Consider the following 115,343-nt stretch of genomic DNA (forward strand, 5'->3'; position numbering starts at 1 on the left):
TTGGCAAGTTCGGCGCTGATTTTGACATTGCTGCCAATGAGTTGCTTGATCTTGTGAATGAAGTGGGTGACCGGGTTGAAGGTGATGTGCGTGTTTATGCTGATGCGGCAGTAATGCCGCGCTTTCTCTATCATAGCGGTATCCTGTTCGCCGGTTTTGCCGAAGGCGTGTCTCAGGCACTGCTCTATGGCGGACGCTATGATGCGATGATGAAGGCACATGGTCGAGACATGCCCGCAACTGGCTTCTCGTGTGATTTATGGACACTGCTGGACGCAGTTTGAGATAACCCAATCCGTGGGTATGATCCATCGTAAGATGGTGTATGAGATAAGAGGGATAACATGACAAATACAGTTGCAATTGGAATCCAGTGGGGCGATGAAGGAAAGGGTAAGATCGTTGATCTTATGGCTCCTCATGTGGATGTAGTAGCCCGCTTTCAGGGCGGTCCCAATGCTGGCCACACACTGGTGCTTGGCGATAAAAAGACTGTACTGAACCATATTCCATCCGGTGTCCTGCATGATGATACGCTTTGCCTGATCGGTAACGGCACGGTCGTTGATCCGTTCCGGCTTGTTGAAGAGATGGACATGCTGCTGGCTGCCGGTATTCCGGTTGCAGAGCGCTTGAAGATCTCTGATCGCTGTCAGCTGATTCTGCCATATCACCGTACCCTTGATGCTGCACGCGAAGCGGCCAAGGGCGAAGGTAAGATTGGTACAACAGGCAAGGGCATTGGTCCATGTTATGAAGATAAAACAGCACGTCGTGGTATCAGGCTCGTTGACCTGACATCCCCTGATCTCGATGCACGTATTGATGCCAATCTTGAATATGTGAATTTCATGCTGACCCAATACCTGAAAGCTGCACCTGTGAACCGGGCTGATGTGGATGAAGCACTGGACCTGGCCAAGGCCCGGCTGCTGCCACTGGCTGCCGATGTACCACTGATTCTGCAGAAGCGCATCAAGGCTGGAGACCAGATTCTTTATGAGGGCGCGCAGGGATCGATGCTGGATGTAGATCACGGCACTTACCCGTTTGTAACCTCATCCAATACCGTTGCCGGTGCCGCCCTTGCAGGGCTCGGTGTCGGTCCTGGTCAGGTGGATGCCGTACTCGGTATCTGCAAAGCCTATACGACCCGTGTTGGTGCAGGCCCATTCCCTACAGAGCTGTACAATGCAGAAGGCATGTGTGATGCCGACAATGCCGGTAAACATATGGCAGAGAAGGGGCATGAGTTCGGCGCAACCACCGGCCGCCCGCGCCGCACCGGCTGGTTTGATGGTGCCGTGGTTCAGCATGCTGTACGCATCAATGGCGTAACCGGTCTGGCGATTACCAAAATGGATGTGCTTGATGGCCTTGCCGAGGTGAAGCTGTGTGTTGGTTATGAACTTGATGGCGAACGCCTGGAGTCCATGCCTTCCTGCTGCAGTCAGCTGGAGAAGGCTGTTCCGGTATATGAATCATTGCCGGGTTGGTCAGAAAACACCTTTGGTGCCACTTCACTTGATCAGCTGCCTGCCAATGCAGTCGCGCTGCTCAGGCGTATTGAGGAGGTGTGCGACTGCCCTGTGACCATGCTTTCCACAGGCCCTGATCGCAACCACATTATTCACCTGTGAACAACTTAGGGCCAATGATGACATTGGCCCTAAGTGAATTTCTTAAGCACTCTCCAGTGCTTCTGTTTTGGCTGGAAATTATTATTCCTGCCACATTCGAAGGGAGTACCACTCCGCATCAAACGCATCGAGTTGGCTGTAGGGAGCCTTTTGCTTTAGCAGCCACTCTGCAAGCGCTGGCAACTCAGATGTTGCGACGGGCAGGGGGCGGCGTTGCAACTCAGCCAGAAGCTGCGGTTTGGTGACTTCAGGAAGGGGCAGGGGTGTTGCATCAAGTTTTGATCCGCCCGCCTGCAACGGGGTGTCACGCTGCTCGGTAACGCAGAGCAGGGTAATCTCTCTTTCCCGCAACCTGTTCAGGTCATCGATAAAGCCGGCGTTATAGCCATCCTTGAGAGTTTTTTCGCTCCAGAGTTCATCAAAGTTATGCAGAATCAGCAGCACACTTCGGTTCTCTTTTTCCAGCTGGTCAAAGAGTACTCCAAGGCTGCTTATATGATCGCCAGGGTGATTGAAGTAAGTCCCTATGGCTTTTAAAAAACCTTTTAAATCATGGCAATAGAATCGCATGTTAATCTGAATAGTCATGGTTGAGCCGGGAAGGAAGCTGCAAAGATCCTCTAGTGTGCGTCTTCGCCCTTGCCCATGCGGGCTGATCAGATTGATGGATTCGCCACAGATAAGCCGGTCCGCCAGAGAGTAAGTGAACTCAGGCCTCAAGCAGTGTGAGCGGCTTGAATCCATCGTGACACCCGTTAAACCAGCGGAGCCTGGGTTATCCGCACGGGTTGCGGTCGTGACATCTCATCACGCAGTTCATCTTCACTGAAGATGCCCTTCTTGATCAGCAGGCGGGTGATGACCTCCAGTTGCTTCTGATCGACTGGGCCCAGAGCAGGGAGGGGCACCGATTCACTGACGGCTCTCTTCGTGTCGGCCTGAATACCACAATTCTGGCGAATCATATTTAGCAGTTCTTCATCCACGATGCCTGTGGTTTTTAATCCCTTCTTTGACTGGAAATCCTTGACTGCATCGCGGGTCGACACCCCGAATATTCCGGGCTGATCGTTCATAGGGTAACCCATGCGCTGCAACAGCTCCTGCAGCATCGAAACCCCTTTGCCGCGCATGAACATTTTCAGCTTCTTATTCATTTTTGTCCCTTCTTAATTATGCTATCTCTTCCAGTATAGCATTAAATGAGGCACTTGGGCGCATCGCTTGTGCCGCCTTCACAGGGTCTACGTGGTAGTAACCATCCAGATCAACAGCTTTTCCTTGTGCGGCATTGAGCTCATCTAAAATGCTGCTTTCGGCCTCTGCAAGCTGGTCTGCCAATGGTTTAAACCTCGATTGAAGTTCCACGTCACTGCTCTGGTCAGCCAGTGCCTGAGCCCAGTAGAGGGCGAGGTAGTAGTGGCTGCCACGGTTGTCCAGTTCATTCACCCGGCGTGATGGTGACTTGTTATTGGCTAGGAATTTTCCATTCGCCTTGTTCAGTGCATCAGCAAGAACCTGCGCTTTGGCATTGCCAGTTTTTGCTGCCATATCTTCAAGGGATACAGCCAGTGCCAGAAACTCGCCGAGGGAGTCCCAGCGCAGGTGACCCTCCCGGACAAACTGCTGGACATGTTTGGGTGCGGAGCCGCCGGCACCTGTCTCAAACAGGCCGCCACCAGCCAGCAGTGGCACGATAGAGAGCATTTTTGCGCTGGTGCCAAGCTCAAGGATAGGAAACAGGTCGGTGAGGTAGTCACGCAATACGTTGCCGGTGACAGAGATGGTATCCAAGCCAGCTTTCACACGCGCCAGTGCGTGGGATGCCGCTTCCTCCGGTGACATAATCTGGATATCCAGCCCTGTTGTATCATGATCCTTCAGATAGCGGGTCACCTTCTCAATCAGGTTGGCATCGTGAGCGCGGTGACTGTCCAGCCAGAAAACAGCTGGGTTACCGGTTGCCCGGGCACGATTCACGGCCAGCTTGACCCAGTCACGGATCGGAGCGTCCTTGGTCTGACACATGCGCCAGATATCACCGGCTTCAACAGCATGCTCAAGCAGAACTTTGCCAGCATCATCAACAACGCGAACCGTTCCGTCGGCAGGGATGTTGAATGTTTTGTCATGGGAGCCGTACTCCTCAGCCTTCTGCGCCATCAGGCCGACATTGGCAACATTGCCCATGGTGGTCGGGTCAAATGCGCCATGCTCTTTGCAGAACTGGATGGTCTGCTGATATACACCGGCATAACAGCGATCGGGAATCATGGCTTTGGTGTCGTGAAGTTTGCCATCAGGACCCCACATCTGTCCGGATGAGCGAATGGCTGCAGGCATGGATGCATCAATGATTACATTACTCGGGACATGCAGGTTGGTGATCCCTTTGTCGGAATCCACCATCGCAAGGGCAGGGCGGTTCTCATAAGCAGCCTGAATGTCCGCTTCAATTTCCAGTCTCTCTGCTTCAGGCAAACTGGCGATTTTTGCGTAAACATCACCGAGCCCGTTAGTGGCATCGACACCCAGCCTGTTAAACAGCGCTGCATGCTTTTCAAACACATCCTTGTAATAAACCGTAACAGCATGGCCAAACATGATCGGGTCGGAGACTTTCATCATCGTCGCCTTCAGGTGCAGTGAGAGGAGGATGCCGCTTCTTTTCGCATCATCGATTTCAGCAGCATAGAAGTCACGCAGGGCGCGGCGGCTCATCACTGCCGCATCAATCACCTCTCCGGCCTGAAGTGGTGCGCTCTCTTTCAATGTGGTGTTGTTTCCCTTCGCATCGGTCAGGTTGATGCTGTAGTTGCAGGCATGTTTAATGATGAGTGACTTTTCACTGCCATAGAAATCGCCCTCTGACATGTGTGCTACATGAGATTTTGAATTGCTGCTCCAGGCACCCATGGAGTGCGGGTTGTCTTTGGCAAACTGTTTTACGGCATCAGCCACACGGCGATCGGAGTTACCTTCACGCAGCACAGGGTTCACCGCACTGCCGAGCACCTTGGCGTAGCGGGACTTGATGGCCTGCTCCGCACTGCTCTGTGCATCTTCAGGGTAGTCGGGGATATCGAATCCGTGCGCCTGCAGTTCTTTGATAGCTGCAATCAACTGAGGGATCGAGGCGCTGATATTCGGCAGTTTGATGATGTTGGCATCGGGCGTTTTTGCCAGCTCCCCCAGTTCGGTCAAGGCATCCGGCAGCTTCTGGTTCTCATTCAGTTTCTCCGGGAAGTTGGCGATAATTCTGCCCGCAAGGGAGATGTCTTTGGTTTCAACACATACGTTCGCAGCCTTGGTGAAGGCCTGCACAACAGGAAGGAGGGAATAGGTGGCCAGAGCCGGTGCTTCATCCGTTTTGGTATAGATGATGGTGGGTGTCTTGGTTGTCATGCTTTATCCTATGTGTTGATGCGGTGATGCCGCATACGTGAATTTGATGGCTCCAAGTTTAACAGCATGAGCCATATTGAGTAGTTATGATTCTATTGGTCGCTGCAAAATCATCTGGCCATCAACATGGCAAAATAGTGCCCGTGCTTGTATATATCATGGTCAGCACTAGGCTGCGCGACCCTTCTGGCATCGGTTTGAAGGGTTAATCCCTTTTCAATGGAACAATGTTTTGATTTCTACATCCGGTATTACAATGCAGTTTGGGGACAAACCCCTTTTTGAAAACATCTCAACCAAATTTGGAGATGGCAATCGCTATGGCCTGATCGGCGCCAATGGTTGCGGTAAGTCCACACTAATGAAAATCCTTGGTGGAGACCTGGTTCCAACGGCTGGCAATGTTATTCTGGATAAGCATGAGCGGCTGGGCAAGCTGCGTCAGGATCACTTCGCCTTTGAAGAGTTTACAGTACTAGACACCGTGATGATGGGTCATGAAGAGCTGTGGAAGATCAAACAGGAGCGTGATTTCCTCTATTCTCAGGATGAACTGAGTGAAGAGGATGGTATGCGTGCCGGTGATCTGGAAAGCGAATTTGCCGATCTGGATGGTTACAGCGCAGAGCCCAATGCGGGCGAACTGCTGATCAGTATGGGCATTCCGGTAGAGGATCATTATGACCTGATGAAATCCATTGCCCCGGGTTTGAAGCTGCGTGTGCTGCTGGCACAGGCACTGTTTGGCGAGCCGGAGATCATTCTTCTGGATGAGCCGACCAACAACCTGGATCTCAATGCAATCCGCTGGCTTGAAAGCGTGATCAATGCACAGAAAGGAACCATGATCATCATCTCCCATGACCGCCACTTCCTCAACAGTGTCTGCACCCATATGGCCGACCTAGATTATGGCGAGTTGCGTGTTTATCCGGGTAACTATGATGATTACATGGAAGCAGCAGCTCTGGTTCAGGAGCAGTTGCTCACTAAGAACGCCAAGAAGGCAGAGGAGATTCAGGAGCTTCAGGCCTTCGTGCGTCGCTTCTCTGCCAATGCATCCAAAGCCACCCAGGCACAATCGCGCGCCAAAAAACTTGATAAAATCAAGCTTGATGAAGTAAAGCCATCAAGCCGTGTGAGCCCATTCATGCGCTTTACGCAGGATAAAAAGCTCTTCCGCATCGCGCTTAATCTTAAAAAGCTGAGTAAGGGTTTTGATGAAAGCCTGTTGTTTGAAAACTTCGATTTGACCGTGCCTGTGGGTGAACGTGTTGCCGTCATTGGCCCCAACGGAATTGGTAAAACCACACTGCTGCGGTGTCTGGCAGGTGATCTTGAGCCAACCTCCGGCGAGATCAAATGGTCGGAGAATGTGAAGATCGGTTATTATGCACAGGATCATTCAGCAGATTTCGCTGAGGATATAAGTGTTTTTGACTGGATGGCGCAGTGGAAAATCAAGGAGCACGGAGAGCAGGAGGTTCGCGGTAATTTAGGACGCATGCTCTTCTCCCAGAACGAGATCAAGAAGTCTGTCAAAGCGCTCTCCGGTGGTGAGAAGGGGCGCATGCTCTTTGGTAAGTTCATGTTCCTCAATCCCAATGTGATGCTGCTTGATGAGCCTACCAACCATATGGATATGGAGTTCATTGAGTCGCTGAATACGGCTCTGGAAAACTATCCGGGCACCCTGATCTTTGTCAGCCATGATCGCGAACTGATCTCCTCAGTAGCCACACGCATTATTGAGCTTACGCCGGAAGGTATCGTGGATTACCACGGCACGTATGAAGAGTACCTGAAGTCTCAGGGCGTCGCTTAACCTGGCAGTGATACCTCAGGCTCTTCAAACCTTGATTCCGATGCCAGATGGCTCAATAATTCAAGGATGGATAGTAATAAACCGCTTACGGATGAAGAGATGGCACATGAAAAAGCGTGGTTTAATGCCGCTGCTCGTGGTGATGAAAAAGCTTTAAGAGAGCTGTTGAAGCTTGGGTTTGATGTCAACGCAACCGATGCAACAAAATCCACTGCTTTGCATTATGCGGCAAAACATGCCCATCTCACTGTGATGCATTTTCTCATTGAGAATGGTGCGGATTTGAATGCAGCCAATGAAAAGCTCTCAACCCCGCTGCACCTGACTGAAAAAAATATTGATGCCATCCGTATTCTACTAGAAGCAGGAGCCGATCCCAATCTGAAGGATTCTGACTGGGATTATCCTTATTATTTTGCTTTTTACGGCTCGATGACACGCGAGCTTACCGAGCTGTACATTAAACATGGCGCCCATCTGATGTTATATAAGTAAGTAAGGGTAAGCCCGTATTTATTTAACGCCTGAAACAATAAAGGGCGAGGTATTTACCTCGCCCTTTATTGTTTTCTCTCTGAGTCTTTAGTTGATTACTGGCTGTTCTTCGGCCTGCTGTTGCTGGCTATTTTGAAACGCTGCCGCAAAATTTACAGGCTCAAGCAGGAGCGGCATGAAACCGCCATCTACCGTCAACTGGCTGATTAACTGGCGGGTATATGGGAAGATGATAGTAGGGCAATCAACACCAATAAGTGTAGCCATATGCTCTTCAGGAATATTCTTCAAATAAAATAGTCCAGCATGTTCCACTTCAACCTCAAAAAGCACCTTATCGCTTTCACTATCGCGTGCTACAGATGAGATTTTTATGGATACTTCCCAATGATCAGCATTGACCTGCCTGTTTAGAGTACTCAGGTTCATCTCGATCTTTGGCTGATCGGTAGGTGCGGCAAACACTCCCGGCGCATTTGGATTCTCAAATGAGATATCCTTCACGTATATTTTTTGTACGCTGAATGCTGGCATGTTTTTTTCAGTGGCTGAATTTTCAAGGTCTGACATAAAAGCTCCTCATCTTTCTATTTTAATGTTGTTCTGTTTATCTGTGACGCTGATTAGTACCCTAAATTTGGTGCCAGCCACTTTTCGGCTTCTTCCAAATTCAAACCTTTACGCCTGGCGTAATCCTCTACCTGGTCTTTATTGATTTTGCCTACGGTAAAGTAGTGCGCTTCGGGGTTGGCAAAGTAGAGGCCTGAGACTGCAGCTGTTGGCAGCATGGCATAGGACTCTGTCAGCCTCATGCCGATGTTGTTTTCAACATCGAGAAGCTGCCACAGTGTGCCTTTCTCGGTATGTTCCGGGCATGCAGGGTAACCGGCAGCAGGGCGGATGCCCTGATACTTCTCGCGAATAATCTCTTCGGTGCTGAGCGATTCATCGCTGGCATAGGCCCAGTATTTGGTCCGTACATCTTTATGCAGCATCTCAGCCAGTGCCTCAGCCAGTCGATCGGCCAGCACCTTGATCATAATGGCGGCGTAATCGTCATGTTTGGCTTCGTAAGCCTTGGCCTGCTCTTCAGCGCCGAAGATGCCTACGGCAAAGCCGCCGATATGGTCGTTCTCTGTGGCTACGAAGTCAGAGAGGCATAGGTTTGAGCGCGAATCCTTCTTGTCCAGTTGCTGGCGCACGAAGTGGAAGCGGGTGACCTCTTTGGACCGAGACTCATCGCTGTAGACTATAACGCTGTCGTCATCGGTGGATGTGGCAGGGAAGAGTCCAAAGACAGCCTTGGCTGTGAACCAGTTTTCAGCAATGATTTTATCAAGCCACACCTGTGCCTCATCAAAGAGCTTCTTGGCTTCTTTGCCTTTGTGCGGGTCATTGAGAATACGCGGGTAGGCACCGTTAAGCTCCCAGGCTGAGAAGAACGGTGTCCAGTCGATATAGTTGCGAATATCGGCAATGGAGATGTTCTCCAGAACCTGTACACCAATCCTGACCGGAGCTGCTGCGATGGTCTCTGCGTTCAGTACTGTTGGATTGGCGCGGGCATCGGCAAGCTTGAGCCAGTCGGTCTGGCTCTGGCGGCCCAGGTAGCGCTCACGAACCGCCTCGTACTCTTCGCGGGTTTTACGCACAAACTCAGCGCGATAGGCATCAGAAATCAGGTTCTGAGCCACACCTACGGCGCGTGAGGCGTCTTTCACCCAGATCACCGGCTCATCATACTCCGGCATGATCTTTACGGCTGTATGAGCCTTGGAAGTGGTTGCGCCTCCGAGCATTACAGGCTTGGTGAAACCAAGGCGCTTCATCTCCTTGGCAAGATGCACCATCTCATCAAGTGACGGGGTGATCAGGCCGGAAAGCCCGATGATATCCACATCATGTTTCTTAGCCTCTTCAAGGATTTTGGCGGCAGGCACCATCACTCCAAGGTCGATCACCTCGAAGTTATTGCACTGCAGTACCACACCAACAATATTTTTGCCGATATCATGAACATCGCCTTTTACGGTTGCCATCAGCACCTTGCCGTTAGAGGAGGAGACGCCATCCGCTTTTTCCGCTTCGATATAGGGCATCAGCCAGGCCACGGCCTTTTTCATCACACGGGCTGATTTGACCACCTGCGGCAGGAACATCTTGCCTTCGCCAAACAGGTCTCCAACGACGTTCATGCCATCCATCAGCGGTCCTTCAATCACCTCGATGGGGCGATCAAACAGCAGGCGAGCCTCTTCGGTATCTTCATCGACATGGGCATCAATACCCTTAACCAGCGCATGCTCAAGGCGCTTGGCGACAGGTAGCTTGCGCCACTCTTCATCGGCTTTTTTTGCAATCGTGCCATCACCACGATAGTTGTCGGCAATCGAGAGCAGGTGGTCGGTGGCATCCGGGTTGCGGTTGAGTACCACATCCTCCACAGCATCACGCAGCTCCTTCGGTAGCTCTTCATATACTTCAAGCATGCCGGCATTCACGATGCCCATATCCATGCCCTGTTTGATAGCGTGGTAGAGGAATACCGAATGGATCGCTTCACGAACCGGGTTATTTCCACGGAAGGAGAAGGAGACGTTGGATACACCGCCGGAGATCATCGCATGTGGCAGGTTCTTCTTGATCCAGCCTGTCGCTTCAATGAAATCAACCGCGTAGTTGTTGTGCTCTTCAATACCGGTGGCAATGGCAAAGATGTTCGGATCGAAGATAATATCTTCAGGCGGGAATCCACATTCGTCCACCAGGATACGGTAGGAGTTTTCGCAGATCTCAATCTTGCGCTCGAATGTGTCGGCCTGGCCATCTTCATCAAAGGCCATCACCACAACGGCTGCACCATATTTGGCTAGCAGTTTGGCATGGTGGACGAACGCTTCTTTACCCTCTTTCATCGAGATGGAATTGACGATGCCCTTGCCCTGAACGCACTTCAGGCCCGCTTCGATAATCTCCCATTTGGAGGAATCAATCATCACCGGAACGCGTGAGATATCCGGTTCGGAGGCGATCAGGTTAAGGAAGGTGACCATCGCCTGTTTGCCGTCCAGCATTGCCTCATCCATGTTGATATCGATGATCTGGGCGCCGTTTTCCACTTGGTCGCGGCAGACATCCAGTGCTTTGTTATAATCGCCTTCAAGAATCAGACGCTTGAACATGGCTGAGCCTGTGACATTGGCGCGTTCACCGACATTCACAAAGAGCGAATTCTTATCGATATGCAGTGGCTCAAGGCCGGAGAGTCGGCAGAAGATTTCACGCTGTGGGGCAGGGCGTGGTGCAATACCTGCCACAGCATTGGCCATAGCGCGGATATGCTCAGGGCCGGTGCCGCAACAGCCACCGATAACGTTGAGGAATCCCGATTCAGCCCACTCTTTGATTTCGGCCGCCATCTCTTCCGGCGTTTCATCATAACCGCCCATGGCATTGGGAAGTCCGGCATTGGGGTGGGCGTTGATGCCGCAAGAAACTGTGTTGGAAAGTTCTTCAACGTATTGACGTAACTCACCGGCACCTAAGGCACAATTAAGTCCGATGGAGATAGGTTTGGCGTGCGCCAGTGAGTTGTAGAATGCGGTGGCAGTTTGGCCGGAAAGGGTGCGACCGGAGGCGTCGGTAATGGTGCCGGAGATCATGATCGGCAACTCAATATTTGCGTCCTCGAAATACTTCTTCACGGCAAATACAGCAGCTTTGGCGTTGAGCGTGTCGAACACTGTTTCGATCAGCAGGATGTCAGCGCCGCCATCGATCAGGCCTCGCGTTGCATCGGTATAGGTCTCAACCAGTTCGTCAAAGGTGACGTTGCGGTAGCCCGGATCGTTTACATCAGGAGAGATTGAGCAGGTGCGGGAAGTGGGGCCTAAGACACCTGCGACAAAACGGGGTTTGTCTTCAGTGGCAATAGCATCACAAGCTTCGCGCGCAACCTTAGCGCCGGCAACATTCAGCTCATAAACCAGTGACTCCATGCCATAATCGGCCATCGATGCGGAGTTAGCATTGAATGTGTTGGTTTCCAGGATGTCAGAGCCTGCTTCCAGATACTTGGTGTGAATTTCCCTGATGATATGCGGCTGGGTGAGTGAGAGCAGGTCGTTATTGCCTTTAAGTTCGCTTGGCCAGTCGGCAAAACGCTCGCCGCGATAGTCGGCTTCCTGTAGTCCGTAGGACTGGATCATGGTGCCCATGGCACCGTCCAGAATCAGAATCTGTTTTTCCATCTGCTTTTTTAAAAGGAGGGCTCTATTCATGGGGGCGCACGCTATCAGTAAGAAGAGTTTGGATAAATGTTGAAAAACAGATGTTTTGTGTTTTCGTTGTTTCGATTTTCAAATCCGTTGGTAGGTTTGTGCCCATGAGCTCTCAACCAACATCCAAAAGCAGTAACGTCGTCTGGCATCAGGCGGAAATCACCCGGCAAAAACGTGAGCAGGCCAATGGTCATCGCAGCGCCGTGTTATGGTTTACCGGTCTTTCCGGAGCCGGGAAATCAACACTGGCCCATGCAGTAGAAGAGCGGTTGCATGAGATGGGTGCGAAAACCTTTGTCATTGATGGTGACAATGTCCGCCACGGCCTCTGTGGCGACCTCAGCTTCTCCGATGTTGATCGGGTAGAAAACATCCGTCGTGTTGGTGAGGTTGCCAAGCTGTTCGTTGAGTCGGGTACACTTACCCTGACTGCATTCATCTCTCCATTCCGCTCCGATCGTGAAAAAGTGCGAGCTCTGCTTGCTGAGGGTGACTTTATTGAGGTCTACTGCCGAACATCGCTGGAGGTTTGTGAGTCGCGCGATGTAAAGGGACTCTATGCCAAAGCTAGGGCAGGGGAGATTCCTGCATTTACCGGCATCTCATCGCCTTATGAGGAGCCGGAGCATCCTGAAATCATTGCTGATACCGGAAGCCTTGACTTGGAAGTCTGTGTCGATCAGGTGGTCGCCGAACTGGTGAGTAGAAAAATCATCTCAATGAGCACGAAGTAAACGTGGCCAAAATTCTTGTTACAGGTGCTGCCGGGTTCATCGGGTCGCATTTAGCTATTCGCCTGCTTGAGAGAGGCGACAAGGTGGTCGGACTGGATAACCTCAATGACTATTATGAGGTCAGTCTGAAAGATGCACGGCTGGCGCGTTTTTCTAATCACGTAAATTTCCGTTTAGTGAAGATGGATATCTCCGATCGTGAAGGCATGGAAGCTCTGTTTGCGGAAGAGAAGTTCGACAAGGTGGTGAACCTTGCTGCGCAGGCTGGTGTTCGTTATTCGCTTGAGAATCCACATGCCTATATCGACAGTAATATCGTCGGCTTCACCAATGTTCTCGAAGGCTGCCGCCACAACCAGATAAAACATCTGGTTTATGCGTCATCATCATCAGTCTATGGCGCCAACGAAACGATGCCGTTCTCGGTGCATGACAATGTCGATCATCCACTCTCCCTATATGCCGCCAGCAAAAAAGCGAACGAGCTGATGGCACACACCTATTCACACCTCTACAGGATTCCTACCACCGGGCTGCGTTTCTTTACTGTCTATGGCCCATGGGGCAGGCCTGATATGGCCCCGATCCTGTTCACCAGGGCGATACTGGAAGGCAAACCGATCAATGTGTTCAACCATGGGAAGATGAAGAGGGATTTCACATATATTGATGATATTGTTGAAGGTGTTGTACGTACTCTGGACCATGTTGCTGAAGCCAACCCCGATTGGGACGGAATGAAGCCAGATTCGGCAACGAGCAGGGCTCCATGGCGTGTTTATAATATAGGTAACTCTACACCTGTTGCATTGATGGATTTTATCGGGGCCATTGAAAATGCGCTTGGCATAGAAGCAAAGAAAAATTTCCTGCCCATGCAGCCAGGTGACGTTCCCGCGACAGCTGCAAATGTTGATGCATTGATGCACGATGTGGGTTTCAAGCCCGACACCTCTATTGAGCAAGGGGTAAAAAACTTTGTTGATTGGTATCTGGAGTATTATAACTAACAACGCGGGCGTTAAGGCGACCCCCTATCGAGACCTCAGAGCACCTTTATCACTCGAATGATTCACAGCGTCTTGCTATTTAAATTTTATTAGAATATCAATAGTTTGTTGCACTGATGTAATCTATTATATCAATGATGCCCGAGGAGGAGATCAGTGGCAAAACAGTGGTTTGCCGTGCGCACCAAGCCAAAGAAAGAGATCGTCGCCAAGGATCAGCTGGAAAATCAGGGGTTCAAGGTATACCTGCCTCTGGTGAATACGCGCATCACCCATGCCCGTAAGGTGAGTTGGCAGCCGCGCCCGTTTTTCGCCGGTTACCTCTTCGTGCATCTGAGCAGGGATGAGCAGCGCTGGACCGCGATTCGCAGCACTGTTGGTGTGCTGGCTCCGGTCTCATTCGGTAGTTTCTATCCGCCATTGCCTGACAAGGCGATTGAGATGCTTCAATCGAGCCATGATGAGGGTGGATATATCACAGTTGGAAAAAGTAATGAGTCCCCGTTTACATCTGGCGAAAAGGTGCGCCTGCAAGATAGTTCGTTAAAAGGGCTGGAAGGCGTGTTTATAGAGATGCGGGGCGAGGATAGGGCGCTGGTGCTGTTAGACTGGATGCAAAAGAAAATGCGTTTGGAAACCAGCCTCGATAATCTTTCCTCGGCTAGTTGAATTATTTTAGGGATTACCTTGCAAGTCCAATTATATGGTCTATAACCTGTACAACTAAATTTTGGGGAGCTTATCTTGTAGATTTCCACGGGGGGAAGGATAGGTTTCGTTGCCATCAGGCAAGAATCATTTGAACGGTTTCTCTCTGTTTGTTTTGATTGACTGCAATGCATTAAGTGCGTTGCAGTCTTTGTTTATGGGGCTGGCTGGTGCTTTCCCTGTCGGCACTGTTGATGACGGATGTTTTTTGAGTCGTGTCACCTTCATGACATGCGCGCTCGATACATTCGAACGCTTTTTTATTCAAACCCAATTCAGCTGCGAATGCACCTGAATTGCGGTAGCGTGCTTGCTTGTAAACCACTATCGCTGAAGTTGCTATGAACCGAGGATGTGTGAATTAAAACGATGAAGATTGCTATTGCGGGAACTGGATATGTAGGCCTCTCCAACGCCATGCTGCTCGCTCAGCATAATGAAGTGGTGGCGCTTGATATCGACAGCCAGAAGGTTGAGCTGCTTAATCGCAAACATTCGCCAATTGAGGATGCCGAGATTGAAGAGTACCTTCAGAGCAGGGATCTGAACTTCCGTGCTACGCTGAACAAACAGGAAGCCTACGCTGATGCCGATTACGTCATCATTGCAACTCCCACCGATTACGATCCCGAGACCAACTGCTTTAACACCAACTCCGTGGAGTCGGTAATCCGGGATGTCCTGAGTTTTAATCGCGATGCAGTGATGATTATCAAATCCACGGTTCCAGTAGGTTATACCGCCAAGAGCCGAGCCAAGTTCAATTGCGACAACCTTATTTTTTCGCCCGAATTCCTGCGTGAAGGCAGGGCGCTTCACGACAACCTCTATCCCTCACGCATTGTTGTAGGTGAGCGCTCCGAGCGTGCAGAAATATTTGCCAGACTCCTGGAGCAGGGGGCAATCAAGCAGGACGTTGATACGCTGTTCACAGACTCTACTGAGGCCGAGGCGATCAAGCTTTTCGCCAATACCTATCTGGCGATGCGGGTTGCCTATTTCAATGAATTGGACAGTTATGCAGCTACGCACGGCATGGACTCCAGGCAGATCATTCAGGGAGTCTGCCTCGATCCCCGCATTGGTGACTTTTACAACAACCCTTCATTTGGTTACGGCGGTTATTGCCTGCCCAAGGATACCAAGCAGCTGCTGGCCAACTACCAGGATGTGCCGCAGAACCTGATTAACGCCATCGTTGAGGCAAACACCACGCGAAAGGATTTTATCGCAGACAGCATCCTTAGGCGCAAACCCAAGGTTGTAGGAATACACCGCCTGATTATGAAGAGTGGGTCTGATAACTTCCGTGCTTCCAGCATTCAGGGCATCATGAAACGGATCAAGGCCAAGGGTGTCGAGGTCATCATTTATGAACCCAGTCTGGGTGAGAAAAGCTTTTTTAACTCTCGCGTGATTAGTGGGTTGGAGGAGTTCAAACAGCGCTCCGATCTGATAGTGGCCAACCGCATGTCCGATGATCTGATGGATGTGGAGAGCAAGGTCTACACACGCGACCTGTTTGGAAGTGATTAGGTTTGCTCTGAGTTATTAAGTTGAAGGCTTTAGAGTTCCTTCACTCGATTTTGCTGAATGTGCGTGGCAAAGTTGCAAAATTGGAAAGCAAAATGATGTGGGTGGCTTGATTCTTATTAAAAAAGGACTCAGGGCATAGATTTGATAATAAGCAATTATCGAAACTTAGAAAGACCTTTAATATCAGCCAGTTGGCTATGCCATATTGGAACGTTTTACATCTTAAGAGTGCCATTTGGATAAAAACAGCTTTCAGAAAATGAAAGGAAAACGGCTGATTGAGTTCCATTTTTATAGATCTTCTGGCTTGTGACCCACCAAGCAGTCGTGGTCGGGTTTGGGGTGTGAGAGAGTGTCCGATCTGGTGCCTGTACATTACAGCAGACAGGAATGTGGGCATTTTAACGCCACAGTTAATCACTATGTAAGTAACTGACAGCTGTTTTATTTGTTGCTACAACCTATTACCATTCCAAAAATTGTTTTGCGCCTCATGGTTGGCGCGAGTTTACGCTTAAGTATTACGGAGAAAATATGCGTTTTTGGTTACAAGTGTTGATGATTTCTTGGGTGCTGCTTCTACCACTTCATGCTGGTGCAATCACCCTTACGCCGGAGCAGATGAAGCAGCTTCAGCAGTTGTCACCCGAAGAGCGCTCAGCTTTAGCTAAACAGGCTGGTATTTCGGCTGGAGGCTCTTCGAAAGTTCAGGGTATTAATTCACCTCAGGTAATGGGCTCGCGAGCCACTGGTAGTGGCCCTATTGAAAATCAAGTTGGAAACAACACCGTCGACATGAAACAGCAGGACGCTGAAGTTTCCAGCTCTGCGAAAGTTGACCTGCCAGTGGAGAAGGTTTCCGGCACTGCAGGCGCGGACATTGCCGAAACCAAACGTGCGTTTGCCAATTTTGTCAGTGAATCAAAGCCCCTTACCGTTGATGCCAGCAATCTCAAACAGTTCGGCTACGACCTGTTTGCCGGTTCACCAACCACCTTTGCACCAGCCACTGATATCCCTGTTCCGCCTGAGTATGTACTAGGCCCAGGTGATGAACTTGAAGTACAGCTTTTTGGTGCAAAAAGCGAGCAGTTCACCCTTGTTGTGGACCGAGAAGGTGTTGTTGCATTTCCTGAAGTGGGCCCTGTCACCCTGGCAGGCATGAGTTATGCGGACGCCAAGGCGCAGCTGGCGCAACAGATTGGTGAAAAGATGATAGGGGTTACTGCCAGCATCAACATGGGTAAATTACGATCCATTCGCGTGTTTGCCCTTGGCGAAGTATCTCAGCCAGGCTCATATGTGGTGAGTGGACTTGCGACACTGTCGCATGCACTGCTTGTTTCCGGAGGAGTCAAGAAGATCGGTTCCCTTAGAAATATCCAATTAAAACGGAATGGCGAAGTCGTTGCCGCAATCGACCTGTACCGTTTCCTGCTCAGTGGCGACACCAGCGCTGATGTTCGCCTGCTGCCCGGTGATGTCGTTTTCGTGCCTCCAATTGGAACCACAGTAGGCATTGCTGGTGAAGTACTGCGTCCGGCAATTTATGAGGTGGGTAAGAGAAGCGATGTCGGAGATATTCTCAAGCTGGCTGGCGGCTTCCTTCCCAAGGCCTATCGCGAAAAAGCTCTGGTTGAGCGCATTAATGCATCTGGTGAACGATCAGTTATCAACATTAATCTTAAAGGCCAGGGTGGCAAAACACGCATCAAGAATGGCGATGTAATCAAAGTTTTCTCTGCACTGGATTATGAAGAGAACCCTGTGCTATTGATTGGCAATGTGAAGCGGCCTGGAAAATATGCATGGTCCAAGGGGTTAACGCTTGCCAAGTTATTGCCGAATCAAGAGACGCTACTTCCTGAAACCTATATGGAATATGGCGTCATAGAGCGTGAAGCTGCAGGGAACCGCGAGCCTGAGGTCGTTCGCTTCAAGTTAAGTTCTCTGTTTGCTTCTGCTAAGAAGGATCGGGTGGACGTTCAGTTAAAACCACGCGATAAGGTTTATGTTTTTCATCGAGAACATTTTCGCGAAGCTCCCAAGGTTAATATTGCAGGAAGTGTAAAATCACCCGGCTCATATGCACTGAAGAAGAGTATGCGCATACTGGATCTGATCCTGGCAGCGGGTGGAACCAACCGCAGCAGCTCTTTTGATGACGCAGAACTCTACCGTACAGACCCTGAGACCAAAGAGGTATCTATCTCCCGCTTTTCGCTTGCTGCCGCTCTTGATGGTCAAGCAGATACAAACATCCTGTTGCAAGATCTGGATAAGGTGGTTGTCCACTCTGTGTGGGAAGACAAACAGAGACATACTGTTCGAATTCATGGGGCGGTAAACAACCCAGGAGAATTCCAATTTGCAGGTTCGGAAATGCGCGTCTCTGATCTGATCTTTGCTGCAGGAAGCGTGACCGAACAGGCTTATATGCATAGAGCTGAAATCACCAGATATGAGGTTGTTGACGGAGAAAAACGACAAACATCCCACATTTCCGTTGCCCTTCGCGATGCCCTTCAGGGTAAGGAGCAGGCAAATCTGCTACTTCAGCCTTATGATGTACTGATGGTCCGCACCATCAGTAACTGGCGTTCAATTGAGCAGGTCACCTTGAAGGGGGAGTTTAGATTTCCTGGTACCTACACTGTTGAAGAGGGTGAAACGCTTGAGCAGGTCATAGAGCGTGCCGGAGGCCTTACAGAAGATGCCTTTGCCCCAGCAGCCGTGTTTTCAAGAGAGTCAATTCGGGCACAACAACAAAAGAACCTCAATGATTCAATCGATCGACTGGAAAAGGATATTGCTCAGGCCGAGATCACAAATACTTCAATCAACAACCCTGAGGTATTGGCTGATAAACAGAAGGGTCTAATCGCTGCTTCCAGAGCATTAACGACGTTGCGTGAAATGAAACCGTCTGGACGATTGCTTGTTGAGCTTGGAAGCGATGGTAAGCTGAAAGGCGATTCAACCTTGAAACTTACAGATGGAGACACCCTTTATGTGCCTAAGAGGCCTGATCAGGTGCTTGTAATGGGCGAGGTGTACAACCAGAACGCCATACTTTACCACAAGGGTCTGGATCGGGATGACTTTATCGATATGGCAGGTGGTACAACGAAAATGGCTGACAAAGATAGTATCTATATTGTCAGGGCGAACGGCTATGTGGAATCAGGAAGTGGATGGAGCAGCAATTACAAAATCTATCCAGGAGATACGATTATCGTTCCTCAAAGGCTAGATGTATTTAACCTGCTCGATACGACACTCGACTGGTCTAAGGTGCTGATGCAGATCGGTATCTTTACCGCATCCATGGTTACAGTGGGTATTCTCTGATGTCTGATAAGAAAAAAGAGACTCACCCAGAAAATCAGCCGCAATTACCCCCATATGATCCCCGCATGATGGCCGCCATGTATGGTATGCCGCAGGAAGATGAAATTGATTTGCTCGAGTACTGGCGTGTTATATGGGGAAAGAGAAAACAGATAATCTCAGTTGCATTTGCTGCGGCAGTAATTGCTGCAGGGATTTCACTACTGATGCCCAACTATTATCGAGCTGAAGTATTACTGGCGCCGGTGAAAGCAGAGGAGAGTAAGAGTGGAGGGCTATCATCGCTGGCAAATAGCTTTGGCGGACTGGCATCGCTTGCAGGCATTTCTCTGGGAGGCGGTGGCAGCGTAGAGGAAAACCTTGCTGTATTAAAGTCACGTGAATTTCTTTGGAAGTTTTTCAAAGATGAAAAGCTGATGCCAATTTTGTTCGAAAGTGATTGGGACGCTGATAGTAACAGGTGGGTAGAGAGTGACCCAGAAAAACAGCCGAGCCTTTGGGATGCCTATCGACTATTTACCGAAAAGGGATTATTACTTGTTTTGTCAGATAAAGACACAGGGTTGGTCAAAGTATCTGTTGAATGGAAAGATGAAAATCTAGCTGCTGCTTGGGCAAATTTGCTGATAGTCCGATTGAATAACCATCTCCGCCAGCAAGCAATAGAACGAAGCCAGGGAACCTTGAAATATCTGAAAGACGAGCTGGAAAGAACCCATATTGAGGATATGCGTCGTACTCTGTTTGAACTCATTGGCCAAGAGCAGAAGAAGGCAATGCTGGCTAATACGCAAAAACATTTTGCATTTCAGGTTCTGGACGCAGCAGCCCCACCGGATGAGAAAATCAAACCAAAGCGTTCATTAATCGTTGTGCTTGTGGCAATTGTAGTGGGGCTATTAATGGTGGTAGTTACTTTGGTGCGGGAAGGTCTACATCGCCAACGGAATGAGTAATCTCCTTTCTGAGGTCATTGTTTAAGCGACATTAATCAAAACAGCAATATAGTGTTGGGAGGGCTGTAACGACTAACTTTATTTAGTCGGCATCTGTTTTCTAGACATCCAATATGTTTGATAGAATTGGTTTACGGAGTTTTTTTGGGTTCAATGCATTATAGATCTGATATCGACGGGCTTAGGGCTATTGCAATAATCCCGGTCGTACTGTTTCACTTGGGGGCCTCAGCTTTTAGCGGTGGATTTGTAGGGGTGGACATCTTTTTTGTGATATCGGGTTTTCTTATCACATCAATTATTTTTCAAGAGATGGAACAAGGCCACTTTTCATTTGCACAGTTCTACGAGCGCCGAATCCGTAGGCTTTTCCCAGCTTTGTTTTTTGTAGTTATTGTTGTTGTCATTGCAGGTGCATTTCTCTTTGTGCCGGGAGATTTCCGCTCTTTATCGCAAAGTATAGTGGCTGCAACTGCTTTTTCAGCCAACCTGTTGTTCTGGGATCAATCCGGGTACTTTGATGCCTCAGCAGCAATGAAACCGCTATTGCATACATGGTCGCTATCTGTCGAAGAGCAGTTCTATATTGGATATCCCGTTATACTTTTATTACTGATTCGCTTCTTGCCCAAGCACCTCAGCGCAGTACTCATTCTTATTATGCTGGTTTCATTTGTTAGCAGTATCACGATCGTGTATTACAGTCAAGATAGCGCGTTTTATCTCCCTATATTTCGAGCGTGGGAGTTGTTACTTGGGGCACTGATAGCTCTGAACTTTATTCCTTCACCACAAACAAATTATCAACGACACTTACTCTCATTACTTGGTTTCTCTCTGATTCTGTATGCTGTTTTTGTCCTGTCAGAAGAGTCACTTTTTCCCGGAGTAAATGCAGTATACCCATGTCTTGGTGCAGCTCTTATCATATATGCAGGTAATGGAGGACATCCGTCTATAGTAGGAAAACTATTAGGTTGGCGACCTTTTGTGATGACTGGCCTGATTTCATATTCACTTTATCTATGGCACTGGCCTTTAATTGTTTTCACCAAGTACTACTTGATGAGGGAGTTAATTCCTGTTGAGCAGTTGACCGTTTTAATTATCTCTATTTTATTGGCTCTATTTTCATGGCGCTACATAGAACGTCCATTTCGTGGAAAGAGTGGCCTTCTGACCACGCCTAGGCTATTCAAAGTTTCAGCTGCATTGATGGTGGTTTTTATTGCTGCGGGATTGGCTGGTCATTTCACTTATGGTTTTTCTCAAAGGATGCCAGAAGAAGTAGAGAAGCTTGCTGAAACTGTACACAAGCCTTATCCGCTTCGCAGTTTGGAAGACAAAAAGATTCAAGCTAATGGTGGTAAAATATTTGCTCTTGGTGATTTTGACCATATTTCCCCCTCCTATCTTGTATGGGGAGACTCACATGCTTGGGCCCTTGGCCCCGCACTAGACGAAGTTGGCAAGAAAGAAAAGAAGGCTGGTTGGCTTATAAGCCATAATGGCTGCCCTTCATTATTAGGAGTTAACCTGTTTGAGTCTGGTGCGATTAAAAATGCGTGTGCTGATTCGAATGTTGCTGTAGTCAACTTTATCGAGAATAATCCAGAAATCCGCACGGTGTTTCTGGTTGCTCGCTGGGGAGTATATGCTAACGGCACTAGACTTTCAGGCGAGAAAAAGCCCCCTGTAGTTCTCACTGCTGATGGAGTAAAGTATAACGAAAAAATATTTCAAAAGGGCTTAGAGGACACACTTTCATTTTTGGAAAGTCGCAATATTAAAACATATTTTGTTTCAGATGTTCCGGCGATAGGTTGGGATGTTCCATCTATTCTGCTTAGGTCTAAACTGTTTGAGCGAAACCCACCATATACTCCTCCTCTTCTTGAAGAATATCAGGCTCGACAAAGCCCAGTGAATGATGCTCTAGGTATGTATAGGAATATGCAATTTCAGACGATCGACGTTTCACCTCTCTTTTGTCCTACAGGGCAATGCTTGGTTGAGTCAGAGGGTGGTTTGCTTTACCGAGATGATAATCATTTGAGTATCTTTGGAGCACATTTCGCCTCCAGATTGTTTGAAGGTTTAATGTGAGATGGGGTTGTTTTGTTTTTCAAAAAAACCACGATAAAGCCACTCGGTCTATTTCGAATATTGCTCTCAAAGGTGCTGCTGACATCTAGAGTATGCATAGGGAAAGTGCTGTGGGATTAAAGAAGCGATTTGTATCTGGTGCCATTTGGTCTGTTGCTCTCAAAGGTGCAGGCGCTGTGCTTGGTTTATCTGTATACGCCCTGCTTGCGAGGCTCCTTACAGTAGAAGATTTTGGAACATACTTGTTGATAATCAGCTTGATCACTTTTATGGCTATAGTTGTACAGGCAGGGATGGGCAAAGTTGCCCTTAAACTGGTTGCAGAATCACTTGCTCACGCCAACCCTGAACGTGCAGGTCATGTATTCAGAGCTACGTTTAGCAGCATTATTTTAGTTGCTATGTGCACAGCTGTTTTGTGGGGTTTGGTATTAAACGACTTTGTTTCCTTAAAAGCATTTCATTCCGATCAGATGGCCAGTTTGGGTTGGTGGAGCGCATCTTGGTTTGTATTGCTGGGCTTTATCCAGTACTTCTCTGATGTATTTAGGGGGGAGCAAAGTTTTTTTAGAGCCAGTCTTTTTCAAGGGACAGCGACCAGTATCATTACTGTCACGATATTTGGGTGTTATTATTTTTTGGGTAAGCAAATAGATTTATATATAGCCGTCCAGACAACACTATTTGCAACCTTGATAATTGCGATAATTGCATCAGGACTATTACACCGAAGGTTCTCTCTGATCGGCAGTATTGATTTGGTACCACAAAGTAAGTTATGGCCTGTTGCATGGCCAATTTTTATTGCGAGCGTGAGTGTTTTCGTTTCAAACCAGGCGGATTTGTGGATCTTGGGCATGCTTGCCTCGAAAGATGAAGTCGCGCTTTATGGTGCGGCATTACGAACAGTGCTGTTAATAACGATAGCTCCGCTTATTGTAAACTCGGTAATTCAACCGATGATTGTTGAGCTTTACACAAAGGGTGAAAAACAAAGTCTTCAACGTTTATTAGGTGCCACAGCCACAGCGACACTTGTACCATCAATTCTTCTGTTAATTGCTGTTATCTTGGCAGGAGATGAAATGCTAGCGTTTGTTTTTGGTGAACAATATGCTGGTGGAGCACTGATTTTTACTATCCTTTGTGCTGGCCGTACAATTGCTGTCTTTTCTGGTTCATGCGGTCAGTGCTTGATGTTAGGGGGGCATCAAAAGGCATTGATGCTGACTTCAATTTTGTTTGTAACGATGTCGATTGTTGTCGCTCTATTATTAGTGGAAAAATACGGGAGTCTTGGGGTGGCTATAGCATTTTCTGCAGGAACTGCCCTGCAGAACCTGACACAGGCAATACTGGTTAAACAGAGGATGGGAGTTTCCACTTTTGCGAGCACAGCGTACCTACGAGAAAAATTCCTGCATAACAAGAAGGCAAGTGACAAGTGATAATATCCCACAAGTATAAGTTCATTTTCATCAAAACTAAAAAAACAGCAGGTACCAGTATTGAGGTTTATCTGTCCAAGCTGTGTGGGCCTGATGCCATAGTGACTCCAATCTACCCTGCCATTGAAGGACATGTGCCAAGAAATTATAAGGGGTATTTCAATCCACTGCCGGATTTTCTCCATTATGGGTTTGGTAGATGGCTTCGGATAGCAGAAGAGTTGATCCATAGGCAGCGATTCTATCATCATATACCTGCATCACTGGTTCAAAACAGGATTCCAGATGGGATATGGAATAGTTATTATAAGTTCTGTGTAGAGCGCGATCCTTTTGATAAAACGCTTTCGCATTATTATATGTTGAAGACTCGGAGTGGCGGGAAGTTAACTCTTGAAGAGTATTTCAAGAGAGGAAGGTTCTGTCTAAATAAACCTCAGTACACCAATAGTAGAGGTGATGTCATAGTCGACCATATCCTTCGATACGAGGACTTGAATGCTGAACTTGGCTGTGTGTTTTCCAAGCTTGGCATTCCATATTCTGGGAGGCTTAGAGAGTCCGCTAAAGGTGAAGCTCGAAAGGATCGGCGTAGCTACGAAGAGATTCTTTCCTCAGAGCAAATAGCCCGCATCAACGAAGTTTTTGCCGATGAAATTCGTATAAAGGAGAATAGTTGGTGAAAAAAGTTATTGTCAATGCCTTACCGAAGTCCGGAACTAATCTATTGGCCAAGAGTCTGAGGTTGATGGGGTACCGAGAGCAGGGAGCAATTGGAAGTTTTCTTGTTTCGAACACAACTTTTAAAGGGAGGGTTAGACGCTTTCTTTGGAGGAATCCTAATGACTCCTATATCGTAGGTATCGACTCTCCGGTGCTTTTACCCAAAAGTGCTATCCACAGAATTCTCGGGAATGTAGACGAAAATGGCTTTCTCTCATCCCATTTAGGGTATAGCGATGAACTGCTGCTAAAGATATTAGAAATGGACTACGTGCCCGTACTCGTTATTCGCGACCCACGGGCCGTTCTGGCATCTTTTATTCCATTTGTTGTTAGCTACAAGCCTCATGCTTTGAATGAGGCATTTATTAACATGTCACAAGAGGAGCGATATCAGGCAGCTCTTCATGGAGGGCGCTTCGGATCGGTAGAGCTTGCATCCATGCTTGCTAGATGTAATGCCTTGGACCCATGGTATACGCACAATGCTGTCATGAAAGTTCGCTTTGAGGATATTGTAGGTTCAAGAGGAGGGGGCGATGATACGGTCCAGATGCAGACGCTGCAGAGGCTCTGTCAGGCCCTTGAACTTCCTCAAGAACGAGCGGAAATCGTTGCCAAACAGCTTTTTGGCCCCGGTAGAGGTACTTTCAGAAAAGGGCAGGTCGACTCCTGGAGAGAAGAACTACCAAATGAGATCATTAACCAGACGGAACAAGAACTAACTCCAATATTGCAGCGTTGGGGCTACATTTGATTCTGCAGCACCTAGATAAAGGGGGAAGAGCTTGAAAGTATTGGACAATACAGTCATGCCAGTTTTTATTTTTTCGTTACCGCGTTCAGGTTCAACGTTACTGCAACGATTGTTGGCATCGCATAATCAGGTTTCAACAGCATCGGAAACCTGGCTGCTACTGCCGCTGCTCTATTCCCTACGCACACAAGGTATCTATACCGAGTATTGGCAGAAAACATCGGTGCTGGCACTCAATGATTTTATGGAAAGGCTTCCGAACGGTAAAGCAGATTATCAGGAGGCTATGCGCCAGTTAGCATTGCAACTATACACCAAGGCATCGGACGATGGCGCAAGCTACTTCTTGGATAAGACTCCGCGGTACCACCTTATCTCTGACGAGGTTTGTGAACTCTTCCCAGACGCCAAACTCATATTTCTCTGGCGTAATCCGTTATCAGTCATTGCATCGATCATGCAAAGCTTTGCTGACGGTAAATGGAATCTTTACTACTACAATATTGATCTTTTTACTGGTCTGGAAAATATTATTCATACATATGAAAACTATCGATCCTCTTCGCTTTCGGTTCACTTCGAGGCATTAATTAAGTCGCCGGAAGAGGAGTTGAAACGAATTAATGAATATTTAGAACTGGAGGATCATAGTCATATGGACCTTTCTAGTTCGCAGTTATCAGGAAAAATGGGAGATCCCACCGGGACTAAGCTATACTCACAGGTGAGTGCGGAACCACTGGGAAAATGGAAAGAGGTGATTTGCAATCGGCTTCGAAGACGATGGTGTCGAAAGTATTTAGAGAGGATAGGACGAGACCGTTGGCTGGCTATTGGATATGATATGGATGATATGATCGCAGAACTAAATGCTGTACCGATGTCATCTCGCTTTTTGGTATCAGATGTTGTCCGTATTACCTATGGGACTCTATTACCTTTTCTTAGCCCAAGAAGCTTAAAAGAAAAAGCAGCGCTCCTTCCCGATTTCAACAAGATATACCCTTCCTATTGAGTTGATGACTACTATGGGTGAATACAAACCAGATAAAACCTCAGGAGCGATGTCATTTAAATCGTGTTTGAAGGTGTCTTCAGCAGGATTAAATGATTTTGCATTGGTCTTTATTTTGGTCTGTCTCTCCGGGAACATGTTCTTTCTGGCCGATGGGCGTGATGCTATTTTATATACTGTTTTTGCACTAATGCTTATGCTGGCTATAGCTCTTCGTTCATCAACGATTCATAAAAGATTTCTCTTGGTTGCTATTGTTTTTACAATAATCTTTGTCGGTCAGGCCATTTCATTATCATTGATACCTGTAATCACAATTGCCGGTTTTTTCATGAAGTTGGTTATCGCTTATGGAGTATTGCGCCTAGTTGCTGATTTTCCGAAAACATTTGTTTATGTAATGGCCTTTGTGTCAGTGGTCAGCTTTCTGTTCTATATACCAGAACGTATATTAAGCCTTTTCAATGTAGACCCCAGACATCTGTTCTTGCCGTTAAGTGAATTCATGAATGTTACAGTATCAGGAGCTAATGAACGAATTCATATTGGTATATACAATTTTCAGACCGGTGAAAATGCATCAAGAAATGCTGCGTTTTTCTGGGAGCCGGGAGCATTTGCGGGATACTTGATTCTGGCAGTTGTTTTTCTCTCCATTTGTAAAGAGAGGTTTACAAGTGTTGTTACCAAGAGCTTTTTGTCTTTATTTACAATCGCATTGCTAACTACGCAATCAACTATGGGAATAGTTGTGTTACCATTTGCGTTGCTTCTATTCATAGAATTAAGGTTTTCCACTCCCATTTCTAAAAGAAACTCCATGATTGTCATTTTGACTGCCGGATTTCTCTTAATAGCGTTCGCTATTTCAGCTTCAAAGCTTGATTTTGTAGGGGAGAAAATTGTCCGCCTTTACTCAATGGGAGTGAATCAAGATGCCGGATGGCAAGCTAGCCGATTTGGGGCGATGATTTTCGATGCTGCATATATTCAGGTTCACCCTTTAACTGGTTGGGGGCAAAACATGGAGACCCAGTTTCAGTTGAATGAAGATATGGATCGATTTGCTCTTGGCAATGGAATGACCGGTTTTGTACGACAAATGGGACTACTTGGAATGGGTGTGTTTTTGTATGCATCCTGGCTGGGGTTTCGATCATGCAGGCAGGCAAAAGGCAAAACATCGTTAATTGTATTTGTTGTCCTGTTAGCACTAAATGGGGAGTATTTCCTTCTGTATCCATTGTTTATGAGTTTGATGTTCTTGGGTTTAGGAAAAAGTGGCAGGGAGCCTGTATTGAGGAATGGATATGCTTAGTCCGAATGATATATTGTCGATTAACTTCAAGGTCCTATTTCAGAGACAATCAAAATATCCTGTGAGTACGGCATGAAAATATCCATTGTTACAGCCAGTTATAATGCTGAGGCCCACGTCGAAGCAGCTTTGGATTCTGTGCTGTCACAGCATTACTCCGATCTCGAATACATTGTGATTGATGGAGCTTCAAAGGATGCCACATTCCAAGTTGTTGAGAAGTGTTCGGATGGAATTGCCTACTGTGTCAGTGAACCAGATGAAGGACAATATCATGCTATTCAGAAGGGCTTAGACAGGGCAAGCGGTGAAATCATGGCATGGCTTAATGCGGACGACATTTATATGCCGTGGACTTTTTCTGTTGTGGCTGAAATTTTCGAGAAATATCCTGAAGTGCAATGGATTACGGGACTTCCTGGCTTCATGAATGAACAGGGGCAATACACTGGCGTTCATGCAAGTGCTGCAGCCTATCCACAGCATTATATTTGTAATGGCTGGTATCAGGAGCATCTGGCTGGATACCTTCAGCAGGAGAGCATGTTCTGGCGGCGGAGCTTGTGGGAAAAGACCTCAGGTCTTGACTTGTCACTAGATCTTGCTGCTGATTTCAAACTCTGGACCGAATTTGCGAAGCATGCAGAATTGGTGCAGATCACAACGCCGCTGGCTGCATTTCGTAAACGACCTGGAGTGCAAAAATCCTCGCTCGACTCGGATGGCTATCGCAACGAAGTTGCCACTGTATGTGAAACATTGCCTCGGCCGCCCACACTTTGGAGTAAGATTGCATCCATCGGTGTTGCTGCCCGTAGCTTATGTCGGTTAGTGCAGGTTCGACAGGCAAAGGTAATTGCTTACGTCGATAGCACGCAATCATGGGAGATGGTTTCACTGCTGCGGCCAATCTCCAGAGTTGGACTTGGGCAAATGTTTCTCGAATACAGAGTCCGCAACAAAAATTCAAGGATTTTGAACAAATGAATAGTATTAATCAGCATCGTTTCACACCATCTGAACTGCTTGCAATTCAGACACAGGAAGACTTCAGTGACTTCCTAATCCACAAGGCACTAGAACAGTATGAGGCTGAGTGTAAAGCTGCGGGTGCTTCATTAGGTAGAGTTCTTGCCATTTGTGCTACGGAACGAGAGGCCTCTAACTTCGGCCGTTACGCCTTTGATTCGATCACTCTGACAGGTCTTCACGATCAGGATGCTTCGTTATCAAAATTTATCGATGCCGATCCCCGGATGCGTTATGAACGTCAAAATGGAGAGGCGCTATCCTACGAAAATCAATCTTATGATCTCGTGTTTTGTAAATCAGGGCTACACCACTTTGCGCGTCCGGTGCTTGGGCTATACGAGATGCTCCGCGTGTGCAAAAGATGCGTAGCTTTTATCGAACCTTACGAAACACAGGTGAGCCGCCTGTTTGATGGTATGGGCTTACGCTCTATTTATGAGCGTGACGAATCCATGAATATCGATTCAAGGGATAACTATGTGTTCCGTTGGGACCGTAGAATGCTGGAGCAAGTTTTGAACAGCTACTATTTGGAATCAGGCTACTCCTTGAAGATGGGTATTGGCTGGATGAGCAACAGATTCAATGCTCATTCCAAGTCGATGATCCGCACTGCAGCAGCCTTATCTGGGTATTTATTCTCATGGATTCCTGGCTGTGGTGGCAATCAGGTGATTTGTATGATTACTCCGGGCAGCAGTTTGCCTCCTGATGCCATGGCGATTCCCGACTCACTCCATGTATTGGCGGAAGCTTCAACAAACTGTGATGGCTCGAAAGGATAATCCATGTCTATCGTATCCAACATGCTCATGCTGCGCCGTAGGCTTAGGAAGGAGTTGCAATATGCAGCTATGCGACATGTCTTTCCGATCACAGATACAGAGCGTGTGATTGCATCACACTCGAATAGAATCTTTGCTAACAGTATTCCGAAAGCAGGAACAAATTTGTTGAGCCGACTTTTGAAGCTGATGCCGAATGTCGTGCCGTGGTGGACCTATCATATAGATGAAACGATTCCGGGTTATAGCCACCAATTGTCTTCTGGCAGAAAGGGGCAGGTCATTACAGCACATCTTCCTTGGTCACCATCTCTTTTACAAGAATTGGAACATTTGGAGTTTCGCAAACTACTCATCGTTCGTGACATGCGGGACGTGGCGGTATCCGGCGCCTATTACGTTACACACATGGATCGCTCCCATCCACTGCACGATTACCTTAATTCCCTGCCAAATGATGACGAACGCTTGATGGCAATGATTAAAGGTGTTGCGGCAGAACATTATCCAGGCGGCCAAATTCCACCAATGTGGGAGAATGATTCATACAAATCCTTCCTTCCCTGGGTGGATGATCCGGACAACTTGTTAGTGAGGTTCGAAGATCTTATTGGCGCCATGGGTGGTGGAGATGACAACCTTCAGGAGAAAACGATTCGTAAAATCGCCTCGCATATCGGTACGGATCTCGATGCTGAACAGTTTGAACACATACGCTCATCCCTTTTTTCCACCTCATCAAGAACATTCCGTAAAGGCCAGGTGGGAGAGTGGAGAAATCATTTCAATGAAGCGCATAAACAGGCGTTCAAGGATATGTCCGGCTATATGTTAATTCGTATGGGCTATGAAAAAAATAATGACTGGTGAGGTAGGAGGTGAAATGAACACTGAATCGATTCTTGGATATCCGATCATCCAAGACAATTCAGCATCATGCATCGGCCTGTTGCGGCAATGGGTTTTGAAAGGGAAAAAAGGAAAGTATCTTGCCTGTGCCAATCCTCATTCACTTGCTGTCGCCGAAAGTGACCTAGACTTTCATGAGGCACTGATCCATGCAGATATTTTAGTTCCTGATGGGTCAGGAATCATTCTGGCATCACGCATGTTGGGTGGTGGTATAAGGGAACGTATAACCGGGTCGGATATTTTCTATGGGCTTAGTTCTGAAATGAATAAGCTAGAAGGGCGAAGCTGTTTCTTTCTCGGCTCTACAGAGGAGAGTCTAGGTAAAATCTCGGATAAATTTCAGAAGCAATATCCACACGTGCGCTTGGAGGGCACCTATTCACCTCCTTATAAATCTGCCTTTGATGATGTGGATAATGAGCAAATGATTGCCGCCGTAAACGCAACATCTCCTGATATATTGTGGGTTGGCATGAGTGCTCCTAAGCAGGAAAAATGGATTTTCGAGAACAGGGCGAGGCTGAATGCATCAGTTATTGTAGCTATTGGTGCGGTGTTTGACTTCTATATAGGTAATGTAAAGCGTTCACATCCGGTTTTTCAGAAAATTGGACTTGAATGGTTGCCTCGATTGTTACAGGAACCGAAAAGGCTATGGCGAAGGACGTTCATTTCCGCTCCAAGATTCCTTATTGCTGTGGTGAAGCAATGCATATCACGTAATTATTAGTCAGAAAATACGCAGGTGGTTTTACTGTCCGCTTCAAAGTATGCCCCTGACGCAGAGATGAGATCAACGTGAAGAATGACATTCAGGTCAATTTATGGGGGCACCTAATAATTTTTGGCTAGAATACGTAGGCTTTTTCATTCCCATGGTTTTCTATTTTGTCATGCATGGGGGGGGCTATGCTGAGCCAAATTGATGACCTCGATTTCCACATGAAAATCATGCTATCTTTACCTTTGAAAGAAAGGTGCATCTTTCATTCACCTGCCCAGTAAGTATTCCCGGAGGTATAGATTGCCGCATTTCTAGCTTCTGGGGACATTTTCCAAAACCCCCAAATTCCAGCGATCATACCTCTTCCATTTGCCCCGACATTATTAGACATATATTTTGTGAAATTACTAATAGTAGAAGCCTTATTCCATGTTGTTCCTACAACTTGAAATCCTTCGCTGGCAAAAGATTTTGAGGATGGGAATTCAACCTGCTTATCTTTATAGTGCCAATCTGCTATCACAATATCTTTTGGGATTTCCTGCCTCAAAGGCTTGCCATAATCAGGAATGTTGCCATTCAACCCTATTATGCGCATGTTTGGGTGCTCTGAGTGAGAAACTAACATATCTCCCCACATCCACGTCTCAATACCTTTGTTTTTCAAGTGACGGTAAATTGTTAAAACATCTTTTAGAAATAAATCTGCAGGTAGTATTGCTTGATTTGAGTGTTCCATTTTCTTGGCCTGTTTAGGATAACAGCCAGAGACTTCACTATGACCAATATGAAGTTTGTTTGGCTGGAATACGTCGATGATTTCCTCAAGAAACGAAAAGACAAACTGGTAGTTTTGTGGATCATTAGGATTGTATGTGTCTTTGTTGTACATCGTATGTGGTATTCCAAGGCGTTGAGCATGAAGCATGAGTCCACCATGCGACTGACGTGTGAGCAGGTTAACGACTGGAATAACTTCCAAACCACTCTCGTTCGAATAGGTAATAATCTCTTTAATTTCAGATATTGAAATTGCATCTGAAGGAGTTACTCCTTTTAATGTTTCAAATGCGATGCGTTTGTTGATATAAAGGAACACAGCATTCATTCGAGCTTTCCGTGCAGTAGATATTGCTGCCTTTATATCAGATGCTGTGACTCCTGGGCCGGGTGTAATCAAAAAACCACGAAATTTTAGTGCTGGCCAATCAATAATTTCACTATCAAGTATAACCCCTTCGCTCCTGTTTATAGTTTCTTCCAAAATAGACAGGGCATGCAATGCGCCATACTCATCTGTGACTAGGATTTGGACATTGTTATGGTCCGTTTTCATCCAGAATCCCTCCCTTTGTCCTTCGAGGGCTTTGCGAACCCTATCTGGAAGAGAGCTTTTGTTATTGATGAGCATGACATTGATTGTTGTTGGTTTTGTATTTATTGGCAGTTTGGAAATTGATTGACGAATTTCATTAATGAATGCCCCGTACTTGATCGAGATGCTCTCAGGCAGGTTGAGTTGCGAATTTCCACTTATTCTTGTGACACCTTCATTAAGATCATATATTTTTACAGGCAATGGGATATCTAGCGAATAAGCAGAGCTAGAGTGCATGAAACAATAAAATATCGCTGCTAAATATAGAAAAACGAATTTATTTGGTTTGAAGGGGGTGATGCTATAGATCATACTAGAACTTCCTTTTACCAATACGCGAAGTTAGCTTTGCATATATTAGTTACACTTGATCATAAACTTGTCCAAGCTTATACGGTCAAGGGTGTGTAGTAGTCAAATAATATATTATCTTTAAAACAGGAAATTAAACTATGAAAAGGGCATTGATCACCGGCGTGACTGGGCAGGATGGGTCTTATCTTGCGGAACTTCTACTGGAAAAAGGATATGAAGTGCATGGCATCAAACGTCGTGCTTCTTCATTTAATACACAGCGAGTGGATCAAATTTATCAAGATCCACATGTGGAGAATAAACGCTTTGTTCTGCATTACGGCGACCTGACTGACACATCAAACCTGACACGTATCCTGCAGGAGGTGCAGCCGGACGAGGTTTACAATCTGGGTGCGCAGTCACATGTGGCAGTGAGTTTTGAGTCCCCTGAATATACAGCCGATGTAGATGGAATCGGTACCCTTCGACTCCTGGAAGCAATCAGGCTATTGGGCATGGAAAAGAGGGTGAAATTCTACCAGGCATCGACATCCGAGTTATTTGGAGAAGTGCAGGAGATTCCGCAGAAAGAGACTACCCCCTTTTATCCACGTTCCCCTTATGCAGTAGCCAAGATGTATGCCTACTGGATCGTGGTGAACTACCGTGAATCCTACGGTATGTATGCCTGCAATGGCATTCTATTTAACCACGAGTCACCGCGCCGTGGCGAGACCTTTGTGACGCGCAAAATCACGCGCGGACTCTCCAATATCGCTCAGGGGCTCGAGCCCTGCCTCTACATGGGTAACATGGATGCATTGCGTGACTGGGGCCATGCCAGGGACTATGTGCGTATGCAGTGGATGATGCTGCAGCAGGATAAGCCAGAGGACTTCGTCATAGCCACAGGGGTGCAATACTCTGTTCGTCAGTTCATAGAGTGGTCAGCCCTGGAACTTGGGGTCACATTACGCTTTGAAGGTTCAGGCGTTGAAGAGAGAGGGGTGGTAACACATATCGAAGGGGATAAAGCACCAGCTCTTAAGGTCGGTGATGTCGTTGTTCAAGTTGACCCTCGTTATTTCCGTCCTGCTGAAGTAGAAACACTGCTGGGCGACCCGAGTAAAGCAAAAGAGAAGCTAGGCTGGACCCCTGAAATCACCGTGCAGGAGATGTGCGCTGAAATGGTAGCAGAAGACCTTAAATCAGCTCAACGCCATGCACTATTGAAAGCGCATGGCCATGATGTTCCTGTCGCTGTTGAAAACTGATAGGTAAGCAAATGAAAATCTATGTAGCAGGCCACCGTGGCATGGTGGGCGCAGCAATTATACGCCAAATTGAAGCACGCAAAGACGCAGGTGAAAAACTCGAAATTCTGACGCGCACGCATGCAGAATTGGATCTGACCGAGCAAGCCACCGTGCGTGAATTTCTAGCGGCAGAACGTCCGGATATGGTAATTGTTGCGGCCGCCAAAGTAGGGGGGATTCATGCCAACAACACCTATCCGGCTGAATTCATCTACGACAACCTGATGATCGAGTGCAATCTTATTCATCAGGCTTGGTCAGCAGGTGTACAAAAACTTCTGTTTCTTGGTAGCTCCTGTATCTATCCGCGTATGGCAGAGCAACCTATGCGCGAAGATGCTCTGCTTACGGGTACGCTGGAATCGACCAATGAACCATATGCTGTTGCCAAGATTGCCGGCATCAAGCTCTGCGAAAGCTATAACCGCCAGTATGGCGTTGATTATCGCTCCGTCATGCCAACGAACCTTTACGGACCTGGTGACAACTTTCACCCGGAGAACTCACATGTGGTGCCGGCATTGATCCGGCGCTTCCACGAGGCAGTGCAAACCGATACTTCTGAAGTTGTGATATGGGGTAGCGGCACACCATTCCGTGAATTTCTGCATGTAGATGACATGGCCGCTGCATCACTGTTTGTACTCGATCTGCCATCCGATATTTATCAGGCGAATACGCAGCCGATGCTCTCCCATATTAATGTGGGTAGTGGCCAGGAAGTAAGCATTGCAGAGTTAGCCCATTTGGTAGGAGAGGTTACTGGCTTTAAAGGTGAGATTCGTTTCGATTCGACCAAACCTGACGGCACACCGCGCAAATTGATGGATAGCTCCCGTCTGGCCAATATGGGTTGGTCTTCTGCCATCGGATTGAGAGAGGGGCTGGCGGATGCCTACCAGTGGTTCTTAGCGACTCAGGGTACTGCACGACAATAGCAGGTGAACTTTCGAAACCTTCGAGTGTAATGCCGACTCAACACAGAATGAGAATCTATCGCCAAGTCAGTATTGTTTAATGATTTAAATCTTGGTTGCCTCAATAAGACCGAAGCGGCGCTTAGTTTAACCTTATTAGTTTGGTACTAATTGGTGACGTAAAAGAATATTAATAAAGGGTGAAATTTCAGTTATGAGCATATCCATTAAGGGAATAATTTTGGCAGGTGGGTCAGGAAGCCGCTTGTGGCCTCTCTCCAGACAGCAGTTGCCCAAACAGTTTCTGAAGCTAAGTGGTGCAGCCAGTATGCTCAGCGCTACGATAGGACGCCTTTCTCCGTTAGTGGCGAAGGATGATGTCTGGGTGGTGACAGGTGAGTCCCATGCGACAGGTGAGGCGTTCTCGGAGCTTGAAGGCTTGAATCAGATTATGGAACCCTGTGGCCGTAATACGGCGCCTGCAATTGCTGTGGCTGCTGCCCTGATGCAGGACCTCAGTGGAGATGATCCGATTATGGTGGTTCTGCCCGCTGATCATATTGTGGCTGACAAGGATGCTTTTCAGGCGTGCCTGAACAAGGCCGTAGAGGTTGCCCAGGGCGACAGACTGGTGACGTTTGGAATTGTTCCAACCCAGCCTGAAACAGGTTTCGGGTATATTCAGGCCGAAGCATCCGGTCAAGGCGATATCCAGAATGTACTGCGTTTTGTTGAGAAACCTGACCTTGAAAATGCCCAACGCATGCTGGATGACGGCAACTACTACTGGAACTCGGGCATGTTTGTCTGGAAGGCCTCAGTAATTCTTGAAGAGGTGGAAAAGTATATCCCAGAAATGACTGCGCTTTTGAATGGTATGAGAGCGCGCTGGAACGGCGGAGAGTTGTGGCAGGAGGTAGTGCGCGACTCCTTTGATAAGATGCCGGATGTTTCTATCGATTACGGCATCATGGAGAAATCACAGCGTGTTTCACTGGTGCCCGCAGATATCGGCTGGTCCGATGTTGGTAGTTGGGATGCCGTCCACGAGATTGCCGAGCATGACGTGAATGGTAACGATATCAGCGGTAATGTGCTGGCCATTGACTGTCATAACACATTGCTGCGCAGTGAACGCAGCCTGATCGCTGCCATTGGCATTGACGACATCATTGCCGTTGAAACACCCGATGCCATCCTTCTCTGCAGAGCGGGTGAGAGCCAGCGGGTCAGGGAGATTGTTGATTCCCTGAAACTTGGAAAGGAACGATATCACCTTGAGCATGTCACCGTACGCCGGCCATGGGGCAGTTATACGGTGCTTGAAGGCCGTGCTGACGGATACCAGATCAAACGCCTTGAAGTACAGCCTGGAGCACGCCTGAGTATGCAGGCGCACCAGCACCGCTCGGAGCACTGGGTGGTCGTAGCGGGTACTGCCACCGTGACCTGTGGTGAGCTGGTCAAAACGGTTGCCAAGAACGAAAGTGCCTATATCAGCATTGGTGAGACCCATCGTCTTGAAAATCGAGGCAAGATACCGTTGCACCTGATCGAGGTGCAGGTGGGCGATTATCTTGGAGAAGATGATATCGAACGCTTTGAGGACATCTACGGGCGAACCTGAAATTGAATAGAGAATAGTTGCCCAAGGGTGCTATAGATAGGGTCTTCATCTCTGACCGCTTGTTTGAGCGCGTTAGATTTCTGACCATGTCCTCAAGTACCTCAGTGCAGTTGATTCGGTACGCCAACCGCCTCTCAACATAATCTTCTCTAGACCATATCCATCGTTAAGCAGGTCGAGCGCAGCTCCCACACGGAATGAGTGGCCGCTCAATTCCCTCTCAATATTTTGAAAGGCATGCTGCTGAATCTCCTTCAACAGTTTGCTGATTGATGAGGGGGATAAGTGATCTCCAGCCTGTCCATGCCGGTTGATGCGTCTCAGAATATAGCCACCCGTTGCAGCAATACTTTCTTTCCAGTTTAAGATCGTATCATAAAGCTCTCTGCTGATTGGGATTACTTTTCCTTCGCCGTACTGGTCTGTTTTGGAGAAGTTGAGCCGAATCGCGGTCTGCTTGTTTGGCAGGGTAATGGCGTCCTCAAATTTAAAGTCGCAAATCTCTGAGCGCCTTCTCATCGTTTCATAGCCAAGAAGAAGCATGACGCGGTTGCGCTGCCCGATAAGGCTGCCATCACATGTGGCCAACATCTGTTCAAGAATATCTCGGGTGAGGGGAGCAGCCTGCTCCTGAGCCCTTCCAATCCTTCTGTGCATCCTTTTCAGTGCGAGAATGACCTCGGGGTCATTAGTTGGATCAGGATTCCTTGAGAGCTTAAATATGGAGCACAAGCTAGCGATTCGCCGACGTATAGTGGCGCTCCTTAAGGTCAGTGACATTTCATCGACGTATTGGGCAAGTGTTTCAGCATCCGTTGGGATTGGCTCTTTTCCCTTACTCCTGCTCCACAATTCAAACTGAATGAAGTCTGATCTGTAAGCCCGCATTGTATTTTCCGCAAAGGCTCCATCAAACTTCTTCAAGATTTCATCGATCATTTTGTAACTCCATTAAGCATGCTTGCTCAATTTCAGGTTCACTATTTGATGTAGATATTCCTGATTGCCGCCAAAACCGTTGGTCGGTTATGGGGTGCTTCACATTGTTTCGCCAGGGTTCAACTGCCGAAAAAAGCTGTTTTTGCATATCTAGTTCAGTACTAATCCGGTTTGCCATTTGCACCACAGTTGCTATAGGCATCTTTTCCTTATATCCCCAATGCTTAATAGGCTTATTCAAACTCCAAATATCACGCAACGCCTTGCCGAAATTTGGACAGTCATGATCTAAGCCTAATAGTGGCCAGTGCAACACTTTAAGCGTATCAATCATCTTTATGTGGCAGGCATTTCGCCCCATCTTCCTTGGTAGTATTATTCCAGCGTCATGAAACAGGGCGGCGACCGTGCCAATATCTCGGTCAATAATGTCCAGATATGGGCAGTCAGCGACTATTTCTGCACATTCAAGACTATGTTTTAATAACCCGCCTTCTATTGAGTGATGGGGATTATGAGTGGCAGCTATCGTACAAAATGGCAGGGCGAACTCTCTGCTTGAAAATACTTCATATATGAAACCTCTTAATTCGTCTGAACAGATAGACTCTACAAGATCAATTAGTCTATGAAGGTCTTCGGAGTGGCCAACCAAGGATTCAGGAATCGTTGTAAGGGCATCTTTTCGTGTAGGAGTAACTACATCCGCTGAATAGACATCTACGGTCTCATTGGGGGAGTTCAATTTCTTTTCCTTTCCGGTAATCATTACAACTTCATTGGCGTTAAATCTCAAGGGTCCTGAATAATTGTTCATCCAACAATTACAGACCACACGTTTGTATGCATTCTCAAGGGATAACCTTATGTAATCCCCTTGATTCATGGATGTCCGAAATTCACTGTCACAGACTGTGAATAGTCCTTCTGTTATATTTGTCGCATTAGTGTTGCTCTCAGCCAACTGTTTTACATCACTGTCGATCATGATATGTTACCTCTTATGGGAGATCCAATAGATCTTATGATACATAAAAGCTCACAAGAGTCAATAGGTGTTTCTTCATCTCAAATTAGGGCTGCTAGAGCACTGCTAGGGTGGAGTGGAAAAGATCTCGCTGAATTTTGTTCAGTCGGTTTGGCTACAATTCGCAGATACGAACAGGAAAATGGTTTAAAGAAAGCTAATCCGAGTGTTCTTAAAGCAATAATCAATTTATTTGAAAGTCATGGCATAGAATTTCTCGGCGACCCACTAGTTAACCCTGGTGTGATTCTTCACCTCGACCGCCAAGCAAAATAATTAGGTTATATTTAAACTTATAGGTTTGTTGACAGCACAATCCCTTTAAAGGCTTTGCCAAGCCACTTGGTTTTACTGATTCTCTGATAAGTATCATGAAGGCAGGCGTTAATAGATTTGTCCTTCATGCTCGCACGTGTAGTTGCCGACTTCTTACCTGGAAGTAGGGCATTAATTGTGGCGCCAGTTAATTCTTCTTCTCCAAAAACACTTGAGACCCTTTTCATAGCATGGGATTGAATAACATGAAATGTATGAATGTAAGTCCTAAAGGTGGTTTGTTGACCTAGATGCCCCATCAGCTTGCTAAGCCTGATGAGCGAAGAACCACAGTAGTTTGGAATAAGTTCCTCTAGTTCACCCGAGAACAGGTATGCGGCATTCCTGATGCTCCGTGCGTTGAATAATTCATGATGTTCATCTGTTAACGACTCAATCAGATCTGGGTAGCCGGCGCTATACATTCGAAGAAGCAGCCACGAGCATCCACTATGACGAAGTGAGTGAAGGACCATGGATTTTCCGAAATATGACTGAAGTAGTTTAATCGCCTCTCCGGATAAAGCGGACCTTGTAAACCTGTTTCTAACTTTATGTGGACCAAAGAGGGCGATCTCTTTCAAGTTGGCATCATCGGAAAACTGCTTGCGCCTGTAGTCATAATATTCTGAAACAATTTTCAGTGCGTATTCTGGCGCAGTAAGATGGAAAGGGGCTCTTCTGCGAGCAGATGCCGATTTTCCTTTCAGAATATTGATCCAAAGAAACTGTCTGCTTATCTCTAAATCCTTGAGCGTAAGGCGACTTATCTCACCTGATCTCAGGCATCCATAAAATGCCATCAGGTTAACTACTACTAGCATGTGTAAGAAATGGGATGGATCGTCCATTTCCATCACGATCCTAATATATGAGTCGAACTCGCTTAATCCGATCAATTCGTTCCTCGGTGTACCTCCGCCCCATTCCTCCTCAATGTATTTCAAATTCACATCGCTGAAATATCCATGCTCAAGGCCGTATCCATAAGCCTGGGTATAGGGCGTAGCTATCGATCGTCGGGTTTTTTCTGATTTGATGCTGTCCCGTGAAAGGGTATCCTCAAATAGAAGTTCATGGTCTTCAGACTCCCATTCGTCAATATTGATGCTATCCGGGTCATTGAGAATGCCATTGTAAAAGACGCGATTGAGGTAGTCGCAAACGGTTGATCCAGCAATTCCTTTTTCATCCACTTTGGCTCTAATCCAGTTAAGGGCTAGGTGGAGTGCGCTTTTCTGGTTTTCTGTTATAGCGTCAGCCTTCTGTAGGGCATTTTCAATGATTGCATGGAACTTGGCTTTGACTCCATACGAATTTATTGCCTGATGCTCCTTTACAACGCTTTTCACCTCGTTGCATACGGTCTTAATGACCAGCTTGCTTCTTCCTGACCAGTCAATGTCATCAACCTTTTCCACGGGTAGCTCTTTTATTTCCACGGTGGAAAGCGTTTTGCCACTATGAGGAAGCTGCATTACTTGCCTTTGAAAAAGGCCATGAGAGATCCTTCCTTCATCTCTTGTAAGTGCGTAGGACGATTCCCTAGGGTGCGCTGTGGGTAAGGTGTGTCCTGACTGGACTTTCCAAATGTATGGCTCCAGGCCAATACGCCTATTCAACACCGCATTTAATGGTGCAACTTTTCCAAAACTCTCCCAGGTTTCCGGAATGATAATGCCGGGCTTGTTTCTTTTAAAATCATCCTTGAACTTCTTATACATCTCTTTGATCTGTTGAAATGCATGACTGCGCCTCTTTCTTTCCCTGTCTGGAAAAAAAAGAAAGGGCTGCTTCATCCAGCCGGCCATTTTTAGCAGAAACGAGGCAAACAGGAGCTGGGTTGAACGGGGTAAATACAGGATACTGTAATTATCGGACGTGTCTTTTGGATGAACCCTGGTTCGGAACGAGAAGTTGGTCATCAAGTCACTTGGTTTTAACTCCGCAAGCATGGAATAAATGATGGGCTTGCCAAATGATGCCTCACATGAAGATGAGAAGGCTACGGCAAATGCAAACAGTTGTTCCTGGTCATGGTCTGCAGTTATTGCTGACTTAAGCCAATAGTCCCAGAAATACCTTCGCAGTTCTGTGACGGATCCGGACATAATGAATTCATTCTCTTTCTTGGTTAGGACTAACTTTCGTGGCTTCTTATTGGGAATGATTGGCAGGGCAGCATCGGATATCCCCATTTCATTGAGTCGATTTAAGACATCATGGAGGTAGTTATCTACTTTACGTTTGCTATGCCTGATTTCTTTCATGCTGGAAATTTCATTTTGAATGAACGATAGGCGCTCAGCATCAATGTGGGGGTTTTCATTGATATGCCTAAGGCATATACCTAGGTATAAACTCCTGTTCGGTGACCAGAAGCGAGGGTTACAGTTGATGATTTCGCTAGCTAATAGGTTAAATATGGTAATGAACCTCCAGCGGTTTTTTTGCGATGCCCTCTGCCAGTTTCTCTACTGCTTTCTCGAGAAGCGGGTAACATGTGAAGGAAGAGGTTGACCACTCGTCAAATATCTCGAGCCCTTCACGGCCATGACCCATGTATTCGTCCAATAGGGGTTCTGGAACATCTTTAAAGAGCATGGTTGCGTTCAGGTGCCGAAACAGGTTATTTGCTTTGAATGGTAGCTGCAGTGACGCATTGAATTCTACGATCAGATCGGAAATCAGGGATCTTGCCTTGGATGCTGTCAGGCGGTGAGCGACAACCACGCCCGATTTCTTCCGGGTGGTTAAGGAAAGGGGGGTGTAATTCCCATCCTGTTCATAGTTTATGAAAGGAACCCCATGTTTCACCATCATTATTGTGAAAAGATCCAAGTCCGTTTCAGTTTGCTGGAGCTGAGCCAGCAAGATTGAGTGTGCTGGCGCAAGGTTTAACTCAGAATAATCCGCTGAATCCTTTGTTTTGCTGATTGCCAGTTTGTAGTGGTCACTGGCTGCAAAGGATGTTTTGTCTCCGGGAGGTCTGAGGGCGTCAAGTAACTGGATCAGCAGGTATAGATATAGATGCTGATGCTGAAGAAGAGACAGAGCACAATGTATTTGATCCTGACCGCTTAGCCACCTGAGGCTCTTGTTCTTTCTGTTAAATGCTATTCTCACATGCTTAAGGAATTCAAGATACTCATTCCTGTCTGCAGTCAGCCTGCTGCCGATATAGCCAGTGGGTAAATACGCGAGATCGAACTGGCAGCATGCGTGTAGAAATGTCTCCAATTCTTTTGACATCTTCCCAAATTTGATCAGGCGATCAACGAAACTTTCGACTCCCTGTTGATATTTTTCATTCAATTCAGCCATATCAAACCGGCAATAATGAGCTTTCGCACCATATTGAGCTGGCATGCTCCCGGTAACAAAGGAGGCCTCAAACTGATCCTTGAAGCAAGCCGGTGCGCAAAGTGTACGAAAGGAACTCTTTATGCGTCTAGCTGTAGGGGTAAGTCCCGCGTTGTGCACTCCAAATTGTTGTGCCTGATTATCAACACAACTGATGATGCCTCTAAATGGCCGTTCATCGTTTGATCTGTTAATAATTAAACCTATTTCCTTAGGTAGCAGAATCTCCATAAATTGTTGTTCATGATTCCCATCAAAGTCCGGCCACGTGGCATTTCCATTGTTTAAGGATACGAACAGAATTCCAGAATCGCGCCTGAAGTAAATGAGTCCTTTTTCAAACGGCAGTTCCTGGTCTGTAGAGATCATTTCTTCCAGGCTCTTTTCAGAAGCCCCACATGTGGCAAGAATGAATTCATAGGCGATTTCGAGCTTGTTCCCGTGCTTATGCAAGTGTTCGAAAAATCCTGCAACGCCAATGAGTGTTAACCGGTGAACGTCAGTGATTGCAATATTGTTACGGGCACCTACAGCCTGATATCGATAATACAAGGCCCGTTGATCATCCTTTCGAGTGATTCTGGAGCCGTTCTTTCCTGCGACTCTCTGATATGTTGATTTGGGATTTCCTTCATCGTATGGATCAGATGTCTCAGTTGTAATGTATGGGGTAGAGGAGGGGGCATCATTCGAATCTACATGGTTTTCAATATCTGTTGTGAAAGAACCATACCCCTTATCAACCTTTCGGATATAAGAGCCATAGGGACGACCGCCATCCAGGAGTGATATAGCTAGCTCCATATTATCCGATGTTTCTAATTTGGATATGAACTGAATGGTTCGCTGGCGATACGAATCAACAGTTTCGTTCTGTGAAGGATCAAGTGCCTCGCAACTCTTCTTAATAAGAACATCTCTAAATATATGTGTTTGTTCATATAGCTGACTCTCCTTGATCTCTTCGTCATGTGAGACAGAACAAGTGGCAATGAATAGCTTACAGGCTTCTGTATACGCCTGTTTTTTTACCTTCGAGCCGGACTTCCTCCATTTCCTGTGGAATTTATTGATTCCATACAGGAGAGGATAGCGCTGACCCATTTGATCGCTATTGCGAATACGTTTGGCAGAGTTTTGGGTGGACCAGTGCCGTTTAAGTTCTTTCAACTCTTCAACAGAAATCCCTGAAGGAGTGATATCCATTTCTATTAAACGCTTGCATAGGAACGGTATATACGATGCAGGAACTGGTATCTGAAACACCAAAGCCAGACTTAAGCCTTTTATCTCGTCCGAGGCGCTGTCATCCATGCATTCCATAAGATCAGCAACTGCCTGATCAGGTAGGGTGGCGGGTGCCTTTTCCTTTGGCTTATTGTTTGGCATTTTGATTTAGGCTCGTGTCGTCTAGAGTGAGATTTAGACGGTATAATGCCACGTCTAGCTTTCCACTATTTACCACGCAATTGAATTTTTGAATTCTTTCGGGGTCTTGCAGAACACCCATTACCTCATCATATGATGGGGCGTTATTATCACTGGCAAATGAATTCCATTTTTCCTCAATAGCTGCAGCCGCTAATTGTATAGCTTGCCCATTCAGAATTTTACTATTTCGGCTCTGTACTGCTCCATATTTTTTCTTTCGATCCTGGAGTGCTTCAAGGCTACGACCCCATGCAGGAAGAAGTTTATGAAGACAAGCTGTCGTGAATTGCTTTTTATCGGGATTTCGAAAGTTCTCTTCAATAATCAACTTGAATGATGGAATGGTGTAATATTTTTCAATCATCACCTCAGCAGCATTCGCATCATAGCGTGCGGGCAAGTAATACTCACAGATACTCTTGATTTCCTGAATTTCTTTTTCTGAGTGTTTCTCTGGATGAAAGACAAAACATCGTATGTGAGATGCCCTGTAGATGTGTATGAAATTCCGCCAATACTCAACACCTCCCATGCATTCGAATTGTCCATCACCACTTGACCATAAAATTGGGGTCAACATATCATCCACTTCCTTTTTTCCTTCAGAAAAAAGGAATAATCCTGGGTCATATAGCTTGCTAATGGTCCTTACATCAATCCATTTATATTCCCCGGAAATTTTGAGTTTGGGGCTGATGTCTTTGAATGCGTTATTCATGTCGACAATGATCTTTTCACATTGTTAAAAGTCAATAAAGACCTTTAAAAACAGATAGTTAAAGATAAACTTTCATGTTGTCTTCAAGTTTTATTGTTCAAAACGATCAACAAAGATCATAAGTGTTTGTAATTAATGGATAAATAGACATGTATATGATCAAGTATCGATGAAAGTTAGATGGCCTCTAACTTTCATGGTTCAAGTTTGTAGTGGTGAAACTTGAACATTCCTGTGTCAATTTAACACAGGATTTAATATTTCATGGATGGAAAATCCGAAGGCAACTACGAGTGCCGATTCGGACAAGTGGAGAGGACTCTGCCTAAGCAGTAGCAAGCATTGTGTCACGCCGATTAAGTAATCGGTTGCCTCTAGAGCGCGATAATGCACCTTATTTTGATCGATGCGTTTTTCAATGTGAGGGGGGGTAAAATAGATGATGATCAGTGGTTGTCATCTTGCTACTTTTGTCCTAATGTATAGGCACTTATCTTCAAAGGCCAAGACTATGAGACATTCATATAATAATCAGACAGCTACAGAACGAATTCTATCGCTTCTAAAAGAACGCGGTGTTATTCGCCCTCGTGACCTTGATGAGTATAATATTCCACGTCGATATCTGAGTCGCCTTTACGAGCGGGGAATCATCCTTCGCTCTTCTCGTGGCATATACATGGCGGCCTATGCCGAGCTTTCAGAGATGCAGACTATCGTAGAGGCCAGCAAGCGAATCCCCAAGGGAACGGTATGCCTGCTTACTGCACTGGCGGTTCATGAGATGACCACGCAGGCACCCTTTGAAGTCTGGCTGGCGATTGATCGAAAAGATTGGCTACCACAGATAAGCGACCTGCCTGTCCGAATCGTCCGTTTTTCTGGCGATGCCCTGAAGAGCGGCATTGAACATCGAGTGATCGATGGCGTTACCGTGCCTGTCTATAACCCAGCCAAGACGGTTGTCGACTGCTTTAAATACAGAAACAAGATTGGACTGGATGTGGCAATTGAAGCCCTGAAAGGTGGTTGGAGGGCCAAGAAGTTTTCTATGGATGACATCCGGAAGTATGCTGGTGTTTGCAGGGTTCAGAATGTCATGCAGCCATACCTTGAGACTCTCATAGGATGACTGGCAAAGGTGTAAATACAGCGGCATCTATTCGCCAGCGTCTGCTGAATATTGCACGCGAACAGAAGGTCGATTTTAATCGCATCCTGACCGACTATGGATTGCAGCGATTACTTTTCCGGTTGTCGGCTTCGAAGTATCGAGATGAGTTCGTCCTAAAGGGTGCGATGCTTTTCTCTTACTGGAGCGGTGATGTTTACCGAGCCACCAAGGATATCGATTTCCTGAAATCCGGAGATGCCTCGATTGCTTATCTTAAGCAGGTGTTTATAGACCTAAGTTATCAAGATGTCGTGCCTGATGATGGGTTGATTTTTGATCCAGCATCGGTAAAGGCTGAGGAGATCAGAGAAGAAGATTCCTACGGAGGTATTCGGGTCACCTTGAAAGCAACGCTTTCTGGTGCTCGTGTCTCGATGCAGGCAGATATTGGTATCGGTGATGTAATTACTCCGGCGGCACAGGACATCGAGTATCCAGTCCTGTTGGATTTACCGTCACCTAAACTCAAAGCTTACCCTGTAGAAACAGTCATCGCAGAAAAATTCGAGGCCATGGTTTATCTCGGATTTGCCAATAGCCGGATGAAAGATTTCTATGACATCTGGGCCTTGTTGAGATTTATGAAGCCGGATCACGACCTGATTGCCAAGGCGATTGCCAACACATTCAGACGGCGTGGAACTGCGCTTCCTTCGGATGTACCAGTGGCTTTGACCAGTGAGTTTTCAAGGGATGATATGAAGCAGAAGCAGTGGGCTGCATTTGTCAGGCGAGCCGCAGTTGGGAGCAGTGCAAAAGCGACTCTGCATGAAACAGTTGAAGAGATCAGGCCGCTGTTGTTGGGTCTGGTAGATATTGTGAGGAATAATGATGAATGATAACTCCAACTGATTAAGTCTCCCCTGTTCCAAGAGGTCACGAGCGATGGCGAGACAGTTGGGGTAGATATATATTGAGGCATTGAGGCTCTAATCGGCGATCCTGATGGCAATGACTCTGCTCCGCATCCTGAGCCACGATAAGTGAAGTTATTGTGGGCAGAGATATATCAAGTATTTTACAGAAAAAACAGGGCTTGTGAGGCGCTCAGGTCGGAAAGCAGTAAAAAAGATGAACATTTGATGCTCGCTTGGGGACGTGAAATTCTGATAGGGTTGCCAAGCTGGTTGGCTTTGACAAACATCACATTGCCATCTATAAAGATATAGCACTGATTATGACTAAAAGGATTTATTAAATGTCATTGGAAGACTTGGGGCTTCTGTTTTTTACAGTTCTTATACTGTCACTACTGCTTACACCTGTTTCCGCACACTTCGCCGCTTTTGTCGGCGCTGTTGACCACCCCGTTGATAGAAGTGTCCACACGACCGTCATGCCGCGCATGGGCGGTCTGGGTATGGCGCTGGCCCTGCTTGTTGCACTACCGCTATTCACCGACGTTAACCCTGCACTTCTTGGCTTTTTGGCAGGGCTGCTAATTGTCACACTCACAGGTATGGCTGATGATATTTGGGCAGCATCCCACCGGGTCAAATTCGCAGGCCAGATCATTGCCTCTATTGTCTTCATAGAGTTGTCCGGCCTGCAGATGGACTCTTTCGGTAATCTGTTCGCTTTCGGTGAAATTAGTTTCCCAGGTATTTTGGGATATATAGTTACACTGATCTGTCTGCTTGGCGTCATTAACGCAATGAATCTTTCCGATGGCCTGGATGGTCTCTCCGGTGGCATGGCCGCGATCTCCTGCTTCTTCTTTGGGGCTTTTGCTTTGGGTACCAATAACTGGGATGTGTTTATTCTGGTGACTGCAATATTTGGCGGTGTTCTCGGGTTCCTGAAGTTCAACACGCACCCTGCAAAACTGTTTATGGGTGACACTGGAAGTCTCATGCTCGGATTTTCGCTTGCCAGCGTGAGCATCATGCTTTGTGTAACCGGGGAGAGTGGTGGAGTGGCCCCGATCACCGTTGCAATGGTTTTGGCTATACCGGTTGTTGATACGATCCTTGTTATGTCACACCGGATAATGAAAAGAAAAAGTCCATTTCATCCGGATAAAACACACCTTCACCATCGCCTGCTGGCCATAGGGCTTTCACATGCTGCAGTGGTTTCCATAATCTACGTTGGCATGATTGCTTTCGGCCTTCTGGCACTTTTTGTAAAGGATCTGCCGGAATACTGGCAGCTTGCAAACGGGTTGGCATTGGTGGTGGTTTTCTATGTCGTTTTGATGCTTTGTGAGCATCATCAGATATCGTTTGCAACTATTTCGAGGGCAAATAAAGAAACTGAAGTTTTACGTCACGATTTGGTAGTTTTTCTTGGAAGAAGTGTAGGTTTTTTTCCATATGTTCTTCTTGCGGGGCTTTCTCTGCCGCTTCTGTTCACCACAGACATACCACCGGAAATGACAATGCCGAGTTTTGCACTGGTCCTCTTTGTCGCATTGGCATTTCCGTGGAGAAATGAAGCAAAACACCTGCCTGTTATCTGTGGTCTTTTCTATCTCTGCGCATATTTCATCACCTACACCTGGGGTATCTCCTCATACGGGCATTTCGATTTGACACTGTATGCCGTGGTGTTTCTGACTTTCATTGCGATCTGGTCAGCTTTGAAAATCAAATTCAAACAGCGCAAGACAGTGTTTTTGACATCCAGCTTTGAGATATTGCTGATTTTCATCTCATGGTTTATTCCTTTCGTGGTACTACCGGCAATTGAAATTCCTGAACATGCTTCAATCGCAGCAAAGCTGGCCTGTCTAGGCGCTATCCCTCTGTTCATTACGATTAAATTGGTTGTTAGAAGAGGTGTATCCGAAGGCGCGCCCATGGAAGATAGAAGGAAGGCAACCCATAATTGGCCCATGGCATCGGGTATGATTGTGATACTCTGCTTTATCATCTTGAAAAGCATTTAAAGCCCGTTGCCTCCTGATACCATTGGACGCTAATAGTGAATATAGGCAATATCACCGCATGCACCTCCACTCTTTACATGCTACCGATTTTATCGCTCGATTCTTAATGAAAAACCTCACAAAAAGCTCCGTTATCTGCATGGCGCTCTGCCTCATTACTCTTCTGTTTCCCATCGTACCCTTTGCAGAAGAAGTGAATGGTCAGAGTATTAAGCCCACACCTGCAAAATTTCGCCTCACCTACGAAAGTGTAACCCTTCCTGCCAACGAAAAAATGGGCTTCCTCGGAGGCTCATTCCTCTATGATGTGAATGACTGGTTTTCCCTCGGAGCCTCATCGTATGGGGCACTAGCAGGGCAACGAGGCGGGTTTATCACCCTTGGGCTGGCAACTGAGCTGAAGAAGGAGCTCAACAGGTACAGCGAGATCAATGCAGGCCTCTTCGTAGGCGCTGGTGGCGGGCGCGGTGGCTATCAGCTCTCAGGCGGTGGTCTGATGCTGCGCTATCATGTTGGTGCCCAATTAAAATCAGATGACTGGGGTAATTTGGGGGCAGGCGTGAGTTATATCGACTTCCCTGATGGGGCTATTCACAGCACCCAGCCCTATATCTCCTACGAGTATCCATTTTATACGCTGATCGCTTCCGGAAAAACGGAGCTTCCTGAGTGGGAGGGAGCATCCTTCGGAAGAGGTAATCAGGCTGAACAGGAGTTCATGGCAGTTTACCGCTCCTATTCAATTCCTGCAGGTGTAAAGGCTGATAACGGAGGAACTCAGCATAAGAGCATGCGACTCTTAGGGGCGCAATGGAATCGTTATTTTGATGATAACCTGTTCCTGAAAATCGAGTCAGAAGGTGCAATGGGTGGAAAAAGCACGGGTTACATGCAGATATTCCTTGGTCTGGGGTACCGCATGGAGATTTTTGATGGAACATGGCTGAAGGCCTCTTCATCCCTTGGCGTTGCTGGTGGCGGAAACGTGGCAACTGGCGGTGGTTTCCTTGTCAATGCGGATCTCTCTCTCCAGCAGAGACTGGGTGATCATCTGTTCGCTGAGGTATCAGGCGGTTATGTAAAGGCACCGGGGGCCTCATTCAGGGCCGTAAGTGTTGCGGGCAAGTTGGGTTATCACTTCTACACTCCGAATATTCGGGATGAAGAGGAGGTATCACTGAGTGATCTTGCCGGCTTTAATCCGTCTCATTTCCGGGTTCGGGCAACACATCAGAGTTATAAAAAAGCAGCTGCAAACTGGAGAACACACCACCCCAACCTGAATGTCGATCTTCTCGGCATCCAGATCGACTATTTCCCATATCAGTATCTCTTCCTGACAGGGCAGGGGATTGCGGCTTATAAAGGCATGGCAGGAGCCTACATGACAGGTCTTGTCGGTGCTGGAGTACACCTGCCTCTATTTGGTAGCCCGTTGTTCGTTGAAGGTGAGGCTTTGATTGGTGCTGCAGGTGGTGGTGGTTTGGCTATGGGTGGCGGCCTAGTATGGCAGGGCAATGCAGGTCTTGGTTATCAGTTTACCGATGATCTTAGCTTGAGCGCACAATATGGCTATATGGGGGCAGTAAATGGAAACTTTCGTGCCAGGGTAATGACCCTATCCTTTGGTTACAGTTTCACACTTTTCTCCAAGTGATATTAAAGGAATAGTCAGGCAGTCACTGATTCCGGTTATCAAGCATGACAGTCGCCTATCGGCCGATGTGACTTCCATAGACCCCGTCGTTGATCTGATACTTTCGACAAATAAACGTAAGCGTTAGGAAAACGCAAACATGAAAAACCGTTAGCAACAGAACTGATAATATGGGGACCCCAAAGATCTGATAGCCCCATGAGTAACTCCATGCACCAAAATTAATCGCAACCATCTCTCCCCATGCTGGCAGCAATCCTGACAGGGGCGCGACAAGAAGCAGCTTTGATTTTAGGGAGTAGAGATTCAGGTGGTTAAATAAAAAATCTTCAATGCGATAGAGAAAAACAAATGCAAGTGTCCATGCAAAAGGAAGCCACCTTGCGAAAGTCCGGGAATCAGACAGGTCGTGATATACCCAGTAGCCGTTACTGATCCCCCAGAGTTCCGCCTGCACACCAAAAAAACCTGTAAACAGTCCACCAGCAATAAGAATCACTGCCCGATGAGTGGAGGGGTTACTCTGGTATGTTCGCCAGAAAAACAGAGCAAGGATTGCGAGAAGAACGGCTGCAACTGCAGAGTCATATTCATGAAGCATGCCTATAGCTGCACCACCGATAAACAGGACGCAAAAAGCTCTCAGGAGTCTCAAAGATAGGGTGCTCATTTCTCTCTCAAGGTATTCATATGACTAATAGATCCAAATCCAAAACAGTATATTAAGGGGTAAGCTACTTCGTGTTTATTATCAAGCGAGCAATAAAAGCACGTTTGGCTAAAGCCTTATGATAGCTCTGTTTCCCCTCGATCAAATCAGCCATGCCACGACACAAGCGTGCGCCGTATCGTTTAAATAGAGTTTTTCTCATTCTTTGCGAAAAATAAAAGGGTTTCGATAACTTAGATACAATGTTTAGCTCCTGTACGATAGCTTCATTAATTCCCTTATGGTAAAGCTGGTGTACCTCTTCAGGGTTTGCCCCTTTTACAATTGCTTGCCCTGCTTCAATACCGCTTTTAAAAGCATAGGTGAACCCTTCAGCAGTAATTGGATCTGCAAATCCGGCAGCATCTCCTACAAGTATCATTCGCTGCTTCATATAAGTTTGCTGGCGAGGCTTAACAGGAATTATAAAACCCTGTCTGTTTCTCTCTTCATGCTGTCCAGTTAATCCTATTTTTAATTTATAGTCATCGAACAGCTTATTTAAATTAGGTTTTTTGCTTGAAAAGCTACAAATACCAACAGATATGTGGTCTTTTTTAGGAAAGACCCACGCATAACCTGAAGTAATGATATCAAAATCAAAACGCGCAACACCTTGAAATTCACTCAGTTTCTCAGGAGGAAGCATAATCTCAGACTCTAGGGCCGGCGCCAAGACCCGGTCATCATCCCAAAAGTTATTGGCAATCCGAGAATTAGCTCCTTCAGCAATAATTAGATATGCAGCAGAATAACGTTTATTTGCAGTTATAATATCAACATGCTCTTCACAAGGGATAACAGACTTCACTTCAACGCCATCTAAAATTTGCGCACCTTTTTTTTCTGCGTGTTTAATAATGGCATAATCGAAATCGACCCTATTGACCATAGTAACCAAGTCTTTTCGATGCTCTTGAAATGACTTTTCAGGATCATGAAGACGCAACTCCACCGTGTCGCATATGCTTTCAATTGGATATTCAAGATCCTTCGGCAAAAGTTTAATGGCTCGTTTAACCACGCCGCCAGCACACACCTTTCTTCGAGGTAGATTTACTTTTTCAAACAAGGCTGTTTTCAAGCCAGCCTCAGCACATTGAATAGCAGCCATGCCACCGGCGGGGCCAGAGCCAATAATCACAACATCAAAATCCATAATTACTCCATAATGTTAATGCTGAAATCTCGTTAGTCATTCACTACTGTCCGGTTAAGAATTTTGCGGGGATAAAGCAACCTGAATTCCTAAGATTAATGGTATATTTGAAGTTGTCGAGACAGCGATCATCTTACTGGTGGGAGGAGCTCCCACATAATTATTTCTGAATCTATCAAAGCAAAATATTCGCTGTATGATTGCCGAAAATGATAACGACAAACGAATCAATTTTTTTGGGGGGGGGAGGGAGAAATTAATTTAAAGAACTGTCGACTTATCATTCTAGCATTATTAGGCATACCTACATTCCTGCTAATTGATAGCCAATATGGAGACAACTTTCTTCTAGGTTATGGACAAGAGCTAGCAACCCTGATTGCCTTTTCTACCTTCATCATTGCATATCACGCGTATCCAGCACGCATAAGACATGTGATGGTAATTACTATGTTCGTTGGTATGGCTATTGAGCTATTTCTCTCTCTTGGCTTAGGCATGTATCATTACCGCCTCGATAATGTCCCTCTTTGGTTGCTTTTTGGGCATGGGTTTATTTTCGCACTAGTGTTTCGATTATCTCGAAAACAATGGGCCATCAAAAGAACAATTGTCATCCAAAAAACGCTGCTGTGTTTTGCGGTACTCTATAGTGTATTCTGGTTGATTTGGGCAAATGATTGGTTTGGTTTCTTATCTGCGATTGCTTTTATGGCTATCGTATATTTTGCGAAAAAAATGCGACTATTCTTGTTAATTATGTTCACTGTTGTCTGCTATATTGAACTTATTGGTGCGGCCACAGGCTGCTGGGATTGGCCTGAGACAGCATTTAATGTGTCCTCATGGCTAGCTAGCGGCAATCCTCCCAGTGGTATTGCAGTGTTTTATTTAATTATTAATATAATTGTTTTTTGGATCTATATGCGCTTACTGCATCCAACAACAAAACGCCGCTATCAAAACATCATCCTGAGAAAGATATGAACACTTGTTGTTTAGATAAAAACCGTAAGAATTTTGGATATGTGTGCAATGTACAAAAATATTAAACGGCTCAAATACAAGCACATATATTTACCTGTTTTTGTTGTCTTATGGCTAAGCTTTTTTCTTGATAGCACCACGCTGGCTAAACAGATTACCTACAACCAATGGCTAACCAACACCCTAGTCTTTATAAGTTATATCTGGATCTATAGTCGTGTATCAAAAGTAATCAAACAACTGATGCTCTTTGGTCTACTTGTTGCCATTTTTGGAGAGGTTCTCTTCTCGCTTGTATTAGGCATGTACACCTATCGCTTAGACAATGTTCCAATCTATGTACCTTTTGGACATTCTATTGTCTATGCGAGCATCTACTATATCGCTAGAGAGCCCCTCGTATTAAAGCATAAACAACGTATTTATAATGTTCTTTTTCCTATAATGATTATCTATTCATCCCTCTGGTTACTCTTGGCCAAAGACCTGTTTGGTTTTATTTGTATGATAGTAACTATGTGGCTTTTACACCGCCAACCATCGAGCAAGCTATTTTTTTTACTCATGTTCTTTATGGTTATCTATTTAGAGCTCGTTGGCACCTATTATCAATGCTGGGTATGGCCCGAAATATGGTTTGATAAACTTTCGTGGATACCCAGTGCCAACCCACCCAGTGGAATTGGTGGGTTCTATTTTGCCTTCGATGTGGGTTGTTTATGGCTCTATAAACACTACAATATTAAACGCTGGCAGCGGTTTCGTGCGATTCAAAGAGTTCGAAAAACTATGGTTCAACCAACCAATATCCAATGAAACTGAGTCCTGCTTTTTCTACGCCCGTGTACCTTAATCCATTATTCAATAGCGGCGAAATAATGATTTCCTATTTGAATATCAAAGTGTATTAGCTGTAATATCACCTTTATTATCAACAATTAAAAGCCGCATATTCAAGTTGTTTGGAGTAGGAAATGGTTGATTCCCAAGGATGAACAGTGCTGTGCTCCAGGCATCTGCCAGCATGGCGCTGTCAGCGACAACGGTTGCACTCTGGCTGCCTGCAGCAGGCCAACCTGTTTTAGGGTCAAGGATATGGTGATAGCGCCTTCCCTCAAAAAGATAGTAGCGCTCATAATCACCTGAGGTCACAACAGCCACATCACCCTCCAGCTCCAGTGATTCAATCACCTCGCCCGCAAGCCGTGGGTGGCGGATGCCGATTCGCCATGGCCGATCCCCGTGGCGTCCGATCAGACGTAAATCGCCACCGGCATTGATGATAGCGTGCTCAATGCCATGTGACTTCAGTATTTCGATACCTCGATCGATCGCATACCCCTTGGCAATGGCCCCAAAATCAAGCTGACAGCGTTTATTCAATCGCATCCATGCATCCCCCTGTTTTTCGACACAAAAGGCTGGAGGCGTTGCCTGTTCAATCTTCTTCTGGGGAGGGGGAGCTGTTGGTTTATCATGTAGAGAAAAGCCCCAGAGCAGGTTCAGTCCCCCCAGTGATGGATCAAATGCACCATGACTATCTATTTTGATTGTTTCTGCAGCCTCAAGAAGTCGGCTGACCTCATCAGGCAACCTGACGGGGGTCCCAACTGGTGCACGGTTGAACTGCTTTACACTGTTATCGTGTTCACCATAAACGGTGAAGAGATCCTCAATACGCTGCATCTCATTGGCGGCGGTCGAAATTGCCGTATTGGCTACCTCGTCATCAACGCCTACAACAGTGAACTCCACCAGCGTCCCCATAATAAAGCGGCTGTCGCGGATATCTGAGGGTGCGGAGCAGGCGGCGAGCGCTATCACAATCATGGAGGTAAACAGGCGCAACATTGCGCCATTGTTGTCTCAATCAGATCGCTTGCAAGAAAACAATAATTCTTCTGGGTTTGATATTTTGATTAAATTACCTGAGAATTCCGCTCAGGTATTTAGACAGGGGACTTCCTGACCCTTTTTTCGAGGTGATTTTATATGACAGTAACACTGACCGAGGCTGCAGCTGAAAAAGTACAGGGGCTGCTTGAGCGTGAAAATAATGCAGAGCTGAATTTGCGTGTTTTTGTCTCCGGTGGGGGCTGCTCCGGCTTTCAGTACGGTTTCACATTTGATGACCAGATTAATGATAACGACACGCTGGTTGAGAATCATGGCGTCAAACTGCTGGTGGATCAGTCCAGTTTTGACCTGCTTAACGGCGCTGAGATCGATTATCAGACCTCAATTCAGGGCGAATCCTTTGTGATCCGCAATCCCAACGCCTCATCTACATGTGGCTGTGGTAAATCCTTTACGCCATCGGAGTCCGGCACTGGCTGTGCCAATAACTCTGGCTACTGATATCATCGCACTACAGATTAAAACGGAGCCATTTGGCTCCGTTTTTTGTTTGTGCAATTGGGAGTAGGGTTGGCAACATGAATGCGCTTGAAATCAACGGACTGACCAAAACCTACGGCAACGGCAAAACCGCATTGAACAATGTGACGCTGACTGTACCGCAGGGAAGCTTTTTCGCGCTACTGGGCCCGAATGGCGCAGGCAAAAGCACCCTGATCAATATGCTTGCCGATACAGTGAGGCCATCTTCAGGAGAGGTAACTCTTTTCGGAAGAGAGCTGTTCAGTGATCGTGCATGGTGCAAAAGGCGCATAGGTGTTGTTCCTCAGGAGATCGCCTTTGACCCTTTCTTTACACCGCGCGAAGTACTGCGCTTCACCTCAGGGTTGTTCGGCTGCAAACCAGATGAAGCTTGGATTGATGAACTGTTCGATCGACTGGAGTTAACCCAGCACTGCAATAAAAATACCCGTCAGCTCTCCGGTGGCATGCGGCGAAGACTATTGGTGGCACAGGCGCTCGTGCACCGGCCCGAACTGGTTATTCTCGATGAACCAACCGCGGGTGTGGATGTGGAGCTTCGCAGGCGACTCTGGTCTTTCATGCGGGAGCTCAATGCCAAAGGCATTACGATTTTGCTGACCACCCATTATCTCGATGAAGCGGAGGAGCTTTGCGATCAAGTTGCAATTATCGATCAGGGCAACCTACTGACTGCACGCCCAATGAAGGAGATGATGTCTGAAATTGCTTCATCACACCTCTGGCTTAACTATGGCAAGCCAGTCACGCTGACTGCAGAGGATAACAGTGCATTGGCAGCATTTGATCCGAGGGCGAATGACGAGGGGGTCTGCCTGAAACTGGGTCACTTTGAAGGCGGCTCGACCTTTCATGAGGCATACGAAGCGGCTGTTTCCCGTTTTGGGCCACCCATTGATGCCGGTGTGCGCTCTGAAGATCTTGAAGATGTATTCCTGCGCCTGACAGCGAAGGAAGCTGGGGGCAGGGCATGAGGCCAATCAACCCGCGCGGCACATGGACGCTCTTTCTACGCGAAATTCGCCGTTTCCTGAAGGTGAAGATGCAGACCATTTTCACGCCTGCTCTGACGGCGATGCTCTATCTGGTGATATTCCGTTATGCAATGGGGGACCGGCATGTGCCGGGACTGGAGGTGGATTATTTCACCTTTCTGGTGCCAGGTTTGGCAATGATGGCGATGATGCAAAATGCCTTTGCCAACACCTCAAGTTCGATGATTATGGGTAAAGTGATGGGTATGCATATCTACCTGCTGATGGCACCGCTCTCAGCAGTCGAGGTGGTGTTTGCATTTCTGGCTGCTGCGGTAGTGCGTGCGTTGGTTGTGGCCACTGTATTTCTTGCCGTGCTGTTTCCTTTTGTCGATATCACACTCCTGCATCTAGGCATCATTCTGCTCTACGGTATCAGTGCCAGCATCATCATGGGCGGGCTGGGATTGATCGCTGGTATGTGGGCCAAGGATTTCGATAATGTGGCGATGGTGACAAATTTCGTAATTTTGCCACTGACCTTTCTCTCCGGCGTTTTCTACTCAGTAAAACAGCTGCCGGAGATTTGGCAGCAATTTAATTATGCCAATCCATTTTTCTATCTGACCGATGGATTCCGTTACGGTTTCCTCGGCATCGGTGATACAGATCCCTTTGCATCGATTTCTATTGTTATTGGCTCGGTAGTAGTTACGGTTCTGTGCTGCTGGTATTTATGGTACAGCGGCTGGAGGATGAAGGAATAAATGAGTTTCAGTTCTAAGAGCAAAGCCGCGCGGAAAACCTCAGCATGGTATCAGCGCCATGCCAATGATCCGCATGTAAAACAGGCCCAGAAAGAGGGGAAACGTTCGCGTGCCGCCTTTAAACTGACTGAAATCCTTGATCAGCATAAGCTTGAGATCAAGAAGAATGCCGTGGTTGTTGACCTCGGTTGTGCACCTGGCTCATGGAGTGTCGAGCTAGCCAAAAAGGTTGGCCCGGATGGGTTGGTGATCGGTATTGACCTGCTTGAGCTTAACCAGATTACAGGCGTAACCCTGATAAAAGGCGATTTCGATAGCCCTGAAGGACAGGCTGCCCTGAAAAATGCTTTGAACGGACGTCAGGTTGATGTTGTTGTTTCCGATATGGCGCCAGAGATGAGCGGCAATAAGCTGGTGGACCAGATGCGCATGATTGGCCTGAATGAGATGACGCTTCACTTTGCCCGCCAGTATTTGAAGCCCGGTGGCGATATCCTGATGAAAACCTTTATGGGTGAAGGTTATGACACGTTCCGGCGTGAACTGGGTCAATCATTCAAACGCATCAAAAACATCAAGCCGGCCGCCAGCCGCAAGACCTCACCGGAATTTTTCCTGCTCGGGCTCGACTTTAAGGGCGAGTGATCTGTTTTATTTGGATTTAACGCTTCTTGCGTCTACTGCGGAAGAAACGTTTAAGCAAATCACCGCACTGCTCTGCCATAACACCGCCTGAGATCTCCGGCTGATGATTCAGCCTATCATCTGAAAGTATCTGGTAGAGGGACTCCACAGCGCCCGTTTTGGGGTCACTGGCTCCGTAGACGACACGTTTAATGCGCGCATGCACGATCGCACCGGCGCACATTGTACAGGGCTCCAGCGTTACATAGAGCGTACTGCCGTTAAGGCGGTAGTTGTTGGTAACAGTGCAGGCTTGGCGGATCACGCGCATCTCTGCATGCGCCGAAGCATCATGCAGGGATATCGGTGCATTGCTGGAAATTAGTTCCGTGCCATCTTCAAGAAGCAGCAGGGACCCGACTGGAACTTCTCCATTTTCCGCTGCGATTTCAGCCTGTTGCAGCGCTATATTCATGTAGTATTTGTCGTCTTTCATCACTGCTTTAGCTTAGGATCGAAGTAATCCCTTAACCCTTCACCAAGCAGGTTATACCCCAATACCGTGATCAGGATGGCAAGGCCGGGGAACATCGAGAGCCACCAGGCAATCTGAATATTATCTTTGCCCTCAGTCAGGATATTGCCCCATGAGGCATCGGGTGGTTGCACGCCAAGCCCCAGAAAAGAGAGGCCGGACTCGACCAGTACAGCACCGGCAATACCCAGCACTGCCGAGACCAGTACAGGGCCCATAGCGTTGGGCAGTAGATATCGCCACATCATCCGAATTGAGGAGACACCCAGCCCCTGAGCAGCCATGACAAACTCACGATTTCGCAGTGAGAGAAACTCTGCCCGAACCAAACGAGTGACGCCCATCCAGGAGGTCAGGCCGATTACAATCATAATATTCCAGATCGATGGCTCCAGAAAGGCAATCACGGCGAGAATAAGAAAGAAAGTAGGGAAGCAGAGCACCATATCGGTCAGGCGCATCATCATCGCATCAACCCTTCCGCCGCTATAGCCAGCAACAGCACCAAGCACCAGCCCGATGAGCAGAGAGATGCCGACAGCAACAAAGCCGACTGCCAGTGAAACTCGTGCACCATAGAGCATCCGGGAAAAAACATCGCGTCCAAGCGTGTCAGTGCCGCACCAGTGCTCCCATGAGGGAGGGAGCAGGATCACTTTGACATTGATTTCACTCGGATCGAAAGGGGCGATCCACGGTGCCAGTAGCGCCAGTACCGTTACGCAGGCAACAATAATGCCGCCGACAAACATAAGCGGAGATGATTTGGCAAATGCAATCATCCGTTTCTCCCGTGGCGGATTCGAGGGTCAGCCCACGCATAGGAGATATCGGCAATCAGGTTGCCGAGAAGCGTGAGTACCGCACCAATAACGGTAATACCCATCACCAGCGGATAATCGCGCGACATAACCGCTTCAAAGAAGAGTAGTCCCATGCCCGGCAGTGAGAAGAGCTGCTCTACAATGACGGAACCACCAATCAACCCGGGAATAGAGAGGCCAAGCAGCGTAATAATCGGTAACAGTGCATTTTTAAGTGCCAGTCGGTAGCGAATACTCTGCTCAGGAACACCCATGGCACGGGCTGTGGTGATATAGTCGGAACTGATGACCTCAAGCATGCCGGAACGCATAAAGCGGCTCATACCGGCAAGGCCACCGATCGCGGATACGAAAATCGGCAGTAGCAGATGGCTCATCAGGTCTGCCTGTTGTTGCCAGAAGCCCATCTGCTGCCAGTTGTAATCGTGCAGGCCGGAAATCGGCAGTAGATTCATATTAACGCCAAGACTGATCATCAGCAGCAAACCAAGCCAGAAAGAGGGGATAGCAAAACCGATAAAAACGAATATTGTCATGCACTTATCAAGCCATGAGTCACGTTTAACTGCACTAATTATGCCAATCGGAATAGCGATGATGATAATCAGAAGCATGGCAAGGATGTTGATCCAGAGGGTCACAGGGATCCGCTCGGATATTTTGTCGATCACATCCCGGCCATCGGCAGAGAATGATTTGCCGAAATCAAGTACAACAAGCCGGTTAAGCCAGTTCAGGTACTGCTCATGCAGCGGCTTATCCAGCCCATAATAGGCGCGCAGGCGCTCGATATCCTGAGCGGAGACCTTGGGGTTAAATTCCTGGCCAACCACGACTGGCTCGCCGGGGGCAAGATGCATCATGCCGAAGGAGATAATCGTGATCCCGAAGAGAAGGGGGATCATGCCGGCAAGTCGTTTAAGAAGGTATTGGGTCACAGCGTGACTATAGCGAAGGCGCACCAAAAAAGAACAGATGAACAGACATAAATAGACAGTCAGGGGCAATCTCGGCATTGACGATGGGGATCGATAACATTAGAAACCGGCCTCCGCAAAAGGCTCCCATCGTCTAGCGGTTAGGACGCTGGCCTCTCACGCCGGAAACAGGGGTTCGATTCCCCTTGGGAGTACCAATAAAATAAAGCACTTACGAGCAATCGTGGGTGCTTTTTTCTTAGCCCCAGCCAGGGCGCACAGGTTATGCAGGCCAGCGCAGATCAGGTCTTCCCGAAAACACATCATATCAAGCTCGATGCTTATAACTCAGGATGTATTTGTACTTTGATAGCACAGACATACTAAATTTATGCTACAAAAAACTTTAATGGGATGTAGGGAGCAATGGGGTGGTCGGTCTGGTTGCCAATTTGTTTGTGTGGATGAGGGAAGAGGCTTGCATGCTTGTTGGCCGACATAACCCATGGCAAGATTGATTGAAACGTTAATCAGAGGATAAACCTATATCGCAGACGTATGGGAGGCACATATGAAGTTCAAACGCGTGTTTATGGAGGTCAGGTTTTATGCGTAAGCTAAGCGTATTCGCAGGCCTCCTGTTTATTACACTTCTAACTCAATCATGTGCTTCCGACCCGTCATCAGGCAGAGCAGAACTTAAGAACACCGGCGAAGCCGATATTCATGCCGTTTCAGATGAGCGGATCAAAGTACTCATGCAGAACCTGAAAGCGCAGACCTATAACCGATACGATTCAGCGCTTGAGAGCGAAAAAGAGCAGGCCAAATATTTTCGGGAGATTGCCGATATCGCCGAAGAGGTCGGAAGATCAGCGAAATCGGTTGCTTTTCTTGGGGTGCAACAGCCTCTTAATCAGAGCGAACGAGTAAAATTTCTGGGATTTGCCGACAAACTTAGTAGTCAGGCAGGTGAGATTAAAGTGCTGGCGGATTCAGGCAAGGACAGAGCGCTTCGAAATAAAATGAATCAGATGATAGGCACATGTAACAGTTGCCATGACAACTTCCGGGTCATGCCGGGGGGTGTGAAGTGAGTCAACTGAGACTAAACCGTAACATCTCCCGATTATCCCTTACCATAATTGCGGTAGGCTGTTTTGCACTATTGGCTCCAATTACCGCTGCTGCCGAGGAGCTCGACAACCAGATGGTTCGACAAGAGCTCGAGATGCTCAAGCAGCGGATTGCCGATCTGGAGCGTTTACTTAACCAACAGCAGCAGCCAGAGAAGACAGTCGCTGCCCAGGCTTCCGAGCAGGTCATAGAGGAGGAAGAGGTGAGTGAGGTTGCCGATTTCACTGAGGAAGGGCCACCAAAAGAGAAGGGTGAAGTTGAGATAACTACTGCCGGTTCGACCTTGACCGTCGGTGGTCAGATTAGGCTAAATACCGCTTATAACAATCCTGCCGGCAGCTCAAACTTCGGCATGAGTGCCTCTGGAATTCCATCTTTAACTGCGGCACGGGGCGAGAGGGGGCACCTCTCCGCGCAAGCCCAAGATAGCCGCTTCTGGTTTAAAACGCATACACCTATAAATGGAGATGCCCTTCGAACCCTGATCGAGATCGACTTCTGGGGCTCAGCGGGCAACGAGCGGGTAAGCAATTCACACAATATCAGGCTCAGGCATGCTTATGCCGAGTATGCAGGCTTTACCATCGGCCAGACGAACTCGACCTTCATGCACTCCGGCACCACACCAGACCTGATCAACGATTCGACGGCAGATGTCTTTGTTCGTCAGCCGCTTATCCGTTATTCCCATCCATTTGATAGCGGCGACTTCCAAGTGTCATTTGAACAGCCTGAAACGACACTGCTGGACTCTACGGCTACTCAGGTTGTACCTGATGATGACCGTCTCCCTGACCTAGCGGCCAAACTGACCTGGCGGCCAAGCTGGGGGCAGGTGTCGGTTTCCGGTCTTCTGCGCCAGCTTCGTATTGATACCGGTGGCGCAGCACTTGGGGCTGTGCCTGCCGGAGTTACGGATCAGGCGGTCGGCGGTGCACTCTTCGCTTCAGCGCGTATCAACCTGTGGGGGGCGGACAACCTTCGCCTGGGTTATGTTTATGGCAACGCCCTTGGCCGTTATGTCTCCTATAACAGCTTTAACGATGCGGCGATCGATGCGGCAGGCAACATCCATCTGCAGCGGGCAATGGCCGGCTTTGGCGCCTACCAACACTGGTGGGATGACAACTGGCACTCCTCATTTGTCTTTACGCGCTCACAGGTCAATAACGACATCACTGTCGTGCCAGCAACAGCCTTCCGCTATATCCAGTCCTACCATGCAAACCTGCTCTGGGCACCACTGATGAATACTAGTATGGGTCTTGAGTACATTCATGCGACCTCGAAGATGGAGAACGGCGAGAAAGCAAAATTACAGCGGGCGAAGTTTTCGGCGGTCTATAAATTCTGATCTCTGCAGGGGATAGGATATTTGTTGAGTACTCATAGTAGCTGGTGAGAAGAGCGAGGATTGCGCCTTCAGTTAAGGTAAAGTGCCAGGAGTTCGCAGCAGGATGCAATGACCTGAAAGGGTCGAAAGGCGGTGCGGTTGGTTAGATGCTTTGTGAGCCTGAAAGCTTCAAGTTAGTTATCCCGATAACCAGGAACCGTAACACTCAAACAGCTACATGATTTTGAAAATATGTGATCAGGGTAGGGGACTCCTACCCTCTCAAAAATGATTCGATCGTGCCTTGTGGCAGCCCCCTCAATCAGCTCATTAGAGATGAATGCTGTGTGCCATTAGGCAGACCCTATAATGTTGGTTCATTTAGAACCCCGCAAAGAACCAACATATGGAGCGACTGGGGCAATCCAACACATTCCACTACAAGGGCCACCTATAGACCATTGTTTATTTAACAAAGAAGATTCGCCTTGCCATCTGGACATATATAAATACCATAGACCAACACGAAGAACCAACACCAAGAGGGGTGCCGTCTTGTTGGTTCTTTTGGGTGGTTTTCTCGCACAAAAAGAACCAACAATGGAGCTCTACATGGCTTTATCTGAGTCAGATATCAGCGCTACTAAAGTGCCACATGGCAGAAACCAGTTTAAGGTCAGCGATGGTGGTGGACTCTATTTGCTGGTGAAGTCATCGGGCAGGTACTGGAAGCTTGCGTATCGTTTTGACGGCAAGCAAAAATCATTGGCATTGGGTGTCTACCCATCGGTTAGCATAGAGCAAGCTCGCGAGAAACGTGATGCAGCTAAGGCGCTACTGGCGCAAAACATTGATCCGGGCGAGATAAAAAAACAGGAACGGATGGAGCAGCGGACAGCTACTCAGCCTCCTGATTCCCAAGGCACCCAGGAGCGCCAACCAATTCAGAACAGGGGGCGACGCCCCGAAATATTGACTCATAGAGAGCAGAGCATCATTGAAGGGCGCCGCCTGTGCATTCTTCAAGTGCTTGCCGATTCAAATGCATATGCAACCAGTGAAGATGTACTGCTGCAGGAGCTCGATTCACGGGGACACAGGATCTCTTTTGACAGGTTGCGCACCGATATTGCATGGTTACACGAACAACAGGTCGTGCAGCTAAAAACTGGACCTCTATGGGGCATCTATTTAACGCAGACCGGGCTCGATTCAGCTCTTGGCCGCATGTGGACACCAGGCGTTAAGCGGCCCGAAGAAAACTTAACTGGGGAGATGGAGATGGATTCTCAGTCTGGCTGATTGGCCTGTTCTTCCTGATAGTCACTATCATGTTCACGATGATCGTTTTTCTGAGGATCAGGAACAGGAATATAGATGCTCACACCTGGAACAGGGCTAATGCTTACACCACATCCAGTTAGAAAAAGCAGCAGTGCAATCAGTAATGGCCTCATAGTTCCTCTCAATATGTTTATTAGAACGAACGAATCATATCACAAGGGGCTTACTCTGCCATTCACGTGAATTAGTAATGAGAATATTTCAGGGTGCTGCTGCCCAGTTCCAAGTTGTTGTTTCTAGATTTTATTCAAGGTTTCTGTTTTCCAGGCATGGCACCTGTTATTGTTTTCACATCCGTCGAGAGGGGGCTTAAGAAGTGCCTAACAAGTTGATACCTTCGGCCTTATATAAATAGATTACACAACGTCGCATAATGGATATTCAGAAATCGGAAATAAGCCGGCACAACTCTCCACAGGTCGTGTATAAGTGTAGCGACGATTTCGCGACAGAAACAAGCGATTCATTTCACAGGCTCCTGACTGTTAAGTAATATTCTGCGGATTTCCTGCCGCAAAACATGTGAAACGGGCACATCATGTGACTCGCAATAACTCTGCAAGTCTTCCTTCATCCAGAGTGGAACACGAAACCGGATCTCATAAATCTTCGTGTTGTCCAGGCGCATAGCTAGACGGTTCATTGATAGGGGGGCTTTAAACATCATAAGAAGCTTTTCCAGTCAATATTAATGGAGGAGGGGCCACCCACCGACCTGCACCCACTCGAGGTCGCCCACCGTCCTGACACACAACACTTCGCGCCGCATCTGTAGACACTGCGGCTTCGTGTTGTGGACAGCACCGTGGACGAACGTGGGCACAACTCCGTGGATGGCCAAGCACTAAACACTCGCTCTTCTGATGGTCATTAAAGGAGGGATTCACCATCAAAAACGATTGATTTCCACTAAGGGATAAAGACAAATTATTCATCATAAAACCCCGGAAATGGTTCGGTTAAATGATTACCCTGTTTTGTTGTATATAGATCAGGTTTAGCGTTACAGGAAGCGCCTAAATTACCGGAATCATTAGATATATGGCCATCACTAGAACTGCGGCCACCAATAGATCGAATAGGTAATATTTCTTCATTATTCTGATTATAGACTATATTTTCAGGGTCGCAAATCGGCACTGTGTCCTGAATTTCATGTTGAATATGATCGAATACAGACTGTAATACCTTACTGCCTTTGTTAGGTAATTGAGACCGAATATCAGCAGATTGTTCAAGAAGGTCAGAAATTTGATCAATATGGTCTAAATTGGTCTCAAACAGACTTGAAAGAATGGATGACATACATTCACCGGACACCTGAGACAAACGACGAATAGATGCGGCTGCATCATCACTCAAAGTTACTTTGATGCGCTTATTAACCATCTGTACTCCTCCTTGTCAGTCCGATTTAGTAGTGACCCAAAAAAGCTAAAAAGGGCCTGAATAGTGTCACAGGTGTCAGTGTTTACGGGTGTTACTATAGTACCCTTGCTACGCCTTCGGCTGCGCTCCGTCCGTCCATTGGGGCGGGCGGTGCTCGCGCTACAGGCGTTTAGATTTGGTTTAAATGATGGATGACTCATGCAGCTATCCGGAAATCGCTTAGCGTCGATTCTGGGAGCATGTAATCGTCACCATGACGACGACACAGTTCGTGAAAACATGCTTCACGTAGCTGATGAAGCGGATGCATCGAATCATCTTCATAACGATTTGCTTCCGGATTATGGCTTGCAGCAAGTTCAGCATAATTTATGATTGTCTTTAATTCCGAATCAGTGGATAGGGCGGCAGCTTCCGTTAAGCCTTCAATATCAACGAATTTAGATTGATTTAGTTTTATGTTCATTTGTGGCTCCTTTTTATAACGTCGCATAATGGATATTATGTAAAGTCATAGGGAGATGTGGTGCCTGATAGGATTAAAGGTAAAGACAATCATTACGAGAAGTTATATGCACTCATGAAGGTACTTCGTGAGGAATGTCCGTGGGACAAAGAGCAAACCCTCCTCTCATTACGTCGCTATACACTCGAGGAAGTTCACGAAGTCTTGGAAGCCATCGACATCGCTGACAGTGACGACAACTGGGAGCCTCTTAAATCTGAACTCGGTGACCTTCTCATTCAGGTGCTGTTCTATTCAAGGATTGCTGAGGAAGCCGGCAAGTTTGATCTGGCTGATGTGATTGATGCCCTGATCGATAAAATGATCTATCGCCACCCGCACATTTTTGACAACGCCAATCCGAAGGATCTCACCGAGCAATGGAACAAGCTCAAGGATGCTGAGCATACCGGTCGTAAAAGCCTCATGGATGAAATACCACCTCTTCCAGCACTCAAATACGCCCAGAAACAGCAACAGCGCGCCGCTCGCGTCGGATTCGACTGGACTAGGGCAAGCGATGTCATTGTGAAAATGCGCGAGGAACTTGATGAACTTGAGCATGAAGTGACCAATGGTGGCGACCTGAAGCGTATAGAGGATGAATTTGGTGATGTGCTATTTACGTTGACCAATCTCGCCCGCAAGCTGAGCCTTGATGCCGAGTTATGCCTGATGAGCACAAACCGGAAGTTTGCGAATCGCTTCAGGATGATGGAACGATTGGCTGACGAAAAAGAGATTTCTCTTGGTGATCTCGATCTGGACCAGCAGGAAGAGCTGTATAAAACAGCAAAAGGCATTACAAATTAGGAACTTATAATGAATGAAGGTTGCAACAAGGTCCCCGGTTCCGAACCCGGACTGCAGACACGTGGTGTAATCAACACAAACCCACTTGAAATAAACACTTTTATTTTCAATGATTTAGAACAACCCTTTACGTCAAGGCAATAACGGTAATACTTAACCTATGCAGTGGACTATCTCCAATCAACTTACCTTCGGCCGGGTTGCCATCATCCCGGTATTCATAGCAGTTTTTTATCTACCGGGTGATCTTGGCTACTGGCTCTCCTCACTGCTGTTTGTTCTTGCGTCGTTTACAGACTGGCTTGATGGATACCTGGCACGCAGTCGTGGTGAAGTCACCGCATTTGGCCGCTTCCTTGACCCTGTAGCAGACAAGCTTCTTGTGGCTGCTGCCCTTGTTCTGGTTGTTTCGGCGGATATGGCCCCTGCCGTTCTTGCTGTGATCATCATAGGACGTGAAATCGCCATCGGTGCCCTACGCGAATGGCTGGCAGAGCGTTCAACCGTGGTTCATGTATCCCTGATTGCAAAATGGAAAACAGCCCTTCAGATGGTCGCTATCTCCGCCCTTCTACTGCATGTCGAAATTCTTGGCATATCGATGCATGATATTGGCCTGACCCTGTTATGGGTTGCCGCCGCACTCACTCTCTGGTCCGGTTATGACTATATTAAAAGCGCGTGGCCGGAATTGATGACTCAGGATGATCCGGCAGAGCCTAAAGTCGAGAACGAAGAAGCTCCGTAATCTCTGATTGATTCAGTTTAATCGGGTTGGTGGCCATGCTACCACCACTGATATTGGCAATAATGTTCGGAAAATCAGCCTCACTAACACCAAAAGCGGTGAGTCGCGGCATCTCCAGCTCCTCTGTCCATAATTTTAACAACTTCAGCAAAGCATCCCGCGCGTCTCTGTCGCCAAGCTCATCCTGATTGCAGAGTAGCCGCCCCGCTTCCGCATACTTAAACAGCCCGGGGTTCTCTGGCTCTCGCTCCCGCATAGCCTCAATATTGATGCGTACAGCCTCAAAAAGCAGCGTTCCGCACACCACACCATGCGGAATCGGATAGAAAGCGCCCAGCGGTGAAGCGAGCCCATGTACCGATCCAAGCCCTGCATTGGCCAGCGTTAACCCTGAAATTGATGAGGCATAGAGCATGCCGGAACGCGCATCAAGATTGCTGCCGTCCATGACAGCCACAGCCAGCGAATCCCTGATCCTCTCCAGGCCACTTAGAGCCAGCGCATCACTCATCGGTGACGCCTTTGTTGAAACGTACGATTCAAGCAGCTGTGTAAACGCATCCATGCCACAGGATGACGTAACAGCCTTAGGGCAGCTCAGCGTCAGTTCCGGATCAAGAATAATATGTCTGGCAACCAGCTCATCATCACGAAATGACTTTTTATAACCGTCTACACCAATCACCGACAACACGGCATTTTTACTAGTTTCACCCCCGGTTCCGGCAGTTGTTGGCAAAGCAACAAATGGGGTCGAAGGCCCCTTGTATACTTTTCCGCGCCCTACCCCCTCCAGATACTCCATCACCGAGTCACCTGAAGGCAGCAATCCGGCTATGGCCTTGGCAGCATCTACAGCGCTGCCACCGCCAATAGCCACAACCACATCAGGAGCCCAGTTCCGCTGTTCGGCAACAGTATCATCAACAAGTTGCGGCGAAGGCTCGCCACTGACTGTGATGCGCCGCAACTCAAATTCCGATTGAAGCTCATGCCACAGTTCACTGCATAGTGAGGATTCATCAAATGACCTTCCTCCGGTTACAAGCAACAGGCGCGAACCGAACGAGAGTGCGATTTCAGCAAGTTTAAAGCGCGTTCCAGCGCCAAAATGGATATGCGGGGTGGAAGCAAAAAAGAATGGTGAAAGCATCCCTGCAACATAGCAGGGCATCACAATTTCGGCCAGATTTAGACTAGTGCATATACCTAGGAACCCATTGTGGTATTATAATATTGGTTTCGGTCATGAGAAACCATTCGGTCAATAAGAGCTTTCAGCAGATAGCGTTGAACTACTCAGATTCATCTAAGTACTGAATTGCTTGCCCAACTGTTTTGAAAGCGTGAGTGGAAATTGAACTTTTGTCAGCGGTTAGCAACTCCCACATTCTTCCCATTCCGTAATCATCCACATTAACCACCAGAGCAAATCTTCTAACGCCTAAGGGAACAAACTTAGATATCGTTTCTTGTGCGACGTTACTCATTTCAGGATAACGAAGATCTCCTAGTGTGCTTTCCGAGTGATCAACAAGCACATCCCAACCTTCACGCCCCTCCAAATGAGATACTATCTCCGTACGGATTGAGTTAATGACCTGCAAATCAAGGATGCATTTTGACTTAACGACTATTCGTTTGTTTTCTTCATCAAGTGTCGCTGTAAAATCCATAGAACCCACCGCAAAGTGAAATATCAAGTGTGGTGAAACTATGGTTTGCCGTAACAAATTATCAAGGGTGGTGCAGACACAAAGAGAAATTCACTAAGATATCTGGATTAGTCCACCCCCCCCCTGCCTAGGTGAACCACCTGTACAAATTCGCCATAAAAAAGGAGCTGCATTTCTGCAACCCCTTTATTTTATTGCGGCCAACAACGGACACTCAGAGGTATCTGAGTAAATCAGTGGCGATTTAATTTATATCTATCGCCATGCTTAGGTATAGTTTGGATATCTTGGTCAGAATTTCAGCCTGATCTAGATGGAGTCACAAATGACCATAAAAATAAAGACCTCAAATCGGAGTGCTAAAAAAAATCCCGAACAGATCAGGGAAAAAATCTCTAATGCTGCTTATTTCCTTTCTGAAAAACGCGGCTTCGAAGGAGACTGTCAGCTACACGATTGGTTAGAAGCGGAGGCTCAAATCCACCACAGCCATGGAAAGGGCAACTAACAACGTCATGAATTGAGCGTATTTTTTTTGCTGCGCATGCAATTTTGCCGCGAATGGCAGGCAATATTAAGTGATAAAGATAGTCTCATTCCAATAGTGCCATGTTTTGTCCTCCACGGAGTGCAAACCAAGGACAGTATCGGCAGCTTAAGGCTCAATTAACACATATAAGTGCAATCCAGGTATATTCAGCTATAGTGAAAACCACGAATAGTTGGTCGACATGTATCTATCCTCCCGTGGTACAAAAAGAGGGAGTGTGATGCTCTTCATTGCACTGGCTGAAGAGGGTATACGGGATGGAGAGAGTAATCATGGCCGCAATTAACAAACCAATGAACAAGGGTTCGCGCTACTACTATGCCCGAATGACCTTGCCCGTTCTTAATTTCGTATACTATGTTGGCAAGTTGCTAAGATTTGCACTCTTAATCATTGGCTTCTCCTTGTTACTGTATTTTGGACTGATCCTTGTATCCCACAATAGTGATATGCCCTTCCTCACCAACCTTGAGGAGGTGGTCCTGAGTGTTTTTCCCTATCTGAATCAGCTGCACCTGCCGGTGATTGGCGGAATTCAAATTCCAGGCGTTATCTTCATCGGAACCATATTTGTTGTATGCATGATTATAAGTTGGGCCCTGCGTCGCATCCGGAAATACGCAAAACACGTTGTTCTCAGGGTAACTATCGATCAACTTGATACAGCTCCAATCTCAAGCAAGGCACCTGAGGAGCTAAAGCAACTTGAAAGTACGATTGAAGAAGTTGTTAGTGACTCTCCTGCCATTCAAAAAGGCGAGGGAGGAAGAAAGGAGATGCTTGAGCTTTATCAGGAGGTCCGCAGTAATCTGGAAGAGATGAAAGTCGATCTTACCTTCCTCTCCATTGATGTGGTTGATTCCACAGGCATGAAAGAGGGTGAGGAGTCGGTTACTGTTGAGGCTGATTTTAGTCAATACAATAAACTTATAGAAGCTGCATTTGATCGCCACGGATACCTTAAAGCTGCCTGGACACCAGATGGCGTGATGTGCTGTTTTGCCACCGCCGATGCGGCTGTCAGCGCAGCCAGAGAGATCATTGATGCGATGGTTCAGTTCAACATGACCAAAAAGTTTATTAAGCGTGATTTCTCCATTCGTTGTGGCTGCAACTCAGGCAAGGTCCCTTATGATGAAGGTGCGCCTCTGGAGGCCCTGTGTGATCATGTCATTGATGTTGCCGGACATTTCCAGAAACACGGTATGACGGATAGCATCTGCATCTCAAAAAACACATATGACCGTCTGTCTAAACCGGCCCCGTTCCGGTTGGCAGACAAGAATGTCGACGGTATAGATATGTATATTCAACACATGGACTCAACCAAAAAGGTCAAATCCCTTGATGTAATACAAAGGGTACGCTCTTTATTCTAGCATTAATGAGGCTCGCCGGGCCTTATTTGCAGTGAAAATGAGGCATTTAACCTAAAGTGACTGCATTCTGCCGATCACGACAGGCGACTCGCGGCCAAATCCGGTCATTCGAGTAGAATATTATTGTGCTCTATAGACATTTAAAATCAGAAAAAACTATTCCTCTTCAACTAGAGGCAAATAAATATGTACTAAAGTTCCAAGCCCTATAGAGCTATCAATATCGATTGTACCATTGTGGTGCTGAATCAAGCCATAGGCAATGGAGAGCCCGAGACCTTGGCCTCTAATTTTATCCTTGGTGGTAAAAAATGGGTCAAAAATATGATCCATGTTCTCAGAAGCTATGCCTGAACCGTTGTCTTTTATCTCCAGATGAGCAAAACGGGTTCCTTTAAGTGCTATATGCTTGTTCCTGAATCCTTGAGTGGCCTCTATCGCTTCACTGCTGATTTGTATCAACGGATGGGGAGTCTCTGCTACTGCATCGACTGCATTGTCCAACACTCTCAAAATAATCTGCTGAATCTGTTGGCTTGCACCTTTTATGGTGAACTCACTTTCTGGCAGATCAGCATGGAAAGAGATGTCATCAGGTAGACTATAACCCTCTACTGCCTCTTTTAAACATGCATTAAGATCAATTGCCTCTTTCTGAATGAGATCTCCCTTTGTAAACGTTATCAACTGTTTAACCATTTCAGACATCTCAAATGAAAGTGATTCAATGGTTTTCAGTTTATCGGTGAGCTCAGGGAGCCCTGAAGCCTCCTTTTTTGCCAGATAGGTATTTCCGGTGATTGCCCCCAATTTGTTATTGAAATCATGGGCGACACCTCCAATGAGTGTCCCGAGCGCTTCCATTTTGCTGGAGTGCTGCAGTTGCTGTTCCAGTTGTCGCTGTTGGGTGATATCGTGAACCGTACCAATCATGTGAGTGGGAGTTTTCAAGGCATCGTATTGTATCTTACATATTTCATGTACAACTCTTTCACTTCCATCTGCTCTTGTGACTCTATGTTCGATATTGTACGGCGTTCCCTTTTCTATGGCATCATTAACAGCTTGTTCAACAGCGGCTTTATCATCCGGATGAACGAATCCCAAGAAGGCCTCATATGTGGCCTCAAACTCTTGGGGCGTCACACCAAAAATGTGAAAAACCTCATCGGACCATGACAGCCTGTTGTTTATAAGATCCAGCTCCCAGCTTCCAATATGGGAAATGTGCTGTGCAGCAGCGAGACGCGCCTCTCCGTGACGTAGCGCAGATTCAAGCTGCTTGCGAAGCTCGATCTCTCGCTGCAGGCGACGATTCCAGAGCAATATGACAACGAAGATAATTGTGGCAATGCAAACAATAGTTCCAATCAGTTTCCAGACAAAAGCCCAGTCGATTCCATGTTCATATTTAATGGATAGCCAGCCACTTTGAATTGCTGAGTGTTCCTGAGGGGTCATCGCTGTAAGAAACTTATTTATCAAACTTACCAGTTCAGGCCAGTCTTTGCGTACGCCCATGGCCTGAGTGTGATAGCCAAAGGGAGTTGGAGCTGCAACTTTAACGTTGCTTAAGCCCCAGCGACTGATCATGTAGGTGCCAACCGTTAAATCTCCGACGTAAGCGTCTACCTGTCCGGTAGCGAGAGCCTCAATAGCGCCCTTTATCGTTGTGGCTATGTGCAACTGGATGCCCGGATAATGCTTTTCCAGTAATCCCTGCATGACAAAGCCATTTTCCACGGAGACCGTTTTACCAATCAGGTTCTCAATGTCGCTAACAAATGCACTGTCTGTTCTGGTAAATATTACCCATGGAAGGTGGAGATAGTCCTGTGTAAAGTTGATAAGCGGTTCTCGTTCAGGCGTACGCTTAATGGTCAGAATCAGATCGCCATCCCTGCCAGTCCCAATGTTCTCAATCGCCTCGCTCCAGGGAAGCCCAGTAAAGAATAGACAATCCAACCCAAAGCCTTTGCAGATCGTTCGCATGTAATCAACGGAAATACCTTTTGCCTCACCATCCTCCCAGCTATGCAGCGGAGGAGTTGGCCCAACCCGGATACGAACAGTCGGACTGTTGGCAAGCCATGCTTTTTCATCTGCTTGCAGCGTTAAGCGCTGGGCAATGCTCACAGGATTAACAGGAATGTTTGTTGATTTCTCATAGGTGTCTGCTGCTAATGCTTCCGGGATAAAGCTGGTTGCCAGCAAAGCTAACAGGGTTGCAGCTTTGCTCAGAAAACTAGAGACAACCATAATTACGCTCCTTAAGAGATACCCAGTGTTATTATTATAGCCGAATTACTTTGTGTTTGAGCAGGTAATAAATCTAGAGGCTTGTTTAATGTCCGCTCCTTTAATCGAGCCATTCAGTCAAGCATCTAAAATATGCCGAGTTCGACTCGGTTTTGTCTCTCGTGGTGGGTCACGCTCCTTTCCGCAGTCGAGCTGATTAAGCTGGCTCGCTGCACGCATTAGTCAGACAGAGTGGAGAGCCAGGCTCTCTTGGTCGCGCTATGATGCGCAGCAGTCATTTACGGCCAAACCCGGACATTCAGGTTTCTTTTGAGATTATAAGGATTGAACTCAGTGCGTGCTTAGCTACTGCCGAAGTGTTTGTTAGCTGTTTGATCTACTTTTAAAGTAAGCTCCTGCACTTAATAGAATTGCTGAAAACGAAACAATTGTCATCACAGTGCCAGGAATAAATTTTACATAACCACCAAGATCAAGAAAGATGAAGTAACCTAAATCAGCCAAGCCGCCAACCATGGCACTAACCCAAATAGCTGTAAGACTACCTTTCCATATAAAAACGGCTCCAACAGTTGTCGCTACACCGAACCAAATCAGGTTCCATCCATGCTGGTTCATAATGGCACCCAACACATCAGGATAATTCATCTTGGCTAGATCAACTCCATTTCCAATAGCTTGTATCCCAGAGCCAGCATCACCGCCGATAATCATTACCCCAAATAATATATGGACCAATCCCCAAACAACCCATAAAACTGATGAAGATTTTAATAATACTGAATCTTTCATTTAATGACTCCTTGTTTGATTACTATTTAAAATAAGCTTTCTACAGTATCAACCAGTTGCATTTTGATGCTCTGGTCAATCAACTCATGATTGACTACGTCAAAGTTCTCATAAAAACTGGGAATAGAGAGGCTCCCCTTTACATCTGCGCCGAAAAATGGGGCAGAGTTTAATGCCGAAGCCAGCACACTTGCCGCTCCACCTGGCCCCGGTGAGGTGGAAAGGAAAATTGCAGGTTTTTGCTGGAATACTTTCTGATTGATACGACTACACCAATCAAAAAGGCTTTTATAAGCTGCGGTATAGGAGCCATTGTGTTCTGCAAAAGAGATGACAATGGCATCTGCGGATTCAAGTTTGGCCAGAAAATCTTTTGCTGGTTGTGGTTGCCCTATCTCCGCCTCCCTGTCTTCACTAAACAAGGGTACTTCAAAGTCATTCAGATCCAGTAGCTCTACTTGTACACCTTCAATCAAATTGGCCGCATAGGAAGCCATCAATTTATTGATTGATTTCTTACTATTGCTTGCGCCAAAGGCAATTACTTTCATTTTATGTCTCCTGATTTATAGCTCTGTTTCATGCGCTGGTTGATTGATTTTTTATCAGCACTAAACCCGCAGTTTCATGGGTGATGAGATTTAACGATTCTCCTTCTATGAGGTCGCCCGCTTTCACAGCGATGCCATTTGCAGTAGCCGAACCTTGAAAGATCATGGCAACAAATGAGTGGTCGGTTTGAATCGCCTGGCCCTTGGGTATATATCCAACACTGCAAAGCATGTTGCTGTGAAAATTGTCGCCATCAGTGCTACCTAGGACGGTGGTTAACTCACCCTCCTTTAGTTGAAAGTTCTGATAACTAGGTGTAAGCCCGGTTTCGGGAGGGCGAAACCAAATTTGGATGAAGTCAGCCTGACTGCTATTGAGACTAAACTCCGAGTGCTGCATGCCTGACCCGGCACGTTGAACCTGGACACCGGGGGCTTCGATAACCGAACCATCTCCCAGCGTTCCTTTATGTCCCACTGCGCCGCTTAACACAACAGTCACAATGTCAACATCGTTGTGGGGATGGATTGGGGCTCCATCATTGGGTTTAAAATAACCGTTAGACAAATAGAGGAAGTCGCCTAGCCCATGGCTGATGTCATTACGACTCGATGCATTAGGCCAGATCAGCGGACTCATGACCATTTGGGTTTCCACGATTCCTGCAAAGCCACCAAGTGGCAAGTCATTTCGGTGAATTACTCGGGTCATTGATCTCTATCTCCCTTAAACAAATACTTACAGAGTGAGCAGACATTTTGATGCTTCACTATCAGTAATTTCTGTGACAACTTTGAATCCAAGATTCAATATCGCAAGTAGGCACATTTTAGTAACTATAAGAACAAGAGGCTGAAGATATGACCCGCAAGCAAACGATTCAGTTGGAAGAACGCCATCGATGTCCGGTAGAGATGACAATTAGTGTGATTGGTGGGCGATGGAAGTGTCCGATCATTCACCATCTAATTGATGGAACCAAACGCTTTAATGAGTTGCGAAAACTGATTCCAGAGGCTTCTCAGCGTATGCTTACGAAACACCTGCGCGAACTTGAAAGTGATGGAATTATTCACCGCAAGGTTTTTGCCGAGGTTCCGCCACGAACGGAATATTCATTAACTGACAAAGGACGCTCTCTCGAATCTGTCTTGTGGGTCATGAATGATTGGGCAGAGAAGAACTTGAATTCCTAAAAAAAGACTATTCACTAAGAATAACTTAAGGGATTGATGGTCGGCTAATTCAAGAAAAATTCTTTTGAAATTAAACCGAGTAATAAAAAATGGCCCTGCAGGACTATGCCGAACGTCCGATTTTGGCCCAAGCTGTGTGAAAACACGAAATATTTCAGCTGGCCGAGAATTCACCCCCAAAATCATGTGCTGTTGCATCAACTTCTAGGCAGCAAAACCCACTTTTCCAAATTATTTCGGGAGTATCAGAGGTCATTTGCCACTTTCAAAAATAATCTTTAGTTTTCACACAGCCTGGGCCGTAAGTCGCCTGTCGTGATCGGCAGAAGTAGGCCAACTCCGGTAATTCGAATTGGCACTGCATCTACTGTTTCAAATGTGAGGCAATGCATCTGACCCTTCGGTTACATTTTTCAATAAGGCAACGCAAAGGCTCATGCTCTGTCTCTTTTGCGTTTGCCTTTGGCCCTGTCGATAACCACCATGAAGGTTGCATCGCCCATTCCTAGGGCGGATATTCACGCCAGCAAATAGCACACAGGCTCAGTTGCTCTTGTCATACTGAACAATTGTTTTTTGGAGGGTATTTTGAAGCTGTTCTTGGATATTGATGGGGTACTTATTGGCAAACACAATAGCCGACCTGTTGTCGCAAGAGGCGTCACCCCTTTCCTTGAATTTGTTACAGCGAATTTCGACTGCTACTGGCTAACTACACACTGTCAGGGGAATGTTGAAACTGTAATAAGATACCTAACCCCATTTTTCTCAGCAGATCAGCTTGACCTGATTGGCAAGATAAAACCCACGTCATTTAAAACGTTGAAGACAGAAGCGCTGCCAAACGAGAAAGACTTTATTTGGATAGAGGATCAATTGCTTTGGTGCGAAAGGAAGTTCATTGAGGATACAGGCCTGACTGATAACTGGTATTTTGTGAATACCGACAAGGACGAGGATGGCTTGATTAATTTGCTGTCAGTACTTAAGAATGTGCGGAAACCAAGGGCTGCCAAGCCATGATCATGGATGACATCAATTATGGCCACGCAACGCATGTTGGTCATGTTAGTAAGCAAAACGATGATAGTTATCTTGTCGATACAAGCACAGGGCTTTGGATCGTATCTGACGGGCTAGGTGGTCATGAAAGTGGTGATGTGGCTAGTGCCATTGTTGTCGAATCCATTGCTAAGTCCGTACAGAAAGGGTTGGGCCTTGTTGATGCGCTAGCAGTCGCCCACAAGGCGATACTGAAAGCCAGAAGCAAAGGCAAAGGCTCTACCGGAATGGCGGCAACCGCAGTAGCCCTAAAACTGAATGGCAATCAGTACGAAGTGGGCTGGATAGGCGATAGTCGCGCCTATCTGTGGGATCAGAAATTACATCAGCTAACAAGTGACCATACCTATGTGCAACGCTTGGTTGACGATGGCGAACTTGAGGCTGAAGAAGCACAAAGACATCCTGAGCGAAGCTTCCTGACACAGGCATTAGGAACGTTAAGAACCCAAGATGTATCACCTGAAACAATATCTGGACACCTTTCCCATGAAAACCAGGTCATGCTTTGTAGTGATGGCCTTACCGATGAACTCAGTGATGTTCAGATAGCATCCATACTGGGGCAAGAGATGAGCGAACAGAAGAAGGTGGATTCTTTAATTCAGTCAGCTTTGGACAATGGCGGGTCGGACAACATCACTGTGCTATTAATTTCAGTGTAAGAACTGAAGGGGTCGAATTACCGGAGAATAATAAATTAATTCATCGACATAGTTATATGACAATGAAACAAGCAGGCACAAAAAAACCCCAGCTATGGAAAACCATAACTGGGGTTACCTGGCGTCCCCAAGGGGATTCGAACCCCTGTTGCCGCCGTGAAAGGGCGGTGTCCTAGGCCGACTAGACGATGGGGACCTGTTGGACGCGGCGAAGATTAACGAACGGTTTTATCCCGTCAACCAAAATATGCACCTCTTTTTTCATCATTAAGATTTATATTCTGATCGGACTATTCTTTGCGCATCATCCAGCTCAAGTACCACATCAGCAAGTTCGGGAAGATTATCCAGGCTTACACGCGTCAGCCGCTCATAATGTTGGATAAAACGCTTTAACTGCTGACTATTCATCCCCTCCTCTTGATGTGTTCTGAATGTTTTAGCTTCCTGCCTGCTTCGCCACTGCAATACAGAATCAAACCCCGGCGCCTTCAGGAAAACCACTGCATCGATCATACTGAACAGTTGGCGATAGCTGCCTGCCAGAACCTGGTTCACATAAGCTCTCCATACCCCTTCTCTATCTTCTATGGCCTCTAGTTCATTCGTCGCTGTTAGCAGATCATCCTTCGACTGCGCTGGTGTGGCGACACACCACCCCTCAAAAAGCACAACATCAACCGGCGCATTACATCGTGGCCATAGCTTCTCGGGAAGACGGTCATCAATGCTTTTATCGAATCTTGATAGTGAGACCTCACCATCCTCCGCAATTAGTTTATGGATCGTCTCAATACCCAGCCCTATATCATGGGTGCCCGGTACACCCCGGGTTTTGAAAAGTGGATGTATCGCTTCAGCGAGCTTAAGCCGATCACTTCGAGTCAGGTAGAGGTCATCGATGGAGAGCGTAGCGACATTATATCCAAAGTTTTGTTTAAGTATTATTGCCAATACTGCGGTAATGGTCGATTTACCACTGCCCTGCGCGCCGTTAATGCCGATCACAAGTGGTTTACCCTGCTTGCGTGATGCGACCCAGCCAGCCAGTGGTACAAGGTAATTATTCACGATCGCCATGTAACTTTTCGGCAGCCCTTCCTGTCGAATAAAACTATTTAGCTCTGCAGACAAACCGGGACCCATTTTAAAACCTAGTGATTGCAGGGCTCGCAACAGTGGTGACTGCACCCCTCCGAATCCGATTCAGGCTGTAGCGTGGCATGCTCCACCCCAGCTTCTCGCAAGCTGTGCTGTAGTGCGGCAAGTGTTCGATCCCAATGAGACAGGTTTTCGACAACAACATGTGCTGAAAGTGCCCGCCCACCATCCGGCATTTTCCAGATATGGATATGGTGGGTTTCCTTTACCCCTTTCACACCACACATGGCCTTCTCCAGCATCAATAGATCGACATCGGAAGGTGTCGCCGCCATCAACTCGCCAGTAGTCTCGCGTAAGAGGCTCCATCCTCCCCAGGCAAGAATACCCGCCACAAGAAACGAGAGGATCGGGTCAATCGGCATCCAGCCGGTGAAAAATATCACCGCACCCGCAACGATGGCCGCGACTGAACCCAGCGTATCGCCAAGCACATGCCAGTACGCCGCTCGTGTATTGATATCATGTGCTCCGTGAAGCCACTTTAGAATCACCAGGTTCACCGCAAGCCCCACAAAGCCGACTACAATCACAATCAAGCCCTGTACCTCGGGAGGTTCAACCAGTCGCCCAAACGCCTCCCAGACGATCCAACCACTCAAAAACCAGAGAGCCACACCATTGGCCTGAGCCGCAAGCACCCTTGCCCGACCATAGCCATAGGTCATGCCGTCATGGGCGGGTTTCATAGCCAGTCGCCCTGCAAAAGCAGCAACGCCAAGCGCCACAACATCTGAACTCATATGTACAGCATCAGCCAGCAGGGCCAGCGAGTTAGAGATCCAGCCACCAGCAAACTCCACAATGGCAAATAGAGCCGTTAATGCCAGCGCCATATCCAGATGGTGATGTGAATGCCCGTGATGGCTATGGTGATGGTGTCCGGACACTAATCCCCCTCTTATAGCTGTAGTTAGTTATTCAATTACTTAATCATTCAAAATATGCGCAACAATTCAACCATTGTCGAATGATGGTAAAAGTTCGGCCGATGAGTGATTTATCCGGATCGAAAATAAAGGCTAGAACCCTGTTAATTTCCGGAGTTGGCCGTAACCGTGATATTGCACTACAATATTAGACAACGGGGTTTTGGCCCTGAATGAATGTACGAACAGGAGTTAACCATGCCATTTAAACTGCCTGCCCTGCCCTATGCCAGAGATGCACTGGCACCTCATATCTCCGAGGAGACACTGAACTACCATTACGGTAAACATCACAACACATACCTTACCAATTTGAACAATCTTATTGCCGGAACCGAGCTTGAGGATAACTCCCTGGAAGAGATCATCCTCACATCTACCGGTGGGCTGTTTAATAATGCGGCTCAAGTATGGAATCACACCTTCTACTGGAACTGCCTCTCACCTGAAGGCGGCGGCGATCCTGCCGATGCGCTCGGTGATGCCATCAACGAAGCATTCGGTTCCTTTGAGGCATTTAAAGAGCAGTTCTCCAAGTCGGCCGCAACCAACTTCGGCAGCGGCTGGACATGGCTGGTGAAAAATGAAGATGGCGAACTGGAGATCGTCAACACCAGCAATGCAGGCAACCCGATGACAGATGGCCTGAAACCACTGCTAACATGTGATGTCTGGGAGCACGCCTATTACATCGATTACCGTAATGCCCGCCCTGCTTATCTTCAGGCATTCTGGAAACTTGTAAACTGGAATTTCGTTCTGAATAACCTTTAGTTATAAACAAGTTAACATCACTTTATTAATGTATATTATCCGATAATGCAAACCAAGGATTCGAGCATTATGCCCGGATCCTTGGTGATGAGTTCTTGCCATTGCCGATTATCGAACGTGGAATAGAGCCATGACGGATCAAACCAGTAAAGTCGGCCTGTTAAGCAGCACCTCCCTGCCAGCTAGGCTCATGACTCTCTGCAATCAAATTGCTCAGACCGGTGGTCGCGGCTGGCTTGTTGGCGGCAGTGTTCGCGACATGTTGCTGGGTCACCCCCCAAAGGATTTCGATCTGGAGGTTTATGGGATTGAAGCCAAAGCACTTGAGACCCTGTTAAAGACAATGGGGCGAACAGAGGCTGTCGGCAGACAGTTCGGCATCTTGAAGCTATGGACGGGTGGACTAGAAATTGATGTTGCCCTTCCGCGCACCGAGCGCAAAACCGCCAGCGGTCACTGCGGTTTTGCCATACATACTGACCCCTATCTCTCTCCTGAAAAAGCGTGTCTGCGTCGCGACTTTAGCATCAATGCGATGATGTTTGATCCGCTCACCTGTTCCCTGCTCGATTTTCATAACGGGCAACGCGACCTGAAAGCCGGAATCCTCAGGCATGTCAGCAGCGCCTTTGCCGAGGACCCACTACGCCCATTGCGTGCCGTGCAGTTTGCCGCGCGCTTTAAGTTAACTCTGGAGAAGGATACAGCAGATCTATGCAGGTCTCTGCTTGCTGAAGCCGACAAGCTCCCCCCGTCCCGCATCTGGGATGAATGGAAAAAATGGGCGCTCTCCCAACACCCCTCCTATGGACTGTCTGCACTTGCTGAGTCCGGCTGGCTGGTACGCTATCCGGAACTGGAGCCCATGATGGGCTGTGAACAGGAGCCTCACTGGCATCCGGAGGGTGATGTCTGGAAGCATACACTGCAGGTTTGTGATCAGGCCGCGAACCTCTGCACAAGAAAAGAGTTGAATGATGAGACGCGAATGTTGCTTGTGCTCTCCTCGCTCTGCCACGATGTCGGCAAGCCGGATACCTCCTTCGTGAATGATCAGGGACGCATCTGCTCACCCGGTCATGCAGAGGTTGGCGTCGATATTTCCAGGTCGTTCCTGAAAAGAATTGCAGCACCACTCCGACTCACTGATATGATCCTTCCTTTGGTCAAAGAACATATCACCCATCTGCACGGAGAACCGACAGAACGTGCTGTACGCAGGCTTGCAGATCGATTGACCCCGGCCAATATTGAGCTATGGGAAATGCTGGTTGAGGCGGATGCCTCGGGTCGCCACCCTGCACCAGCGTCACGCCCGGCGCTTGGCTGGCTGAAGCTTGCCGAAGAACTGAAGCATCAGCACAACAGGCCTGAACCACTACTAACCGGTCAAATGCTTCTTGATCTCGGTGAAAAACCGGGCCCCGGCATGGGAGAAATCATCAGCAAGGCATATCAGGCACAGCTTGATGGCACTATTTCTGACAAGCATTCAGCTGTTCAATGGTACAATGACTTCAGGCCTTGGAGCCAATAACCTAGGGCAATAGTCAACCATTTGATTTCATTGGTGTTTCATTGACGTTTTAATTATTGCCGCTATACTGCCGTTGCAATCAATTTAGGAGTTTCCATGCCCCACTATCGGCGTTTTTCAGATGCATCAGTCAGTGAAAAAATCCTCGACACCATGTTTCTCATTACGATCGGGCTTGGTTACCTGTTTGCCCTCGGCCACACCTTTTTTTCACATGAAGGACGTGACGGAAAGGCAGGCCTCTCCGTCGAAGATGTGAAAATCGCCTACTATGGTCAGCATCAGCAGACCCGCCTTGGCGCCGCACTTAACGGACCGATGGCCGGCAACCTCGAGAGCGAAGAGCAGAAGCAGGTTATCGTTGACTGGATCGAGAGGGGTACTGGCAAGACTGAGTTTGAGGTCAATGTCGCTCCTATTCTGAACAGCAACTGTATTGCCTGCCACTCTGTTCAGGCTGAAATGGGGCTTCCTCCACTAACCTCCTACGATGAGGTCATAAAACTGACCCATGCTGATACCGGCGCCTCAGTTCAGAGCCTGGTTCGCGTATCTCATATCCACCTTTTCGGTATCGCCTTTATCCTCTTTTTCGTCGGCCGGATATTCATTCTCTGTGAAATGCCGGTAATGACCAAGCGCATTACGGTTGCAGTTCCTTTCCTGGCGATTCTTATCGACATCCTCTCCTGGTACATCACAAAGTTCATTCCCGGCTTTGCCTTTGTTGTTGTGATAGCAGGTGGACTGATGGGTATCTCACTCACCATCCAGATTCTGGTCTCACTCTATCAGATGTGGCTCTACAAGCCGAAAGTGGAACCCATTGAAATGTAAACGGTGTAATGTTTGATGCATGACGCGCAAACATTGCGCTCACAACAGTTGCAGAACGAAAGTAAAATCCTCCCATAGTGGAGAAACAAGGAGAAACACCATGAAAAAAACAATTGCGATGATGATTGCTGCAGCATTCTTCGGCCTTAGCGCCCAGTCTGCATTGGCCTCCGACATTGATGGCGCCAAGCTGTTCGATAAGAAATGCAAGATGTGCCACAAGATTGATGTAAAAAAAGTTGGCCCTGCAGTAAACGCAATGAATACGGATGAGGCAGCACTAAAGGCCACGATCACAGATGGTCGCAAGATGATGCCTTCGTACGGCAAGAAATTCAGTGGTGAAGAGATTGATGCACTGGTCGCTTTCATTAAAAGCAACCAGCAGTAAAGAGAGATAAAGCCCCGACCTGTTCGGGGCTTTTCTTTACTCAATCTAAGGTTATCTGGTATCAATTCGTTCAGAGTTGACAATTCCCCTGAATCCACAGCACCAAACCCTTGCGCTAAGAATCCGTGTGGTAAATAGTTAGCACTTCACACGGGAGGAGATTACTTATGGATTTCAAACGACTCACAGGGGTTGCATTAGCCCTTCTGATCATGCCTTTCTCTGCTACGGCAGACGATAGCCTAGATGGCAAGGCGTTATACCAGGCAAACTGTGCCGCCTGTCATGGGAGTGACGGCATTCCAACAGAGTTTGGTAAATCACTAAAACCATTCCCAGCTCGCAACCATCAGGCTGTTGTTGGCCTGGTAGAGCGCGATGAGCTGCGCCGCATTATCAACTACGGTATCAATGGTACTGAGATGACACCGAAAAAGTATGATCTCGACGGCTTGCAGATCGAAGCTGTGATCGATTATATGGAGACATTCAGCTACAAACCCAACCTGGTCAACGGTAAAGCTCGTTTTGAGGCAGTCTGCGCAAGTTGCCACGGAATGGATGGTCGCGCCAAGACAGGCATGGGCGCCAAGAACCTCGTTTATTCAACACTGAGCCTGCAGGAGATGGCCCACACCATGCGTTATGGTCGTCCGGGCACCAAGATGACCAGCAAACGTCATCAGTTGACCAACGCTGATATTTCTGATGTTGCCAACTACGCATACTCGCTTCGTTATAAAGCCGACCTAGCCAATGGTCAAAAGCTCTATGCTAAGAACTGCGCCTCCTGTCACGCCACACCTTCAGCTATCAAACTGACTGGCAATGCAGCCTCCAAGCGTACGCTAGCAGACCTTTCTGATCGCCTGATTGATCTGCGTATCCGTCATGGTCGTCATGTGGATCGTGCCGGCAAGCACATTGCCCACCTTTCCGCTGATGATACACAGGACATCATCGCGCACATGAGGAAGAGTACAAAATAATGACGTTACACTCCGATAAAGGCGCCTCCCAACTGGGGGGCGCTGATCTTTTTGATCTGGAAGTTATCAAGAAATACGACAAGGCCGGGCCGCGTTACACCTCCTACCCCACCGCTCCGATGTTTCACACCGGCATCAGTGCCAAAGAGTATTCGCAAACGCTCAGTGATGTTGCTGATAGCGATGCACCGTTGTCACTCTATATCCACATCCCGTTCTGCAACACCGTCTGCTACTACTGCGGCTGCAGTAAAATCGTAACCAAGAAGTATGACCGTGCAGCGCCTTACCTTGAACTTCTGCTCAAAGAGATTGACCGGGTTGCTGACGCTATGGGTAACACACGCCGCCCGGTAACCCAGCTTCACTTCGGTGGCGGCACCCCAACATTCATGAGCAACGACCAGATGCGCGCCATCATGACTCGACTGCGTGAGCGGTTTAACTTCGTCGGCAAGGATGAGGGTGAATTCAGCATCGAAATTGATCCGCGTGAATGCGATGAAGACACGGTTCGTGTATTGCAGGAGATCGGCCTGAATCGCATGAGCATGGGCGTACAGGATTTCGATCCGATTGTGCAGAAGGCCGTCAACCGTATTCAGTCCAAGGAAGAGACGCTGCGTGTACTGAATGAAGCACGCCAGCACGGCTTTGAATCGATGAACATCGACCTGATGTATGGCCTGCCACACCAGACGGTTGAAACATTCGATGCCACCTTGAATACAATCATCGAATTCAATCCTGATCGCATTGCACTGTTTAACTACGCACATCTGCCGCACATGTTTATGCCTCAGCGTCGTATTGATGAGGCATCACTGCCGTCAGCACAGGATAAGTTGAATATCCTCGAGCACAGCATCAACAAGCTGCTGGACGCCGGTTATGTGTTTATCGGTATGGATCATTTTGCCAAGCCGGAAGATGAACTCACCATTGCCCAGAAGAACGGCAAGCTCTATCGCAACTTCCAGGGTTACAGCACACAGGCAGACTGTGATCTGATTGGCCTAGGTGTCACCTCTATCGGATATGTCGGCGGTGGTTTCTTCCAGAATGCCAAAGAGATGGACCCTTATGCAGAGGCCATTGATAACGGTGATTTCGCGGTATTCCGCGGTTATATCCTCTCTGATGAAGATCACCTGCGTCGCCAGGTAATCATGCGCCTGATGTGTGATTTCGCACTCGACTACACGCAGTTTGAGGGCGAGTTCGGCATCAACTTCAAGGAACACTTTGCCGATGGCATTGCCGACCTTGATGAGATGGCCAAGGACAACCTGGTAGAGCTGCGCGAAGACGGCCTGACTGTGCTGCCTGCAGGGCGCCTGCTGATCCGCAACGTCGCGATGGTATTCGATGAGTACCTGCAGAAGAAAAAAGAGGGTTCAAGCTTCTCCAAAACCATCTGATTGAACTGAAGACCTTATAAGGGCCGGGTTTATCCCCGGCCTTTTTTATTGTTATCTTCCCCGTCCATGAACGAAAAAAGGAATACCTATGCAAATCCAGAGCGATAGCCGCACCTTCTACGAACGCATTGGTGGTGAAGAGCCCCTGCGCCAACTGGTACAGCGCTTCTATTTTCATATGGATAAGCTGAAGGAAGCAGAGACCATCCGCTGGATGCATGCGGACAACCTGCAATCAGCCGAGGATAAACTATTCATGTTCCTATCCGGCTGGATGGGTGGCCCATCACTGTTCATTGAGAAGTTCGGCCACCCTCGCCTACGCATGCGCCACATCACCTTCAAAATCGGCGAGTCAGAGCGCGATCAATGGATGCTCTGCATGAAACATGCACTGGCTGACGTGGTAGCAGATAAGACCCTCTCTGACGAACTCTACGCCGCCCTACACGGCATCGCCGACTTCATGCGCAATCAGCCCTGATCATCCACACCTACCAGCCAAGCAGCAGGAGTCGCCCAAAGAATGACACTCAGAGCTGCCCGCTGACTTAGTATCGACTCAAATCGTCAAAACAAATTTAGTATTCCGGACCAACAGGCGTCGGATCTTTCGAGTCTAGCAACTCCACAGAAACATCCACGTTTGTGTTGATATAGCCTTGCGGATTCGTTTTCCCCATCATTAGAAAGGCCGAGGTTGAAACATCAACCTGTGGCCCCTGGCATTGCTTACTTTTTTTATTGTTCGAATGCTCTGCAGGACAAAAGTCTGTTATGTAAAGCACGACTGATTTCGCCACCTTTGGACTTTTTCCCAGTCTTTGAGTCAGCTCTTTAACTATAACGCCTGGCAAGTAATTATTGGTGGGCGGGTTGTTATTATTGATTTGCGCGACCAGAGATGATTCGCCGCTTTGAGCACAAAATTCATCATCCAAGCATGTCACCCGTACTTTTCTACCGCATAGGTTCCAGTTTTCGATACAGCTTGGTTCTGATCGGGAATCTTTTGAACATTTCTTCATCCCCTGCAACTTAGTTGAATCGCTTGGCGCCACGAACCAATGGCGGTAATCACCCTGATGGAGTCTCATATCTTCTTCAGTGTTGTCACACGCAAGCCCAAAGCGCTTGGTACTCATAGCTCCCATTGTTGATTTCCACTTACCATCTGCAAAATATGTATTGTCGGTGGAGTTGACAATCGACATCGGCATAACTCCCCAGTCTGCCCCGTCTGTCTCGGGAATGGCCTTTTGCAAACCTTTTATTGGAGAAGTACTAGTGCAGCCGGATATTACTAGTGACAGCAGGGCTATCAAAAGTGGTTTTATCATGTTTGTAACACCTATCCCCTCATGGTTGGGTTGATCCAAATATTATTATTTCACGATACTGATTTGTCCATTTGTCAGGCGTGTTTCTGACTCTAGCCAAGTTCACCATGTTTAGTGTGTATTGCCACTTCTTTCCATACACTATTGAAGAAAGTCTGTTATTGAACGACTTCTGCCGATCGCGACAGGCAACTCACGGCCAAACGCGGTCATTCGTTACACTCCTATGCGTCTAGAAAACCAGTGGCATTTCAGAATATAGATAAACAATCTGATTGTACTATACTTGTTACAAGATGGGAAAAAGCATTGCTAACTGGAGCTTTTTTGAAACCTGTAACTTATAAGCTGAAGGCAGCTTGCTTTATTGCTGTTTTAACTGCCCCTCTTCTCTTCTCCTCTGCTTTATCGGCAGAAGAGTTGCAGCCGTCGTGGGCTGGGGGTAGAACGTTCGTGGTCGGCTTTGCCCAAGACACGATGTCTAATGATTGGCGTGCATCACAGGTCAACGCTGTTAAAGAGGCTCTGGCTAAATACCCCTACATCCGATTTGTTTATACCGATGCAAAAGGCAGTACTGCACAACAGGTTCTCGATATTGAAAATCTGGTAGAACAAGGCATTGATCTACTCATTACCAGCCCCAGAGACGGTAAGTCGATGACTCCGGTGATATCCAGCGTTTATAAGAAGAGAATTCCCGTAATGCTTTTGACCCGGCAGATTGAGAGTGATGACTTCACCATTTTCCTCGGCGCCGATGACCATAAGATAGGTGCTCAGGTGGCAGAGAGGATCGCTGAGAGGCTGCATAAAAAAGGGCGTGTAGTGATGGTGACAGGCGTTCCAACGGCGACCACCGCTATCAAACGCACAGAAGGTTTTTTTGAGGCGTTGAAGGCCTATCCAGAGATCAAGGTAGTGGCGAAAAGAAATGGAAACTATTTGCGGGGCAACGCCATTATGGCTATGGATGAACTGCTGAATGAGGGGGTTATGTTTGATGCGATCTACGCACAGAGTGACAGCATGGCCGTGGGTATCCGTCTGGCCCTTAAAAAAAATGGTATAAATCCGAAAAGCATTCCCATTGTCGGTATCGATTATATCTCAGAGGCGAGAGAGGCAATCCGAAGTGGAGAACAGGATGCTACATTTATCTATCCTACCTGTGGCCCCGAGGCTGAGGAGTATATTTTGAAAATCCTAAAGGGCGAGCAGACCCCTAAGTATGTCGACATTCCATCGCAGATGATCACCATAGAGAATGTTGAGCAGCTCGCTCCGATCTTCTGAGGATTTATGAAAGTAAAGGTTAAACTGATTCTAATCTGGCTTCTCTCTCTTGTGGTGATGCTACTTCTGATGGCAAGTGTGACGGCTTACTTCTCATGGAATTATCATCAGCTTGAGGCAAAGGAGAGGATTCAACACGGATTTAATGAGCTGGATCGTACCATTCACCTAGAACTGAATACGCTGAAGGCGAATGCCAAGATACTCTCCGAAGATAGGCAAGTAGTCGCAGGGATCAGTATGATCAGCAGTTATCAGGATATAAATAGCTATCAGCCGCTAATTTTTGATGTTGAGAAGAGAAAGTTGGCCTCTATTCTCTCATCACTGGCAAGTGCCTCCGATATCGATGTGATTGCGCTCTATGATGGCAACTCCCGGTTGAGCTCCTTTTTCATCCATGATGATGACCAAGAACAGACCCATTCTGAAAGTTTTGCTACTCTCCCCCACCAACGCCCTGATGAAGTAAAATATGTCGGTTATCTCTCTTATGATCAGGGAAGCGCAAAGGTTTTTATCTCCAGCACCATCCATGAGCCATTTATTGAATCCAGAGAGTTGCCGGACTTTTTTACCGCGAAGCTGCTGCAGGTGCCAGTCAAAGAGCCCTTAACAAGAATCTACGATGGCGGTGAAGGGCTGGTTCTTGAGATGCTGCAGCCAATCTGGCGCTCTCTTCCTGCCGGAGAGAGAAGAGAGGTTGGTTTCCTGAGGCTTGCGAAGGTGATGGATAAAGCATTCGCTGTTAAAGTCTCAAAGAGTGCAGCACTGGAGTTCTCCATCTGGCTTTCAGAATCCAGACAGTTCGGAAACATTCAGGGCATAGATGATCTGAACCCATTTTTAGCCAGTGAAACCGTGCAGATGGAGCTACCCGGAGTTTATCAACACACATGGGTAGAAGACGTTGAACATTTCATGGGAATTAGCAATCAACAGCTTGCCAATGGTCAGAGCGTAGCCTTTATCTTTAATGTTTCAAAACAGCAGCTGCAATTGGATATGGAGCAAGTGAGAAATGCCGCACTGCTTGTACTGCTTTTTGGCTTTATTTTGGCCCCATTTGGGATCTATTTGCTCAATAGGAATATTTCACTCCCGATTAGCAGATTAACTTCCGGTGTCGAATCATTGAGTATGGGAAGCTTTAATCGCATCGAAGGGCTTAATGAAAAAGATGAGTTCGGATATCTGGCCAGTGCATTTAACAACATGAGCGATGCAATCCAGAAGCGAGGGGAGGAACTAAAGCAGAGTGAAGAGAGGTTCTCGCTGGCTATGCGCGGAGCCAATGATGGACTGTGGGACTGGAATCTGCTGACCGATGAGGTCTACTACTCGCCGCGCTGGTTTACCATGCTCGGCTATGAGCCCGATGCCTTTCCAGCCGTTCTCGACACCTGGAGTAGGCTGGCGCATCCAGATGACAAGGAGAGGTTTCTGCAACACGCACAGGATTATCTTGAAGAGCGTGTCGACAAGATGGAGATGGAGATGCGCATGAAGCATCGGGATGGTCATGATGTGATCGTACTCACACGTTCCATCAAGGTGGTCCGGGAGTCCGATGGCAAGCCGATTCGTCTGGTCGGAACCCATGTCGACATCACTGAGCAGAAAGAGGCAAGCATTTTTCTCTCTGCTTTGCTGGATAACATCGGGGAGGCAATGGTCTCCTGCGATGCTCAGGGGAACTTGGTGCAATTCAATCAGGCTGCCATGCAATTACATGGGCTGCCTGCGAAGCCCATTCCAACCGAACAGTGGGCTGAGTACTATGATTTGTATCAACCTGACGGATGCACCCTGTTACGCAGAGAAGAGATACCACTGTTCCGAGCGCTTCAGGGCGAGCATGTCCAAAATGTTGAGATGGTGGTGGCTCCCAAAAACAGCTCTCCTCGTTTTCTGGTAGCCAATGGTCAACCTCTGGTTGATTCATCAGGTCAGACTTTCGGTGCAGTAGTGACGATGCACGATATTACTGAGCGCAAAGATCTTGAAGAACAGCTCATCCAGTCCCAGAAGATGGAGGCTATCGGTACCCTGGTGGGTGGTATTGCCCATGACTTTAATAATACACTGGCAGGAATTACAGGGAATCTCTATTTGGCTAAAAAGGGAAGTAAAGATAACTCCGAAACATTCAAGCGACTTGAAACTATTGAGGATCTCTCATTTAAAGCTGCAGGTATGATCCAGCAGTTGCTCTCTTTTTCTAGAAAAGGGACATTCAACAAGAAGCCGGTCACCATCTCCTCTTTTCTCAAAGAGATTATTAAAATACACAGAGTTGCCATTCCTGAGAACATCAAGCTTATTCAAGCTATTGAACCCAGTGACATGGAGATTTACGCGGATATTAACCAGATCCAGCAAGTGATTGTTAATCTTCTGAACAACGCTCGTGATGCAGTATGCGATGTTCAGAAACCTGAAATCACGCTCCAGCTTGAAAAATACGTTGCAGACAGTCAGTTCAAAAAAAGCTACCCGGAAGCAGAAGGCGATGAGTTTGCATGTATCAGCGTGATTGATAATGGTGTCGGAGTTAAAGAAGCAGACCTTGAACATCTCTTCGAGCCTTTCTTCACAACCAAGGAGGTTGGTAAAGGCACAGGGCTTGGATTGTCTATGGCATATGGAACAGTTCAATCTCATGGCGGGGTTATCATGCTTGATAGTGCGTATGGTAAAGGTGCAACATTCAAGGTCTATCTACCTCTTCTGAAAGAAACCGGGAGTCTGAGTGTTGATAAATCTGAAGACGAAATTATTCAGGGCCATGGTGAAACCATCCTGCTTGTAGATGATAATCATGACGTGATTCAGATAGGGCGCGATATTCTTGAAAGCATTGGTTATAAGGTTATTACTGCTCTAAATGGCTTGGATGCAGTTGAAGTATATAAAGCTCAAGGCAATAGCATTAACCTGATTCTTCTCGATTTGGTCATGCCTGAAATGGGTGGCGTTGAGGCAGCCAAGGTCATCCGTGATCTTAATAAAGATGCAAAACTTATCTTTGTGACAGGTTATGATTCTGATCAACAATTAAACGATGCAGAGAATATCTCAGCCAAGCTTATATCCAAGCCATTCAAGGTGGCTGAATTAAGTCAGGGAATTCAAGCGGTATTAAAGAGCTAGCCTGCTGGTCTCCCCTGCGTTCTTTTAGCCAGTGGAGACCAGGCAATGTTTAATGATGTCTGGATCGAATTCACCGTAAGCATCGGCAGGTTCAAGAGAGACTTTCAACTTATCGCCAAAGCTCTTGCCTTCCAGCGCTAGTTCCAGCCCGGGAACGATATTCTCTTCGCCATGCAGATAAGGCATCGGCTCGCCACCAGTGATGTGTCGATGATGGTGCCTTGATCATTGGTCAGGGTGTAGTGAAATGAAACAACTTTATGGTTAGTGATCTGCATAGTTAACCCCTGTTTTCAGAGACGAAGAACTTAATAAGACGTCTGAAACGCTATAAGGTAGCAGATGCCCAAAGCTTTACTAATGTCTACGCCTCAAACAATTTGTCTAAATTGTGAATGCCAATTTTTAGTAGTTGATCAAAGACCAAAATAACTCTCCGAATAATTTCAGGGTCATCCGTTAAATCTGCATAGGATAATAGTCTCTTTATTCCAGCTATGAGTGGATCACTATGCCAAACTATACAGCGTCAATTAACTTGGCCGCATAGCGACAATTACGATGGCCGGTACTGATGGCTTTCTAAATGTCCGCTTTTGCCGTTATGCGACCGTCGAGGTTCGGCCAAACGCGGTCATTCGCGACTGCGCAAAAAGATGCATGCACTCTATCCAGCGTTGCTGTCATCTTCTTGTAAATAACTAAACGTTTACCTGCAGGTTGATAATTATACGCTGAACCTTTTATCTTCATACGCTTTTAAACAGGCATCCACAGCCTCAGGATCATAAAATATCCCGCGCTTGGCCTTGATTTCATCCAGTGCAAAATCAATACCCAGTGCAGCTCGATAAGGGCGATGTGAGCTTATCGCTTCTACCACATCGGCGACCGCTACAATGCGCGCCTCCAGACATATTTCGTCCCCTTTGAGCCCCTGTGGGTAGCCCGATCCATCCACCCGTTCATGATGCTGATGGGCTATATCAGCAACAGGCCATGGGAATTTGATATCTTTAAGAATATCGTAACCAATGGTTGTATGCTCTTTGATCAGTTGAAATTCAAATTTCGTCAATTGCGTAGGTTTAGAGAGGAGCTCAGCAGGTGTCTGGATTTTCCCGATATCATGGATGGATGCCCCCATCCTGATGCCTTCGATCTGGCCTTCATCCAGCCCCATCTCTTCTGCAATGGCACAAGCAATTTCAGCTACCCGCTGCTGGTGGCCTGCGGTGTACGGATCTCTGGCCTCAACAGCCTTGGATATGGCTCCCACAGTACCAGCCAGACTATCTTTAAGGTCGAAATGACTCTTGAGAAGCTCATCGCAGGCTCTGTTTTTGTCAGTGATATCACGCAGGAAGGCATTGAAATAAGTGTCACCGTTATCCTTCTCCACAACAATCGACAGCTCTATCGGCAGCAGGTGCCCATCACTGTGGAGCGCTTCAATTTCTATCACCTTGTTCAGGACAGCCCCTTCACCAGTGGCCAGAAAGTGTTTGATTCCCTCTTCATGCTGCTGCCTATTGCCCTGCGGTATGATTGATTCAGTTAAGGCATGGCCCAGAACCTCTTCCTTTTTCCAGCCAAATATTAGTTCCGCATGCGGATTCCATTCTCTTATGAGTCCATCCGCATCAATTTGGATAAAGGCATCGAGTGCCGTCTCGAGAATCCGTTTTGCCTGGACCTCCTGGCGAAGTGTCCGTTGCTCAGATCGTTTTTGATCAGTGATATCCCGCGCATTCGCGATATATCCAGCCACCTTGTTTTCAGCAACAAGATATGGGTAATAATGTATATCCATGTATAGCGTCTTAGAATTTGGAAAATCGAACCACGTCTGATAATTGACTTCTTCCCCGGCTAAACAGCGCTCGACTTTGGGTCTTATTATTTCATTAAAGAACTGTTCCCCAAATAGCTCGGCCACTGTATGCCCAATCATCTCATCTTGTGTTTTATTAAATGCCTTCATATATGCCGGATTAGCAGAAAGGTAAGTGAAACCACTATCCAGCATCGCCATCATATCTGTGGAAGACGAAACAATATGCTCGAACTGACGGAGCGCCGCCTCAGCCTCTTTCTGCTCGGTAATATCTTCGCCGGAAAACAAAACGCCTGAAGGTTTGCCCTGCTCATCTCTGAGTATAGTGTTATGGAAGGCAATTATTCTTCGCTTGCCAGTTTTTGTAATAACTTCGTTTTCATAATATTCAACAGGGTCAATCTCTCCATTCATTAACTGATCAAACACACCCTTAATTTCTTCTCGAATGTCATCACTAATGAAGAGCTCAAACCAGTTCTTACCTATAGTTTCATTTTCATCACAGCAAAGTATCTCAGCCCCTTTCCTATTCATGAGCTTGATATCACCCTTCGAATCCAACACACAAAACATGACACCTGCAATATCAAGGTATGTCTGAGCCTGCTTTCTCTCCATCTGAATGATCATCTCTGCATGCCTGTTCTGGGTGACATACTCCCACTCTCGCAGGGCTCGCTCTGCCATATGCGGCATCTCTGCAAACATAGAATCACTTTTGACCACGTAATCCAGCGCCCCGAATTTCAGGGCGTTTACGGCTACTTTTTCGTCGCCGTACGCTGTCATCATGATAATGGGGAATATCCGATTCTCTACAGTTCCGGGCAGCAACTCGAGCCCTTCACCGTCAGGCAATCGGTTATCAAGCAGCATCAAATCCGGTTGCTGCCCGGCCAGTATCGATTTCGCCTCTTTCAGTGTTTTGACATGCTGTAGCTGCCATGATGCATGGTGATCTTCAAAGGCACGGGTTATCAATGCCGCATGTGCCTCTTCATCCTCAACAAGCAGGATAGTTTTCTGCTGCTCACTCATCAGTCGCTCAGTCCGGTTTTCATGACCATGGGTAATGGTTCCAGGCCAACCAGTAATAACCGAGGTCTTTCATCAGCTTGCTGAACTGATCAAAATCCAGCGGTTTCACAAGGTAACTGTTGGCGTGGTATTCATAGGCCTTGGCCGCATCTGTTTCCGCTGCTGATGTTGTCAGCACCACGACAGGCAGGCTTTTCGTAACATCCGACTCTCGTATCTGCCTCAATACTTCCAGCCCATCAATTTTGGGCAGGCGAAGATCCAGCAGAATTACATGGGGCAAAGAATAAGTTTCCGCATCGGCATACAGACCACGATTAAACACATAATCCAGGGCCTCTTCTCCATCCTTTACATGGTGAATCTTATTAGCGAGTGCATGATCCTCAAAGCTACGCATCACCAGTTCAGCATGAGCCTCATTATCTTCAACCAATAGAATATTTAGTGCTTCCCCTTTCATGATTCCTCTCCCTGTTTAGACAATGTAAAAAACAACGTGGTTCCACAGCCCTCACCATCCGATTCCAGCCAGCTGCGACCGCCATGTATCTCGACAATGCGTTTGACCAGTGCCAGTCCCATGCCTGTTCCCTTTATCTCGGGATTCAGGTATTCAAACATGCCAAAAACCTTCTCCTGATAGTCTCGATTAATACCGATACCGTTGTCCTTAATAGTATAGACTATTTCATGGTCTTTGTTGTAAGAGGCAATCTTGATGCAGGGATTAGGTTGATCACCCATGAACTTCACTGCATTCTCAATCAGATTTTGCAACAGCGCCTTGATGCGCGGACGGTCTGCAGATATCACCGGAAGCTCTGGCTGAATATCAATTTTGAAATTATTCGGGATGCTCCCTGAAAGCAGATCAATCACCTCATCCACAAGTGCATTCATAGCAATATCTTCATATGGATTATCCAGCCGTCCAACCCGCGAAAACTCCAGTAACTCATTGAGCAAGGTATCCATTGTTATAGCTGCTGATTTAATCTGCTCAACATCTTCATCAACTCTCTGCTCATCACCGGCCATGGCATCCTTCTTAAGCATGCCGACAAAGCCCTGAATACTGACCAATGGACTCTTCAGGTCATGGGAAACGGTATAGGTGAAATTCTCAATCTCGGCATTTTTCTCCTCAAGGCTTGCAATTAGTAACTCACGCTCTTCTTCGATCAGCTTGCGCTCGGTGACATCCAAAGCCATACTGGTTACCAAACGTCTGCCATCACGGGAAGCCCCTAATGGTGTCGACATGAAATCCCATATTCGTTTATCACCGTCTTTGATTCTTATTTCAAACTCACCTTCATAAATGTTTCCGGTTAACCCGTACAGACTATTAATCTCCGCCTGCACCAAATCCTTGCGCTCTCCATATGCTTTCTCAGTCCAATCGGCGATGGTGGGAATATCAGCATGGGTGTAACCGCTAATCTTTTCCCATGCAGCATTAATCATGACGACTTCCATATCTTCGGCATGTATCATGATGGGAAGAGGAGCATTGAACAGAGCATTATTATACTGTGCATCTTTAGCCTTGAGCAGTGCTTCGGACTTCTCATCCAATGCTTGAAAAAACCTGATTGCCATCACTAGCGCAATGGTCAGCAAGGCACCGAAGATCAGGATGCTTTCATCGGCATGACTTGAAGCTTCAGGCCCTAATTTGGCAACCATCTCAGCCTCATGTGCTTCTACGGCTTGCCACCATAAAGTGGTGATAAACAGACTGCCTATGCCTGCAAATATGGGAAGAAACCCCTGCATATCTTTCTGGTACTCTTTAGATTGAAGCCATGCGTAAATGGACAGGGCTGAGCCCAGAAGCAAGAAACCAATTGCTGTGTGGAGAGCCATTCTTGTTAATTGCCCCCAACCATAACCAGCCTCCACACCGGACATATAGCCGCCCAAGGCGACTATGGCCAAGGCAACAGTGATAACCCCCAGAAGACATGTCCACAGCAGTTGCAACCTAATAACTTTAATCAATCCACTTAAAATACCCAGACCAACCAGAAGAAAACAGAGTGCGGTATTAGGCGCCATGCGTCCGGGATGGGAAGTATTTACGTCTACATAGTGATTCATAAAAATCTGATCAATTTGTAAATCAATCAAGAAAACATATTCAGCAAGCGTTAGTGAACCCAACACGATTAAAGTCATTCCAATGCATGTTCTCAAAAGCATATTTGACGCTAACACAGCGAATAAACCGGCTCCTGCCAAGCCAAAACCTAATGCGGTGTTATATTGCATGGGAACAAATGCAGGATTGATCTGAATCAGGCTCACATTGTGAGTATGCCAACCCACGAGGACCACAATGCTCAGCACTACTGACAAAGCAGCAAAACAAAGAGGCATGAGAGAAACACCTTGCTGGAGGAGGCTAACCTGCCCTGTTTTCCTGTTCATGTTGCACCTGCTTTGTTATCAAGCTCAATTTCCTTTTGAGGCAGTGTGAAACAGAATGTACAGCCCGAACCCACCCCCGCAGATTCCACCCAGATGCGACCGCCGTGCACTTCAATAATACGCTTGACCAGCGCCAGTCCCATACCTGTTCCATCTATCGTTGTATCCAGGCGTTCAAACATGCCAAAAACCTTTTCATGGTATGCCTTATCAATACCAATCCCATTATCCCTCACATAATAAACAACTTCGCCACCCCGGTTATCTGAACCTACCTCAATATGGGGAGCTGGTTGCTCACCCATAAACTTCGCGGCATTCTCAATAAGGTTTTGTATAACTTCCCTGATTCGGGGCCGATCAGCAAACGCCGAGGGCAAGTCAGGCTGAATATCGACCTTTATCTTGGCCTCCACGATTCGCCCTGAGAGCAGTTCAACGGTTTCATTTACCATCTCAAACATGGATATCTCTTCATGCGGATTATCCAGGCGACCAATCCGTGAAAACTCCAACAACTCATCGAGCAGAGCCGCCATGATATTGGCCGCTTCATTGATGCGTTTGATATCACCAGACATACGCTTTTGATTGCCTTCCATGGAATCCTTTTCCAGCAGGCCGATAAACCCTTTAATGGTGACCAGTGGACTTTTCAGGTCGTGTGAAACGGTATAGGTGAAACGTTCCAATTCGGCATTTTTCGTTTCAAGCTCCTCTGTGCGCTCCTTCACCTTTACATTTAACTCGCTGGACCACTCCTGTATCTCTTCAATCATGTCATTGATAGATTTAGCAAGTGAACCGAGTTCATCTTGAGAATTGATTACATTTCGAACGGTATAATCACCATCTGTAATTTTTTTCGCTAAAGCATCCATTCCAATAACAGGTTTTGAAAAAGTTGTACTGAGTCGAAACGCAAGCAGAACAATGATAATTAAAGATGCAATAAATAGGATTAGAGTGTTCCCAATCATCTCACGAATGGGTGCCCTTAATTCGGACACATCCTGTTTACTAACAAAACCCCAGCCTGTTTCGGGTATGTAGGTATAAGCAGCCAGAACTTCTTCACCTCGGTAATCTTTAACGGTTGCTGTTCCGGTCATTCCCTGTGAAGCATAAACAGCTGGCAGCGCTTTTATTTGAAGCTTTAGAGGCGCATTTTCATGCCAGCGCAATGCGTTCAGGGCAATGATATCGCTGTTCACAATAAGGGTTTCACCTGTTTCTCCCAACCCAATCTTATCCAGCAACATGGGATAGAGTACGTGATCCAGATCAACACGTGCAACCAGGACTCCTATCAGGTGTTCCCGAATAGCGAGAGAATAAAAAATAGGGGCTGAGAAAGCCATTGCATGACTTAATAATGTTTTTGAATGATAGATATCCTGGATAAATAATTTTCCGGATTGTTGCGGTTTGATGAAGTAATCATAATCAGACTTGTCTTTACCCTCCATCTTCGGATTGGTAGAAATGAGCACTTTTCCGGTGAGTGGATGAATAATAAATATTTCACTATAATCCGAGTAACTTTCTAAATAGTGCTGTATAAATTTCCTTATGATTTCAAACTCTTCCAGCCTGTCGGGGTTCGAATTGTCTTTACTTATGATGTTTTTCAGGGAAGACAATTCAGCATCTGAAGACATTACTTCTAAATCACTAGACCTCTCCTGCAACCAGCCCTGTAATCGCTCTACTTTCAAGTCACGAATTGCAGTGAGCTTATCCAATGTCCTAGTTTCAATAACACTTACCCTTTGATCATATGTAATGAGTATTGCTAGGAGTAACGGTGTTAACGAAATCAAGAGAAACCAGACGATTAATCGTGTTCTGATGCGTTTAAATGAAAATATATTCACTGTTTCATCTGCTGTAGACAGCCGGGTTTTGAATCTCGAGTAAGACTTCCGATTCAAAAAGGCCAGCTGTATGAATTCTCTTTGAAAGCATGTTCTTGGACATCATAAAATCAACAATCGCCTGAGAATATTTATAAATATTCTTATCTGATGTGGGATCAAAAACAGCCCTATTTGCTGTAAGGTCAGGTGCCACCAGACTGTTCAGGCCTTGTTTATAATTGTCAGGAGTAGTGTTTTTGACCGCTGATATGATTTCGGCAGCTTTATCCAGGTTTGTATCGATATAGCTCAGCGTTTCAAACCAGGCTCTGAGGATTTTCGTAATGGCAGGTTTGTTATCGTGATAGAATGATTCAGAAAAGAGAAGCACATCAATAATTTCGAATGGTATGTCGGCTGAACTGAACAATAGATTGCCCTCATGCTCATTCAATAATTCTGTAGCAACAGGATTGAAGCATACCAGTGCATCCACGTTTTTTTCTACGAAAGAGTCATGCCACTTATCTGCCTGGACATCAATTAATTTAACAGCTGACCTTTTTAGATTATATTTATACAGTGCTCGATCAAGCAGGAACCCCCCTACAACACTGCCTTCATAGCCGATCGTCTTGCCCTTTAGCTCCGCGATGCTTTTAATCTCTTTTTGACCGATGACCATATCACCGCCCATCGAGTAATCTACGATCAGGACAACTTTGCCCTTAAATCCTGCTCCGACTAGCGAAAATACCTCATCGAGTGTTAAGCCTGCTCCCTGGATTTCCCCGTCTCTCATTGCCTGCGCCTGTTCAGTTGTAGATGCAAATCTTCTGATTTCTACCTGCACATTGTTCTTATTAAACAGATCAAGCTTATCCGCCAGAATGAAAGGATCGTAACCAGCCCAACTGTTTATCCCAATTGTGATCGGAGTACTATTCAGACCATCTCTTGAGCAGGTGGTGAGTGAGAATAGACACAACAAGAGGAGGGGCAGAACTATCCAGCTCCTCCCCTGATTTAAAGATGCTATAAATCCCCTACAAACCATGTTTCTTCCTTGAAAGAAATATTTGGCTCATTGCGATCACGCTACATATGATCAGTAAAATAAATATCGCATGAGTCTATAATAACCATCCAGCTTAGATTATAGACTAAATGTGCTAACAATAGAAATTTTAGGCAGTTAGGGGTTCACGTTGTGTGAAAATTTAATTCTCTGGTGATGTGGAATGACCGAGTTTGGCCGACTTCTGCCGATCACGACAGGCGACTCACGGCCAAAAGCATCCGTTCGCTCAAAGCGAAATTTCATAGCAAAGCCCTGCCTGAATGGTGGGGCTTATTTTGTGCTATAATAGTATGACGGAGTCACTCCATGTTTCATGTTATTGAAGATGAACCATACCTGCTTAAAGTCACCAAGGATTTTATCACTACAGCTGGTTATGAGGTGATTGGGTTTGAGTCTGGGGATGCATATCTGCGATATTTCCATACAGACAGTTATCTCCCTCCAGTTGCCTTGATTACTGATTTTGACATGCCAGGTAAGAATGGGTTCAAAGTAATAAAAGAAGTGCGCAAGCGCATCCCTTTTCTTAAAGCGGTTATCGTATCTGGGACCATTGAAATCGCTGCAAATATTCATGCGAACAAGCATATCTGCCTTGGCTTAGCTAAACCGTACCAACCTAAACAGTTATTCAGTTTGTTACAGTCGTTGATGGAGTGCGAACAGAGCAATCCACCAGTGCCTGCCTGTTTGAAGTCAAAGCGATGTGGCTTTGGCATAGAGCATGGATGCCCATTTTATACAAATAGCTACTAAAGTGCGTATTCCAATTGAAACTTCCACTCCGCCGAATGACTGCTTCCGGCCACAAGCGGACATTCAGAATTAACCCACTATGACTAGGTGTGTCAGAAAATTAGAATTGAATTATTCAGACTCTTCCAGAAACTGATTTGCTTGTTCAATTGTCTTGAAAGCATGAGTATCAGCAGACATTTTATCTGACATTAATATCTCCCACATTCTTCCATGTCCGTAATCATTTGTATTAACTACAAGTACAAACCTTCTAAGTTTTAAAGCATCAAGTGCGACTTTGGATTTATTCGTAACAGAATTCATTTGGTGATAATCAAGGTTTTTCATTGTGCTTTCTGAGTGATTAATAAGTAAATCCCATCCTTCAGTTCCATCTAGAAGAGACTTAATCTCAGTACGAATTGAATCAATACGCTGAATATCAATCTCGCCTTTCGATTTAATAGCGAGCAGCTTTTTTTCTTTGTCGAGGGTAGTTATAAAACTCATGTCAGCCATCCGTAAGCACATCCGTGTGCAGCAATGTGGATGAATTAGAGTGTGTTCCCTAATAATCAATACTTAATCAACCATCATTATATTTTTATGCATCTAGACATAACAATAAAAGCCATATATAATATACGGTCTTTTTTGATGGGTTGGTGCAATTGTTATGGGTATATTCCATATAGTCGATGATGAGACCTTTATAAGTGAGTTTGTAGCCGAACTTATTTCCTCCCTTGGCTTTAAAAGCAAAGGCTTTTCTTGTCCCGCTGAATACCTAGATTATATGAAAACCCCTGATTACCAGCGTCCTATTGCTATTTTTACTGATGTTCGCATGCCAAAAATGACTGGCTTTGATATGATTGAAAGGATACGGGAATTTCATCCTGACCAGAAATTCGTGGTCATGTCCGGTTATTCGATGGGAGTCGAGGTTTTAAATAAGCAAGCATGTCAATATATTGCTAAGCCATTTCGTCCCGAGGTAATTGAACAAACCGCGTTGTCCCTAGCTAAATGCCACAAGCAGGTTTCGCCTAACATTAAACAGTGTCAGGGAAATATTTCTGCAGAATATTTGGACGTTTGGCGCTGCCCTTTAGACTGTTCCGACTGCTGATTGAACACCATTCCATTACCCAAATTACTGTTGTTTAATAAATTATTAGTGAAAGCGGTGATAAGTTGGGATTACTCATCGAGCTTATTTTCGAGAGTAACGGTAATCCCTTTTGATTTAAACCAAGCAATAGCTTCATCCATGCTCCGTACAACATGGGAATCAAAACCATCTTTCTGTGCTTGAGCGCTCCACTGCCTAGAAGCTCCAAACAGCACATCCGTTGGAGCTACGGTGCAGCCAAATTGCTTAATGCCCTTTATAAATTGTTTATCCATTGCTGCAAGGGTTGCCATATCGTTACTTGAAACGTCAAAGTCTTCGACATCAGAAAGGTCAGCCAACTGAAATAGAAGACCTTCATCGTATTTATATGAATATACATCTTTGTTTGCTAAAATCAGGTCTTCTCCAGTAACAACACCGCTGTGCCAGATAATCACTCCATTGGATTTAAATTCTAACTCGATAGACATACTACCTCTTCTTATCAGTAAATTTAGATTCTATGAAGATGACGACAATAAATATACTCAAAGTGTAATTACAGATAAATTTTCGAATGTCCGCTTGTGGCCGGTAAGTGACCGTTGTCAGCGGCCACTTCCGTGACCAATCAAGCTTCGGTTTGCTCTGACATCTCTAAAGCATCATCAACTTCGATTCCAAGGTACCTGACCGTGCTTTCTAGCTTGGTATGTCCCAAAAGGAGTTGAACAGCTCGAAGATTCTTTGTTCTCTTATAAATCAAAGTTGCCTTTGTTCGACGTAATGAGTGTGTTCCATACTCCATAGGGTCTAGGCCAATCAGTTCAGCCCACGATTTGACTATCCGTGCATATTGACGAGTAGAAAGATGAGGAGACTGACGTATTCTACTTGGAAATAGATAATGACCCGAAAAAAGATGAGCTTTGTTAATCCAGGCCGCTACAGCATCTCTAGTTTGCTCGGTTAATTCAAATCTAACTGGCTGGCCGGTCTTTTGTTGAGTGACTGTAGCTCTCGACATAACCCGCCCATTATGAGCGATGTCGTGAATCTGAAGCTTAACAAGGTCACATCCCCGAAGTTTGCTGTCGATTGCAAGGTCGAACAGAGCAAGATCTCTTGTTTGTTCTTGCAACTGGAGTCGGATTCTAATTGCCCATATCTCTTTCAGCTTGAAAGGAGGCTTCGGGCCAACTAATCGACTTATTCTTGCGAAAGTCTGCTGAGGGGTTGTTAGCTGTGTGCTATTAGCATTGTCATTCATATTATGTTTCCTCCTTGTTGGTGTGGAAACATAATTATGGCTCATGGAGATTTGGTCGTTATCCGGCCAGAAGCGGACATTCATTTATGGTGCACGTACCAGTTTTCAGCTATGCTGACTTCACTTGGTAAAGTGGAGATAAAACCATGCAGCTACGACGATGGCGGCAAAGTGACATAGTATTTCTGGCTACAGTCAGTGTTGTTCTATTTGCATCGCCTGCTAATGCAGGCTGCACATGGAAGTTTGACTGGTATTGCTCCGACTGTGCTAAAATCGGTGGCCAAACTACTGGCACTCATGGCGGTTATGCTTCTGAATCCGCCTGTGAGAGCGCGCGCGATCAGGTAAAGAGTCCCGTTTCTGCCATGTCCTGTGACCGAGTTGGCTGGTGTGATGAGCCATCTAAACCACCATCTTCGCCACAAACCAATATTGAAAACAGAGGCGGTAGTTATACCCCTTCACAGCCTGACTACGGAGCCCAGCAGCGAATGGCTGAAGAGAGCCGCCGTCAGGAAGAAGCACGACGTCAGGCGGAACGTGAGAGAAAAGCCAGGGAGCAACGTGCCTTCGACAAAGCCAAGAGCGATACCCTGAGAACGCTCAAAGGCTCATCGTCGAGTAGCAGCTCCAAAGACCCTGTATCAACGCTTAAGCTGAAATCAGGCACCCCAACCTTTAGCATCAAGGGTAACCCTGACGGACAACTTCACCTCAAAAGCCCGAGCGCAGTAAAGCTTAAAAATCCTGAAAATGCAGTAGCTGATCCATCATTCTTTACTCGACCCAAGGCACGACTGCACATCCGCTATGTGCCCAATCCCATGCAAGCACCGAAAGGCACATGGTTGCGTTATGTGAAATCAGATCGGGCGAACCTGATTCTGGATGCGCTGGAGATGGGTAAGGGCGACCTTGATAAGGCCATTGGTTATCTGGATGGGCAGATCATTCGCCACGGTAGCCATCGAGCTGCATCCAGCGCATTGGGTTATCTGGAAGGCCTGCGCACCTCTTATATCGCTGTCGGAGCCGAATACCGCAAGAAGTCCAGGAAACAAGGGCAACAGGTGACCGTGGAGTCGAAAGCCTTGTTGCAGGCGATCTTGGCTGCATCTGGGGTGCGCAAATGGCCGGGGCCAACAAACCCGAACCCGGCTGCCAAACCTTTGAACCCTGATGACTGGCGAGTCAAACGTGCCAATAAACTGCTCACTGCGCTGAAAGCTGCGCCCGGTGATCTGGAAAAGAGTTACAAAATCTTACGATCCGACAGGGAGATCATCGTTGCAGCCGATGCGGAATACTATTTGCGCGGTGTCTTCGCCTATTGGGATTTTCTGGCCGATCAAGGAGGGAAGAAATGAAGTTTATCATATCCATGCTGACAGCAACTTTCGTTCTGGGATTTGCCGGAACCTCTTATGCTGATTCTTGTTCATCAGTAAAACGCGAGATGACTTATGGACGCGTTGCGTTGGAAGCCGCCAAAGATAAGCAGGGTTACATCGAATCTGCCAAACAGTATGAAGCTGCTGTCAAAAAAGCACACGGCTGTGCAGAGGCCCACTTTAATCTTGGCCTAGTTTATGAAAAAGCCGGAGAATACAAAAAAGCCCTAAACTCGCTTCAACAATACCTCTCTCTTGCTCCCAATGCAGCGGATGCAGAAAGTGTCCGAGAGAAAACCTACGAACTGGAATACCGGGCACAAAAGGCTGCATTACCTCCGAAAGGTAAATGGGAGCATCTTTCCGGAAAATGGTGCAGGACAACAGGGCAATGCGAAGGGCAACTTACAACGCAATATTGGAGGGGTGATCTAACGCCTTTCGATGTCAAAGTATCAGGAAGTAATATAAAAATTAAGTTCGTTGATAATAATTATAACACTGGATATCAGTGTAGGCGGATAATAACGGATCAATGGGTCGGCACAATTAATGATAACGGATCGATGAGAGGTAGTTATGAGAGTATTTCAGAGTGGACAAAAAGTTGCGCTCCATTTGCTGTCGCTAGCTCTATCGTTACCGGCACTTTTATTGGAAGCCTCTTAGGGCGAGGATCAATCATAGAAATTAAATCAGAGGGAACTAGCGACATTAAAAGCGGCAGCCAAAAGGCAACCGGTACAACATCTCTTAGGCGTAAAGACTGATGTTTACTGTGACCTGATCGGAGGTGAGTATGAAAAAGATTCTGAATTTGATGGCACTGTTCTTTGGGATGCTTTTCATAGTACAAAGCGTGGCATATGCCGATTCATGTTCCAGTGTTGAACGTGAGATGGTTCAGGGCCAGACGGCTGTTGAAGTAGCTAGAAATGACGGTGGTTTCCAAAAGGCTGCGCGTCTGTTTGAGAAAGCTACCGAAAAAGCCCCCGGCTGCGCTGATGCCTATTATAACCTTGGGCTCGTTTATGAAAAAACTACTGACTATGCCAAAGCGAAAAAAGCACTGGAGAAATATCTACGGCTAAGCCCTGATGCCAAAGATGCGGCTACAGTTCGTAAACAGATTTATCGACTGGAGTTTCTGGTCAGCAATAAGGTCGAAGAACAAAAAGCACTGAAAACAGCAGAAGGACGGTTTGTCGATAATGGCGATGGAACGATCAGTGATATACAAACTGGTCTCATGTGGGCTAAAAAGGATAGTTATGCTGCTACCGGAACATGTATATGGATGGATGCAGCGCAGACTTATGCCCGGGATCTGATAACAGGTGGCCATCAAGACTGGCGTCCACCCAGCATTAAAGAGCTTCAAAGCATTTACGATGACTCTGAGGGAATCCATGCAATGGATTTTAATGGCTCTCCCCTTCACCTCCCTGCTGTGTTTGAGCAAGGAGGAGGCTACCGGTACTGGTCATCTGAATTTTCAGGAGATTGTTGTGCCTCTTTTCTGGACTTCAGAAGCAATACAGTTGGGAGGCTTGCCAGAAGCTTCTGCGATGGATTTGGTGTGCGGGCTGTGCGACCTTGAATATAAAAACTGTTTTGAATTCCCTGATCATTGGCTCAATACTTTTAATACTCTATGTTTTTGTAGGCCACAATTTTGTGAAATTCTACACGGGTGGCAAAGCAAAAATCATCGAAGCCGGTACGCAAATTAATAAACTTTGCAATACCAACGGGGCATGCCCCACGACCATGAGTGGATGGCATCCATCATTCAGCAACAGCGAAATATTGTATAAAGATAATATGGTCTATTCTGTCAGCTCTGATGAGGGCACTAATAAGGAAAAGAAACATCAAACCTTCAGATTGGTTTACAGCTTCATCATGCCGGATGACTGGTTTGAAGTTCAGGGTGGTGTTGGGGAACCAGTCACTTCGGGCTGGAAAAGCAGATAGATAGTTCCTATCTTCAAGAAACACTCGGTAAAATCATTTCAGTGAATGTCCGCTTTTGGCCGTGAGTCGCCTGTCGTGATCGGCAGCAGTCGGCCGTCCTACGACATTCGTGAGTGCCGGCAACCGACAAGATCACATCATTTGACTGATTAATGCATCCGAACTGTTCGCATTACGCTCCGGCGGGAAAACCTACCTTATCAAGACTAACTACGGGGCGGTTTACCCGGAAATCGGAGAGATCAATTGAGGGGGCTTCACCCAAGATCCAGCGGCTCATGATATCGGCAGTGCCGGGGGCAAGGGCTACGCCATTGCGGTAGTGGCCGGTGGCTACAAACAGGCCGGGATGGCCATCTACAGGGCCGAGATAAGGCATGCCGTCGGGACTGCCCGGACGGAACCCCATCCACTGCTCGATAACCTCAGCATCTTTCAACCCCGGTGTAATGCGATACGTGGCTTCCAGCAGGTTGTTCACGACTGATTCAGTAGTGCCTGGTTGGAAGCCGACTCGCTCCATGCTGGCACCAACGAGAATATGGCCGTCAATACGGGGAACCAGATAGACATCGTCATGTTTGATGATGTGTTTCACTTTACCCGGTTCATCTTTGAGCAGCACGACCTGCCCTTTCACAGGTTCCACCGGCAGCTCAAGGCCGATCTGGCGGGCAAATTCCCCGCTCCAGCTGCCAGCTGCGAGCAACACGGCATCCACTTCAATGGTTTCACCACCCGCAAGCTCTACACTTGAGACATCACCCATCCCGTTTTTACCGACAGCGATCACCTCGGCCTGTTCGCGGATCGGAACCTGAGCGTTTGCCAGAGCCTGTTTAACCGCGGCCAGCAGGCGCGGATTACGTACCTGCCCTACTTCCGGCCATAGCAGTGAGCCTTCAACCTGACTGCTCATGGTCGACTCAAATTCACATGTCTGCCTGGAATCCAGCTCTTCAACCTTCCAGCCGAATCGTTCCGACCAGGCCAGTGCATCCTCACGATGGTGAATGCGATCATCTGCGAACATTGGAATCATCAGGCCACACGATTGCCACTCAGTTTTCAGCCCACTCTGCTCTTCCAGCATAGCATTCATTTCAGGAAACATGGAGAGGCTGGTATCCACAAGATGCGTAAAGCTGTCTGGGTAGAGCCATGGGTGAATCGGACAGAGAATACCGGCACCGGCCCAGCTTGATTCACGGCCCGCATTGCCTTTTTCGAGTATGATGGGCTTAGCGCCAAGGCGATGCAGATAGAGCGCGGTCAGGCAGCCAATAACGCCACCACCAACCACAGCTACACGTTTACCACTACCCTGTTTAAAACTGGCCACGAAACTCTCCCCGGATAAATCGTTCTAATGGACTTGCGGAATCTGTGTTGCATTGCCACCATGCCGCCATGCAAGCCTCTATAGGCCAGCCGATGCAGCTAGCGCAAGCTTATCAACATTGTCTGGGTATCGCACGAAACCACTATGAGAACTTCCCGACAGCATCCAAATTGCTGCGCGCTGACCTGCGCCCTGCTGTTGCTGCGATTTATGCATTTGCCCGTCACGCCGATGATTTGGCCGATGAGGGGGATGCAACGGGTGAAACCAGAATCAAGCAGCTCGATGCATGGGAAACCCTGCTGGAGCGCTGTGAGTCAGATGAAACCATTGATCACCCTGTCTTCATGGCGCTCGGTGATGCGGTAAGAAAACATCAGCTTCCCATTGAGGAGCTGCACAACCTGCTCATCGCATTTCGCATGGATGTTACGATCCATGCATACTCAAGCTTTGATGAACTACGCTTTTACTGCAAACACTCAGCCAATCCGGTCGGGCGTCTGATGCTTGCGCTGCATGGTGTTGACAGTTCTGAAGCGGTTCGCTGTTCAGATAGTATCTGCACTGCACTACAGTTGATTAACTTCTGGCAGGATCTGAGTGTCGACCTGCCCAGAGGTCGCTGCTACCTGCCTCAAACATGGCTGCAGGAGTCAGGGCTAAACAGTCAGGATATGCTGGGTGGAAATATCAGCTTAGAAAAACTGCAGCCGGTTTTGAAGCATGCGCTGCAAACCACCTCAGACCTTCTTGAGGATGGTGTAGCCCTGCTGCCTATGCTGCCTTTCCGCCTTCGCCTTCAGATTGCTGCCACCATCCATGGTGGGCGCCGCATGCTGGGCAAGATTGAGAAGGTGACTCAGCCCATGGAGGAACGCGCCTCACTCTCCAGCGGTGAATGGAAAACCCTGCTGTTACCCGTGTTAAAGGATACGCTTTTCCCTGCATTCGCAATCAAAAGGAAACCTGCATGACCCCCGAACAGTACTGTCGCAACAAAACCCGTGGCTCCGGCTCCTCCTTCTTCTATGCATTCCTGTTTCTGGGCGAGGAACAGCGCCGGGCCATGATGGCGCTCTACGCCTTCTGCCGAGAGGTGGACGACATCGCTGATGAGGTAAAGGAGCAGGAGGTTGCCCTCTCCAAGTTAGCTTTCTGGCGTGAAGAGGTTTCATGCGCATTCAATGGCAAACCACAGCATCCGGTCGGCAGGGAGCTTGCATGGGCTTCTCAGCACTTTCCGATTGATGAGGAGCTGCTGGTTGAGGTTATCGATGGCATGCTGATGGACGTAAGGCGGCAGCCGATCCTCAAACATGCAGATCTGTCGCTTTATGCTTACCGGGTTGCCGGGGCTGTGGGGCTGCTGACCATTGAGGTGTTTGGCTATCAGAGTCGGAAAAGTCGTGATTTTGCCACCTCGCTTGGCGAAGCGCTGCAGCTGACCAATATTCTCAGGGATGTGGCAACAGATGCCAAAATTGGCCGCATCTACTTCCCGCAGGAAGAGCGCATTCGCCACCGCGTCAGTGACCAGGATTTCAAGGATGGCAATATGAGCGAAGGCATGCGCAACCTGCTGCATGATTATGCCGACAGGGCTGAAGGTGCTTACCGTAAAGCACTTGAAAACCTCACCGATGAGGATAGAGAAAGCCTTCGCCCCTCCATTTTGATGGGTACGATCTATTACACCTACCTGCAACGCTTGCGTGAAGTGGATTTCGATGTCTGGCAGAAGCCGGTGCATGTTCTTCCCCTGCGCAAGATCTGGACGGCATGGAAAACGTGGCGTTATGAATCCAACGCTGCGAAGAAAAATATGCCACTGCGGCTGGAGTTCTAACATCTCTTCAGTAGCAGTAGTCGGTGGTGGACTCTGCGGCCTGACAGCTGCCATTCGTCTGGCTGAGTTAGGTGTTCCCGTCATCCTGTTTGAGGCTGCCCCTAAATTAGGTGGCCGAACCCGCTCCTTTTTAGATTCAACGGTATCCGAGCTGTGTGATAACGGACCTCACCTACTGGTTGGCGCCTACACTTCTACGGAACGACTGCTAAATGATTGCGGAGCATCACATGCCATTAACTGGCAGAGATCACTGCAACTGCCCTGCTGGGAGAAAGAGCGCGGCTCCTTCTCATTAACGCCGAGCCGCTGGCTTCCCCTGCCATTGGCCCTGCCACTGGCAGTTTCCAGGATGCCGGGGCATGGTTTGAACTCAGCTTTGGCGATGCTAAGGATCGGCCTCTCCACCTCTTCTCCAGTAGAGACTGGGAGTTCTGTCTCAGAATGGATGAAGAAGCTCGGTGTCCCAAAGGCCATGATTCGCGATATGATCGAACCGCTCTGCCTGGGAGCAATGAATGAGCAGATCGACACTGCTTCTGCAGCCTCTTTTCTCCAGGTTCTGAAAGAGAGTTTTGCAACGCACAAATCTGCGCGACTTGGCTGGTTTAACGCATCACTGGATGAAGCTCTGATAGACCCACTGGTCAAACATGCCGAAAGTCTTGGCGTAAAAATTAATACTTCATGCCGAATCCGGCGTATCGAAACCGATGGCAGTGAAGCTTCTATCGATGGCGAAACTTTTAAGCGGGTCATTCTTGCGCTGCCAGCTTACGCCACGGATAGAGTTCTGAATCGTGACACACAATCTCCTACGGAGATGATCACCAACCTGCATCTCTGGCTGGACCAGCCGATCTCTTTCAATGGCCCCTTCATTGGTGGTATTGGCACTGCTGGGGAGTGGTTCTTCGATGTTTCCAGCCAGATGCGTGAAAGTGGCCCGCTACAGCATCTCTGCGTTGTAATCAGTGCCGATCGGATCAAGATATCAGAGGCAGAGCTTCTGCAAACCTTGAGTCATGAGATCGAACAGATATGCGGCAGACCTGTTTCTCCGGTTCATCATCGCCTTGTCCGTGAAAAGCGGGCAACAGTTCTTGTTCGGCCTCACACTCAGCAGAAACTTCCGGCCTGGCTCATTGATGCCTCCGAGCGCCCTGCTCCCGGTGAATTGCCTGCAACCATTGAAATGGCTGTTCGTCGCGGTGAAAAAGCTGCAAATCAATGCGTAAACAGCCTTCTTTAACGCTTTTATCCACTCCCATAGATCCATAACCCTATTTATTGAAATTTAGCTTACTCAGCTCAAAATAACTCAACGCAATCTACGTAAAGTGCTGTTTTGAATGAACTATTACAATATGCATATTTTTTATGCACATTACTCAACCCCTCACTGCGATGGTAACAGGTAACGGCAAGCACCTTTCATCCACAAAGTTATCCACAGTTTCTGTGGATATCACCACAAGCCTTTCAATAAGCTCCATTTAAGGCTGAAAACATCCATTCTTGCGCTATGGGAAATGGGTTTTATGATTAGAGCTTATGAGCAAACCGTTTCGTAACCCAACCCTTGCAGACAATGTTATCGGCGAAATTGACAGAGCGCTGAACAACATCTTCTGCAAGCAGCCAACATCGCGTTTATACCCTGCATCACAGGCTCCTGAAGAGCCAACCCCCATGAGTACTGAGCAGAAACGACATGCGGCTGGTCTAATGCGCGTAAATCACTCAGGTGAAATGGCTGCACAGGCGCTCTATCAGGGGCAGAGCCTGACGGCACGAGACCCCAAACTGGTTGAGAAACTCAAACACGCATCCATTGAGGAAAGCGACCACCTGAACTGGTGCAGAAACAGGCTTGAAGAACTTGGTGAGCGCCCTTCCCTGTTTGACCCGCTCTGGTATGCGGGCTCATTTGCCATCGGCATGGCAGCAGGCATTGCTGGTGATCGCTGGAACCTCGGTTTTCTCGCTGAAACTGAACATCAGGTCGTCCGCCATCTCGACAGCCATCTGGCAAGTCTGCCTGAAAACGACACACGCAGCAGAGCCATCGTGGAGCAGATGAAAATCGATGAGCAGGGCCATGCGGAACTGGCTGAAGATCTCGGTGCAGCCGAACTGCCCAAACCTGCCAAGCAGGTGATGAAACTGACCTCAAAGATTATGACTACTATCGCTGAAAAGATCTGACTTTTACTGATACCTGAAAAATAATCAGCCATGACGGTGCTGAGCTACGCTGCTATGGTTTGAATCGATTTTATTGAGAGGTGCAGGCTTCATGTCAGGACATAGCAGACGCTCCAGTATCAAGCATGAGAATGCAGCGACAGGTGCTGGTTATGGCACTTCTGATACGGTGATGAAGTTGATCAGCCGGTGAGAATCATCGGCGTTGATCCAGGATCAGTAAAAACAGGTGTAGGCATCATTGATGTGCAGGGTAACCATCTGCGCCATGTCCACCATGCAATGATCCGTACCGGCAAAGGCGATTTTGATGAACGCCTGCATATCCTATTTTCCGGCCTGTCAGAGATTATCAGCCACTTCAAGCCCGATAGCGCTGCCATTGAGGATGTCTTTGTCTCCAAGAATGTCAGCTCAGCCCTTAAACTTGGTCAGGCTCGTGGCGCTTTAGTCGCCGCCTGTGGTTACCATGGGCTGCGTGTTGCACCCTACTCCCCCACCATGGTTAAACAGTCTGTGGTCGGTTTCGGTCGTGCGGACAAGGATCAGGTTGGCCATATGATTCGCATGCTGCTGCATCCCCCTGAGCCATGCCCCGAAGATGCTGCAGATGCCCTTGCCGTAGCCATCTGCCATGCGCATCATTCACCCATGCAGAAGATAGTGGGGAAAATATGATCGGTTGGTTGTCTGGCACAGTTCGAGAACTCGATCCGGCAGGTCTCGTCATCGTGGAAACCGGTGGTATCGGTTATGAGGTCGCGCTTAGCCTTCAGACCCTGTGCAAACTTAAACAGGGAGAAAAGGCAGAGCTCTCCATTCACACCTATGTTCGCGAAGATCAGATCACCCTGTTCGGTTTTGCCAATGGCGCTGAGCGCACCCTGTTCCGCAAGCTGACCAGTGTATCCGGTATAGGTGCCAGAATGGGCCTTAACCTGATGAGCGGCATGAGCACAGAAGAGCTGGTGTGCGCCATCGAGAATGCCGATGATATCGCCATTGCCAGAACACCCGGCATCGGTAAAAAAACCGCTCAGCGGTTGATTCTGGAGCTGCAGGGCAAACTTGATGCCGGCGTTGTTACCGCCAGTGGCTCAACCGTCAGCAATAGCAATGCCGATGTTCGCTCAGCTCTTGCGAATCTCGGCTATAAACCGGCCCAGATCGATGCCGCCCTGAAAAGGGTGGAACCGGCCGATTTTGAAACCATGTTCCGCAACACGCTGAAGGCACTGGCTTAAGGGTGGTCGATATGGAAAATGTTTCCGAAGAGCGCCTGATTGATGGGGCTCCCACCACCACTGACAACTGGGATGCAGCGCTGCGCCCCAAAAGCCTCGACGAATATGTAGGTCAGGAAAAAATCCGTGCCAACCTGAAGATCTATATTCAAGCTGCCAAGGCACGCAACGAATCACTGGATCATGTGCTGCTCTACGGGCCTCCGGGACTGGGTAAAACCACACTGGCCAATATCATAGCCACTGAGATGGGCGTGAACATCCGCGCCACCTCCGGACCGGTCATTGAGCGGCCGGGTGACCTTGCCGCCATGCTGACCAATATCGAAGAGGGTGATGTACTTTTTATTGATGAAATTCATCGTTTAAGCCCGCAGGTGGAGGAGATTCTCTATCCGGCCATGGAGGATTTCCAGCTTGATATTGTGATTGGTCAGGGCCCAGCCGCCCGCTCGATCAAGATGGATATCCCCCGCTTCACCTTGATTGGCGCCACGACCCGCGCAGGACTTCTGACCAACCCACTGCGCGATCGTTTCGGTGTAATTGAACGACTTGAGTTCTATACACATGAACAGCTGGCACGCATTGTCAGCCGCTCAGCAAGCCTGTTGAAAATTCATACCGCCGCTGTTGGCTCGATGGAGATTGCCAAACGTTCGCGTGGCACACCACGCATCGCCAACCGCCTGCTGCGCCGCGTTCGAGATTTTGCCGAAATCGAACATCAGGGGCTCATCGATCAGGCTGTCGCTGATTCATCACTGAAGCGGCTGGAGGTCGACCATCTGGGGCTGGATCATCAGGATCGACGCCTGCTGTTTGTGATTATTGATAAATACAACGGTGGCCCGGTTGGCCTGGATACACTGGCTGCCTCAATATCCGAGGAACGCGACACCATCGAGGATGTACTAGAGCCCTACCTTTTACAGGAAGGACTCATCGCCCGCACCCCGCGCGGCCGTACAGCCACACCGCTTGCCTACGCACATCTCAAGCGCGAGTTGCCCGGAAGTGCCAAGCAGGAGTCATTACTGTGACCTCTTTCACCGAAAGCATGGATATCCGTGTCTATTATGAGGACACCGATCACGGAGGTGTTGTCTACTATGCCAATTACCTTAAATTCATGGAGCGCGCGCGCAGTGAGTTCCTGCGTTCTGCCGGCCTTGAGCTCGATACCATTGAAGCAGATTTCGGTGTGATGTTTGCCGTTACCGAGGCGCACCTTCTCTACCATGCGCCGGCGCTATTTAACGATATGTTGACTGTGGAAAGCAGCCTCACTTTGATACGCGGTGCTCGCATTGCTTTCAACCAGAAGATTTACAGGAAAAGTGACAGAACACTGCTCACCTCAGGTGATATTAGCCTTGCCTGTATCAGCCGCGAAGGTAAAGCAGCACGCATCCCTGCCCCTGTTGTATATCCTCTTCGCAACCATTTAACCCCAAAGGAGATCTCATGAATCAGGATCTGTCGATTCTTACCCTCATCCTGGATGCCGGCTTTGTAGTTCAGGGCGTGCTTCTACTGCTTATGCTGCTCTCGTTCGTTTCCTGGGCGATCATCTTCAATAAGTGGCGCTTCTATCGCAAATCCCGCAATGAAGCAGAACAGTTTTCGCAAAACTTCTGGGGCGGGACTGATATGGATACCATTCTCTCCGGCATTCCACAGCAGTACGCCGACTCGCCACTGCCGAACATCTTTCAGGCGGGTTATCGTGAGTTCATGCGCGCGAACCGCGATGCCAGTCATGAGCAAGCGGGTAAAATCGTTGCTGCAGGTGGCATGGATGGCATCCGTCGCGCACTTGATGCGGCCTTCTCTCGTGAAATGGAAAAGCTCTCCCGCAACCTTGCCTTTCTGGCGACCGTTGGCTCCACATCCCCGTTTATCGGCCTGTTCGGCACAGTTTGGGGCATCGTTAATGCATTCCAGAGCATAGCACTTACCAAAAACACCTCGCTGATCGCTGTTGCTCCCGGTATTGCTGAAGCACTTGTGGCGACTGCGTTCGGCCTGATTGCAGCCATCCCTGCGGTGGTTGCCTACAACAAGTTTACCGCAGACCTTAAACGCATGGCTGCAAACATGGAGCAGTTCAGCTCCGAGTTTCTCAATATCATCTCACGCCACATGAAAGGCTAAGAGTTATGTGGGCCGGACAGAGCAAATGGAGTAAGGATTCCGAACCGATGGGCGAGATCAATGTCACGCCACTGGTCGACGTAATGCTGGTACTTCTCATCATCTTCATGGTAACCGCACCCCTGCTTACGCAGGGTGTGAATGTCGATCTTCCCGATGCCGATGCACCTGCCATGCAGCAGAACATCCAGCCACTGGTTGTGACTATTCGCGCCAATGGTGATATTTTTATGCAGAAAACAGCTGTTGATATCAAGCAGTTAGCACCGCGCATTAAGGCTATGCGAGAGCAGAAGCCGGGACTACCGGTATTCATCCGGGGGGATGCAAAAACACCCTATGGTCGCGTTGCCGAGGTGATGAGCCTGCTGGAAACTGCCGGCATCAGGAAGGTTGGCCTTGTTACAGAGCCACACCGCTAAAAGAGGCCTCTCCGACAACCACTCTGCAGATCTCACCCGGCTGGATCTGCTTTATGCACTGCTTCTGCATCTGCTTGTCCTGATTATCATTGTCGTCCTCTCATTTTGGCATGGACAGAAGCAAGAGGAGCCTCTTCAGCGAATAGAAGTGATGATGATCTCGGCCAAACAGCTTTCTGAGATAGAGCAGATGGCTCGACGCAAGGCACGCCCGGTAAAACAACAGGCGCCCAAACCAAAAGCTGCTGAAAAACCGAAAGTGGATATTAAGAAGGCTCCGGTGCTGAAGCTGGTCGAGAAACCGAAACCCAAAGAGAAGATTGAGCCGAAACCTGTGGAAAGAGCAAAACCTGCTGAAAAAGCTGTAGCGAAAAAGGTAGAGAAAGATTTCGACCCCTTCGCCCCGATCGGCTCAACAACCGACAGAACAGCCTC

110 protein-coding genes and 2 tRNA genes (2 of these 112 running past the window's edge) are annotated in these 115,343 nt (G+C 47.3%); 72 read left to right on the plus strand and 40 right to left on the minus strand.

The features are described from left to right. Both Ga0123461_RS06030 and Ga0123461_RS06035 read left to right on the plus strand, forming a co-directional pair. On the plus strand, window positions 1-284 hold the end of the coding sequence (locus Ga0123461_RS06030) for an ATP phosphoribosyltransferase regulatory subunit (protein ID WP_100277509.1). The gene continues 673 nt to the left of window position 1, outside the view; the window shows 284 of its 957 coding nt (coding positions 674-957); its start codon lies off the left edge, out of view; it ends in the stop codon at window positions 282-284. Window positions 285-344: 60 nt separating this feature from the next. Beyond that, the gene (locus Ga0123461_RS06035; protein ID WP_100277510.1) at window positions 345-1,640 is read left to right on the plus strand and encodes an adenylosuccinate synthase; all 1,296 of its coding nucleotides are present in this window, start codon (window positions 345-347) and stop codon (window positions 1,638-1,640) included. An 81-nt stretch (window positions 1,641-1,721) separates the two neighbouring features. On the opposite strand, the gene Ga0123461_RS06040 is transcribed toward Ga0123461_RS06035, so the two are convergent. The 3 genes from Ga0123461_RS06040 to Ga0123461_RS06050 all read right to left on the minus strand — a co-directional run bounded on the left by Ga0123461_RS06040 (window position 1,722) and on the right by Ga0123461_RS06050 (window position 5,045). Further along, window positions 1,722-2,228 (minus strand): hypothetical protein, encoded by a 507-nt coding sequence (locus Ga0123461_RS06040; RefSeq protein ID WP_157819253.1) that lies wholly within the window; start codon window positions 2,226-2,228, stop codon window positions 1,722-1,724. A gap of 167 nt (window positions 2,229-2,395) precedes the next feature. Next, window positions 2,396-2,797 (minus strand): peptidoglycan-binding domain-containing protein, encoded by a 402-nt coding sequence (locus Ga0123461_RS06045; RefSeq protein ID WP_198507142.1) that lies wholly within the window; start codon window positions 2,795-2,797, stop codon window positions 2,396-2,398. 16 nt (window positions 2,798-2,813) lie between these two features. Next, entirely contained in the window at window positions 2,814-5,045 is a 2,232-nt protein-coding gene (locus Ga0123461_RS06050) for an NADP-dependent isocitrate dehydrogenase (RefSeq protein ID WP_100277512.1), read from the minus strand. Window positions 5,046-5,277: 232 nt separating this feature from the next. Between Ga0123461_RS06050 and Ga0123461_RS06055 the strand changes: the two genes are divergently transcribed. Together Ga0123461_RS06055 and Ga0123461_RS06060 are read left to right on the plus strand one after the other, a co-directional pair. After that, complete coding sequence (locus Ga0123461_RS06055) at window positions 5,278-6,870, plus strand: ABC-F family ATPase (RefSeq protein ID WP_100277513.1); 1,593 nt, start codon at window positions 5,278-5,280, stop codon at window positions 6,868-6,870. A 66-nt stretch (window positions 6,871-6,936) separates the two neighbouring features. Continuing rightward, a complete protein-coding gene (locus Ga0123461_RS06060) occupies window positions 6,937-7,365 on the plus strand; it encodes an ankyrin repeat domain-containing protein (RefSeq protein ID WP_232710404.1) in 429 nt (142 codons plus the stop codon). Window positions 7,366-7,452: 87 nt separating this feature from the next. Here the strand turns inward: Ga0123461_RS06060 and secB are convergent, their stop codons facing one another. Then, window positions 7,453-7,935 carry a protein-export chaperone SecB gene (gene secB, locus Ga0123461_RS06065; RefSeq protein ID WP_100277515.1) on the minus strand — a complete coding sequence of 161 codons (483 nt, stop codon included), beginning with the start codon at window positions 7,933-7,935 and terminating at the stop codon, window positions 7,453-7,455. A gap of 53 nt (window positions 7,936-7,988) precedes the next feature. Then, window positions 7,989-11,645, minus strand: coding sequence for a methionine synthase (gene metH / locus Ga0123461_RS06070; RefSeq protein WP_100277516.1), 3,657 nt, complete (start codon window positions 11,643-11,645; stop codon window positions 7,989-7,991). A 104-nt stretch (window positions 11,646-11,749) separates the two neighbouring features. Between metH and cysC the strand changes: the two genes are divergently transcribed. The 17 genes from cysC (at window position 11,750) to Ga0123461_RS06150 (ending at window position 30,766) form a co-directional block, all read left to right on the plus strand. Continuing rightward, window positions 11,750-12,379: an adenylyl-sulfate kinase gene (cysC, locus tag Ga0123461_RS06075; protein ID WP_100278709.1), complete on the plus strand. Its 630-nt coding sequence runs from the start codon at window positions 11,750-11,752 to the stop codon at window positions 12,377-12,379. 2 nt (window positions 12,380-12,381) lie between these two features. Continuing rightward, entirely contained in the window at window positions 12,382-13,389 is a 1,008-nt protein-coding gene (locus Ga0123461_RS06080) for an NAD-dependent epimerase (RefSeq protein ID WP_100277517.1), read from the plus strand. Between the two features lie 156 nt (window positions 13,390-13,545). Next, window positions 13,546-14,058: a transcriptional activator RfaH gene (locus Ga0123461_RS06085; RefSeq protein ID WP_100277518.1), complete on the plus strand. Its 513-nt coding sequence runs from the start codon at window positions 13,546-13,548 to the stop codon at window positions 14,056-14,058. A 109-nt stretch (window positions 14,059-14,167) separates the two neighbouring features. After that, window positions 14,168-14,392, plus strand: coding sequence for a hypothetical protein (locus Ga0123461_RS12345; RefSeq protein ID WP_157819254.1), 225 nt, complete (start codon window positions 14,168-14,170; stop codon window positions 14,390-14,392). 74 nt (window positions 14,393-14,466) lie between these two features. Continuing rightward, window positions 14,467-15,633 carry a nucleotide sugar dehydrogenase gene (locus Ga0123461_RS06090; protein WP_100277519.1) on the plus strand — a complete coding sequence of 389 codons (1,167 nt, stop codon included), beginning with the start codon at window positions 14,467-14,469 and terminating at the stop codon, window positions 15,631-15,633. Window positions 15,634-16,167: 534 nt separating this feature from the next. Beyond that, window positions 16,168-18,984, plus strand: a complete 2,817-nt coding sequence (locus Ga0123461_RS06095; RefSeq protein WP_100277520.1) for an SLBB domain-containing protein — start codon at window positions 16,168-16,170, stop codon at window positions 18,982-18,984. Continuing rightward, the gene (locus Ga0123461_RS06100) at window positions 18,984-19,940 is read left to right on the plus strand and encodes a Wzz/FepE/Etk N-terminal domain-containing protein (protein WP_100277521.1); all 957 of its coding nucleotides are present in this window, start codon (window positions 18,984-18,986) and stop codon (window positions 19,938-19,940) included. Before Ga0123461_RS06095 ends, Ga0123461_RS06100 begins: the two co-directional genes overlap by 1 nt. 153 nt (window positions 19,941-20,093) lie before the next feature. Then, on the plus strand, window positions 20,094-22,046 hold the full coding sequence (locus tag Ga0123461_RS06105) for an acyltransferase family protein (RefSeq protein ID WP_100277522.1): 1,953 nt from the start codon (window positions 20,094-20,096) through the stop codon (window positions 22,044-22,046). A gap of 110 nt (window positions 22,047-22,156) precedes the next feature. Continuing rightward, entirely contained in the window at window positions 22,157-23,494 is a 1,338-nt protein-coding gene (locus tag Ga0123461_RS06110) for an oligosaccharide flippase family protein (RefSeq protein WP_157819256.1), read from the plus strand. After that, the gene (locus Ga0123461_RS06115; protein WP_100277524.1) at window positions 23,491-24,177 is read left to right on the plus strand and encodes a sulfotransferase family 2 domain-containing protein; all 687 of its coding nucleotides are present in this window, start codon (window positions 23,491-23,493) and stop codon (window positions 24,175-24,177) included. The genes Ga0123461_RS06110 and Ga0123461_RS06115 overlap by 4 nt, the downstream gene beginning before the upstream one ends. After that, window positions 24,174-24,974, plus strand: coding sequence for a sulfotransferase family protein (locus tag Ga0123461_RS06120; RefSeq protein ID WP_100277525.1), 801 nt, complete (start codon window positions 24,174-24,176; stop codon window positions 24,972-24,974). Before Ga0123461_RS06115 ends, Ga0123461_RS06120 begins: the two co-directional genes overlap by 4 nt. 31 nt (window positions 24,975-25,005) lie before the next feature. Then, on the plus strand, window positions 25,006-25,989 hold the full coding sequence (locus tag Ga0123461_RS06125; protein ID WP_100277526.1) for a sulfotransferase family protein: 984 nt from the start codon (window positions 25,006-25,008) through the stop codon (window positions 25,987-25,989). Window positions 25,990-25,993: 4 nt separating this feature from the next. Next, complete coding sequence (locus Ga0123461_RS06130; protein ID WP_232710406.1) at window positions 25,994-27,307, plus strand: hypothetical protein; 1,314 nt, start codon at window positions 25,994-25,996, stop codon at window positions 27,305-27,307. A gap of 72 nt (window positions 27,308-27,379) precedes the next feature. After that, window positions 27,380-28,294, plus strand: coding sequence for a glycosyltransferase (locus Ga0123461_RS06135; RefSeq protein WP_100277528.1), 915 nt, complete (start codon window positions 27,380-27,382; stop codon window positions 28,292-28,294). Beyond that, window positions 28,291-29,124 (plus strand): class I SAM-dependent methyltransferase, encoded by an 834-nt coding sequence (locus Ga0123461_RS06140; RefSeq protein ID WP_157819257.1) that lies wholly within the window; start codon window positions 28,291-28,293, stop codon window positions 29,122-29,124. The genes Ga0123461_RS06135 and Ga0123461_RS06140 overlap by 4 nt, the downstream gene beginning before the upstream one ends. 3 nt (window positions 29,125-29,127) lie before the next feature. Further along, the gene (locus Ga0123461_RS06145; RefSeq protein ID WP_100277529.1) at window positions 29,128-29,994 is read left to right on the plus strand and encodes a sulfotransferase domain-containing protein; all 867 of its coding nucleotides are present in this window, start codon (window positions 29,128-29,130) and stop codon (window positions 29,992-29,994) included. A gap of 13 nt (window positions 29,995-30,007) precedes the next feature. Next, window positions 30,008-30,766 (plus strand): WecB/TagA/CpsF family glycosyltransferase, encoded by a 759-nt coding sequence (locus Ga0123461_RS06150; RefSeq protein WP_100277530.1) that lies wholly within the window; start codon window positions 30,008-30,010, stop codon window positions 30,764-30,766. A gap of 256 nt (window positions 30,767-31,022) precedes the next feature. On the opposite strand, the gene Ga0123461_RS06155 is transcribed toward Ga0123461_RS06150, so the two are convergent. Then, a complete protein-coding gene (locus Ga0123461_RS06155) occupies window positions 31,023-32,450 on the minus strand; it encodes a family 20 glycosylhydrolase (protein ID WP_100277531.1) in 1,428 nt (475 codons plus the stop codon). Between the two features lie 140 nt (window positions 32,451-32,590). Between Ga0123461_RS06155 and gmd the strand changes: the two genes are divergently transcribed. From gmd to Ga0123461_RS06170, 3 genes are all read left to right on the plus strand, one after another. Further along, complete coding sequence (gmd, locus tag Ga0123461_RS06160) at window positions 32,591-33,709, plus strand: GDP-mannose 4,6-dehydratase (RefSeq protein ID WP_100277532.1); 1,119 nt, start codon at window positions 32,591-32,593, stop codon at window positions 33,707-33,709. Between the two features lie 11 nt (window positions 33,710-33,720). Further along, the gene (gene fcl / locus Ga0123461_RS06165; protein WP_100277533.1) at window positions 33,721-34,689 is read left to right on the plus strand and encodes a GDP-L-fucose synthase; all 969 of its coding nucleotides are present in this window, start codon (window positions 33,721-33,723) and stop codon (window positions 34,687-34,689) included. A gap of 193 nt (window positions 34,690-34,882) precedes the next feature. After that, the gene (locus Ga0123461_RS06170; protein ID WP_100277534.1) at window positions 34,883-36,295 is read left to right on the plus strand and encodes a mannose-1-phosphate guanylyltransferase/mannose-6-phosphate isomerase; all 1,413 of its coding nucleotides are present in this window, start codon (window positions 34,883-34,885) and stop codon (window positions 36,293-36,295) included. A 72-nt stretch (window positions 36,296-36,367) separates the two neighbouring features. Here the strand turns inward: Ga0123461_RS06170 and Ga0123461_RS06175 are convergent, their stop codons facing one another. Next, window positions 36,368-37,234: a tyrosine-type recombinase/integrase gene (locus Ga0123461_RS06175; protein ID WP_100277535.1), complete on the minus strand. Its 867-nt coding sequence runs from the start codon at window positions 37,232-37,234 to the stop codon at window positions 36,368-36,370. Continuing rightward, window positions 37,224-38,222 (minus strand): hypothetical protein, encoded by a 999-nt coding sequence (locus Ga0123461_RS06180; protein WP_100277536.1) that lies wholly within the window; start codon window positions 38,220-38,222, stop codon window positions 37,224-37,226. The genes Ga0123461_RS06175 and Ga0123461_RS06180 overlap by 11 nt, the downstream gene beginning before the upstream one ends. 15 nt (window positions 38,223-38,237) lie before the next feature. Here Ga0123461_RS06180 and Ga0123461_RS06185 point away from each other — a divergent pair, with 15 nt between their 5' ends. Continuing rightward, complete coding sequence (locus Ga0123461_RS06185; protein ID WP_198507143.1) at window positions 38,238-38,537, plus strand: helix-turn-helix domain-containing protein; 300 nt, start codon at window positions 38,238-38,240, stop codon at window positions 38,535-38,537. Window positions 38,538-38,554: 17 nt separating this feature from the next. On the opposite strand, the gene Ga0123461_RS06190 is transcribed toward Ga0123461_RS06185, so the two are convergent. The 3 genes from Ga0123461_RS06190 to Ga0123461_RS06200 all read right to left on the minus strand — a co-directional run bounded on the left by Ga0123461_RS06190 (window position 38,555) and on the right by Ga0123461_RS06200 (window position 44,088). Next, entirely contained in the window at window positions 38,555-40,846 is a 2,292-nt protein-coding gene (locus Ga0123461_RS06190) for a site-specific integrase (RefSeq protein ID WP_100277538.1), read from the minus strand. Window positions 40,847-40,994: 148 nt separating this feature from the next. Then, window positions 40,995-43,328, minus strand: coding sequence for a hypothetical protein (locus Ga0123461_RS06195; protein WP_100277539.1), 2,334 nt, complete (start codon window positions 43,326-43,328; stop codon window positions 40,995-40,997). After that, complete coding sequence (locus tag Ga0123461_RS06200; protein ID WP_100277540.1) at window positions 43,315-44,088, minus strand: hypothetical protein; 774 nt, start codon at window positions 44,086-44,088, stop codon at window positions 43,315-43,317. The genes Ga0123461_RS06195 and Ga0123461_RS06200 overlap by 14 nt, the downstream gene beginning before the upstream one ends. Before the next feature lie 511 nt (window positions 44,089-44,599). Between Ga0123461_RS06200 and Ga0123461_RS06205 the strand changes: the two genes are divergently transcribed. The 4 genes from Ga0123461_RS06205 to Ga0123461_RS06220 all read left to right on the plus strand — a co-directional run bounded on the left by Ga0123461_RS06205 (window position 44,600) and on the right by Ga0123461_RS06220 (window position 49,809). Then, a complete protein-coding gene (locus Ga0123461_RS06205; protein ID WP_100277541.1) occupies window positions 44,600-45,220 on the plus strand; it encodes a type IV toxin-antitoxin system AbiEi family antitoxin domain-containing protein in 621 nt (206 codons plus the stop codon). Next, the gene (locus Ga0123461_RS06210; RefSeq protein WP_100277542.1) at window positions 45,217-46,101 is read left to right on the plus strand and encodes a nucleotidyl transferase AbiEii/AbiGii toxin family protein; all 885 of its coding nucleotides are present in this window, start codon (window positions 45,217-45,219) and stop codon (window positions 46,099-46,101) included. Before Ga0123461_RS06205 ends, Ga0123461_RS06210 begins: the two co-directional genes overlap by 4 nt. Before the next feature lie 497 nt (window positions 46,102-46,598). Further along, complete coding sequence (locus Ga0123461_RS06215) at window positions 46,599-48,152, plus strand: MraY family glycosyltransferase (RefSeq protein ID WP_157819258.1); 1,554 nt, start codon at window positions 46,599-46,601, stop codon at window positions 48,150-48,152. A 106-nt stretch (window positions 48,153-48,258) separates the two neighbouring features. Further along, the gene (locus tag Ga0123461_RS06220; protein ID WP_100277544.1) at window positions 48,259-49,809 is read left to right on the plus strand and encodes a hypothetical protein; all 1,551 of its coding nucleotides are present in this window, start codon (window positions 48,259-48,261) and stop codon (window positions 49,807-49,809) included. A gap of 55 nt (window positions 49,810-49,864) precedes the next feature. Here Ga0123461_RS06220 and Ga0123461_RS06225 read toward each other — a convergent pair whose 3' ends face one another. Both Ga0123461_RS06225 and Ga0123461_RS06230 read right to left on the minus strand, forming a co-directional pair. Beyond that, window positions 49,865-50,479 carry a hypothetical protein gene (locus Ga0123461_RS06225; protein WP_100277545.1) on the minus strand — a complete coding sequence of 205 codons (615 nt, stop codon included), beginning with the start codon at window positions 50,477-50,479 and terminating at the stop codon, window positions 49,865-49,867. A 64-nt stretch (window positions 50,480-50,543) separates the two neighbouring features. Further along, complete coding sequence (locus Ga0123461_RS06230) at window positions 50,544-51,677, minus strand: NAD(P)/FAD-dependent oxidoreductase (RefSeq protein WP_100277546.1); 1,134 nt, start codon at window positions 51,675-51,677, stop codon at window positions 50,544-50,546. A gap of 462 nt (window positions 51,678-52,139) precedes the next feature. On the opposite strand from Ga0123461_RS06230, the gene Ga0123461_RS06235 reads away from it, so the two are divergent. Further along, window positions 52,140-52,664 carry a hypothetical protein gene (locus Ga0123461_RS06235; protein ID WP_157819259.1) on the plus strand — a complete coding sequence of 175 codons (525 nt, stop codon included), beginning with the start codon at window positions 52,140-52,142 and terminating at the stop codon, window positions 52,662-52,664. Between the two features lie 48 nt (window positions 52,665-52,712). Next, entirely contained in the window at window positions 52,713-53,480 is a 768-nt protein-coding gene (locus Ga0123461_RS06240) for a hypothetical protein (protein WP_100277548.1), read from the plus strand. A gap of 81 nt (window positions 53,481-53,561) precedes the next feature. Here Ga0123461_RS06240 and Ga0123461_RS06245 read toward each other — a convergent pair whose 3' ends face one another. Next, the gene (locus tag Ga0123461_RS06245; RefSeq protein ID WP_100277549.1) at window positions 53,562-54,515 is read right to left on the minus strand and encodes an FAD:protein FMN transferase; all 954 of its coding nucleotides are present in this window, start codon (window positions 54,513-54,515) and stop codon (window positions 53,562-53,564) included. A gap of 141 nt (window positions 54,516-54,656) precedes the next feature. On the opposite strand from Ga0123461_RS06245, the gene erpA reads away from it, so the two are divergent. From erpA to Ga0123461_RS06265, 4 genes are all read left to right on the plus strand, one after another. Next, complete coding sequence (gene erpA, locus Ga0123461_RS06250; protein WP_100277550.1) at window positions 54,657-55,022, plus strand: iron-sulfur cluster insertion protein ErpA; 366 nt, start codon at window positions 54,657-54,659, stop codon at window positions 55,020-55,022. A gap of 77 nt (window positions 55,023-55,099) precedes the next feature. After that, a complete protein-coding gene (locus Ga0123461_RS06255) occupies window positions 55,100-56,038 on the plus strand; it encodes an ABC transporter ATP-binding protein (protein WP_100277551.1) in 939 nt (312 codons plus the stop codon). After that, entirely contained in the window at window positions 56,035-56,805 is a 771-nt protein-coding gene (locus Ga0123461_RS06260) for an ABC transporter permease (RefSeq protein ID WP_100277552.1), read from the plus strand. The genes Ga0123461_RS06255 and Ga0123461_RS06260 overlap by 4 nt, the downstream gene beginning before the upstream one ends. Beyond that, window positions 56,806-57,450: an RlmE family RNA methyltransferase gene (locus Ga0123461_RS06265; RefSeq protein ID WP_100277553.1), complete on the plus strand. Its 645-nt coding sequence runs from the start codon at window positions 56,806-56,808 to the stop codon at window positions 57,448-57,450. It begins immediately after the preceding gene. A gap of 16 nt (window positions 57,451-57,466) precedes the next feature. Here Ga0123461_RS06265 and tadA read toward each other — a convergent pair whose 3' ends face one another. The 3 genes from tadA to Ga0123461_RS06280 are packed head-to-tail and all read right to left on the minus strand — an operon-like array spanning window position 57,467 to window position 59,726. Further along, a complete protein-coding gene (tadA, locus tag Ga0123461_RS06270; RefSeq protein ID WP_100277554.1) occupies window positions 57,467-57,925 on the minus strand; it encodes a tRNA adenosine(34) deaminase TadA in 459 nt (152 codons plus the stop codon). Beyond that, on the minus strand, window positions 57,925-58,746 hold the full coding sequence (locus Ga0123461_RS06275; protein WP_100277555.1) for an ABC transporter permease: 822 nt from the start codon (window positions 58,744-58,746) through the stop codon (window positions 57,925-57,927). Before Ga0123461_RS06275 ends, tadA begins: the two co-directional genes overlap by 1 nt. After that, complete coding sequence (locus tag Ga0123461_RS06280) at window positions 58,743-59,726, minus strand: ABC transporter permease (RefSeq protein WP_100278711.1); 984 nt, start codon at window positions 59,724-59,726, stop codon at window positions 58,743-58,745. Before Ga0123461_RS06280 ends, Ga0123461_RS06275 begins: the two co-directional genes overlap by 4 nt. 122 nt (window positions 59,727-59,848) lie before the next feature. Here Ga0123461_RS06280 and Ga0123461_RS06285 point away from each other — a divergent pair. The 4 genes from Ga0123461_RS06285 (at window position 59,849) to Ga0123461_RS06300 (ending at window position 63,477) form a co-directional block, all read left to right on the plus strand. After that, window positions 59,849-59,923, plus strand: a tRNA-Glu gene (locus tag Ga0123461_RS06285). Between the two features lie 390 nt (window positions 59,924-60,313). Next, window positions 60,314-60,802, plus strand: coding sequence for a cytochrome c (locus Ga0123461_RS06290; RefSeq protein ID WP_100277556.1), 489 nt, complete (start codon window positions 60,314-60,316; stop codon window positions 60,800-60,802). Continuing rightward, window positions 60,799-62,196, plus strand: coding sequence for a DcaP family trimeric outer membrane transporter (locus Ga0123461_RS06295; protein WP_157819260.1), 1,398 nt, complete (start codon window positions 60,799-60,801; stop codon window positions 62,194-62,196). The genes Ga0123461_RS06290 and Ga0123461_RS06295 overlap by 4 nt, the downstream gene beginning before the upstream one ends. A 534-nt stretch (window positions 62,197-62,730) precedes the next feature. Next, window positions 62,731-63,477 carry an Arm DNA-binding domain-containing protein gene (locus Ga0123461_RS06300; RefSeq protein ID WP_232710051.1) on the plus strand — a complete coding sequence of 249 codons (747 nt, stop codon included), beginning with the start codon at window positions 62,731-62,733 and terminating at the stop codon, window positions 63,475-63,477. On the opposite strand, the gene Ga0123461_RS12350 is transcribed toward Ga0123461_RS06300, so the two are convergent. From Ga0123461_RS12350 to Ga0123461_RS06315, 3 genes are all read right to left on the minus strand, one after another. Next, window positions 63,465-63,632, minus strand: a complete 168-nt coding sequence (locus tag Ga0123461_RS12350; RefSeq protein WP_157819261.1) for a hypothetical protein — start codon at window positions 63,630-63,632, stop codon at window positions 63,465-63,467. The two genes, Ga0123461_RS06300 and Ga0123461_RS12350, sit on opposite strands and share 13 nt — an antisense overlap. Before the next feature lie 814 nt (window positions 63,633-64,446). Beyond that, entirely contained in the window at window positions 64,447-64,908 is a 462-nt protein-coding gene (locus tag Ga0123461_RS06310) for a hypothetical protein (protein WP_100277559.1), read from the minus strand. Window positions 64,909-65,104: 196 nt separating this feature from the next. Next, window positions 65,105-65,401 carry a hypothetical protein gene (locus Ga0123461_RS06315; RefSeq protein WP_157819262.1) on the minus strand — a complete coding sequence of 99 codons (297 nt, stop codon included), beginning with the start codon at window positions 65,399-65,401 and terminating at the stop codon, window positions 65,105-65,107. Between the two features lie 33 nt (window positions 65,402-65,434). Between Ga0123461_RS06315 and mazG the strand changes: the two genes are divergently transcribed. Continuing rightward, window positions 65,435-66,226: a nucleoside triphosphate pyrophosphohydrolase gene (gene mazG, locus Ga0123461_RS06320; RefSeq protein ID WP_100277561.1), complete on the plus strand. Its 792-nt coding sequence runs from the start codon at window positions 65,435-65,437 to the stop codon at window positions 66,224-66,226. Window positions 66,227-66,386: 160 nt separating this feature from the next. After that, window positions 66,387-66,974 (plus strand): CDP-diacylglycerol--glycerol-3-phosphate 3-phosphatidyltransferase, encoded by a 588-nt coding sequence (gene pgsA, locus Ga0123461_RS06325; protein ID WP_100277562.1) that lies wholly within the window; start codon window positions 66,387-66,389, stop codon window positions 66,972-66,974. Here pgsA and Ga0123461_RS06330 read toward each other — a convergent pair. Next, window positions 66,946-68,127 (minus strand): iron-containing alcohol dehydrogenase, encoded by a 1,182-nt coding sequence (locus tag Ga0123461_RS06330; protein ID WP_100277563.1) that lies wholly within the window; start codon window positions 68,125-68,127, stop codon window positions 66,946-66,948. The two genes, pgsA and Ga0123461_RS06330, sit on opposite strands and share 29 nt — an antisense overlap. Before the next feature lie 142 nt (window positions 68,128-68,269). Beyond that, a complete protein-coding gene (locus Ga0123461_RS06335; RefSeq protein ID WP_100277564.1) occupies window positions 68,270-68,650 on the minus strand; it encodes a hypothetical protein in 381 nt (126 codons plus the stop codon). 325 nt (window positions 68,651-68,975) lie between these two features. On the opposite strand from Ga0123461_RS06335, the gene Ga0123461_RS06340 reads away from it, so the two are divergent. Beyond that, window positions 68,976-69,158 (plus strand): DUF2934 domain-containing protein, encoded by a 183-nt coding sequence (locus Ga0123461_RS06340; RefSeq protein WP_157819263.1) that lies wholly within the window; start codon window positions 68,976-68,978, stop codon window positions 69,156-69,158. Window positions 69,159-69,472: 314 nt separating this feature from the next. Next, on the plus strand, window positions 69,473-70,579 hold the full coding sequence (locus Ga0123461_RS06345; RefSeq protein ID WP_100277566.1) for an adenylate/guanylate cyclase domain-containing protein: 1,107 nt from the start codon (window positions 69,473-69,475) through the stop codon (window positions 70,577-70,579). A 156-nt stretch (window positions 70,580-70,735) separates the two neighbouring features. Here Ga0123461_RS06345 and Ga0123461_RS06350 read toward each other — a convergent pair whose 3' ends face one another. The 4 genes from Ga0123461_RS06350 to Ga0123461_RS06365 all read right to left on the minus strand — a co-directional run bounded on the left by Ga0123461_RS06350 (window position 70,736) and on the right by Ga0123461_RS06365 (window position 74,893). Further along, on the minus strand, window positions 70,736-72,838 hold the full coding sequence (locus tag Ga0123461_RS06350) for a PAS domain-containing protein (RefSeq protein ID WP_100277567.1): 2,103 nt from the start codon (window positions 72,836-72,838) through the stop codon (window positions 70,736-70,738). A gap of 363 nt (window positions 72,839-73,201) precedes the next feature. After that, window positions 73,202-73,630, minus strand: coding sequence for a hypothetical protein (locus Ga0123461_RS06355; RefSeq protein ID WP_100277568.1), 429 nt, complete (start codon window positions 73,628-73,630; stop codon window positions 73,202-73,204). A 26-nt stretch (window positions 73,631-73,656) separates the two neighbouring features. Continuing rightward, a complete protein-coding gene (locus tag Ga0123461_RS06360; protein WP_100277569.1) occupies window positions 73,657-74,181 on the minus strand; it encodes an NADPH-dependent FMN reductase in 525 nt (174 codons plus the stop codon). A gap of 28 nt (window positions 74,182-74,209) precedes the next feature. Further along, window positions 74,210-74,893, minus strand: coding sequence for a pirin family protein (locus tag Ga0123461_RS06365; RefSeq protein WP_100277570.1), 684 nt, complete (start codon window positions 74,891-74,893; stop codon window positions 74,210-74,212). 149 nt (window positions 74,894-75,042) lie between these two features. Between Ga0123461_RS06365 and Ga0123461_RS06370 the strand changes: the two genes are divergently transcribed. The 3 genes from Ga0123461_RS06370 (at window position 75,043) to Ga0123461_RS06380 (ending at window position 77,105) form a co-directional block, all read left to right on the plus strand. Continuing rightward, window positions 75,043-75,378 carry a winged helix-turn-helix transcriptional regulator gene (locus tag Ga0123461_RS06370; RefSeq protein ID WP_100277571.1) on the plus strand — a complete coding sequence of 112 codons (336 nt, stop codon included), beginning with the start codon at window positions 75,043-75,045 and terminating at the stop codon, window positions 75,376-75,378. Window positions 75,379-75,966: 588 nt separating this feature from the next. Further along, complete coding sequence (locus Ga0123461_RS06375; RefSeq protein ID WP_100277572.1) at window positions 75,967-76,401, plus strand: hypothetical protein; 435 nt, start codon at window positions 75,967-75,969, stop codon at window positions 76,399-76,401. Beyond that, window positions 76,398-77,105: a PP2C family protein-serine/threonine phosphatase gene (locus Ga0123461_RS06380; RefSeq protein ID WP_100277573.1), complete on the plus strand. Its 708-nt coding sequence runs from the start codon at window positions 76,398-76,400 to the stop codon at window positions 77,103-77,105. Before Ga0123461_RS06375 ends, Ga0123461_RS06380 begins: the two co-directional genes overlap by 4 nt. A gap of 119 nt (window positions 77,106-77,224) precedes the next feature. Here the strand turns inward: Ga0123461_RS06380 and Ga0123461_RS06385 are convergent. From Ga0123461_RS06385 to Ga0123461_RS06395, 3 genes are all read right to left on the minus strand, one after another. After that, window positions 77,225-77,301: transfer RNA gene (locus tag Ga0123461_RS06385), tRNA-Glu, on the minus strand. A gap of 71 nt (window positions 77,302-77,372) precedes the next feature. Further along, window positions 77,373-78,176, minus strand: a complete 804-nt coding sequence (locus Ga0123461_RS06390) for a hypothetical protein (RefSeq protein WP_232710052.1) — start codon at window positions 78,174-78,176, stop codon at window positions 77,373-77,375. A gap of 83 nt (window positions 78,177-78,259) precedes the next feature. Beyond that, window positions 78,260-79,156: a cation diffusion facilitator family transporter gene (locus Ga0123461_RS06395; RefSeq protein WP_232710053.1), complete on the minus strand. Its 897-nt coding sequence runs from the start codon at window positions 79,154-79,156 to the stop codon at window positions 78,260-78,262. A 237-nt stretch (window positions 79,157-79,393) separates the two neighbouring features. On the opposite strand from Ga0123461_RS06395, the gene Ga0123461_RS06400 reads away from it, so the two are divergent. From Ga0123461_RS06400 to Ga0123461_RS06430, 7 genes are all read left to right on the plus strand, one after another. Beyond that, window positions 79,394-79,969 carry a superoxide dismutase gene (locus Ga0123461_RS06400; protein ID WP_100277575.1) on the plus strand — a complete coding sequence of 192 codons (576 nt, stop codon included), beginning with the start codon at window positions 79,394-79,396 and terminating at the stop codon, window positions 79,967-79,969. Between the two features lie 130 nt (window positions 79,970-80,099). Further along, window positions 80,100-81,506: a CCA tRNA nucleotidyltransferase gene (locus Ga0123461_RS06405; protein WP_100277576.1), complete on the plus strand. Its 1,407-nt coding sequence runs from the start codon at window positions 80,100-80,102 to the stop codon at window positions 81,504-81,506. Between the two features lie 96 nt (window positions 81,507-81,602). Next, window positions 81,603-82,343, plus strand: a complete 741-nt coding sequence (locus Ga0123461_RS06410) for a hypothetical protein (RefSeq protein ID WP_100277577.1) — start codon at window positions 81,603-81,605, stop codon at window positions 82,341-82,343. A gap of 100 nt (window positions 82,344-82,443) precedes the next feature. Then, entirely contained in the window at window positions 82,444-82,734 is a 291-nt protein-coding gene (locus Ga0123461_RS06415; protein ID WP_100277578.1) for a c-type cytochrome, read from the plus strand. A 167-nt stretch (window positions 82,735-82,901) separates the two neighbouring features. Beyond that, window positions 82,902-83,723: a c-type cytochrome gene (locus tag Ga0123461_RS06420; protein ID WP_100277579.1), complete on the plus strand. Its 822-nt coding sequence runs from the start codon at window positions 82,902-82,904 to the stop codon at window positions 83,721-83,723. Beyond that, on the plus strand, window positions 83,723-85,144 hold the full coding sequence (hemN, locus tag Ga0123461_RS06425) for an oxygen-independent coproporphyrinogen III oxidase (protein ID WP_100277580.1): 1,422 nt from the start codon (window positions 83,723-83,725) through the stop codon (window positions 85,142-85,144). The genes Ga0123461_RS06420 and hemN overlap by 1 nt, the downstream gene beginning before the upstream one ends. 88 nt (window positions 85,145-85,232) lie before the next feature. Beyond that, on the plus strand, window positions 85,233-85,628 hold the full coding sequence (locus Ga0123461_RS06430) for a group II truncated hemoglobin (RefSeq protein WP_100277581.1): 396 nt from the start codon (window positions 85,233-85,235) through the stop codon (window positions 85,626-85,628). Between the two features lie 97 nt (window positions 85,629-85,725). Here Ga0123461_RS06430 and Ga0123461_RS06435 read toward each other — a convergent pair whose 3' ends face one another. After that, a complete protein-coding gene (locus tag Ga0123461_RS06435) occupies window positions 85,726-86,484 on the minus strand; it encodes a hypothetical protein (RefSeq protein WP_100277582.1) in 759 nt (252 codons plus the stop codon). Window positions 86,485-86,937: 453 nt separating this feature from the next. Here Ga0123461_RS06435 and Ga0123461_RS06440 point away from each other — a divergent pair, with 453 nt between their 5' ends. Continuing rightward, a complete protein-coding gene (locus Ga0123461_RS06440; protein ID WP_257790599.1) occupies window positions 86,938-87,780 on the plus strand; it encodes a substrate-binding domain-containing protein in 843 nt (280 codons plus the stop codon). Window positions 87,781-87,786: 6 nt separating this feature from the next. Continuing rightward, window positions 87,787-90,933, plus strand: coding sequence for a PAS domain-containing hybrid sensor histidine kinase/response regulator (locus Ga0123461_RS06445; protein WP_100277584.1), 3,147 nt, complete (start codon window positions 87,787-87,789; stop codon window positions 90,931-90,933). Between the two features lie 24 nt (window positions 90,934-90,957). On the opposite strand, the gene Ga0123461_RS12555 is transcribed toward Ga0123461_RS06445, so the two are convergent. From Ga0123461_RS12555 to Ga0123461_RS06475, 6 genes are all read right to left on the minus strand, one after another. Continuing rightward, window positions 90,958-91,119, minus strand: coding sequence for an FKBP-type peptidyl-prolyl cis-trans isomerase (locus Ga0123461_RS12555; protein ID WP_232710054.1), 162 nt, complete (start codon window positions 91,117-91,119; stop codon window positions 90,958-90,960). Between the two features lie 541 nt (window positions 91,120-91,660). After that, window positions 91,661-93,811 carry a PAS domain S-box protein gene (locus tag Ga0123461_RS06455; protein ID WP_100277585.1) on the minus strand — a complete coding sequence of 717 codons (2,151 nt, stop codon included), beginning with the start codon at window positions 93,809-93,811 and terminating at the stop codon, window positions 91,661-91,663. A gap of 19 nt (window positions 93,812-93,830) precedes the next feature. Next, complete coding sequence (locus Ga0123461_RS06460; protein ID WP_100277586.1) at window positions 93,831-94,274, minus strand: response regulator; 444 nt, start codon at window positions 94,272-94,274, stop codon at window positions 93,831-93,833. Continuing rightward, window positions 94,271-96,247: a sensor histidine kinase gene (locus Ga0123461_RS06465; RefSeq protein WP_100277587.1), complete on the minus strand. Its 1,977-nt coding sequence runs from the start codon at window positions 96,245-96,247 to the stop codon at window positions 94,271-94,273. The genes Ga0123461_RS06460 and Ga0123461_RS06465 overlap by 4 nt, the downstream gene beginning before the upstream one ends. Beyond that, window positions 96,244-98,124 (minus strand): ATP-binding protein, encoded by a 1,881-nt coding sequence (locus tag Ga0123461_RS06470; protein WP_157819264.1) that lies wholly within the window; start codon window positions 98,122-98,124, stop codon window positions 96,244-96,246. The genes Ga0123461_RS06465 and Ga0123461_RS06470 overlap by 4 nt, the downstream gene beginning before the upstream one ends. A 4-nt stretch (window positions 98,125-98,128) precedes the next feature. Beyond that, the gene (locus Ga0123461_RS06475; RefSeq protein WP_100277589.1) at window positions 98,129-99,163 is read right to left on the minus strand and encodes an ABC transporter substrate-binding protein; all 1,035 of its coding nucleotides are present in this window, start codon (window positions 99,161-99,163) and stop codon (window positions 98,129-98,131) included. 330 nt (window positions 99,164-99,493) lie between these two features. Between Ga0123461_RS06475 and Ga0123461_RS06480 the strand changes: the two genes are divergently transcribed. Next, on the plus strand, window positions 99,494-99,946 hold the full coding sequence (locus Ga0123461_RS06480) for a response regulator (RefSeq protein ID WP_100277590.1): 453 nt from the start codon (window positions 99,494-99,496) through the stop codon (window positions 99,944-99,946). Between the two features lie 111 nt (window positions 99,947-100,057). Here the strand turns inward: Ga0123461_RS06480 and Ga0123461_RS06485 are convergent, their stop codons facing one another. After that, the gene (locus Ga0123461_RS06485) at window positions 100,058-100,447 is read right to left on the minus strand and encodes a hypothetical protein (RefSeq protein ID WP_100277591.1); all 390 of its coding nucleotides are present in this window, start codon (window positions 100,445-100,447) and stop codon (window positions 100,058-100,060) included. A gap of 157 nt (window positions 100,448-100,604) precedes the next feature. On the opposite strand from Ga0123461_RS06485, the gene Ga0123461_RS06490 reads away from it, so the two are divergent. Beyond that, a complete protein-coding gene (locus Ga0123461_RS06490; RefSeq protein WP_100277592.1) occupies window positions 100,605-101,060 on the plus strand; it encodes a response regulator in 456 nt (151 codons plus the stop codon). A gap of 71 nt (window positions 101,061-101,131) precedes the next feature. Here the strand turns inward: Ga0123461_RS06490 and Ga0123461_RS06495 are convergent, their stop codons facing one another. Together Ga0123461_RS06495 and Ga0123461_RS06500 are read right to left on the minus strand one after the other, a co-directional pair. Next, window positions 101,132-101,536 carry a hypothetical protein gene (locus Ga0123461_RS06495; protein ID WP_100277593.1) on the minus strand — a complete coding sequence of 135 codons (405 nt, stop codon included), beginning with the start codon at window positions 101,534-101,536 and terminating at the stop codon, window positions 101,132-101,134. A 140-nt stretch (window positions 101,537-101,676) separates the two neighbouring features. After that, entirely contained in the window at window positions 101,677-102,315 is a 639-nt protein-coding gene (locus tag Ga0123461_RS06500; RefSeq protein ID WP_100277594.1) for a tyrosine-type recombinase/integrase, read from the minus strand. Between the two features lie 146 nt (window positions 102,316-102,461). Between Ga0123461_RS06500 and Ga0123461_RS06505 the strand changes: the two genes are divergently transcribed. Genes Ga0123461_RS06505 through Ga0123461_RS06520 form a run of 4 tightly spaced genes read left to right on the plus strand, consistent with a single transcriptional unit; the run spans window position 102,462 to window position 105,686 of the window. Further along, entirely contained in the window at window positions 102,462-103,685 is a 1,224-nt protein-coding gene (locus Ga0123461_RS06505; protein ID WP_157819265.1) for a hypothetical protein, read from the plus strand. Next, the gene (locus tag Ga0123461_RS06510) at window positions 103,682-104,479 is read left to right on the plus strand and encodes a tetratricopeptide repeat protein (RefSeq protein ID WP_100277596.1); all 798 of its coding nucleotides are present in this window, start codon (window positions 103,682-103,684) and stop codon (window positions 104,477-104,479) included. The genes Ga0123461_RS06505 and Ga0123461_RS06510 overlap by 4 nt, the downstream gene beginning before the upstream one ends. Window positions 104,480-104,508: 29 nt before the next feature. Next, entirely contained in the window at window positions 104,509-105,309 is an 801-nt protein-coding gene (locus Ga0123461_RS06515; protein WP_100277597.1) for an Lcl domain-containing protein, read from the plus strand. A 14-nt stretch (window positions 105,310-105,323) separates the two neighbouring features. Next, a complete protein-coding gene (locus Ga0123461_RS06520; protein ID WP_157819266.1) occupies window positions 105,324-105,686 on the plus strand; it encodes a hypothetical protein in 363 nt (120 codons plus the stop codon). A 172-nt stretch (window positions 105,687-105,858) separates the two neighbouring features. On the opposite strand, the gene thiO is transcribed toward Ga0123461_RS06520, so the two are convergent. Beyond that, window positions 105,859-107,028, minus strand: coding sequence for a glycine oxidase ThiO (thiO, locus tag Ga0123461_RS06525; protein WP_232710055.1), 1,170 nt, complete (start codon window positions 107,026-107,028; stop codon window positions 105,859-105,861). 68 nt (window positions 107,029-107,096) lie between these two features. Between thiO and hpnC the strand changes: the two genes are divergently transcribed. From hpnC to Ga0123461_RS06580, 11 genes are all read left to right on the plus strand, one after another. After that, window positions 107,097-108,005, plus strand: a complete 909-nt coding sequence (gene hpnC / locus Ga0123461_RS06530; protein WP_100277599.1) for a squalene synthase HpnC — start codon at window positions 107,097-107,099, stop codon at window positions 108,003-108,005. Beyond that, window positions 108,002-108,877 carry a presqualene diphosphate synthase HpnD gene (gene hpnD, locus Ga0123461_RS06535; RefSeq protein WP_100277600.1) on the plus strand — a complete coding sequence of 292 codons (876 nt, stop codon included), beginning with the start codon at window positions 108,002-108,004 and terminating at the stop codon, window positions 108,875-108,877. Before hpnC ends, hpnD begins: the two co-directional genes overlap by 4 nt. Further along, window positions 108,828-110,129: a hydroxysqualene dehydroxylase gene (locus Ga0123461_RS06540; protein ID WP_100277601.1), complete on the plus strand. Its 1,302-nt coding sequence runs from the start codon at window positions 108,828-108,830 to the stop codon at window positions 110,127-110,129. The genes hpnD and Ga0123461_RS06540 overlap by 50 nt, the downstream gene beginning before the upstream one ends. A 302-nt stretch (window positions 110,130-110,431) precedes the next feature. Then, entirely contained in the window at window positions 110,432-111,085 is a 654-nt protein-coding gene (gene coq7 / locus Ga0123461_RS06545; protein ID WP_100277602.1) for a 2-polyprenyl-3-methyl-6-methoxy-1,4-benzoquinone monooxygenase, read from the plus strand. A gap of 189 nt (window positions 111,086-111,274) precedes the next feature. After that, entirely contained in the window at window positions 111,275-111,763 is a 489-nt protein-coding gene (gene ruvC, locus Ga0123461_RS06550; protein WP_100277603.1) for a crossover junction endodeoxyribonuclease RuvC, read from the plus strand. Then, complete coding sequence (gene ruvA, locus Ga0123461_RS06555) at window positions 111,760-112,329, plus strand: Holliday junction branch migration protein RuvA (protein WP_100277604.1); 570 nt, start codon at window positions 111,760-111,762, stop codon at window positions 112,327-112,329. Before ruvC ends, ruvA begins: the two co-directional genes overlap by 4 nt. An 11-nt stretch (window positions 112,330-112,340) precedes the next feature. After that, window positions 112,341-113,372: a Holliday junction branch migration DNA helicase RuvB gene (ruvB, locus tag Ga0123461_RS06560; RefSeq protein WP_100277605.1), complete on the plus strand. Its 1,032-nt coding sequence runs from the start codon at window positions 112,341-112,343 to the stop codon at window positions 113,370-113,372. Then, the gene (gene ybgC / locus Ga0123461_RS06565) at window positions 113,369-113,800 is read left to right on the plus strand and encodes a tol-pal system-associated acyl-CoA thioesterase (RefSeq protein ID WP_269467104.1); all 432 of its coding nucleotides are present in this window, start codon (window positions 113,369-113,371) and stop codon (window positions 113,798-113,800) included. The genes ruvB and ybgC overlap by 4 nt, the downstream gene beginning before the upstream one ends. Next, the gene (gene tolQ, locus Ga0123461_RS06570; protein WP_100277606.1) at window positions 113,797-114,486 is read left to right on the plus strand and encodes a protein TolQ; all 690 of its coding nucleotides are present in this window, start codon (window positions 113,797-113,799) and stop codon (window positions 114,484-114,486) included. The genes ybgC and tolQ overlap by 4 nt, the downstream gene beginning before the upstream one ends. A gap of 5 nt (window positions 114,487-114,491) precedes the next feature. Further along, window positions 114,492-114,908 (plus strand): protein TolR, encoded by a 417-nt coding sequence (tolR, locus tag Ga0123461_RS06575; protein WP_100277607.1) that lies wholly within the window; start codon window positions 114,492-114,494, stop codon window positions 114,906-114,908. Then, a protein-coding gene (locus Ga0123461_RS06580; RefSeq protein WP_100277608.1) for a TonB family protein crosses the window boundary here: on the plus strand, window positions 114,886-115,343 show its 5' portion. 340 nt of this gene lie beyond the right edge of the window; 458 of the gene's 798 nt are visible here — the first part of the coding sequence; its start codon is at window positions 114,886-114,888; its stop codon lies off the right edge, out of view. The genes tolR and Ga0123461_RS06580 overlap by 23 nt, the downstream gene beginning before the upstream one ends.

It is taken from the genome of Mariprofundus aestuarium (genome assembly GCF_002795805.1).
Taxonomy (GTDB): domain Bacteria; phylum Pseudomonadota; class Zetaproteobacteria; order Mariprofundales; family Mariprofundaceae; genus Mariprofundus; species Mariprofundus aestuarium.

Excerpts from the sequence above, each read along its gene's own strand:
- Ga0123461_RS06035 (WP_100277510.1), top strand. The coding sequence starts at position 345 with ATGACAAATACAGTTGCAATTGGAATCCAGTGGGGCGATGAAGGAAAG.
- Ga0123461_RS06040 (WP_157819253.1), bottom strand. The coding sequence starts at position 2,228 with ATGACTATTCAGATTAACATGCGATTCTATTGCCATGATTTAAAAGGT.
- Ga0123461_RS06045 (WP_198507142.1), bottom strand. The coding sequence starts at position 2,797 with ATGAATAAGAAGCTGAAAATGTTCATGCGCGGCAAAGGGGTTTCGATG.
- Ga0123461_RS06050 (WP_100277512.1), bottom strand. The coding sequence starts at position 5,045 with ATGACAACCAAGACACCCACCATCATCTATACCAAAACGGATGAAGCA.
- Ga0123461_RS06060 (WP_232710404.1), top strand. The coding sequence starts at position 6,937 with ATGGATAGTAATAAACCGCTTACGGATGAAGAGATGGCACATGAAAAA.
- secB (WP_100277515.1), bottom strand. The coding sequence starts at position 7,935 with ATGTCAGACCTTGAAAATTCAGCCACTGAAAAAAACATGCCAGCATTC.
- metH (WP_100277516.1), bottom strand. The coding sequence starts at position 11,645 with ATGAATAGAGCCCTCCTTTTAAAAAAGCAGATGGAAAAACAGATTCTG.
- cysC (WP_100278709.1), top strand. The coding sequence starts at position 11,750 with ATGAGCTCTCAACCAACATCCAAAAGCAGTAACGTCGTCTGGCATCAG.
- Ga0123461_RS06090 (WP_100277519.1), top strand. The coding sequence starts at position 14,467 with ATGAAGATTGCTATTGCGGGAACTGGATATGTAGGCCTCTCCAACGCC.
- Ga0123461_RS06095 (WP_100277520.1), top strand. The coding sequence starts at position 16,168 with ATGCGTTTTTGGTTACAAGTGTTGATGATTTCTTGGGTGCTGCTTCTA.
- Ga0123461_RS06100 (WP_100277521.1), top strand. The coding sequence starts at position 18,984 with ATGTCTGATAAGAAAAAAGAGACTCACCCAGAAAATCAGCCGCAATTA.
- Ga0123461_RS06105 (WP_100277522.1), top strand. The coding sequence starts at position 20,094 with ATGCATTATAGATCTGATATCGACGGGCTTAGGGCTATTGCAATAATC.
- Ga0123461_RS06130 (WP_232710406.1), top strand. The coding sequence starts at position 25,994 with ATGACTACTATGGGTGAATACAAACCAGATAAAACCTCAGGAGCGATG.
- Ga0123461_RS06135 (WP_100277528.1), top strand. The coding sequence starts at position 27,380 with ATGAAAATATCCATTGTTACAGCCAGTTATAATGCTGAGGCCCACGTC.
- Ga0123461_RS06140 (WP_157819257.1), top strand. The coding sequence starts at position 28,291 with ATGAATAGTATTAATCAGCATCGTTTCACACCATCTGAACTGCTTGCA.
- Ga0123461_RS06145 (WP_100277529.1), top strand. The coding sequence starts at position 29,128 with ATGTCTATCGTATCCAACATGCTCATGCTGCGCCGTAGGCTTAGGAAG.
- Ga0123461_RS06150 (WP_100277530.1), top strand. The coding sequence starts at position 30,008 with ATGAACACTGAATCGATTCTTGGATATCCGATCATCCAAGACAATTCA.
- Ga0123461_RS06155 (WP_100277531.1), bottom strand. The coding sequence starts at position 32,450 with ATGATCTATAGCATCACCCCCTTCAAACCAAATAAATTCGTTTTTCTA.
- gmd (WP_100277532.1), top strand. The coding sequence starts at position 32,591 with ATGAAAAGGGCATTGATCACCGGCGTGACTGGGCAGGATGGGTCTTAT.
- fcl (WP_100277533.1), top strand. The coding sequence starts at position 33,721 with ATGAAAATCTATGTAGCAGGCCACCGTGGCATGGTGGGCGCAGCAATT.
- Ga0123461_RS06170 (WP_100277534.1), top strand. The coding sequence starts at position 34,883 with ATGAGCATATCCATTAAGGGAATAATTTTGGCAGGTGGGTCAGGAAGC.
- Ga0123461_RS06175 (WP_100277535.1), bottom strand. The coding sequence starts at position 37,234 with ATGATCGATGAAATCTTGAAGAAGTTTGATGGAGCCTTTGCGGAAAAT.
- Ga0123461_RS06180 (WP_100277536.1), bottom strand. The coding sequence starts at position 38,222 with ATGATCGACAGTGATGTAAAACAGTTGGCTGAGAGCAACACTAATGCG.
- Ga0123461_RS06185 (WP_198507143.1), top strand. The coding sequence starts at position 38,238 with ATGGGAGATCCAATAGATCTTATGATACATAAAAGCTCACAAGAGTCA.
- Ga0123461_RS06190 (WP_100277538.1), bottom strand. The coding sequence starts at position 40,846 with ATGAAAGAAATCAGGCATAGCAAACGTAAAGTAGATAACTACCTCCAT.
- Ga0123461_RS06195 (WP_100277539.1), bottom strand. The coding sequence starts at position 43,328 with ATGCCAAACAATAAGCCAAAGGAAAAGGCACCCGCCACCCTACCTGAT.
- Ga0123461_RS06200 (WP_100277540.1), bottom strand. The coding sequence starts at position 44,088 with ATGAATAACGCATTCAAAGACATCAGCCCCAAACTCAAAATTTCCGGG.
- Ga0123461_RS06205 (WP_100277541.1), top strand. The coding sequence starts at position 44,600 with ATGAGACATTCATATAATAATCAGACAGCTACAGAACGAATTCTATCG.
- Ga0123461_RS06210 (WP_100277542.1), top strand. The coding sequence starts at position 45,217 with ATGACTGGCAAAGGTGTAAATACAGCGGCATCTATTCGCCAGCGTCTG.
- Ga0123461_RS06215 (WP_157819258.1), top strand. The coding sequence starts at position 46,599 with ATGCCGCGCATGGGCGGTCTGGGTATGGCGCTGGCCCTGCTTGTTGCA.
- Ga0123461_RS06220 (WP_100277544.1), top strand. The coding sequence starts at position 48,259 with ATGAAAAACCTCACAAAAAGCTCCGTTATCTGCATGGCGCTCTGCCTC.
- Ga0123461_RS06225 (WP_100277545.1), bottom strand. The coding sequence starts at position 50,479 with ATGAGCACCCTATCTTTGAGACTCCTGAGAGCTTTTTGCGTCCTGTTT.
- Ga0123461_RS06230 (WP_100277546.1), bottom strand. The coding sequence starts at position 51,677 with ATGGATTTTGATGTTGTGATTATTGGCTCTGGCCCCGCCGGTGGCATG.
- Ga0123461_RS06235 (WP_157819259.1), top strand. The coding sequence starts at position 52,140 with ATGGCTATTGAGCTATTTCTCTCTCTTGGCTTAGGCATGTATCATTAC.
- Ga0123461_RS06240 (WP_100277548.1), top strand. The coding sequence starts at position 52,713 with ATGTACAAAAATATTAAACGGCTCAAATACAAGCACATATATTTACCT.
- Ga0123461_RS06245 (WP_100277549.1), bottom strand. The coding sequence starts at position 54,515 with ATGTTGCGCCTGTTTACCTCCATGATTGTGATAGCGCTCGCCGCCTGC.
- erpA (WP_100277550.1), top strand. The coding sequence starts at position 54,657 with ATGACAGTAACACTGACCGAGGCTGCAGCTGAAAAAGTACAGGGGCTG.
- Ga0123461_RS06255 (WP_100277551.1), top strand. The coding sequence starts at position 55,100 with ATGAATGCGCTTGAAATCAACGGACTGACCAAAACCTACGGCAACGGC.
- Ga0123461_RS06260 (WP_100277552.1), top strand. The coding sequence starts at position 56,035 with ATGAGGCCAATCAACCCGCGCGGCACATGGACGCTCTTTCTACGCGAA.
- Ga0123461_RS06265 (WP_100277553.1), top strand. The coding sequence starts at position 56,806 with ATGAGTTTCAGTTCTAAGAGCAAAGCCGCGCGGAAAACCTCAGCATGG.
- tadA (WP_100277554.1), bottom strand. The coding sequence starts at position 57,925 with ATGAAAGACGACAAATACTACATGAATATAGCGCTGCAACAGGCTGAA.
- Ga0123461_RS06275 (WP_100277555.1), bottom strand. The coding sequence starts at position 58,746 with ATGATTGCATTTGCCAAATCATCTCCGCTTATGTTTGTCGGCGGCATT.
- Ga0123461_RS06290 (WP_100277556.1), top strand. The coding sequence starts at position 60,314 with ATGCGTAAGCTAAGCGTATTCGCAGGCCTCCTGTTTATTACACTTCTA.
- Ga0123461_RS12350 (WP_157819261.1), bottom strand. The coding sequence starts at position 63,632 with ATGAGGCCATTACTGATTGCACTGCTGCTTTTTCTAACTGGATGTGGT.
- Ga0123461_RS06310 (WP_100277559.1), bottom strand. The coding sequence starts at position 64,908 with ATGGTTAATAAGCGCATCAAAGTAACTTTGAGTGATGATGCAGCCGCA.
- Ga0123461_RS06315 (WP_157819262.1), bottom strand. The coding sequence starts at position 65,401 with ATGCGACGTTATAAAAAGGAGCCACAAATGAACATAAAACTAAATCAA.
- pgsA (WP_100277562.1), top strand. The coding sequence starts at position 66,387 with ATGCAGTGGACTATCTCCAATCAACTTACCTTCGGCCGGGTTGCCATC.
- Ga0123461_RS06330 (WP_100277563.1), bottom strand. The coding sequence starts at position 68,127 with ATGCTTTCACCATTCTTTTTTGCTTCCACCCCGCATATCCATTTTGGC.
- Ga0123461_RS06335 (WP_100277564.1), bottom strand. The coding sequence starts at position 68,650 with ATGGATTTTACAGCGACACTTGATGAAGAAAACAAACGAATAGTCGTT.
- Ga0123461_RS06340 (WP_157819263.1), top strand. The coding sequence starts at position 68,976 with ATGACCATAAAAATAAAGACCTCAAATCGGAGTGCTAAAAAAAATCCC.
- Ga0123461_RS06345 (WP_100277566.1), top strand. The coding sequence starts at position 69,473 with ATGGCCGCAATTAACAAACCAATGAACAAGGGTTCGCGCTACTACTAT.
- Ga0123461_RS06350 (WP_100277567.1), bottom strand. The coding sequence starts at position 72,838 with ATGGTTGTCTCTAGTTTTCTGAGCAAAGCTGCAACCCTGTTAGCTTTG.
- Ga0123461_RS06355 (WP_100277568.1), bottom strand. The coding sequence starts at position 73,630 with ATGAAAGATTCAGTATTATTAAAATCTTCATCAGTTTTATGGGTTGTT.
- Ga0123461_RS06360 (WP_100277569.1), bottom strand. The coding sequence starts at position 74,181 with ATGAAAGTAATTGCCTTTGGCGCAAGCAATAGTAAGAAATCAATCAAT.
- Ga0123461_RS06365 (WP_100277570.1), bottom strand. The coding sequence starts at position 74,893 with ATGACCCGAGTAATTCACCGAAATGACTTGCCACTTGGTGGCTTTGCA.
- Ga0123461_RS06370 (WP_100277571.1), top strand. The coding sequence starts at position 75,043 with ATGACCCGCAAGCAAACGATTCAGTTGGAAGAACGCCATCGATGTCCG.
- Ga0123461_RS06380 (WP_100277573.1), top strand. The coding sequence starts at position 76,398 with ATGATCATGGATGACATCAATTATGGCCACGCAACGCATGTTGGTCAT.
- Ga0123461_RS06400 (WP_100277575.1), top strand. The coding sequence starts at position 79,394 with ATGCCATTTAAACTGCCTGCCCTGCCCTATGCCAGAGATGCACTGGCA.
- Ga0123461_RS06405 (WP_100277576.1), top strand. The coding sequence starts at position 80,100 with ATGACGGATCAAACCAGTAAAGTCGGCCTGTTAAGCAGCACCTCCCTG.
- Ga0123461_RS06410 (WP_100277577.1), top strand. The coding sequence starts at position 81,603 with ATGCCCCACTATCGGCGTTTTTCAGATGCATCAGTCAGTGAAAAAATC.
- Ga0123461_RS06415 (WP_100277578.1), top strand. The coding sequence starts at position 82,444 with ATGAAAAAAACAATTGCGATGATGATTGCTGCAGCATTCTTCGGCCTT.
- Ga0123461_RS06420 (WP_100277579.1), top strand. The coding sequence starts at position 82,902 with ATGGATTTCAAACGACTCACAGGGGTTGCATTAGCCCTTCTGATCATG.
- hemN (WP_100277580.1), top strand. The coding sequence starts at position 83,723 with ATGACGTTACACTCCGATAAAGGCGCCTCCCAACTGGGGGGCGCTGAT.
- Ga0123461_RS06430 (WP_100277581.1), top strand. The coding sequence starts at position 85,233 with ATGCAAATCCAGAGCGATAGCCGCACCTTCTACGAACGCATTGGTGGT.
- Ga0123461_RS06435 (WP_100277582.1), bottom strand. The coding sequence starts at position 86,484 with ATGATAAAACCACTTTTGATAGCCCTGCTGTCACTAGTAATATCCGGC.
- Ga0123461_RS06445 (WP_100277584.1), top strand. The coding sequence starts at position 87,787 with ATGAAAGTAAAGGTTAAACTGATTCTAATCTGGCTTCTCTCTCTTGTG.
- Ga0123461_RS12555 (WP_232710054.1), bottom strand. The coding sequence starts at position 91,119 with ATGCCTTATCTGCATGGCGAAGAGAATATCGTTCCCGGGCTGGAACTA.
- Ga0123461_RS06455 (WP_100277585.1), bottom strand. The coding sequence starts at position 93,811 with ATGAGTGAGCAGCAGAAAACTATCCTGCTTGTTGAGGATGAAGAGGCA.
- Ga0123461_RS06460 (WP_100277586.1), bottom strand. The coding sequence starts at position 94,274 with ATGAAAGGGGAAGCACTAAATATTCTATTGGTTGAAGATAATGAGGCT.
- Ga0123461_RS06465 (WP_100277587.1), bottom strand. The coding sequence starts at position 96,247 with ATGAACAGGAAAACAGGGCAGGTTAGCCTCCTCCAGCAAGGTGTTTCT.
- Ga0123461_RS06475 (WP_100277589.1), bottom strand. The coding sequence starts at position 99,163 with ATGGTTTGTAGGGGATTTATAGCATCTTTAAATCAGGGGAGGAGCTGG.
- Ga0123461_RS06480 (WP_100277590.1), top strand. The coding sequence starts at position 99,494 with ATGTTTCATGTTATTGAAGATGAACCATACCTGCTTAAAGTCACCAAG.
- Ga0123461_RS06485 (WP_100277591.1), bottom strand. The coding sequence starts at position 100,447 with ATGGCTGACATGAGTTTTATAACTACCCTCGACAAAGAAAAAAAGCTG.
- Ga0123461_RS06490 (WP_100277592.1), top strand. The coding sequence starts at position 100,605 with ATGGGTATATTCCATATAGTCGATGATGAGACCTTTATAAGTGAGTTT.
- Ga0123461_RS06495 (WP_100277593.1), bottom strand. The coding sequence starts at position 101,536 with ATGTCTATCGAGTTAGAATTTAAATCCAATGGAGTGATTATCTGGCAC.
- Ga0123461_RS06500 (WP_100277594.1), bottom strand. The coding sequence starts at position 102,315 with ATGAATGACAATGCTAATAGCACACAGCTAACAACCCCTCAGCAGACT.
- Ga0123461_RS06505 (WP_157819265.1), top strand. The coding sequence starts at position 102,462 with ATGCAGCTACGACGATGGCGGCAAAGTGACATAGTATTTCTGGCTACA.
- Ga0123461_RS06510 (WP_100277596.1), top strand. The coding sequence starts at position 103,682 with ATGAAGTTTATCATATCCATGCTGACAGCAACTTTCGTTCTGGGATTT.
- Ga0123461_RS06515 (WP_100277597.1), top strand. The coding sequence starts at position 104,509 with ATGAAAAAGATTCTGAATTTGATGGCACTGTTCTTTGGGATGCTTTTC.
- hpnC (WP_100277599.1), top strand. The coding sequence starts at position 107,097 with ATGCAAGCCTCTATAGGCCAGCCGATGCAGCTAGCGCAAGCTTATCAA.
- hpnD (WP_100277600.1), top strand. The coding sequence starts at position 108,002 with ATGACCCCCGAACAGTACTGTCGCAACAAAACCCGTGGCTCCGGCTCC.
- Ga0123461_RS06540 (WP_100277601.1), top strand. The coding sequence starts at position 108,828 with ATGAATCCAACGCTGCGAAGAAAAATATGCCACTGCGGCTGGAGTTCT.
- coq7 (WP_100277602.1), top strand. The coding sequence starts at position 110,432 with ATGAGCAAACCGTTTCGTAACCCAACCCTTGCAGACAATGTTATCGGC.
- ruvA (WP_100277604.1), top strand. The coding sequence starts at position 111,760 with ATGATCGGTTGGTTGTCTGGCACAGTTCGAGAACTCGATCCGGCAGGT.
- ruvB (WP_100277605.1), top strand. The coding sequence starts at position 112,341 with ATGGAAAATGTTTCCGAAGAGCGCCTGATTGATGGGGCTCCCACCACC.
- tolQ (WP_100277606.1), top strand. The coding sequence starts at position 113,797 with ATGAATCAGGATCTGTCGATTCTTACCCTCATCCTGGATGCCGGCTTT.
- tolR (WP_100277607.1), top strand. The coding sequence starts at position 114,492 with ATGTGGGCCGGACAGAGCAAATGGAGTAAGGATTCCGAACCGATGGGC.